This is a genomic window from Methylobacterium sp. Leaf125 (assembly GCF_001423085.1).
Lineage (GTDB): Bacteria > Pseudomonadota > Alphaproteobacteria > Rhizobiales > Beijerinckiaceae > Methylobacterium.
In genome coordinates this window covers 57,672-173,014 of record NZ_LMNU01000023.1, presented here as the reverse complement: position 1 = coordinate 173,014, position 115,343 = coordinate 57,672, and the positions used below count along the sequence as shown (strand labels likewise).

Annotated in this window: 86 protein-coding genes and 1 pseudogene (2 of these 87 cut by a window edge); 36 read left to right on the top strand and 51 right to left on the bottom strand. The window is 68.2% G+C overall.

Annotated elements, in window-relative coordinates:
- Positions 1–322, top strand: partial view of a hypothetical protein gene (locus ASF58_RS17125; RefSeq protein WP_055955086.1) — the end only. The gene continues 416 nt to the left of window position 1, outside the view; 322 of the gene's 738 nt are visible here — the last part of the coding sequence; its start codon lies beyond the left edge, outside the window; its stop codon occupies positions 320–322.
- Between the two features lie 60 nt (positions 323–382).
- On the opposite strand, the gene ASF58_RS17120 is transcribed toward ASF58_RS17125, so the two are convergent.
- The 5 genes from ASF58_RS17120 to ASF58_RS17100 all read right to left on the bottom strand — a co-directional run bounded on the left by ASF58_RS17120 (position 383) and on the right by ASF58_RS17100 (position 7,806).
- Positions 383–1,690 (bottom strand): DUF4167 domain-containing protein, encoded by a 1,308-nt coding sequence (locus ASF58_RS17120; RefSeq protein ID WP_055955084.1) that lies wholly within the window; start codon positions 1,688–1,690, stop codon positions 383–385.
- Positions 1,691–2,164: 474 nt separating this feature from the next.
- A complete protein-coding gene (gene prmC / locus ASF58_RS17115) occupies positions 2,165–3,031 on the bottom strand; it encodes a peptide chain release factor N(5)-glutamine methyltransferase (protein WP_055955466.1) in 867 nt (288 codons plus the stop codon).
- Positions 3,032–3,054: 23 nt separating this feature from the next.
- Positions 3,055–4,140 carry a peptide chain release factor 1 gene (prfA, locus tag ASF58_RS17110; RefSeq protein WP_055955081.1) on the bottom strand — a complete coding sequence of 362 codons (1,086 nt, stop codon included), beginning with the start codon at positions 4,138–4,140 and terminating at the stop codon, positions 3,055–3,057.
- Positions 4,141–4,239: 99 nt separating this feature from the next.
- A complete protein-coding gene (ptsP, locus tag ASF58_RS17105) occupies positions 4,240–6,504 on the bottom strand; it encodes a phosphoenolpyruvate--protein phosphotransferase (RefSeq protein ID WP_055955078.1) in 2,265 nt (754 codons plus the stop codon).
- A 66-nt stretch (positions 6,505–6,570) separates the two neighbouring features.
- Positions 6,571–7,806, bottom strand: a complete 1,236-nt coding sequence (locus tag ASF58_RS17100) for an aspartate kinase (RefSeq protein ID WP_055955075.1) — start codon at positions 7,804–7,806, stop codon at positions 6,571–6,573.
- Between the two features lie 292 nt (positions 7,807–8,098).
- Between ASF58_RS17100 and ubiG the strand changes: the two genes are divergently transcribed.
- From ubiG to ASF58_RS17085, 3 genes are all read left to right on the top strand, one after another.
- Positions 8,099–8,845 (top strand): bifunctional 2-polyprenyl-6-hydroxyphenol methylase/3-demethylubiquinol 3-O-methyltransferase UbiG, encoded by a 747-nt coding sequence (ubiG, locus tag ASF58_RS17095; protein ID WP_055955463.1) that lies wholly within the window; start codon positions 8,099–8,101, stop codon positions 8,843–8,845.
- A gap of 50 nt (positions 8,846–8,895) precedes the next feature.
- Positions 8,896–9,456, top strand: a complete 561-nt coding sequence (locus ASF58_RS17090) for a YbhB/YbcL family Raf kinase inhibitor-like protein (RefSeq protein ID WP_055955072.1) — start codon at positions 8,896–8,898, stop codon at positions 9,454–9,456.
- Between the two features lie 69 nt (positions 9,457–9,525).
- Entirely contained in the window at positions 9,526–10,500 is a 975-nt protein-coding gene (locus ASF58_RS17085; RefSeq protein ID WP_055955070.1) for an NADPH:quinone oxidoreductase family protein, read from the top strand.
- Positions 10,501–10,578: 78 nt separating this feature from the next.
- Here ASF58_RS17085 and ASF58_RS17080 read toward each other — a convergent pair whose 3' ends face one another.
- From ASF58_RS17080 to ASF58_RS17065, 4 genes are all read right to left on the bottom strand, one after another.
- On the bottom strand, positions 10,579–11,592 hold the full coding sequence (locus tag ASF58_RS17080) for an adenosine kinase (protein WP_055955067.1): 1,014 nt from the start codon (positions 11,590–11,592) through the stop codon (positions 10,579–10,581).
- Between the two features lie 84 nt (positions 11,593–11,676).
- Positions 11,677–12,231, bottom strand: coding sequence for a Uma2 family endonuclease (locus ASF58_RS17075; protein ID WP_055955064.1), 555 nt, complete (start codon positions 12,229–12,231; stop codon positions 11,677–11,679).
- Positions 12,232–12,317: 86 nt separating this feature from the next.
- The gene (locus ASF58_RS17070; RefSeq protein WP_055955061.1) at positions 12,318–12,644 is read right to left on the bottom strand and encodes a hypothetical protein; all 327 of its coding nucleotides are present in this window, start codon (positions 12,642–12,644) and stop codon (positions 12,318–12,320) included.
- Between the two features lie 96 nt (positions 12,645–12,740).
- Positions 12,741–13,649, bottom strand: a complete 909-nt coding sequence (locus tag ASF58_RS17065) for a protein-methionine-sulfoxide reductase heme-binding subunit MsrQ (protein WP_055955058.1) — start codon at positions 13,647–13,649, stop codon at positions 12,741–12,743.
- A gap of 251 nt (positions 13,650–13,900) precedes the next feature.
- On the opposite strand from ASF58_RS17065, the gene ligA reads away from it, so the two are divergent.
- Both ligA and ASF58_RS17055 read left to right on the top strand, forming a co-directional pair.
- Positions 13,901–16,360, top strand: coding sequence for an NAD-dependent DNA ligase LigA (gene ligA / locus ASF58_RS17060; RefSeq protein ID WP_055955055.1), 2,460 nt, complete (start codon positions 13,901–13,903; stop codon positions 16,358–16,360).
- An 88-nt stretch (positions 16,361–16,448) separates the two neighbouring features.
- Positions 16,449–17,324 carry a 3'-5' exonuclease gene (locus ASF58_RS17055; protein WP_055955051.1) on the top strand — a complete coding sequence of 292 codons (876 nt, stop codon included), beginning with the start codon at positions 16,449–16,451 and terminating at the stop codon, positions 17,322–17,324.
- 59 nt (positions 17,325–17,383) lie between these two features.
- Here ASF58_RS17055 and ASF58_RS17050 read toward each other — a convergent pair whose 3' ends face one another.
- Complete coding sequence (locus ASF58_RS17050) at positions 17,384–19,588, bottom strand: 3-hydroxyacyl-CoA dehydrogenase NAD-binding domain-containing protein (RefSeq protein WP_055955048.1); 2,205 nt, start codon at positions 19,586–19,588, stop codon at positions 17,384–17,386.
- Between the two features lie 119 nt (positions 19,589–19,707).
- Between ASF58_RS17050 and ASF58_RS17045 the strand changes: the two genes are divergently transcribed.
- Entirely contained in the window at positions 19,708–20,508 is an 801-nt protein-coding gene (locus ASF58_RS17045; protein WP_055955045.1) for an EAL domain-containing protein, read from the top strand.
- Positions 20,509–20,538: 30 nt separating this feature from the next.
- Here the strand turns inward: ASF58_RS17045 and ASF58_RS17040 are convergent, their stop codons facing one another.
- From ASF58_RS17040 to ASF58_RS17030, 3 genes are all read right to left on the bottom strand, one after another.
- Positions 20,539–21,039 carry a hypothetical protein gene (locus ASF58_RS17040; RefSeq protein ID WP_055955042.1) on the bottom strand — a complete coding sequence of 167 codons (501 nt, stop codon included), beginning with the start codon at positions 21,037–21,039 and terminating at the stop codon, positions 20,539–20,541.
- A 101-nt stretch (positions 21,040–21,140) separates the two neighbouring features.
- Entirely contained in the window at positions 21,141–22,349 is a 1,209-nt protein-coding gene (locus tag ASF58_RS17035; protein ID WP_055955039.1) for an acetyl-CoA C-acetyltransferase, read from the bottom strand.
- A gap of 80 nt (positions 22,350–22,429) precedes the next feature.
- Positions 22,430–24,217, bottom strand: coding sequence for an acyl-CoA dehydrogenase C-terminal domain-containing protein (locus ASF58_RS17030; protein ID WP_055955036.1), 1,788 nt, complete (start codon positions 24,215–24,217; stop codon positions 22,430–22,432).
- 283 nt (positions 24,218–24,500) lie between these two features.
- Here ASF58_RS17030 and ASF58_RS17025 point away from each other — a divergent pair, with 283 nt between their 5' ends.
- Entirely contained in the window at positions 24,501–27,917 is a 3,417-nt protein-coding gene (locus ASF58_RS17025) for a tetratricopeptide repeat protein (RefSeq protein WP_082513140.1), read from the top strand.
- A gap of 168 nt (positions 27,918–28,085) precedes the next feature.
- Entirely contained in the window at positions 28,086–28,523 is a 438-nt protein-coding gene (locus ASF58_RS17020) for a DUF3429 domain-containing protein (RefSeq protein WP_055955031.1), read from the top strand.
- Between the two features lie 26 nt (positions 28,524–28,549).
- On the opposite strand, the gene pdeM is transcribed toward ASF58_RS17020, so the two are convergent.
- The 3 genes from pdeM to ASF58_RS17005 are packed head-to-tail and all read right to left on the bottom strand — an operon-like array spanning position 28,550 to position 32,797.
- On the bottom strand, positions 28,550–29,263 hold the full coding sequence (pdeM, locus tag ASF58_RS17015) for a ligase-associated DNA damage response endonuclease PdeM (RefSeq protein ID WP_055955027.1): 714 nt from the start codon (positions 29,261–29,263) through the stop codon (positions 28,550–28,552).
- Between the two features lie 43 nt (positions 29,264–29,306).
- Complete coding sequence (locus ASF58_RS17010; protein WP_055955025.1) at positions 29,307–31,838, bottom strand: ligase-associated DNA damage response DEXH box helicase; 2,532 nt, start codon at positions 31,836–31,838, stop codon at positions 29,307–29,309.
- Entirely contained in the window at positions 31,835–32,797 is a 963-nt protein-coding gene (locus ASF58_RS17005) for an alpha/beta hydrolase (RefSeq protein WP_055955022.1), read from the bottom strand. The genes ASF58_RS17010 and ASF58_RS17005 overlap by 4 nt, the downstream gene beginning before the upstream one ends.
- A 310-nt stretch (positions 32,798–33,107) precedes the next feature.
- Between ASF58_RS17005 and ASF58_RS17000 the strand changes: the two genes are divergently transcribed.
- Together ASF58_RS17000 and ASF58_RS16995 are read left to right on the top strand one after the other, a co-directional pair.
- Positions 33,108–33,455: a DUF6460 domain-containing protein gene (locus ASF58_RS17000; RefSeq protein WP_055955020.1), complete on the top strand. Its 348-nt coding sequence runs from the start codon at positions 33,108–33,110 to the stop codon at positions 33,453–33,455.
- A 37-nt stretch (positions 33,456–33,492) separates the two neighbouring features.
- Positions 33,493–33,771 (top strand): hypothetical protein, encoded by a 279-nt coding sequence (locus ASF58_RS16995; RefSeq protein ID WP_082513139.1) that lies wholly within the window; start codon positions 33,493–33,495, stop codon positions 33,769–33,771.
- Between the two features lie 185 nt (positions 33,772–33,956).
- Here the strand turns inward: ASF58_RS16995 and ASF58_RS16990 are convergent, their stop codons facing one another.
- The 6 genes from ASF58_RS16990 to ASF58_RS16965 form a co-directional block, all read right to left on the bottom strand.
- Positions 33,957–34,622, bottom strand: a complete 666-nt coding sequence (locus ASF58_RS16990; RefSeq protein ID WP_055955017.1) for a L,D-transpeptidase — start codon at positions 34,620–34,622, stop codon at positions 33,957–33,959.
- A gap of 190 nt (positions 34,623–34,812) precedes the next feature.
- Complete coding sequence (nadC, locus tag ASF58_RS16985) at positions 34,813–35,676, bottom strand: carboxylating nicotinate-nucleotide diphosphorylase (protein WP_055955014.1); 864 nt, start codon at positions 35,674–35,676, stop codon at positions 34,813–34,815.
- Positions 35,677–35,744: 68 nt separating this feature from the next.
- Positions 35,745–37,289, bottom strand: a complete 1,545-nt coding sequence (locus tag ASF58_RS16980; RefSeq protein WP_055955012.1) for an L-aspartate oxidase — start codon at positions 37,287–37,289, stop codon at positions 35,745–35,747.
- A complete protein-coding gene (gene nadA, locus ASF58_RS16975; protein WP_055955458.1) occupies positions 37,286–38,251 on the bottom strand; it encodes a quinolinate synthase NadA in 966 nt (321 codons plus the stop codon). The genes ASF58_RS16980 and nadA overlap by 4 nt, the downstream gene beginning before the upstream one ends.
- A gap of 295 nt (positions 38,252–38,546) precedes the next feature.
- Positions 38,547–39,545, bottom strand: coding sequence for a hypothetical protein (locus ASF58_RS16970; protein WP_055955009.1), 999 nt, complete (start codon positions 39,543–39,545; stop codon positions 38,547–38,549).
- A gap of 199 nt (positions 39,546–39,744) precedes the next feature.
- Positions 39,745–40,308, bottom strand: coding sequence for a sugar O-acetyltransferase (locus ASF58_RS16965; RefSeq protein WP_055955006.1), 564 nt, complete (start codon positions 40,306–40,308; stop codon positions 39,745–39,747).
- A gap of 149 nt (positions 40,309–40,457) precedes the next feature.
- Here ASF58_RS16965 and thiE point away from each other — a divergent pair, with 149 nt between their 5' ends.
- The 3 genes from thiE to ASF58_RS16950 all read left to right on the top strand — a co-directional run bounded on the left by thiE (position 40,458) and on the right by ASF58_RS16950 (position 42,734).
- On the top strand, positions 40,458–41,168 hold the full coding sequence (gene thiE, locus ASF58_RS16960) for a thiamine phosphate synthase (protein WP_055955003.1): 711 nt from the start codon (positions 40,458–40,460) through the stop codon (positions 41,166–41,168).
- 43 nt (positions 41,169–41,211) lie between these two features.
- Positions 41,212–42,018, top strand: coding sequence for a bifunctional hydroxymethylpyrimidine kinase/phosphomethylpyrimidine kinase (thiD, locus tag ASF58_RS16955; RefSeq protein WP_055955001.1), 807 nt, complete (start codon positions 41,212–41,214; stop codon positions 42,016–42,018).
- Between the two features lie 86 nt (positions 42,019–42,104).
- A complete protein-coding gene (locus ASF58_RS16950) occupies positions 42,105–42,734 on the top strand; it encodes an XRE family transcriptional regulator (RefSeq protein ID WP_055955455.1) in 630 nt (209 codons plus the stop codon).
- A 31-nt stretch (positions 42,735–42,765) separates the two neighbouring features.
- Here ASF58_RS16950 and ASF58_RS16945 read toward each other — a convergent pair whose 3' ends face one another.
- The 5 genes from ASF58_RS16945 to ASF58_RS16925 all read right to left on the bottom strand — a co-directional run bounded on the left by ASF58_RS16945 (position 42,766) and on the right by ASF58_RS16925 (position 47,897).
- Complete coding sequence (locus ASF58_RS16945; protein ID WP_103708649.1) at positions 42,766–43,359, bottom strand: ABC-type transport auxiliary lipoprotein family protein; 594 nt, start codon at positions 43,357–43,359, stop codon at positions 42,766–42,768.
- Positions 43,360–43,462: 103 nt separating this feature from the next.
- Entirely contained in the window at positions 43,463–44,545 is a 1,083-nt protein-coding gene (locus ASF58_RS16940) for an MlaD family protein (protein WP_055954995.1), read from the bottom strand.
- A gap of 68 nt (positions 44,546–44,613) precedes the next feature.
- The gene (locus tag ASF58_RS16935) at positions 44,614–45,336 is read right to left on the bottom strand and encodes an ABC transporter ATP-binding protein (protein WP_348271610.1); all 723 of its coding nucleotides are present in this window, start codon (positions 45,334–45,336) and stop codon (positions 44,614–44,616) included.
- Positions 45,337–45,467: 131 nt separating this feature from the next.
- Entirely contained in the window at positions 45,468–46,610 is a 1,143-nt protein-coding gene (locus ASF58_RS16930) for an MlaE family lipid ABC transporter permease subunit (RefSeq protein ID WP_055954992.1), read from the bottom strand.
- 60 nt (positions 46,611–46,670) lie between these two features.
- A complete protein-coding gene (locus ASF58_RS16925; protein WP_082513138.1) occupies positions 46,671–47,897 on the bottom strand; it encodes an MFS transporter in 1,227 nt (408 codons plus the stop codon).
- 148 nt (positions 47,898–48,045) lie between these two features.
- Between ASF58_RS16925 and ASF58_RS16920 the strand changes: the two genes are divergently transcribed.
- Positions 48,046–49,254: a hypothetical protein gene (locus ASF58_RS16920; RefSeq protein ID WP_055954990.1), complete on the top strand. Its 1,209-nt coding sequence runs from the start codon at positions 48,046–48,048 to the stop codon at positions 49,252–49,254.
- Positions 49,255–49,346: 92 nt separating this feature from the next.
- Positions 49,347–49,811, top strand: coding sequence for a DUF1489 domain-containing protein (locus tag ASF58_RS16915; RefSeq protein ID WP_055955449.1), 465 nt, complete (start codon positions 49,347–49,349; stop codon positions 49,809–49,811).
- 97 nt (positions 49,812–49,908) lie between these two features.
- On the opposite strand, the gene ASF58_RS16910 is transcribed toward ASF58_RS16915, so the two are convergent.
- A complete protein-coding gene (locus ASF58_RS16910; RefSeq protein ID WP_055954987.1) occupies positions 49,909–57,816 on the bottom strand; it encodes a hypothetical protein in 7,908 nt (2,635 codons plus the stop codon).
- Between the two features lie 313 nt (positions 57,817–58,129).
- On the opposite strand from ASF58_RS16910, the gene ASF58_RS16905 reads away from it, so the two are divergent.
- On the top strand, positions 58,130–58,444 hold the full coding sequence (locus ASF58_RS16905) for an Hpt domain-containing protein (RefSeq protein WP_055954984.1): 315 nt from the start codon (positions 58,130–58,132) through the stop codon (positions 58,442–58,444).
- Between the two features lie 181 nt (positions 58,445–58,625).
- Positions 58,626–58,946 carry a 2Fe-2S iron-sulfur cluster-binding protein gene (locus ASF58_RS16900; RefSeq protein WP_055954982.1) on the top strand — a complete coding sequence of 107 codons (321 nt, stop codon included), beginning with the start codon at positions 58,626–58,628 and terminating at the stop codon, positions 58,944–58,946.
- 78 nt (positions 58,947–59,024) lie between these two features.
- Here ASF58_RS16900 and ASF58_RS16895 read toward each other — a convergent pair whose 3' ends face one another.
- Complete coding sequence (locus ASF58_RS16895; RefSeq protein WP_055954977.1) at positions 59,025–60,200, bottom strand: VWA domain-containing protein; 1,176 nt, start codon at positions 60,198–60,200, stop codon at positions 59,025–59,027.
- Positions 60,201–60,439: 239 nt separating this feature from the next.
- On the opposite strand from ASF58_RS16895, the pseudogene ASF58_RS16890 reads away from it, so the two are divergent.
- Positions 60,440–60,763, top strand: a pseudogene (locus ASF58_RS16890) (hypothetical protein); the annotation flags it as partial.
- A gap of 237 nt (positions 60,764–61,000) precedes the next feature.
- Here the strand turns inward: ASF58_RS16890 and ASF58_RS16885 are convergent.
- On the bottom strand, positions 61,001–62,842 hold the full coding sequence (locus ASF58_RS16885) for a cation:proton antiporter (protein ID WP_055954975.1): 1,842 nt from the start codon (positions 62,840–62,842) through the stop codon (positions 61,001–61,003).
- A gap of 272 nt (positions 62,843–63,114) precedes the next feature.
- On the opposite strand from ASF58_RS16885, the gene ASF58_RS16880 reads away from it, so the two are divergent.
- The 7 genes from ASF58_RS16880 to ASF58_RS16850 all read left to right on the top strand — a co-directional run bounded on the left by ASF58_RS16880 (position 63,115) and on the right by ASF58_RS16850 (position 70,573).
- Positions 63,115–64,365, top strand: coding sequence for a hypothetical protein (locus tag ASF58_RS16880; protein WP_055954971.1), 1,251 nt, complete (start codon positions 63,115–63,117; stop codon positions 64,363–64,365).
- Positions 64,362–65,012, top strand: coding sequence for a hypothetical protein (locus ASF58_RS16875; RefSeq protein ID WP_055954969.1), 651 nt, complete (start codon positions 64,362–64,364; stop codon positions 65,010–65,012). Before ASF58_RS16880 ends, ASF58_RS16875 begins: the two co-directional genes overlap by 4 nt.
- Before the next feature lie 99 nt (positions 65,013–65,111).
- Positions 65,112–65,963: a MoxR family ATPase gene (locus ASF58_RS16870; RefSeq protein ID WP_055954966.1), complete on the top strand. Its 852-nt coding sequence runs from the start codon at positions 65,112–65,114 to the stop codon at positions 65,961–65,963.
- Between the two features lie 195 nt (positions 65,964–66,158).
- Positions 66,159–66,677: a histidine phosphatase family protein gene (locus ASF58_RS16865; protein ID WP_055954963.1), complete on the top strand. Its 519-nt coding sequence runs from the start codon at positions 66,159–66,161 to the stop codon at positions 66,675–66,677.
- Positions 66,678–66,731: 54 nt separating this feature from the next.
- Positions 66,732–67,967: a hypothetical protein gene (locus ASF58_RS16860; protein WP_055954960.1), complete on the top strand. Its 1,236-nt coding sequence runs from the start codon at positions 66,732–66,734 to the stop codon at positions 67,965–67,967.
- A gap of 113 nt (positions 67,968–68,080) precedes the next feature.
- The gene (locus ASF58_RS16855) at positions 68,081–69,520 is read left to right on the top strand and encodes a YcjX family protein (RefSeq protein ID WP_055954957.1); all 1,440 of its coding nucleotides are present in this window, start codon (positions 68,081–68,083) and stop codon (positions 69,518–69,520) included.
- A gap of 21 nt (positions 69,521–69,541) precedes the next feature.
- The gene (locus ASF58_RS16850) at positions 69,542–70,573 is read left to right on the top strand and encodes a TIGR01620 family protein (protein WP_055954955.1); all 1,032 of its coding nucleotides are present in this window, start codon (positions 69,542–69,544) and stop codon (positions 70,571–70,573) included.
- Between the two features lie 3 nt (positions 70,574–70,576).
- Here ASF58_RS16850 and ASF58_RS16845 read toward each other — a convergent pair whose 3' ends face one another.
- The 5 genes from ASF58_RS16845 to ASF58_RS16825 all read right to left on the bottom strand — a co-directional run bounded on the left by ASF58_RS16845 (position 70,577) and on the right by ASF58_RS16825 (position 73,295).
- Positions 70,577–71,128, bottom strand: a complete 552-nt coding sequence (locus ASF58_RS16845; protein ID WP_055954952.1) for an alpha/beta hydrolase — start codon at positions 71,126–71,128, stop codon at positions 70,577–70,579.
- A gap of 121 nt (positions 71,129–71,249) precedes the next feature.
- Positions 71,250–71,978, bottom strand: a complete 729-nt coding sequence (locus tag ASF58_RS16840) for a hypothetical protein (protein ID WP_082513137.1) — start codon at positions 71,976–71,978, stop codon at positions 71,250–71,252.
- 69 nt (positions 71,979–72,047) lie between these two features.
- Entirely contained in the window at positions 72,048–72,440 is a 393-nt protein-coding gene (locus tag ASF58_RS16835; RefSeq protein ID WP_055954949.1) for a DUF3618 domain-containing protein, read from the bottom strand.
- Positions 72,437–72,832, bottom strand: a complete 396-nt coding sequence (locus ASF58_RS16830; RefSeq protein WP_055954947.1) for a phage holin family protein — start codon at positions 72,830–72,832, stop codon at positions 72,437–72,439. Before ASF58_RS16830 ends, ASF58_RS16835 begins: the two co-directional genes overlap by 4 nt.
- A gap of 10 nt (positions 72,833–72,842) precedes the next feature.
- On the bottom strand, positions 72,843–73,295 hold the full coding sequence (locus tag ASF58_RS16825) for a hypothetical protein (RefSeq protein ID WP_244477379.1): 453 nt from the start codon (positions 73,293–73,295) through the stop codon (positions 72,843–72,845).
- 427 nt (positions 73,296–73,722) lie between these two features.
- On the opposite strand from ASF58_RS16825, the gene ASF58_RS16820 reads away from it, so the two are divergent.
- The 8 genes from ASF58_RS16820 (at position 73,723) to glgB (ending at position 93,765) form a co-directional block, all read left to right on the top strand.
- Positions 73,723–75,144: a trehalose-6-phosphate synthase gene (locus ASF58_RS16820; protein ID WP_055954941.1), complete on the top strand. Its 1,422-nt coding sequence runs from the start codon at positions 73,723–73,725 to the stop codon at positions 75,142–75,144.
- 67 nt (positions 75,145–75,211) lie between these two features.
- The gene (gene glgX, locus ASF58_RS16815) at positions 75,212–77,311 is read left to right on the top strand and encodes a glycogen debranching protein GlgX (RefSeq protein WP_055954938.1); all 2,100 of its coding nucleotides are present in this window, start codon (positions 75,212–75,214) and stop codon (positions 77,309–77,311) included.
- A 72-nt stretch (positions 77,312–77,383) separates the two neighbouring features.
- Positions 77,384–77,566, top strand: a complete 183-nt coding sequence (locus ASF58_RS16810) for a hypothetical protein (RefSeq protein WP_055954934.1) — start codon at positions 77,384–77,386, stop codon at positions 77,564–77,566.
- 240 nt (positions 77,567–77,806) lie between these two features.
- Complete coding sequence (treZ, locus tag ASF58_RS16805) at positions 77,807–79,612, top strand: malto-oligosyltrehalose trehalohydrolase (protein ID WP_055954931.1); 1,806 nt, start codon at positions 77,807–77,809, stop codon at positions 79,610–79,612.
- Complete coding sequence (locus ASF58_RS16800; RefSeq protein WP_055954928.1) at positions 79,609–84,510, top strand: malto-oligosyltrehalose synthase; 4,902 nt, start codon at positions 79,609–79,611, stop codon at positions 84,508–84,510. Before treZ ends, ASF58_RS16800 begins: the two co-directional genes overlap by 4 nt.
- A 140-nt stretch (positions 84,511–84,650) precedes the next feature.
- The gene (locus ASF58_RS16795; protein ID WP_055954925.1) at positions 84,651–88,031 is read left to right on the top strand and encodes a maltotransferase domain-containing protein; all 3,381 of its coding nucleotides are present in this window, start codon (positions 84,651–84,653) and stop codon (positions 88,029–88,031) included.
- A 172-nt stretch (positions 88,032–88,203) separates the two neighbouring features.
- Positions 88,204–91,461 (top strand): maltose alpha-D-glucosyltransferase, encoded by a 3,258-nt coding sequence (gene treS, locus ASF58_RS16790; RefSeq protein ID WP_055954924.1) that lies wholly within the window; start codon positions 88,204–88,206, stop codon positions 91,459–91,461.
- Positions 91,462–93,765 carry a 1,4-alpha-glucan branching protein GlgB gene (glgB, locus tag ASF58_RS16785; RefSeq protein ID WP_055954921.1) on the top strand — a complete coding sequence of 768 codons (2,304 nt, stop codon included), beginning with the start codon at positions 91,462–91,464 and terminating at the stop codon, positions 93,763–93,765.
- A gap of 115 nt (positions 93,766–93,880) precedes the next feature.
- Here glgB and glgA read toward each other — a convergent pair whose 3' ends face one another.
- A complete protein-coding gene (gene glgA, locus ASF58_RS16780) occupies positions 93,881–95,386 on the bottom strand; it encodes a glycogen synthase GlgA (RefSeq protein WP_156375763.1) in 1,506 nt (501 codons plus the stop codon).
- Positions 95,387–95,577: 191 nt separating this feature from the next.
- Positions 95,578–97,176 (bottom strand): alpha-amylase family glycosyl hydrolase, encoded by a 1,599-nt coding sequence (locus tag ASF58_RS16775; RefSeq protein WP_055954918.1) that lies wholly within the window; start codon positions 97,174–97,176, stop codon positions 95,578–95,580.
- Between the two features lie 573 nt (positions 97,177–97,749).
- Here ASF58_RS16775 and ASF58_RS16770 point away from each other — a divergent pair.
- On the top strand, positions 97,750–100,203 hold the full coding sequence (locus ASF58_RS16770) for a glycogen/starch/alpha-glucan phosphorylase (RefSeq protein WP_244477378.1): 2,454 nt from the start codon (positions 97,750–97,752) through the stop codon (positions 100,201–100,203).
- A 131-nt stretch (positions 100,204–100,334) separates the two neighbouring features.
- Here ASF58_RS16770 and ASF58_RS16765 read toward each other — a convergent pair whose 3' ends face one another.
- The 14 genes from ASF58_RS16765 to coxB all read right to left on the bottom strand — a co-directional run bounded on the left by ASF58_RS16765 (position 100,335) and on the right by coxB (position 114,968).
- On the bottom strand, positions 100,335–101,279 hold the full coding sequence (locus ASF58_RS16765; RefSeq protein ID WP_055954915.1) for a ferredoxin--NAD(+) reductase: 945 nt from the start codon (positions 101,277–101,279) through the stop codon (positions 100,335–100,337).
- A 67-nt stretch (positions 101,280–101,346) separates the two neighbouring features.
- Positions 101,347–101,700, bottom strand: a complete 354-nt coding sequence (locus tag ASF58_RS16760) for a hypothetical protein (RefSeq protein WP_055954913.1) — start codon at positions 101,698–101,700, stop codon at positions 101,347–101,349.
- A 130-nt stretch (positions 101,701–101,830) separates the two neighbouring features.
- Positions 101,831–104,716 (bottom strand): EAL domain-containing protein, encoded by a 2,886-nt coding sequence (locus ASF58_RS16755; RefSeq protein WP_055954910.1) that lies wholly within the window; start codon positions 104,714–104,716, stop codon positions 101,831–101,833.
- Positions 104,717–104,924: 208 nt separating this feature from the next.
- Positions 104,925–106,220 (bottom strand): pitrilysin family protein, encoded by a 1,296-nt coding sequence (locus tag ASF58_RS16750; protein WP_055954908.1) that lies wholly within the window; start codon positions 106,218–106,220, stop codon positions 104,925–104,927.
- A 6-nt stretch (positions 106,221–106,226) separates the two neighbouring features.
- Positions 106,227–107,639, bottom strand: a complete 1,413-nt coding sequence (gene thrC / locus ASF58_RS16745) for a threonine synthase (RefSeq protein ID WP_055954905.1) — start codon at positions 107,637–107,639, stop codon at positions 106,227–106,229.
- 66 nt (positions 107,640–107,705) lie between these two features.
- A complete protein-coding gene (locus tag ASF58_RS16740) occupies positions 107,706–108,122 on the bottom strand; it encodes a DUF4864 domain-containing protein (protein ID WP_055954902.1) in 417 nt (138 codons plus the stop codon).
- An 83-nt stretch (positions 108,123–108,205) separates the two neighbouring features.
- On the bottom strand, positions 108,206–108,970 hold the full coding sequence (locus ASF58_RS16735; RefSeq protein WP_055954899.1) for an SURF1 family protein: 765 nt from the start codon (positions 108,968–108,970) through the stop codon (positions 108,206–108,208).
- Between the two features lie 2 nt (positions 108,971–108,972).
- Positions 108,973–109,341 (bottom strand): DUF983 domain-containing protein, encoded by a 369-nt coding sequence (locus ASF58_RS16730; RefSeq protein WP_055954894.1) that lies wholly within the window; start codon positions 109,339–109,341, stop codon positions 108,973–108,975.
- Positions 109,342–109,475: 134 nt separating this feature from the next.
- Entirely contained in the window at positions 109,476–110,333 is an 858-nt protein-coding gene (locus ASF58_RS16725) for a cytochrome c oxidase subunit 3 (protein ID WP_055954890.1), read from the bottom strand.
- A gap of 137 nt (positions 110,334–110,470) precedes the next feature.
- Positions 110,471–111,082, bottom strand: a complete 612-nt coding sequence (locus ASF58_RS16720) for a cytochrome c oxidase assembly protein (protein ID WP_055954887.1) — start codon at positions 111,080–111,082, stop codon at positions 110,471–110,473.
- A gap of 27 nt (positions 111,083–111,109) precedes the next feature.
- A complete protein-coding gene (locus ASF58_RS27530; RefSeq protein ID WP_280137551.1) occupies positions 111,110–111,244 on the bottom strand; it encodes a hypothetical protein in 135 nt (44 codons plus the stop codon).
- Positions 111,245–111,279: 35 nt separating this feature from the next.
- On the bottom strand, positions 111,280–112,230 hold the full coding sequence (locus tag ASF58_RS16710; RefSeq protein WP_055954882.1) for a heme o synthase: 951 nt from the start codon (positions 112,228–112,230) through the stop codon (positions 111,280–111,282).
- A 177-nt stretch (positions 112,231–112,407) separates the two neighbouring features.
- Positions 112,408–114,039 carry a cytochrome c oxidase subunit I gene (gene ctaD / locus ASF58_RS16705; protein WP_055954879.1) on the bottom strand — a complete coding sequence of 544 codons (1,632 nt, stop codon included), beginning with the start codon at positions 114,037–114,039 and terminating at the stop codon, positions 112,408–112,410.
- An 89-nt stretch (positions 114,040–114,128) separates the two neighbouring features.
- On the bottom strand, positions 114,129–114,968 hold the full coding sequence (gene coxB / locus ASF58_RS16700; protein ID WP_055954876.1) for a cytochrome c oxidase subunit II: 840 nt from the start codon (positions 114,966–114,968) through the stop codon (positions 114,129–114,131).
- 313 nt (positions 114,969–115,281) lie between these two features.
- Between coxB and ASF58_RS16695 the strand changes: the two genes are divergently transcribed.
- Positions 115,282–115,343, top strand: the beginning of a protein-coding gene (locus tag ASF58_RS16695) for a LysR family transcriptional regulator (RefSeq protein ID WP_055955441.1). 847 nt of this gene lie beyond the right edge of the window; 62 of the gene's 909 nt are visible here — the first part of the coding sequence; the start codon lies at positions 115,282–115,284; its stop codon lies beyond the right edge, outside the window.

Here is a 115,343-nt window from a genome sequence, read left to right as displayed (position 1 = left end):
GGCCAACCTCCTGTCGCAGCTGCCGATCCTGCCCCTGGACCGGCCCGGCTTCGTGCCGCCGGATCTCGGAAGCCGGATCGTGCGGGCTCATCTCGACGGCCTTGCGGGGCTGCGGGCCCGCGTCTGCCTGGTCACGGACGTCGAGCAGATCGAGGAGGACCGGGCCGGGCAGGAGATCGCGCGACTCGACCTGCTGCACGGGTTGCGCCTGGGCCGGGCCGATCGGCGCTGGACTTGGGACCTCGCCCCCTTCGGTGAGGCGACGCGCCATCGCCGGCTGATCCATCGGGTCGAGGCTTTTCTCGACTGGCGTGGCCCTTAGAAACGCGAAGAAGCCGCCCGGGGGGGCGGCTTCCAAGAGTTTCGCAACGTGGAACCGAGCTTACTCGGTCACCGGTGTCGGATCGTCGCTGCCGATAGCACCGTCCGAACCTTCGAACCGAGCGCGGCGGCGGCGGCGGGGCTTGGGGGCCGGTGCGCCGTCATCCTGTGCCGCGGAGGTCGATTCGCCCTGAGTGTCCGACTGCGCGGCCGGCTCGGCGACGGGAACGGGACGCGGTGGCGTCATCAGGAAGGCCGGCAGGGCGGCGACGTCCTCGGCCGGTCCGGCCGAATCCCGCTCGTCGCGGCGTCGGCTGCGCCGGGGCGGTGCCTCGTTGGCGCGGGCAGGCCGGGGCGCATCCTGGCGTCCGGATTCCTGACGTCCGGTTTCCTGGCCACCGAAGTCGGCGCGCGGTGCCTCGTTCCCTGAGTTGTCCGCGCGCCCGTTCTCGTAACGGGGGGCGTCGGACCGGACCGGAGCAGGCCGGAAATCCTGGCGCGGCTGATCTTGCCGCGGCTGATCTTGTCGGGACTGATCCTGACGATTGTAGTCCTGGCGCGGAGTCTCCTGCCGAGGGCTTTCCTGCCGCGGATTGTCCTGGCGGTTCTGATCCGCCCGGAAATCCTGCCGGTTGCCGTCCTGCCGGTTCGAATCCTGCCGGTTGGCATCCTGGCGCGTGTAGTCCTGCCGGTTGCCGTCTTGCCGATTGCCGTCCTGCCGGTTGCCTTCCTGGCGACCGAAGTCGTCGCGACGGTTGTTGTTGTAGTCCGGACGGTTGCCGTCGCGCTGATTGTCGAAGCGCTGCGGACGGTCGCCGCGATTGGCGAAGCGGTCGCGACGATTCTGCCGGTTGTTGTCCGGACCGGTATCCTGCCGATTCGAATCCTGCCGGTTCGAATCTGGCCGGTTGTAGTCCTGCCGGTAATTGTCCGCGCGGGTGTTGTCGGGGCGGGAATCCTGCCGCGCCTCCTGCCGGGGCTCGTAGCCCGTCGGCTGGGGCTGCTGGCTCGGGTCGGCGTATTCCTCGTTGTAGCCGTTCGCGCCGTAGCTCGAGGCGGCGTAGCCCTGCGGGGCGCCCTGGCCCTCGTCGTCACCCTCGTCGCCCTCGTCGTCGAAGCCACGGGCGTAACCACCCACCTGCTGGCGGGTCTGTTCCTGGGCACCGGAGATGATCCGGAAATAATGCTCGCCGTGCTGGAAGTAGTTCTCTGCCGCCACCGGGTCGCCGCTGGCCTGCGCGTCGCGCGCGAGCTGGGCATACTTGTCGGCGATGTGTTGGGCGGTACCGCGAATCTTGACGTCCGGTCCGTTGGATTCGTAGGAACGCGTAAGCGGATTGGGACCTTTGGGGCGGTTGCGACCGCGCATCCGTCTATTCTGGTTTGGTCTCATCGGTCTCGATTGACCCTCGTTCGTCTCGGAGCGTCTGATGATGCGGCGGGTTCCAGGCGGCCACGACGCGTCCTGTCATCAGGCTCGTCGCTGGCGCCGCGTGATCCGGGTCCGGTGTGTCCGTGATCGATTTCGCCGTGCTTGTCGTCTCTGTCCGTTGACCAAGGCGCGCTCTGAGCGTCCAGGCGTCCTTCGGTTTTCAGGCACGAAGTTGACCAAGCTCCTGCGCCTCTGCCCGCACGCGCCAGCTTGATCGTGGGGAGACCGTCTAAGAGCGTCGCGGACCTGAGCCGCCACCCGTCTTACCACGATCCATCTTAATGGACCGTTCGCGATCTGCCTGCGACACTAACGGTTCGCCGAGGGGGCAACAAGCGTTTTTTGCCGCGATGCATCCGAAGGGCGCAGTTTTTTTGGGGTTTCCCGCAGAATTTTCGCGTCGAGATCCGCTCACACGGGCCCGAAGCGAACGACGCGGGCGTGCCCGGCGAGATCGTGATGGCGCGTGGCGGGGCCGAGACCCGCCAGCGTCCCGAGCGTCGCGACGGCCTCGGCCTGATCGTAGCCCACTTCGAGGGCGAGTGCACCGCTGGGACCGAGGCGGACCGGCCCGCCGGCCAGGGCCTCCACGATCGCCCGGTAGGCGTCGAGGCCGTCCACGCCGCCGTCGAGGGCCGCCAATGGGTCGTGCGCCCTGACCTCGACGTCGAGGCCCCGGATCGTGTCGCGGGCGATATAGGGCGGGTTCGAGACGATGAGGTCGAAGCACCCGCTGAGACCCGCGGTCCAGTCCGCGCAGACGAAGGCCGCCCGGGTCTCGACCCCGTTCCGCCCTGCGTTGGCACGGGCCTGGACGAGGGCCGCGGCGGAGCGGTCCAGGCCGATCCCGGTGGCGTTCGGCAGCTCGCTGAGCAGCGCCACGAGGATGCAGCCGGAGCCGGTGCCGAGATCGAGGATCCGCAGCGGGCGCCTGCGGTCGGGATGGAGGGCCAGGGCGGCCTCCACCAGGGTCTCGGTGTCCGCTCGCGGGACCAGGGTCTCGGGGGCGAGTCCGAAGGGCAGGCCCCAGAATTCCCAGGTACCGACGATCCGGGCGACCGGTTCGCCGGCGATACGGCGCGCGACGGCCCCTTCGAGCGTCGCCGCCCCCTCCGGTCCGAGGGGCAGGTCGCCCCGCAGGATCAGGTCGGTCGCGCTGAGCCCCAGGAGGTCGAGCAGGAGGAAGCGGGCGTCGCGTGCCGGGAGGTCGTGGGCCGCGAGCGCCTCGCTCATGCATCGGAGGGCGTCGGTACGGCTGAGCGCCGGATCGAGGCGCATCGGCTCCGGCCCGTCCATCCGGCTCAGGCCATGCCCTCGGCGGCCAGCAACTCGGCCTGATGCTCGGTGACGAGGGCGTCGACGAGCTCGTCCAAAGCCACGCCCGCCAGAACCTCCTCGAGCTTGTACAGGGTCAGGTTGATGCGGTGGTCGGTGACGCGGGCCTGCGGGAAGTTGTAGGTGCGGATGCGCTCGGAGCGATCGCCGGAGCCGACCTGCGACTTGCGGTCGGCGGCCCGGGCCGCGTCCTTGGCGGTCCGCTCGGCGTCGTAGAGCTTGGAACGCAGCAGCGACATCGCCCGGGCGCGGTTCTTGTGCTGTGAGCGCTCTTCCTGGACGAAGATCACGATGCCGCTCGGCATGTGGGTGATGCGGATGGCCGATTCCGTCTTGTTGACGTGCTGTCCGCCGGCGCCCTGCGAGCGCATGGTGTCGATCTTCAGGTCCGCATCGTTGATGACGATGTCGACCTCCTCGGCCTCGGGCAGCACCGCCACGGTGGCGGCCGAGGTGTGGATGCGCCCCTGGGTCTCGGTATCCGGCACGCGCTGTACCCGGTGGGCGCCGCTCTCGAACTTGAGGCGCGCGAACACGCCCTTGCCCTTCACCTCGGCGATCACCTCGCGATAGCCCCCGACGGTCCCCTCGCTCTCGGAGATCACCTCGACCTTCCAGCCCTTGGCGTCGGCGTACCGGCCGTACATCCGGAAGAGGTCGCCCGCGAACAGGGCGGCCTCGTCGCCGCCGGTCCCGGCGCGGATTTCGAGGATGGCGCTCTTCTCGTCGGCGGAATCCTTCGGCAGCAGGATGAGCTGGAGCGCCCGGTGCGCCGCCTCCAGCCCGGCCTCGGCCTCCGGCTTCTCGTCGGCGGCGAGGGCCCGCATCTCGGAATCGCTGCCCGGCTCGTCGATCAGCGCCTCGATGTCGGCGAGGTTCTGCGCCGCCGCCCGATAGGCGTGGATGGCGGCGACGACGCCCTCGAGCTCCGACAATTCGCGCGACAGCTGCACGAAGGTGTCGGAATCCGCCGAGCCTGCGCTCAGCGTGGCGGTGACGATGTCGTGGCGCGTCAGGATCGCGTCGAGACGGTCTGCAGGAATAGGGGTCATCGCCCGTGGAAAACTCTCATCAGAACAAGGGCTCGTCGGGCCGGAGGCCTGGTCGACGACGGGGCCACGGCACGACCCATGGAGATAGGCACGCCGAGGCTAGATGGGCACACCCTGCGCCTTCGCGAAGGCCGCGAGGGCCGGGCGGAGGGTGGCGCCGTCTCCGGCGCGGGCCATTTCGGTGTCGAGCAGCGCCGCCACCGCCTTGACGTCGAGGCCCAGCACCATGGCCTTCACGGGCCCGATGGCGGCCGGTGACATCGAGAGGTGGCGGAAGCCGAGGCCGATCAGCGCCATGGCCTCGAGGGGCCGTCCGCCGATCTCGCCGCAGACCGTGGCGGGGCAGCCGGCGGCGGCCGCGCGCTCGGCGATGACGCGGAAGGCGCGGAGGGCCGGAACGCTCAGGGTGTCGAACCGGTCCGCGACCCGGCGGTTCTCGCGGTCGACGGCGAACAGGAACTGCATCAGGTCGTTGGAGCCCACCGACAGGAAGTCGGCGGCACGGGCGATCTCGTCGATCTGGAACAGCAGGGAGGGCACCTCCACCATGACACCGAGCTTGCAGTCGCTCGGCAGGGCGTGGCCGTGCCGCCGCAGGTGCGCCTTCTCGCGCTCGACGATGGCCTTGGCGCGGGTGAACTCGTCCACCGTCGCCACCATCGGGAACATGATCTTCAGGGGCCGCCCGCCGGACGCCTTGAGCAGCGCCCGCAACTGAACCCGCAGAAGGGCCGGGCGGTCGAGGCCGATCCGGATCGCCCGCCAGCCGAGGGCCGGGTTCTCCTCCTCGAGGGCCGGCATGTAGGGCAGGATCTTGTCGCCCCCGATGTCGAGGGTGCGGATCGTGACGGGCAGGTCGCCCGTGGCCGCGAACACGGCCTCGTAGAGCGCCTGCTGCTCGGCGGCCGAGGGCATGCGCTGGGCCACCATGAACTGCAGCTCGGTGCGGAACAGGCCGATGCCGTCCGCGCCCGTCTCGTGCAGGTGGGTCAGGTCGATGAGGAGGCCGGCATTCAGCTGCAGGCCGATCTGCGTGCCGTCGAGGGTGACGGCCGGCACGTCGCGCAGCGCCCGGTACTGCTCCTGCCGGCGGGCGCGCAGGCGCACCATCTCGGCATAGGCCGCCTCGATCTCCGGGCCGGGCCGGACCTGGATCTCACCGGTGGCGCCGTCGACGATGATCGCGTCGCCGGCGTCGCAGAGGGCGGTCGCGTTGGCGATCTCGCCCACCGCCGGGATGCCGAGGGCCCGGGCCACGATGGCGATGTGGCTCGTCGGTCCGCCTTCCTCGAGCACGACACCGCGGAGCGCCGTGCGGTCGTAGTCGAGGAGGGCGGCCGGACCCATCGAGCGGGCGACCAGGATCGCGTTCTCGGGCAGGACGCGCTGCGCGCCGTGGCCCTCCGCCCCGATCAGCGTGCGCAGCAGCCGGTTCGCCAGGTCGTCGAGGTCGTGCAGGCGGTCGCGCAGATACGGGTCGCTCTGGCGCATCATCCGGGCGCGGTTGTCCGACTGGACGCGCTCGACGGCGGCCTCGGCGGTGAGGCCCGAATGGACGGCTTCGCGCATCCGGCGCAGCCAGCCCTTGTCGTGCGCGAACATGCGCACGGTCTCCAGCACCTCGCGGGACTCGCCGGTGCCGATGCTGTCGCCGCGCTCGACGAGGTCGTCGATGGCCGAGCGCACCTCGCCGATCGCCAGCTCCAGGCGCTCGACCTCGCGGTCGACGTTCTCGGCGATGAGCTGCTTGATGACGATGCGCGGCTCGTGCAGCACCACGTGCCCGAGACCGATGCCGTCGGCGAGCGCCACGCCGCGCTGGCTCACCGGACGGCGCGCGGCCGAGCCGGCCCCCGGCGCCAGCGCCTGCAGCTCGCCCGAGGCGATCATCTCCGAGAGCACCATCGCGGTGGTCTGGAGGGCCTCGATCTCCTCCTCGGAATAGACCCGGTAGGTCTTGTTCTGGACGACGAGCACCCCGAGGGTGTTGCCCGCGCGCAGGAGCGGCACGCCGAGGAAGGCGTGATAGGCCTCCTCGCCCGTCTCCGGACGGTAGGAGAAGGCCGGGTGGGACTGCGCGTCGGACAAAGACAGCGGCTCGGCGGTCTTGGCGATGAGGCCGACGAGGCCCTCGTCGGCCCGCAGCCGGGTCAGATGGACCGCCTCGCGGTTCAGACCCTCGGTTGCAAACAGCTCGAGGATGTTGTCATCGCTGAGCACATAGACCGAGCACACCTCCGCGATCACGTTGGCGGCGATCAGCGTGACGATGCGGTCGAGACGAGCCTGTGGGCTGACCGGCTCCGCCATCGCTTCGCGGAGGCGGCGCAGAAGCAGGCGCGGGCCTCCGGGCGCAGCGGGCATGGTCTCCTCGATCCGGCTTCGGCCTCGTGTCCGGTTGGCGCGCGGGCGTTCGCGCGCTCCGGTCCTTCAGGCCTGGTCGAGGCCGTATAGCGAGTGGAGCGTGCGAACGGCAAGCTCCGTGTAGGCGGCATCGATCAGCACGGAGAACTTGATCTCCGAGGTGGTGATGGCCCGGATGTTGATCCCCTTCTGCGCCAGGGCCCGGAACGCCTTGGCGGCGACGCCCGCATGACTGCGCATGCCGACGCCGATGGCCGAGACCTTCACAACGTCGGTGGCACCCTCGATCTGCGCGAATTCGATCGCGCCGCTCTGCGCGTCGAGGATCTTGCGCGCCCGGTCGTAATCGGCCGACGGGACCGTAAAGGTCATGTCGGTGGTCGACTGGTCGCCCGACACGGTCTGGATGATCATGTCGACGTTGATGTTGGCGTCGGCCAGCGGTCCGAAGATCGCGGCGGCGATGCCGGGGCTGTCCTTCACGCGACGAAGCGTGATCTGCGCCTCGTCCCGGGAGAAGGCGATCCCGGTGATGATCTGCTGTTCCACGATGTCGTCCTCGTCGCAGATGAGGGTGCCGGGCCGGGCGTTGTCCGGCGGATCGAAGCTGGAGCGCACCGTGGTCGGCACGCGATGGACCATGGCGAGCTCGACCGAGCGGACCTGCAGGACCTTGGCGCCCAGGGACGCCATCTCCAGCATTTCCTCGAAGGTCACGCGCTCCATGCGCCGGGCCTTCTGCACCACGCGCGGGTCGGTGGTGTAGACGCCGTCGACGTCGGTGTAGATATCGCAGCGCTCGGCCCCGATGGCGGCGGCGATGGCCACCGCGCTGGTGTCGGAGCCGCCGCGGCCGAGGGTGGTCACCCGGCCGGTGGCCTCGTGCATGCCCTGGAAGCCGGCGATGACCGCGACCTCACCGCGCTGGAAGCCGGCATCGAGGCGGGCGCCGTCGATGCCCTCGATCCGGGCGGAGCCGTGGGCATCCGAGGTCAGGATCGGGATCTGCCAGCCCTGCCAGGAGCGGGCCTTGATGCCGTCCTTCTGCAGCGCGATGGCCAGGAGGCCGGCGGTGATGAGCTCGCCCGAGGCGACCACCGCGTCGTACTCGGCCTCGTCATAGAGCGGGTTCGCGTCCTTGACCCAGGCGACGAGTTCGTTGGTCTTGCCGGACATGGCCGAGACCACGACGGCCACGTCGTAGCCGGCCGCGACTTCGCGGGCCACGTGGGCCGCCACGTTGCGGATGCGCTCGACATTGGCGACGGACGTACCGCCGAACTTCATCACCAGACGGGGCATGTTCTCACCAGACGGAGCCTGTCGCGTCCGCGACACATCGCTTGAGCCAGGGATCGAGCGTGACCAGGGATCCGGCGGGCCGCGGGACGGAGTTCCCCGACACCGCACGGCCTGCCGCGTCGCTTGGCTGCTGTACCGGACAGGGCTTCGGCGGGTACAAGGGCCGCCCGGGCGTGTCAACAATGGGACGCGCCCACCTCGCACGAGACATGTCGAGACGATGACCCATGCCGAGACGATGACCCATGCCGAGACGATGACCCATGCCGAGACGATGACCCATGCCGAGACGATGACCGGCCCCACAGGCGCTTCCATCGACCGCGACGAGGTCGCCCGCTTCGAAGCCATCGCGGCGACCTGGTGGGACGAGGCCGGACCGATGCGGGTGCTCCACCGCTTCAATCCCGTCCGTCTCGCCTACATCCGCGACACGGCCTGCCGGCATTTCGGACGGGATCCGCGGGCGCCCTTCGCCCTGGAGGGCCTGACCCTCGTGGATATCGGCTGCGGCGGCGGCGTCCTGTCCGAGCCGCTGGCGCGCCTCGGCGCCCGGGTCACCGGCCTCGATCCGGCGCCGACCAACATCAAGGTGGCGCAGGCCCATGCCGACGCCGCGGGCGTGCCCGTGGATTACCGCGCCCGCACCATCGAGGACGTGGTGGCCGGCGGCGAACGCTTCGACGTCGTGCTCGCCATGGAGGTGGTGGAGCACGTGGTGGACATGCCGGCCTTCGTGGCGCAGGCGGCCCGGGCGGTGAAGCCCGGCGGCCTCCTGTTCGCCGCCACCCTCAACCGGACCCTGCGTTCCTTCGCGCTGGCGATCGTCGGGGCCGAGTACGTCCTCGGCTGGCTGCCCAAGGGCACCCATGACTGGGAGAAGTTCGTGCGGCCCGACGAGCTCAGCCGCGCCGTGAGCGCCGGCGGCCTCACCGTCACCGACACGACCGGGGTGGTGCTCAATCCCCTGGACGGCTCGTGGCGGGCGAGCCGTGACACGGCGGTCAACTACATGATCACGGCGCAGCGCCCGGCCTGAACCTTCGGGCACTCCCGCGGTTGGTCGCCGTACCCCGTGGGAGACCGACCTTGCTCGAAAAGATACCGCACGCCGTGGGCGCCGCCTTGTCCGGCCTGAAGGCCGGGCTCGACAAGACCGCCTACCGGACCACCTTCGCCACCGTGCCCGAGAGCCTCGGCCTCACCAGCCTCGCCTTCACGGACGGGACGGCGATGCCGGCGCGCGTCTCGGCCGACGGGGCCGGCGCCTCGCCGCCCCTGGCCTGGACCGGATTGCCGCCGGGCACGGCCCGGGTCGTCCTGCTCTGCGAGGATGCCGGCAGCCCGACGCCGAGTCCGCTGGTCCACCTGATCGCCTGGAACCTCGATCCCGGCGCGGCGCTGGCCGAGGGCGCGGCGAGCCAGCCTGGATCGGGGCTCGATCTCGGCAAGAACAGCTTCCTCAAGCCGGGCTGGCTGCCGCCCGATCCACCCACCGGCCACGGCCCGCACGCCTACCTGTTCCAGGTCTACGCCCTCGACCGGGCGCTGGAGCTGCCCGAGCGTCCCGGCCGCGGCGCACTCCTGGAGGCGATGGCGGGACGCGTTCTCGCCAAGGGCTGCCTCGTCGGAACCTACGAACGCCCCTGATGCCTTCGGCGCTTGCGCGGACGGCCGCGTCGGTGCAAGCGCCGATGGGACGACCAGGGAGGTTTGGGCATGAAGGCGCTGCTGTGTACCCGTCTCGGGGGACCGGAGGATCTTGAGCTTTCGGATCTGCCGGACCCGGTGGCCGGCCCCGGCGAGGCCGTGGTCCGCATCACCCTGGCGGCGCTCAACTTCTTCGACACCCTGATCATCGCCGGGCGCTACCAGGTGAAGCCCGAGCTGCCGTTCTCGCCCGGCGGCGAGGCCTGCGGCGTCATCGAGGCCCTGGGCGACGGCGCCGAGGGTTTCGCGGTGGGCGATCGGGTCATCGTGCACCAGAAGTACGGCACCTGCCGCGAGCGGATCGCCGTCGCTACCCGGCACCTCACCCCCGTGCCGGTGGGGGTCTCGGACGAGCAGGCCGCCGGGCTGACGATCACCTACGGCACCTCCCTCCACGCCCTGCACGACCGGGCCCGCCTGCAGCCCGGCGAGTCCCTCGCGGTGCTCGGGGCCTCCGGCGGCGTCGGGCTCGCGGCGGTGGAACTCGGCGTCATCATGGGGGCCCGGGTCATCGCCTGCGCCTCCTCACCCGACAAGCTGGCGACGGCGCGGGCCCATGGCGCCACGATGACGGTGGACTACGCCGCGGAGAACCTGCGCGAGGCCCTGCGCACGCTGACCGAGGGCACGGGCGTCGACGTCATCTACGACCCGATCGGCGGCGACTATGCCGAGCCGGCCCTGCGGTCCCTCGGCTGGAAGGGCCGCTACCTCGTCATCGGCTTCGCGGCCGGCGACATCCCGCGCATTCCGCTGAACCTGGCGCTCCTCAAGGGGATCGACATCCAGGGTGTCCACTGGGGCGTCTTCGTCGAGCGCGAGCCGGACGCGCACCGGGCCAACCAGGCGCAGCTTCTCGCCTGGGTGGCGGAGGGGCGCCTCACCGCGAAGGTGCACGGCGTCTACCCGCTCGCCGCGTACGAAGCCGCGCTCGGCATCCTCAAGCGGCGCGAAGCCGTCGGCAAGGTGCTGCTGCGCTTGTGAGCGCCGGTCCGAGCACGGGACGGAGCCCGGGCTTCTCCGGACTCCGCGCTCTGCACCGTCTTCGCGGCGTCGCCGGCCTCAGAGCAGGCCCTGCGCCTTGGCGAGGGTGACGAGGTCGTGCTGGGGCCGGGCGCCGATGTGCTGGATCACCTCGGCGGCGGCGAGCGCTCCGAGGCGGGCGCTGTCGCGGTGGTCCAGGCCGCGGGCATGGCCGGCGAGGAAGCCCGCCGCGAACAGGTCGCCCGCGCCCGTGGTGTCGACGAGTTCATGGACCGGCGAGGCGGGCACCGACTGCACGGCGTCCCCCTGGATCACCAGGGCACCGTCCGCCGAGCGGGTGACGAGGCCGAGAAGATCCCGGCCGCGGGCCGCGCTCTCCGCGCGCAGGGCGCGGACCGCGACCTCGGGATCGTCGGTCTGGTAGAGGCTCTGCAACTCGCCGATATTCGCGAACAGGATGTCGATGCTGCCGTCGCGGATCAGGCCCAGGAACTCCTCCCGGTAGCGCCCGACGCAGAAGGCGTCCGATAGGGTCAGGGCGGCGGCGTTGCCGGCGTTGTGGGCGATGGTCACGGCCTTGCGGAACGCGTCCTTGGCGGCCGGCGGGTCCCAGAGGTAGCCCTCGAGATAGACCACGCGCGCAGCGGCCACGGTGGCCTCGTCGACATCGGCCGGCGACAGGCCCTGGCAGGCGCCCAGGTAGGTGTTCATGGTGCGCTCGCCATCCGGCGTCACCAGGATGAAGCAGCGGGCGGTGGCCGGTCCGTCGGTGGCGGCGGCGACGGGGAAGCGGACGCCGGTGGCCTTGAGATCGTGGGCGAAGAGGCCGCCGAGCTCATCGTCGCGGACCTTGCCGACGAAGCCGGTCTTGGCGCCCAGCATCGCCGCACCCACCGCCGTGTTGGCGCCTGAGCCGCCCGACACGATGGTGGCCGGACCCATGGCGGCGAAGAGTGACTCGGCCCGCGCCTCGTCGATCAGCTGCATCGCGCCCTTCGGCACGCCCTGCGCCGCGAGGAAGTCCTCTTCGGTACGGGCGATGAGGTCGACGATGGCATTGCCGAGAACGAGGAGGTCGAGGGATTCGGGCATCGGGCCGTCCAGTCTGGCGGTGAGCGGAAACTGCGCCGGGCTGTGGCACCGCCCCTGGCAGGGGTCAAGCGACGGCCGCCGACCTCAGGGCTCTGTCAGGCAGGCGGAGACGTCCAGCCTGAAGCCCGGAGGCGTCAGGTCGATGGTTCCGCCTGCCGCGATGCGGGTCTCGATCAGTCCGTCGGCCCCGCGCTTGTGGTGGATCATCATGCGCTTGACCGGATCGACGATAAGGTAGTGCATCAGGCTCGAAACGCGGAAATATCCGACGAGCTTCTGGCCCGTATCGATCCGCCCGGTGCTCGGCGACAGCACCTCGACCACGATGACGGGCGCAGGCGCCGCGATGGCATCGGCATCGAGGCGCGGACCGCAGTAGACCAGGGCGTCCGGCTCGAAGCTCGTCGCGTCGTCGATCCGAACCGTCACGCCGTCCGGCAGCATGTGGCAGGGCAGCCCGGCCTCCCGGATGCCGCCCCGCAAGGCCAGCTGCACGGCGAATTTCGCCTCCGCGTGACGCACGCGCTGTGGCGCCATCGCGAAGACCTCGCCGTCGAACAGCTCGAACCGATCCGGCTGGTGCTCGGCCCAGGCCAGGAACTCCTCGACGCTCATGCGGGCTTTGGGCTGAATGCTCATCGACGGGGACCCGGCCCGACCTCGATGGCTGAGCGCGTCGCTGAGCGTAACACGCGTCTGGCATTCGCCGAAGGCGCCGCGCGTCCCTATTGCAGCGTCTTCACCTCGCACTGCGCGTAGTCGCTGCTCGCCTTCACGTAGGCGTTCAGCGCCTTGACGTAGGCCTCGGCCAGGGGGCGGAACGCGGCGGCCTTCTCGTTGTAGGCCTTGATCGCGTCGTTGTAGCTGTAGGCTTCCCAGCCGGGACAGCCGCCCTTGGCATCGAGGCAGGCGGGCTTCACCGGGGCGGGGGGCTTGGCCGGACGGGACGTCGTCGGGGGCGGCTCAGGCAAGGTGCAGGCGGCGCGCGCTCCGTTCACCGACAGCAGGGTGCCGAGGCCGAGGGCCGCAGCCCGCAAGATCCGTATCCGCATGCGGGCTTTCCCCCCTCCGTGACGACACCCGCTTCATGCGCGTGCCGTTGATCCGGAGCAAGACCGCTGATCCGGGGCAAGCCCGCGCGCCGGAAGTCAGCGGGCGGCCACGGCCTCTCGCGCCGGCGCGGGGCGGGGCACCGGTGCAGGCTTCGGCTTGCCGCGCCCGCTCTTGTCCATCCGCGCCCGAACCGCATTGAGGATCGGCACCGCGAGGCCGAGGGCCAGCACCCACCAGGCCGGGCGAATGGTGTCCGGGACGTCGAGATTGGCCGACAGGACGAGGCTCGCCGGAATGCCGCTCGCGACGCCGTACCAGGCCGCTTCCAGCAGTGCGGTCACCAGGGTGGCCACCACCGCGAGGCCGACCAGGGTCAGCGGGTTGCTCGGCCAGCCGAGGCGCTGCATGGCGCGGTGACCCATCAGGAGCAGGAAGGCCCCGGTCCAGAACACCGGGTCGGACACGTCGATCTTGGCCTGCAGGTAGTAGTGGATCAGGCCCAGGACCGCGATGATGTAGACGGTCTTGTGCAGGCGCGGCCAGGCCTTGCCCAGGCGGCGGATCATCCCGTCCGTGGAGGTGACGCCGAGCACCACGAGGCCGAGCAGCGCCACGAAGCCGATGGTCAGGTAGATCCGCGATACGATCTCGCTGACGACCTTGGTCAGCACGAAGTTCTGGTCGACGACGTAGAGCATCAGGTGGATCAGCCCGTAGGCGAGCACCGTCAGGCCGAGCATGCGCCGCACCAGGATGAGCTTCGGCGCGTGCGCGATGCGGCGCAGGGGCGTCACCGCCAGCGACAGCATCAGGAAGCGCACCGCCCACTCGCCGGTGCCGTGCAGCAGCGCCGTGATGGGCTTCGCCCCGAGGGCGTCGGCCGCGTAGGCCCCGGCGAGCCACAGGCCGGGGGCCAGGGCGAGCAGGAAGGTCGCGAGCTTCAGGCCGGAGACGCGTCCGGCGCGGTCGCGCCAGGGCGCGGAGAAGGCGGGCAGGGCTGGCATGGCGATCCGGGATCGTTGGACGGTTGCGTCGAAAGATAGGGGCCGGGGCGGATCCGTGAGGCGGCGCGGGGTCGCAGCCGGCTTCGCGGAGGCGCCGGAGCCTCGGGGTGTGGGGATGTATTCGCTTGGGCCGCGTGCGGGTTACACAGCTGTGCAGAGCTCCGGGCGGTCCGGAACCTTGGCCGGTGCCGCAACGGTTGTCGATTGCTATAAGCCGACGCCGCGCCCGCCCCCGATCACGAAGCCACTCCATGCCCGCAGACAGCCCCGCCGACAGCCTCGAGACGATGACCGCCGAGACGGCGCGGACCGAGCACGCGGACCTTTCCGAACGGATCGCCGAGGCCGACCGGCTCTATCACCAGGAGGACGCGCCCGAGATCACGGATGCGGCGTACGACGCCCTGCGCCGGCGCCTGGAGCAGATCGAGGCGCGGTTTCCGGATCTGGCCGGAACCGGGGCTGCCAGCGTCTCGGTGGGTGCCAAGCCGTCCGAGAAGTTCGCCAAGGTGCGCCACGCGGTGCCGATGCTGTCCCTCGGCAACGCCTTCGCGGACGAGGAGGTGGCGGAGTTCGTGGCCCGGGTCCGGCGCTTCCTGAACTGGCCCGAGGCCGAGCCCCTGGCCTTCACCGCCGAGCCGAAGATCGACGGGCTTTCCCTCGCCCTGCGCTACGAGGACGGACACCTCGTCACGGCGGCGACCCGCGGCGACGGCGGGGTCGGTGAGGATGTCACGGCCAATGCCCGCACGGTCTCCGATATCCCGCAGCGGCTCGCCGGGACGGACGTGCCGCCGGTCTGCGAGGTCCGCGGCGAGGTCTACCTCAGCCACGCGGATTTCGCCGCGATCAACGCGCGTCAGGAGGCGGCCGGCAAGGCCCTGTTCGCCAATCCCCGCAACGCGGCGGCGGGCTCCCTGCGCCAGCTCGACCCCGAGATCACCCGCGCACGGCCGCTCAAGTTCTTCGCCTATGCCTGGGGCGAGGTGGTGCCGGCCTTCGAGGGCACCCAGCACGGGGTGCTGGAGCGGTTCCGCGCCTGGGGTCTCCCGGTCAACGACCGCACCCGGCTCTGCGCAGACGCGGAGGCGATGATCGCGCATTACCGGAGCATCGAGGCGGAGCGCGCCGACCTCGGCTACGACATCGACGGCGTCGTCTACAAGGTCGACGACCTGACCCTGCAGCGCCGCCTCGGGTTCGTCTCGCGCTCGCCGCGCTGGGCCCTCGCCCACAAGTTCGCCGCCCAGAAGGCGCTGACGGTGGTCGAGGACATCGAGATCAACGTCGGACGCACCGGCTCCCTGAACCCGCTGGCCAAGCTTCGTCCGGTCACGGTGGGCGGCGTCGTGGTCTCGAACGCCACCCTGCACAACGAGGGCTACGTCCAGGGCGTCGGGGCCGACGGCGAGCCGATCCGCGACGGGCGCGACATCCGGGTCGGCGACACGGTCGTGGTCCAGCGGGCCGGCGACGTGATCCCGAAGGTCATGGACGTGGTGCTGGAGAAGCGCCCGGCCGAGGCGAAGCCCTACGCCTTTCCGACCCACTGCCCCGCCTGCGGCAGTCGGGCGGTGCGCGAGATCAACCCGCGCACGGGAAAGCCCGACGCCGTGCGCCGCTGCACCGGCGGCCTGATCTGCCCGGCCCAGGGGGTGGAGCGCCTGAAGCACTTCGTCTCGCGCAACGGCTTCGACCTCGAGGGCTTCGGCCAGACCTATATCGAGGTCCTGTTCGAGGCCGGTCTGGTGCGCCAGCCCGCCGACCTGTTCCGTCTCGAATTCGAGCCCCTGAAGGCCGCCATCGTGGCGCGGCGCGAGGCGCTGTCCGCCGAGCGCCGGGCCGAGGGCACCCCCGCACCGAAGAAGCCGACAAAGAAGAAGGGCGAGGAGGAGGACAAGGCGATCAAGAATCTCCTCGCCTCGGTGGAGGATCGCCGCAGCCTGCCCCTGAACCGCTTCCTCTTCGCCCTCGGCATCCCGGAGATCGGCGAATCCACCGCCAAGGCCCTGGCCAAGCGCTTCCCCGACATGCCCGCCCTCATGACGGGCGTCGCCGCCGCGGCGGGCGACCAGGCCGGGGCGGACTGGATCGAACTCTCCGCCGTGTCCCGCATCGGCCCGACCACCCGCGACCGCCTGCTGGAGCTGGGCTATCCCCGCGCGTCCGGCGAGCCCGAGGCCGGCGAGGACGAGGAGGCGGAGACCCAGCCCCAGGGGCGGGTCCGCCTGTCGGCGCCCCAGCGCGCCAGCCTCCTCGGCCATTACGGCGACGACGACGCCATCGTGGCGGCCCTCGCGCGGGCGGCCGAGCAGCGCCCCGGCGATGCCTACCGCCACTTCGCCGATGACGGCGAGATCGGCCCTGTCGCGACCGACTCGCTGATCGCCTTCTTCGCCGAGCCCCACAACGACGCCGCGGTCCGGGCCCTGCTCGCCGAGGTGAAGACCGAGCCGATGGCGGCCCCGGCCTCCGCCACGGCCTTCGCCGGCAAGACGGTGGTGTTCACCGGCAGCCTCGAACAGATGACCCGGTCCGAGGCCAAGGCCACCGCCGAGCGCCTGGGCGCCAAGGTCTCGGGTTCGGTCTCGGCCAAGACCGACCTCGTGGTGGCGGGGCCGGGCGCGGGCTCCAAGCTGAAGGACGCTCAGAAGCACGGCGTCGAGGTCATCAGCGAGGCGGCATGGCTGGCGCTCGTCGCCAGCGCTTGAGCCGGGAATCGCGGGGGCCTAAACTCGTCCTTCTGCACCTGCAGGAGCTTGGCCGCGTCCGGCCGGGACAGGGCCCCGCCATTCTCGCATGACCGTCATCGCCCTCGACTTCGAGACCGCCAACGAGCGGCGCGACAGCGCCTGTGCCGTCGGCCTCGCCTGGATCGCCGGCGGCCGGGTGGTGCGGCGGGAAACCCGGCTGATCCGTCCGCCGGAGCTGCGCTTCTCGCCGGGCAACATCCGGGTCCACGGCATCCTCCCGGCGGACGTGCGCGGCGAGCCGGATTTCCCCACCGTGATGGCGGAGTTTCTGCCCGACCTCGCCTCCGGGCTGATCCTCGCGCACAATGCCGGCTTCGACCTCGGGGTGCTGCGGGCGTCCCTGGCCGCGCACGGGCACCGGCCTCCGGCCTTCTCGTACCTCTGCACCCTGCAGATCGCCCGGCGGGTGTTTCCGGCGGAGGAGGGCTGCGGCCTCGGCAAGGTGGCGGCGCGCCTCGGGATCCGTTTCGAGCACCACGATGCGGGCGAGGACGCCTATGCCTGCGCGGAGATCGCCCTCGCGGCGGTGCGGGAGACCGGTGCGCCGGACGTGCCCGCACTGTCGCGGGCCCTCCACCTGCCGATCACCACGGTCCCGGCGGGGCCCGATCTCGCGATGCCTCCGCGCAGCCGTCCGGGCTCCCTCACGGAGCGGGCCCGCCTCGCCGCGGGCGCACGGCCGGCATCCGCAGCGGGCCTGCACTTCGCGGTGCGCGGCAGCAGCGGCAACCGCTACGCCGTGACCCTGGAGGATCGCACCAGCGGGCCGCACCTGCGCTGCACCTGCATGGCCGGCCGCTACGGCACCCGCTGCCGCCACGTGAAGGCGCTGCTGGCCGGCGACATCACCGACCTGCTGTCGAGCAACCACGACGACGTCGAGGCGCTGCGGATCCGGATGACGGCCGCGTCGGTGGGGTGAGGCCGACGCCTCACCCGCCGTGAGGTCCGCCCGGCGTCGCGCCGGGCGGGACCGTCGCCTCAGGCCGCTTGCTTGACCGCTGCGTCGCCGTAGAACGTGCCGCCGCGGGCCGCCATGTCCAGGAGGTTCTGCGGCACGGCGAAGCGCGGCCCGTGCTTGGCTTCCAGGCCCTGCGCCAGCGTCACGAACGCCTGGGCGCCCATGAAGTCGATGTAGGACAGGGCGCCCCCGGTGAAGGGGGCGAAACCGAAGCCCAGGATCGAGCCGACATCGGCCTCGCGCGGGTCGGTGACGACGCCCTCGCCGACGGTACGGGCCGCTTCGAGGGCCTGCACCACGAGGAGGCGCTGCTTCAGCTCGGTGAAGTCCACCGCGTCGGGGTCGACCTTGGTCGCCTGAAGCCCGGAGAGGCCCGGCCACAGGCGCTTGGGCGCACCCTCGGGGTAGTCGTAGAAGCCCTTCTTGTTCTTGCGGCCGAGCCGGCCCTCGCCCTCCACGAGGGTGCTGAGCAGGGCCTTCTGGGCCGGATCGATGCTGTCGGCCCCGAGCTGCGCCTCCGTCGCCTTGACGATCTTCAGGGCGAGGTCGACCGCCACTTCGTCGGTCAGCGAGAGCGGGCCGACCGGCATGCCCGCCTGGCGGCCGGCATTCTCGATCATCGCCGCGGGGATGCCCTCGTTGAGCATCTTATGGCCCTCGAGCAGGTAGGCGCCGACGCAGCGGTTGGCGAAGAACCCGCGCGCGTCGTTGACGACGATCGGGGTCTTCTTGATCGCCCGGACGTAGTCCAGGGCGGTGGCGAGGGCGGCGTCGCCGGTCTGGTCGCCCTTGATGATCTCGACGAGCATCATCTTCTCCACCGGCGAGAAGAAGTGGATGCCGACGAACTGCTCCGGCCGGGCCGAGGTCTTGGCGAGGCCGGTGATCGGCAGGGTGGAGGTGTTGGAGGCGAAGATCGTCTCCGGCCGGATCACGGCCTCGACCTTGGCGATGACCTCGGCCTTGACCTTCGGGTCCTCGAACACCGCCTCGATGACGAGGTCGCAGGTGGCGAGGTCGGCGTAGTCGGCGCTCGCGCTGATGCGGGCCAGGAGGGCGTCGCGATCGGCGGTCTTCGCCCGGCCCTTGTTGATCTGGTCGGTGACGAGCTTGTGGGCGTAGGCCTTGCCCTTCTCGGCCGCCTCGACCGACTGGTCGACGAGGACGACCTCCATGCCGGCATTGGCGGTGACGTAGGCGACGCCCGCCCCCATGAAGCCGGCGCCGACGACACCGACCCGCTGGACCCGGGTGGCCGGCACGTCCTTCGGGCGGCGCGCGCCCTTGTTCAGCTCGCCCATGGAGAGGAACAGCGTCCGGATCATCGCCGCCGCCTCCTTGGTGCGCAGGATGTGGGCGAAGTACCGGCTCTCGACGCGCAGGGCCTGATCCATCGGCAGCTGCAGGCCCTCGTAGACGGAGGCCAGGATCGCCTTGGCGGCCGGGTAGTTGTCATGCGTCTCGCGCCGGTAGATGGCGTTGGCCGGCGGCCAGATCATCATTCCGGCAGGCGAGTAGACCTTGCCGGAGGGTGCCTTGAACTTCGGCTGGTCCCAGGGCGCGACGGCCGATCCACCGGCGGCGATCCAGGCCTTGGCCTTGGCCACGATCTCGTCCTTGGCCGCGACCTCGTGGGCGAGGCCCATGTTCCGGGCCATCAGCGGCCGGATCTGCTCGCCCTTGAACAGCATCTGCAGGGCGTCGCCGGTCTGCATCAGGCGCGCGACGCGCTGGGTGCCGCCGCCGCCGGGGAACAGGCCGACCTTGATCTCGGGCAGGCCGACGCGGGTCTTCGGATCGTCCGAGAGCACCCGGTAGTGGCAGGACAGGGCGAGTTCGAAGGCGCCGCCGAGGCAGATGCCGTTCACCGCCGCCGCGAAGGGCTTGCCGCAGGTCTCGAGCTTGCGGAAGACGAGGCTGAGCTTGCGCGATTCCTCGAAGAAGTGGCGCATCGCCTCCTCCTCGCCGCGCTCGGCCTTCAGGGTCTCGAAGGCGCGACCGAGGCCCTGGAGCATCGTCAGGTCGGCGCCGCCCGAGAAGTTGTCCTTGCCCGAGACGATGACGCAGCCCTTGATCGCGGGGTCCGCGACCACGGCGTCCACCACCTGGCTCAGTTCGTCCATCACCGCGTCGGTGAAGACGTTCATGGAGCGGCCGGGCATGTCCCAGGTCGCCAATGCAATCCCGTCGGCATCGGTTTCAAATCGGAAGTTTGTAGGATTCATGACGGATCCTCGAATATGCGGCGGGTGGGCGGCTTCGGCGGGTCTGCTTAAGCCTATGTCAAAACTTGCGTAGGCATCTCGAATGGCCGGGGGGCACTTTTCCGCGACAGGACACGACCATGACCGCACGGACCGGCTGCCAGGGCTGCCGCGATGGAGCCGAGCTCGACTTCAATTTTACCATGGCGTTCCAGCCGATCCTCGACCTCCCGGCCAACCGGGTCTGGGGCTACGAGGCGCTCGTCCGCGGCCCGGCGGGCGAGTCCGCGGCTTCGATTCTCGGCCGCGTGACGCCCGAGACGGTCTACCGGTTCGACCAGGCGGCGCGGGTCAAGGCGATCGAGCTCGCGGGCCAGCTGTTTCCCACCGACGACGCGACCCGTCTGTCGATCAACTTCATGCCGAACGCCGTCTATGAACCGGCCGCCTGCATCCGCTCGTCCCTGGAGGCGGCCCGCAAGGCGGGGTTCGCCCACGACCGGATCATGTTCGAGTTCACCGAGAACGAGAAGTTCCGCGACACCGCCCACGTCTCGCGCATCGTCAGCGAGTATCGTCGCCAGGGCTTCCTGACCGCCCTGGACGATTTCGGCGCGGGCTTCGCCGGCCTGAGCCTGCTGGCGAATTTCCAGCCCGACCTCCTCAAGATCGACATGGACCTGCTGCGCGGCATCGACACCGACCAGCGCCGTCAGATCATCGTGGCGGGCATCATCGGCATCGCCCGCTCCCTGGACATCGCGGTGATCGCCGAGGGCGTCGAGACGGCGTCCGAACTCGACACCCTGCGCAGCCTGGGCGCGAGCCTGTTCCAGGGCTACCACTTCGCCAAGCCCCACCTGGAAGCGCTGCCTCCGGTCCGCGGCTTCCCGGTGGCCGGCTCTCCGGCGGGCGAGGTCTCCCGCGCGCATGTGGCTTGAGCCGGCCATCGGGTTCCCCGCCGGTCCGCCTCAGCGTGCCGGCATCGGCATCGGCGCACCGGGCGCCCCGGGCGCCCCGTTGGCCACGGAATCCCCGGCCGAGGCGATCGCCAGCATGTTCAGGAGCTTGGTCACCGACGCTTGCGAGATCGTGGAGACGGTCGAGGCCGGGTCGGCATTGACCGCCTGGAACTTCTGGTACGTCTTGTCGCCGTAGATTTCGCTGAGGTGCTTCAGCTCGTCGAGGCTGAACTTCTCGGCATAGGCCTTCGACAGGCCGTCGAGCATCGTCTCGCGCTGCTTGTCGAACTCGGCGCGGATTTCCTTGCGCACGGCCTCGGCCTTGTCTTCCTTCATCGGCGCCACGGTCTTCTCGAGGGCACCCGTGAAGCCGACCTCCAGGTTCTTGATCGTGGTCTTCTGCACCAGGTCCTTGGCGACGGCGATGCGCTCGGCGGCATCGTCGGCGCGGGCGGCCATCGGCAGGCAGAGGGCCGTGGTCAGGCAGAGGGTGGCGAGCAGGCGCGTCATCGTGGCGTGTCCTCAGAGGTTCTTGTTGTGCGCCCGGCGCCGGGCGGCGGCGGGCGCCGCCCTCTACCCCACTTGCGCGGGGTTTGGGAGGCGGCGCAGGCTCACACCCGCTCGATGATGGTGGCGGTGCCCATGCCGGCGCCGATGCACAGGGTCACCAGGGCGCGCTCCTTGCCGGTGCGCTCCAACTCGTCGAGCACCGTGCCGAGGATCATCGCGCCCGTCGCGCCGAGGGGATGGCCCATGGCGATGGCGCCGCCGCAGACGTTGATCTTGGCCGGGTCCACGTCGAAGGCCTGCTGGAAGCGCAGCACCACCGCGGCGAAGGCTTCGTTGACCTCGAACAGGTCGATGTCCGACAGGCTCATGCCGGCCCGCGCCAGGACCTTCTTCGTCACGTCCACCGGGCCGGTGAGCATGAGGGCCGGGTCCGAGCCGATATTGGCGAAGGCGCGGATGCGGGCGCGGGGCTTGAGGCCCGCGGCGTTGCCGGCCTCGGCCGAGCCGATCAGCACCGCGGCGGCGCCGTCGACGATGCCCGACGAGTTGCCCGCGTGGTGGACGTGGTTGACGGTCTCGACGTCCGGGTGGGCGTCGATCGCCACGGCGTCGAAGCCGCCCATCTGGCCCATCTGGACGAAGGAGGCCTTGAGCTGGCCGAGGGACTGCATGTCCGTGGATGGCCGCATGTGCTCGTCGCTGGCCAGGAGCGTGATGCCGTTGATGTCGCGCACCGGCACGACCGCGTTGGCGAAGCGGCCCTCGGCCCAGGAGGCGGCCGAGCGCTTCTGCGACTCGACCGCGTAGGCGTCGCAATCGTCGCGGCTGAAGCCGTATTTCGAGGCGATGAGGTCGGCCGAGACGCCCTGGGGCATGAAGTACGACTTGATCGCGATGGCGGGATCCACCGGCCAGGCGCCGCCCGAGGCACCGAGGCCGACGCGGCTCATGGACTCGACGCCGCCGCCCACCGTCAGGTCGTGCTGTCCGGCCATCACCTGCGCGGCGGCGAAGTTCACCGCGTCGAGGCCCGAGGCGCAGAAGCGGTTGATCTGGACGCCCGGCACGTGCGTGCCGTAATCGGCCACCAGGGCCGCGGCACGGGCGATGTCGCCGCCGGCCTCGCCCACCGGATCGACGCAGCCGAGCACCACGTCGTCGACGCGGCGCGTGTCGAGGTCGTTGCGCTCCTTGAGGGCGCGGAGGGCCACCTCGGCGAGGCGCAGGGCGGTCACCTCGTGCAGCGAGCCATCGGGCTTGCCGCGGCCCCGCGGGGTGCGGACATGGTCGTAGATGAAGGCCTCGGGCATGCGTGTCCTCGTTCTCTTGACCCTGGCGGCGCGGGCATCACCCCGCCGCGGGAGGGGCGGGGCGCAACGGTCGCGATGGTCTAAAACGCCTCGGGGCTGAGCGCCATCGTCGTCTCGGCGCCGGCCTTGATCCGGACCAGCCGGGTCGCGGTCTCGGGCAGGAGGCGCTCCATGTAGAAGCGGCCCACCACCAGCTTGGCGGCCATCGCCTCCGACGCGGCTTCGGCCTGGCGGGCCAGGGCGGCCTTGGCGATGCGCGCCCACATGTAGCCCATGGCCACGAGGCCGAGCAGGTGCATGTAGTCGGTGGCGCCGGCGCCCGCGTTGTCGGGCTTCGTGAAGGCGTTCTGCATGAACCACATGGTGGCGCCCTGCAGGTCGTTCAGGCCGAGCTGGAGGGGGGCGACGAAGGGCTTCATCGCCTCGTCCTCGCCGTGGTCCTTGATGAAGGTCTGCACCTCGCCGAGGAAGCTCATCATCGCCCGGCCGCCATCCTTGGGCAGCTTGCGCCCGATCAGGTCCATGGCCTGGATGCCGTTGGCGCCCTCGTAGATCATCGCGATGCGGGCATCGCGCACGAACTGCGACATGCCCCATTCCTCGATGTAGCCGTGGCCGCCGAACATCTGCTGGGCCTCGACCGCGTTGGCGAAGCCCCGGTCGGTCAGCACGCCCTTCACCACCGGGGTCATCAGGCCCATGTGGTCCTCGGCACTCTGCCGTTCGCTCGCGTCGTCGGAGCGGTGGCCGATATCGGCCTGGAGCGCGGTCCAGAGCACGAGGGCGCGGGCGGCCTCGTTGAAGGCGCGGATGCCCATCAGGGTCCGGCGCACGTCGGGATGGACGATGATCGGGTCCGCGGCCTTCTCGGGCGCCTGGGCGCCGGTGAGGGCGCGGCCCTGGAGCCGGTCCTTCGCGTAGGCGACGGCGTTCTGATAGGCGACCTCGGACTGTCCCAGACCCTGGACGCCGACCGCGAGCCGGGCCTCGTTCATCATCACGAACATCGCGTTGAGGCCGCGATTCTCCTGGCCGACGAGCCAGCCCTGGGCCCCGTCGTAGTTCATGACGCAGGTCGAATTGCCGTGGATGCCCATCTTGTGCTCGAGGGAGCCGCAGGAGACGGGGTTGCGCGCGCCGAGCGAGCCGTCGTCATTCACGAGGAACTTCGGCACAACGAAGAGCGAGATGCCCTTGGTGCCGGCCGGCGCACCCTCGATGCGGGCGATGACGAGGTGGATGATGTTCTCGGCGAGGTCGTGCTCGCCGGCCGAGATGAAGATCTTGGTGCCGGTCAGGCTGTAGGAGCCGTCGCCGTTGGGCACCGCCTTGGTCTTGAGGAGGCCGAGATCCGTGCCGCAATGGGGCTCGGTCAGGTTCATGGTGCCGGTCCAGGCGCCTTCCACCATCTTCGGCAGGTAGAGCGCCTTCTGCGCCTCGGAGCCGTGCACCAGGAGGGCCGCCATCGCGCCCTGGGTCAGGCCGGGATACATGCCGAGCGCGAGGTTGGCCCCGGAGGCGAATTCCTGGATCGCGGTGTTGAGGGTGTGCGGCAGGGCCTGCCCGCCATATTCCTCCGGCATCGACAGGCCCATCCAGCCGCCGCCGGCATAGGCGTCGTAGGCGGCCTTGAAGCCCTTCGGGGTCGTGACGCTGCCGTCGGGATGGCGGGTGCAGCCCTCGCGGTCGCCGATGGAATTGAGCGGCGCGAGCACCGTCTCCGCGAGCTTGGCACCCTCGTTGAGCACCGCCTCCATCACGTCGGGGGCGGCGTCCGAGAAGCCGCGCAGGTTGTCGTAGCGGTGGAACCCGAGCACGTCGTTCAGCAGGAACAGGACGTCCTCGACCGGTGCCTTGTAGCTTGGCATCGCGCATCATCTCCCGGAAACGGCTGCGTTCCTGGACGGACTTCCGGCCGCCGGCGCACCTGATGGTTCACATATAAACTATTTTGCGGCGGGCGAAAGGGGGTCCCGCGGGGTGGGGGGAGACTCGGTCATTTGCCACCAATCGGCCAGGCCTTAACCGACTGTTTACCAAGACTACCAAATGTCGGGGAGGACGGATCTGCCGTTAACCCCTCCCTCGCTTTGGCGTGGCCGGGGAGCGCTCGCGGATCGAACCATGGACTTCGCCGGGTCAGGTTTGACGATGACACGCAACGCGACGCTCGACCTCGAAGGCTTCGATCCCGACGTTCTCGAAGCGGCGCGGGATGTCGCCCGCCGCGCCGGGATTCCGGTCGAGACCTGGATCGCCTCCATCGTCGATCCTCAGACGCTCGCGGACAAGCCTGCCCCTGAACCACGCGGCGTGCAGCCGGCGCCGGTCGCAGCGACCGGGACGCCCACGGGCGCCGCCGCACCGGCACCGGTCGATGTGCGTCCTTCGGCGAGCGCCGGGCCCACCGGGCCGACCGGCAAGAACGCGGCCCTCACCGAGATGATGCGTCGCCTGGACGGCATCGACCAGCGCATCGGCGCGGAGGCGCCCACCGCGTCCGCGCCTGCCGCGTCCGGGCCCGTGCCGTCGGCGCCCTTCGCCCCGCAGGCCGAGGCCGCCAGCCCGCCGCCCTCCGAGATGGCGCAGCGCCTCGCGGATATCGAGCGTCGGATGACGGAGATCGGCGAGCAACTGGCCGCGCCCCGTCCCCTGGGCCGCCGCGGTCGGCCGGTCGTCACCGAGATCCGCGACGCGGTCACAGAGATCCGCCAGCGCCAGCGCGAGCTGGCCGGCGCTCACGCTGCGCCCGTGCAGGCCACCGCCCCGGTCCTCGACGCCGCACTGGTCCTCGACGCCGCCCCGGCCCCGAACGCGGACCCGGTCCTGGCCGCCCCCGTCATCGCCGAGCTCCAGAGCGAGACGGTCCGGCTGCGCGAATCGATCGGCAGCCTCGCCAGCGGCCGCGACGTCGGCGCGCTGGAGAAGGCGATGCAGACCCTCGCGGACGGTGTCGAGAAGGCGAGGGCACCCGGCGACCTCGCCGCGATCGCGGCCCCCATCGAGGCGATCCGGGCGCAGGTCGAGCGCTTGGCCGAGGACGTCGCCGACAACGTTCACGCCCGCGTCGCCGCCGATGTCGAGCGCCTCGCCGCCAAGATGAACGGGACGCTCCAGGGCGCGTCCTCCGGCATCGCCGATCAGGATGTGGTGGCCGGGCTGTTCCGGGAGCTCGACGAGATCCGCCGCCTGATCGGCGCTCTCGCCGGACCCGAGCGGATCCAGAGCCTCGCCAACGGCCTCCAGGCCATCAGCACCCAGATCTCGCAGCTCCAGGCCGGCATGCCCGGGGAGACCGCCAGCATGGCGGAGCTCCGCCCCCTGCTGGAGGAGATCCGGATCGGCCTGCGCTCCAGCGCGGATGCCGGTATCGGCGAGCAGATCCAGGAGATGGGCGCCAAGCTCGATGCCCTGCGCGGCGCGGGGCCGATGGCCGCTCACCAGGATTCGGACGTCATCCTGCACCGGATCGATGCCCTGTCGGAGAAGGTCGACCGGGTCAGCATCAATCCCGTCGGCGACCTGATCGGACGCCTCGAAGACATCGGCGCGACCCTGCGCCGGCCGGCCTTGCCCGACGAGAACCTCGCCTCGATCCACGGCATGCTGCACGAGCTGACCGTCAAGCTCGATCGCATCGGCACGGGCGAAGGCCCGCGCGACGAGGGCCTCGACGGCCTGGAGCAGCAGGTCCTGGCGCTGGCCGAGCGCATCGACACCCGCGACGCCGATCCGGCTCTGGCCGGACTCGAGCGCACCATGACCGACCTCCTCGATCAGGTCTCGGCCCTGCGGGCCGAGGCGCCGATGGAGGCGGCCGTCGAGCGCGCCGCCCGCAACGCGGTCGCGGAGACCATGGGGGCGGCCGCGGAGACCGGCGAAGTCGCCCTGCTGCGGGCCAGCCTCGCGGATCTGCGCGCGCACCAGGTCGCCTCCGAGCAGCGGATGCAATCGACGCTGACCGGGGTCTACGCCGCCCTGGAGCGCCTGGTCGGCCGGATCGGCACCGCGGACACCGACGCCGCCCTCCTGGGCAGCGCCCGCAGCCCGCGCGACATGTCCGCGAAGGATATCCTGGCCCGGGAGATGCTGGCGCGGGATCTGGCGTCGCGGGACATGACCAAGGAGTCCGTCCGTGAGCCGGGGGCCGAGCAGGCCACCGGTGGTGCCCCGTCGCGCCGGCCCGACGCCGTCCGGATCGAACGCCCCCTGGTCTCGGGCCCCGATCTCCCGCTGGAGCCGGGCGCCGGACGCCCGAGCCGCGAGCGCCCGGCGAGCCGGATCGAGCCGAGCGAGGCCGCGGGTGCGGCCGACAGCGACATCAAGACCAGCTTCATCGCCGCCGCCCGCCGTGCCGCGCAGGCCGCGCAGGCGGAGGCTGCCGGGCAGGCCGAGGCACAGGAGGGCGACGGAGCCCGCAACGGGTCCGACGCCGCCCGCCGCGACGGTCGCCTCGCCCGCTTCCGCGAGGGCATCGACCGCCGCCGCAAGCCGCTCCTCCTCGGCCTCGCCGCGGTGGTGCTCCTGCTCGGCGCCCTCCAGGCCGTGACGGCGCGCCGGACCCCGGACATCGCCGCATCGGGGACCGAGCCGGTCGCGTCGCTCGCGGCGCCCGCCGGGGCCGCAACGCCGGAGGCCGGCCTCACGGCCGAGGCGTCCGCCAAGCAGCAGGATTCGAAGACCCAGGATTCGAAGGCTCAGGACGCGAAAGCGCAGGATGCGAAGGGCGGGACGCCCACGGTGTCCGATCCGCAGACGACACAGAGTCTCGCCGAGAGCGCGCCCGCCAAGGGCGCGGCGCCCGCCGTGGCTGCCCGGTCCCCGGTGCCGCACGTGGCGACGATGGCCGGCCTCACCGCGGACCTCGCGGCCGTGCCGCCGAACCTGGTGAAGCTGCGCCAGGCTGCCCTCGCCGGCGACGGCGCCGCCGCCTACGACCTGGGCATGCGGGCGGCCGAAGGCCGTGGCATGACGCGCGACCCGGCCCTCGCCGTGAAGGTGTTCGAGCAGATCGCGGCCAGCGGCTTCGCGCCGGCGCAGTACAAGCTCGGAAGCCTGTACGAGAAGGGCGTCGGCGTGACCCGCGACCTGGCGCAGGCGAAACTCTGGTACGGCCGCGCCGCCGAACTCGGCAATGCCCGCGCGATGCACAACCTCGCGGTGATCTACGCCGAGAACCCGGCGGCCGGCGGCAAGCCCGACTTCGCCACCGCCTCCCTCTGGTTCAAGCGCGCGGCCGAATTCGGCGTGCGTGACAGCCAGTACAACCTCGCGGTGCTCTACGCCCGGGGGATGGGCGTGCAGCAGGATCTCGGACAGTCCCTCCTGTGGTTCTCGGCCGCCGCCGCGCAGGGCGACGAGGACGCCGCCAAGAAGCGCGACGACGTGGCCTCGAAGCTCGACGCGAAAGCCCTGAGCGCCGCGCGCGCCCAGGTGACGGCCTTCAAGCCCAAGGTCCCGGAGCCGGCGGCCAACGAGATTCCGGCCCCGTTGCCCACCGAGAACACGATGAGCCTGCTCGGTGCGGCGCCGCCCTCCGGCAACGTTCCGCCGGCCCGGCGGATCTGAGCGGTAGCGCGGGGCACGGGGGATGCGGGCTTCTGACGCCGTTCCGCTGTGCGCCGAACCTCGGTTCCCGGCGTTGTCGAAGCGGTGATCCCCGGACCATAGTGGCCGGGTGACCCATTCCGAAGCGCAGGTTGCCGCCGTCAGGCAACCCGGACAAGTGGAGAGCCGATGGCGCGCGTGACGACGGTTCCACCGGCCGCCCTGATCCTGGGGATCGCCGGGCTGATTCCGTTCCTGGGCTTCGCCCTGCTCGCCTATAGCGGCTCCGATGGCGGCCTCGGCACCATCGGCCTCAGTCCCCGCCTGATGCTCTCGACTTACGGTGCCGTGATCGCGTCGTTCCTGGGCGGCATCCGCTGGGGCGCGGCAGCCGCGCGCAACTCGGGCGGCGCGGATTACGCCATCGCGATCCTGCCGTCGCTGATCGCCTGGGCGGCCCTCGCCGCGCCGATGCCCTGGGACCTGCGCATCCTCGGCATTCTCGTGCTCGCCTGGGGCCTCGTCGACCAGGACCTGCCGCGCCGCGGCCTCGTCCCGCTCTGGCTCGGCCGTCTGCGCCTGGCCCTGTCGGGCGTCGCCGGGGCCTCGCTGCTCATCGCGGCGTGAGCCCCGGTTCCTGAGACCCGCGCGCCTCAGTCCTTGCTCAGCATCGCCTTGCCGATGGCGAAGACCCGGCCGTCACCGAGGAGGTGCGCCGTGAAGCCGGCCGGAAACAGCGGCTCGAAGGCGGCGTTGCGGACGTTGAGGCCGCCCGCATAGGCACCGAAGGCCGGCATGATCAGGCGGCGCCCGTCGGTGACGAAGCAGCGTCGCCGCACGGCACGCCCGCGCATCGCGACCTTGCCGCAGGGATGCAGGTGGCCCGAGACCTCGCCCTCCGGGGCATCGACGGTCGGCTCGTGCCGCAGGGTCAGGGCGCCCACCGTCAGCGTCTCGGCGTAGCGGCCGCCGACGCCCTCGCTGACCGCATGGTCGTGGTTGCCGGCGATCCAGACCCAGTCGCGGCCCTCCTGAAGGGCCGCCACCATGGCGCGGTCGCCCGGCTCCATGCGCTCCGGCCCCCGGGAATCGTGGAAGGAATCGCCCAGCGCGACGACGCAGGCCGGGTCGAGGCGCACGATCACCTCGTGCAGGCAGGCCAGGGTCTCGCGGGTGTCGTAGGGCGGCAGGAACTGCCCGGACCGGGCGGCGAAGGCCGAGCCCTTCTCCAGGTGGAGATCGGACACCACCAGGGTGCGGTGCTGCGCGAGCCAGAGGCCGCCGCAGAGGTCGAGGGCGAGGGCTTCGCCGGCGAGGGTCAGGCCGGGGGCCCGGATGGTCTTCTCAAGTCTCTGGCCGAGCGCCAAAACCGCATCCTCTGCGTTCGGGGCAGGGCGTTTCACCACGCGTTCAGGCCAGCGCTTCTTCGAGCAGCTGTGCCTCGGCTTCCGCCAGAATCTCGTCTGCGCCCTCGCCGTAGACCCGTTCACGCCCGATCTCGAGCATGACGGAGACGGAGAGCGGCGAGACGCGATCGAGTGCCTTGTGGATGATTCGCCCCTGGATGCGCCTCAACATCATACCGAGGCGCTTCACGTCGAGGAGTCCGGTTGCCGCATCCTGCCGCGCCGCCCTGAGCAGCAGGTGGTCCGGCTGGTGCTTGCGCAGCACGTCGTAGACCAGATCGGTGGAGATGGTGACCTGCCGGCCGGTCTTGGCCTGGCCCGGATAACGCCGCTCGATCAGCCCGGCGATCACGGCGCATTGCCGGAAGGTGCGCTTCATCATGGCGGATTCATCGAGCCAGGCCTCGAGGTCGTCCCCGAGCATGTCCTCGGCGAACAGGGCTTCGAGGAAGTCCGGCTCCCGACCGATCTGTTCGCCGACATCGCGGTTGAGCCAGATGGCGATGCCGTAATCGTTGGCGGCAAAGCCCAGGGGCCGCATCCGCGCCCGTTCCAGCCGGCGGGTGAGCAGCATGCCGAGGGTCTGGTGCGCCAGTCGCCCCTCGAAGGGGAAGGCGGTCAGGTAGTAGCGTAGGGCACGGGGGAAAGTCTCCACCAGCAGTCCCGTGGGACCGGGCAGGACCGAGCGGGTCCGCTGCTGCAGGAGGTAGTCCGAGACCTGGCGGGGCAGCCGGTCCCACTCGAACGGATCGGCGATCAGGGCGCGGACCCGGGCGGCCAGGAAGGTCGAGATCGGGAACTTCGCACCCGCGTAGGACGGGATCGCCGGGTCGGTGCCCGGCCCCGCACGGGTTGCCAGGGCCTCGTCCTCCGACAGGCCCTCGAAGCGCAGGACCTCGCCGGCGAACAGGAAGGTGTCGCCCGGGGTCAGGGTGTCGGCGAAATCCTCCTCGATCTCGCCCAGCACCCGGCCGCCCTTGGGCAGGATCGCGCCCGGCTTGCCGCGTACGCCGCGGGCGAGCCTGACCTTCACCTTGGCGGATTCGACGATGGTGCCGACGTTCATCCGGTATTGCTGGGCGATGCGGGCATCGCGCACCCGCCAGAGGCCGTCCGGCCCGCGCAGGATCTTGGCGAAGCGCTCGTAGGCCCGCAGGGCGTAGCCGCCGGTGGCGACGTAATCGACCACCGCCTCGAAATCCTCCCAGGACAGGGTGGCGTAGGGGGCGGCCGAGACGATCTCCTCGTAGAGCTGCACCGCGTCGAAGGCGTCGGCGCAGGCCATGCCAAGGACGTGCTGGGCCAGGACGTCGGGGGCGCCGAGGCGGGCGTCGGGCGTGTCCTGCGCGGCGGCCTCCACGGCGTCGAGGGCCGCTTGGCACTCGAGCATCTCGAACCGGTTGGCCGGCACGAGATAGGCCTTCGACGGCTCGTCCATGCGGTGGTTGGCGCGCCCGATGCGCTGCATGATCCGACTCGCCCCCTTGGGAGCGCCGATATTGACCACGAGGTCGACGTCGCCCCAGTCGATGCCGAGGTCGAGGGTGGCGGTGCAGACGATTGCCCGAAGCTGGCCCGCCGCCATGGCGGCCTCGACCCGTCGGCGCTGGGTGGCGTCGAGCGAGCCGTGATGCAGGGCGATGGGATAGTTGGCGTCGTTGATGCGCCAGAGTTCCTGAAAGGTGTACTCGGCCTGGAGCCGGGTGTTCACGAACACCAGCACGGTCCGGTGCTGCCCGATCAGGTCGTAGATCGCCGGCATCGCCTGCCACGCGGTATGCCCGGCCAGCGGCAGGGTGAGGCCGGTCTCCAGCATGTGGAGGTCCGGCGCGGCGCCGCCCTTCACCACCACGAGCTCGGCCATGGCCGGGCCGCCCTCCGCCTCTTCGGGGGGCGAGGGGATGCGCTGCGGCACCAGGTATCGCCGCAACTCGTCCGGCTCGCGCACGGTGGCGGAGAGGCCGATCGCCGTGAGCCCGGGACTGAGGCGGTGCAGGCGCGCGAGCGCGAGGGACAGCAGGTCGCCGCGCTTCGAGGTGACGAGGGCGTGCAGCTCGTCGAGGACGACGCAGGACAGGCCGGCGAACAGGTCCGCCGCCTCGCGGTGGGCGATGAGCAGGGCGAGCTGCTCCGGCGTGGTCAGCAGGATGTCGGGCGGTCGCGCGATCTGCCGGGTGCGCTTGTGCGAGGGCGTGTCGCCGGTGCGGGTCTCGACGCGGACGGCCAGGCCCATCTCGGCGATGGGTGCGTCGAGGTTGCGGGCGATGTCGACGGCCAGCGCCTTGAGCGGCGAGACGTAGAGCGTGTGCAGGCCCCGCGGCTTCGCCGAGGCCGGCCGCGCCGCCAGGGCCGTCAGGCTCGGCAGGAAGCCCGCCAGGGTCTTGCCCGCGCCCGTCGGCGCCACGAGGAGGGCCGAGCGGCCGCGCCCGACGATGTCGAGGAGGTCGAGCTGGTGGGGCCGGGGCGCCCAGCCCCGCGCGGCGAACCACGCGGCGAAGCGCTCCGGCAGCGGGGATGCGGCCGCGCGCTTGCTCAGGCCAGGGCCATCAGGAAGCGGTCGATCAGCTCCAGCGCCCGCTCGGTCATCGCCCCGGGATAGCGCACGAAGATGTGGCAGCCGCCCGGATAGATCGCCGTGTGCCCGCCATTGCCGGCGGCCGCCCAGCGGGCCGACATGTAGAGCGTGTCGTCGAGGAGCGGATCGTGGGTGCCCACGGTGAACAGCGCCGGCGGCAGGCCCTTCAGGTCGGCATAGACCGGGGAGACGTCGGGCCGGCGGCGGTCGATGCCCTCACGGACGTAGACGTTGGCGAAGTTGGTCAGGTCCTGGGTGTTCACCACCAGGCGCTCGTCGCCCCAGTTGCGCACGCTCGGGGTGAGGCCGAGGTCGAAGAAGCCGGCATTCAGGTTGGCCCCCCGGAAGGCGCGGGGCAGGCCGTGCCGGTCGCGCAGCCGCAGGAGCACCATCACGGCGAGCTGCGCCCCGGCGGATTCGCCCCCGATGGTGAGGGCGGAGATGCCGAACTCGGCGCGGCCGGGACCGGCGAGCCAGAGGGCGGCGGCCTCGCAATCCTCGAGGGCCGCCGGGTAGGGATGCTCGGGGGCGAGGCGGTATTCCACCGACAGGCAGACGAAGCCGCAGATGTCGGCGATGCGCTCCAGCCAGGGGTCCTGCTCGTCGGCCGAGCCCCAGACCCAGCCACCGCGATGGATGTGCAGGTAGGCGCCGCGTAGCTTCGTCCATTTGCGGGCATCGGGGCGGATGACGCGTAGCTGCAGGGGGCCGGCGGGCCCGTCGATGGTCAGGATCTCGGCCCGGGCGCTGCGCGGCATGGCCGGCGAGGCCTGCGTGCCCTGGCGCCGGCGGGCCCGGACCTCGGTCATGGGGATCGCCCACGGATCGGTCAGCGCGGCATGCGCGACCACGATCTCGGCGTTCAGGCGCTGGGTCTCGGGATCGATCATCGCCGGATCGAACAGGGCGTGGTCGATCATGGAGCGGTTCGTTTCATGGACGGGTCAGTCTGCGGGGCGAGAAGCGATGGGGGACGACGCAGATCGCATCCTAAGATGGGACCGTGCACGCGACGGTGCCATCCGTCCTCCCTGCGAAAACGCGTTACGCTCTCGCATGTGTCGTGTTTCGTGCAAACTGTGTCGCCCGCGTCACGGTTCCGCCGGGTTCCCCGGGTTGAGAGGCGGCACCGCACGGCCCCAGGGCACGGCCCCGAGAATCGGCCGGAAGAGTCTGCCGCAAGAATCTGCGGGACGCACGGCCAGGATGACGGCCAAGGGATAGGACCCGATGACGCTCGACCACGATCCGCGCCGCCCGCCGCCCTACGGAGGCCAGCCCTATGCCGGCACGCCGTTCCCGGAGCAGGGCCGGCGCTCGGCCCTGCGGCGCTTCCTCGGCGGCTCGCCCGCCGCCGTCTTCATGAAGCTGTTGTTCCTGTCGGTGCTGGTGGGCGCCGTGATGGCGACCCTGGGCGTCACCCCCGGCCTGCTGTTCTGGCACGCCTACGACGCGGTCCGGACCCTGATCGACCTCGGCCTCGCCACCTTCCACGATTTCGGCCGCTGGATCCTCGCCGGCGCGGTCGTGGTGGTGCCGCTCTGGCTCCTGTCGCGCTTCTTCGCGGTGTCGAAGTAGCGGGTCCGAAGGGCGGCTGATCCGAGCGGAGGCGGGGATGGGCTCTGAAGCGTCGATCCCGGCTTCGGATAGCGGGAAGCGTCAGGCGGCGATCGCCAACGAGCGCGCGAAACTTCTGGCGAACGCCCTGGACAGGGCATCGACCGCTTGCGTCACGGTCGGTGTCTTGGGCCCGACGGCCGCTGCCCTATATGGATTGGGACAGGTGGTCTTTGGTGGACATGGCTTTCTGTTCGCGCTCGGCGCATTCTCCTGGCTCACGGCCGCGGCGCTGCTCCACATGATGGCCCGTCAGGTTCTGGGGAGGATCAGGTGACCGGACTCTGGCTCTTCGCCAACATCGTCTTGCCCTTGACCGTCGTGGTCATGGGCTATGCCGCCATGCGGTGGGATCGTCATCAATCGTCGAAGTGAGAGCCGACGCGTCTGCGTCGGGCAAGAACGAAGAAGGGCCGGTGTTTCCACCGGCCCTTCTTCGTTCTTCACTTCGTGCCGAAAGGCTCAGCGCTGGACGATGACCTTCGCGCCGACCTTGGCGCGGGTGTAGAGATCGGCCACGTCGTCGTTGGTCATGCGGATGCAGCCCGAGGACACGGCGGTGCCGATCGTCTCCGGCTCGTTCGAGCCGTGGATGCGGTAGATCGAGTTGCCGAGGTACATGGCGCGGGCGCCGAGCGGGTTCTCGATGCCGCCCTTCATGAAGCGCGGCAGGTCGGGACGGCGGCGCAGCATCTCGGCCGGGGGACGCCAATCGGGCCACTCGCGCTTCATGGTGATGGTCTGCACGCCACCCCAGGTGAAGCCCGGGCGGCCGACGCCGACGCCGTAGCGCAGGGCCTTGCCGTCGCCCAGCACGTAGTAGAGGCGCCGTTCGCCGGTGGAGACCACGATGGTGCCCGGGGCGTAGCTGCCGGCGTAGGCGACTTCCTCGCGCTGGATCGCCGACATCTGCGGCACGGCCGAGGACGGGGCCATCGGGTCGACGGCCGGCAGGGAGGCGTTGGCGGTCGGGAGCGCGACGGGCTCGTTCTGTGGCCGCACCCGGATCACCAGGGCGTTATCCAGCGGCTGACGGGTGAGCGGGTCGATCTCGTAGGCGGCGGCGGGCGACGCCCACGCGCCCAGCGCGCAGACGAGCCCGGTCAGGGCGGGGGCGAAACGGCGCATCGGAGCCTCTCAAAGGCGAACGTATTCTGTGGAAACGGCTTGGAAAACTTGACGCACGTTACGGTGCGAAGTGTGCCCAAGACGTAAACGCTCACGCTTCAAAGCCAAGCCGAATTCGCACCGCAGCGACGCTTGCCGCGGCGTCGTGATTTCATGGCAACACCGTGGCACCTTGGCCGTGGGGCGTTCCTCAGACCGCGTCGAGGCCGAGGTCGATGATCGGCGCGCTGTGGGTGATCCAGCCGCACGAGATCAGGTCGACGCCGGAGGCGGCCACGGCGCCCACGGTTTCGCGGTTGATCCGGCCCGAGGCCTCCGCGATGGCCCTGCCGTCGATCATCGCCACGGCCTCGGCGAGCTGCTGCGGGGACATGTTATCGAGGAGCACCGCGTCGGCATTCACCGAGAGCGCCTGCTCCAGCTGCGCCAGGGTGTCGACCTCCACCTCGATCTTCACGAGGTGGCCGGCATAGGCCCGGGCGCGCGTGATCGCCGGGACGATGCCGCCGGCCACGGCGACGTGGTTGTCCTTGATCAGCACGGCGTCGTCGAGGCCGTAGCGGTGGTTCGAGCCGCCCCCGGCGCGCACCGCGTGCTTCTCCAGGGCGCGCAGGCCCGGGGTGGTCTTGCGGGTGCAGACGATGCGGGCCTTGCCGTGGGGCCGGGCCGCCTCGACGAGGGAGGCGGTCGCGGTGGCGACGCCGGACATGCGGCACAGGAGATTGAGGGCGACGCGCTCGGCGGTGAGGATGGCCCGGGCCGGCCCGGCGAGGCGGATCACCACGTCGCCCGGCTTCACCCGCGTGCCGTCGCCGCGCTCCACCGTCACGGCGACGCTCGGGTCGATCAGCCCGAAGGCGATCACCGCCGTATCGACGCCGGAGATCACCCCGTCCTGGCGGGCGGCGATGACGCCGTCCAGGCGGGCGCTGGCCGGCACGATGGCGTCGGTCGTGATGTCGCCGGCCCGGCCGAGATCTTCCAGCAGCGCCGCGCGGACGATGGGCTCCACCATCAGGCGGGGCAGGGGAGGCAGCTCTGAGGGGTCGGACATGGTCCAGCTTCCGGTACGGAGGACGCGGGGCCGGCCTCGGTGTTGAAGCCGGTCCGGATTCGCAGGGCTCAGGCGGCGACGACGGCCTGGCCGGGCTCGACCGCCTCGGCCATCGCCCAGAGGTCGGACAGCGCCAGCTCGGTATGCACCGGCGCCTCCTGAGCGGGATGATCGCTGCGCCAGTGCGCGCCGCGGCTCTCCCGCCGCGACAGGGCCGAGGCCGCGATCAAGAGGCTCGTCAGGGCGGCGTCGCAGCCGGCCCGTGCCGCCGGGGCGAGGTGACGGACGGCGTCCGCCAGGCCGTCGGCCTCGCGCACCACGCCCACCTGCCGCTCCATCACGGCGCGCAGGACCTCGTAATCCCCTTCGCTTCGGGGCGTCGCGGCCTCGGCGCGGGCCTGGCCCGGGGCCGGCACCGCGGCGGCGGCCTCGGCGATCGCCGGCGCGAAGGCCATCGCTTCGAGCAGCGAGTTGCTGGCGAGCCGGTTGGCGCCGTGCAGCCCGGTCGAGGCGACCTCGCCGCAGGCGAACAGGCCCGGCACCGTGCTCGCACCGGTCGCGTCCACCTTCACGCCGCCCATGTGGTAATGCGCGGCGGGCCGGACCGGGATCGCCGCGACGCGCGGATCGATGCCGGCCGCGGCGCAGAGGCCGGCGACGGTGGGAAACCGCGTGGCCATGCGGACACCGAGATCGCCCCGGCAATCGAGGAAGACCTGCGCGCCGCGCGCCTGCGCCTGGAAGATGCCCCGCGCCACCACGTCCCGCGGGGCGAGATCGCCGCCGGCGATGCCGGCCATGACGGGCGCGCCGGTCTCGTCGATCAGCCGCGCGCCCTCGCCGCGCAGGGCTTCGGTGGCCAGCGGCATCGGGTCCGCGCCGGTGGCGATGGCGGTGGGGTGAAACTGCACGAACTCCATGTCGCGCAGCACGGCGCCGGCCCGGGCCGCCAGGGCGAGGCCTCGCCCGGTGGCGCCCCGCGGGTTGGTGGTCGAGGCATAGAGCGCTCCGACCCCGCCGGTGGCCAGGACGACGGCCCGGCCGGGCAGGGGGAAGCGCAGGCCGTCGCGCTCGCAGACCACGCCGGCCACGGCACCGCGGGCATCCCGCATCAGGTCGCGGGCCGAGGCCACGAGGAGCGTGACGGAGGGCGTGCGCGCGACCACCCGGACCAGGGTTTCGAGCACCATCCGGCCGGTGGAATCCCCGCCGGCCCGGACGATGCGGCGGCGCGAGTGGGCCGCCTCGAGGCCGAGGGCGAGCGCGCCGGCGGCGTCCCGGTCGAAGGGGGCCGCGAGGCCGACGAGCCAGTCGATCAGGCCGGGGCCGGCCGCGGCGACGCGCAGGGCGACGTCCGCCTCGGTCAGGCCGGCGCCCGCTGCCACGGTGTCGGCGGCGTGCAGGGCTGGGGCGTCGTCGCTGCCCATGGCGGCGGCGATGCCGCCCTGCGCCCAGCCGGTGGCGGTGCCGAACCCCAGGGGCGCGGCGGTGACCAGGGTGACGGGGCGCGGCGCGAGGCGCAGGGCCGTGGCGAGGCCGGCGATGCCGGCACCGATGACGATGATCCGGTCCGAACCCGGAAGCGCGAAGGAGAAGGGGGCGTGCGCGTTCATCGCGTCCGCACCGCGAGCATGCGCTCCACCGCCATCCGGGCGCGCTCGGCGAGTTCGGGCTCCACGGTGACCTCCTGGGTCATGGTCTCCAGGGCGTGACGGATGTTCTTCAGGCTCATGCGCTTCATGTGCGGGCACAGGTTGCAGGGCTTGATGAACTCGATGTCCGGATTGGCCGCCGCGATGTTGTCGCCCATGGAGCACTCGGTCACGAGCACCACCTGCTTGGGCCGCTTTTCCAGGACGAAGTTCATCATCATCGCGGTCGAGCCCGAGAAATCGGCCTCGGCGACGACCTCCGGCGGGCATTCCGGGTGGGTGATGACGGTGACGCCCGGATAGCTCTCGCGCACCTCGCGGATGTCGGCGGGCGTGAACTGCTCGTGCACCTCGCAGTGACCCGCCCAGGTCAGGATCTCCACCTCCGGCACCATCGCCTGGACGTTCTGGGCGAGGAACTCGTCCGGGATCATCAGCACGCGCGGCGCGTTCAGCGAGCGCACCACCTCGACGGCGTTGCCGGACGTGCAGCACAGGTCGGATTCCGCCTTCACCGCCGCCGAGGTGTTGACGTAGGTGACGATCGGAACGCCGGGGTACTTCGCCCGCAAGCCGCGCACGTCCGCCGCCGTGATCGAATCGGCCAGGGAACAGCCGGCGCGACTGTCGGGAATCAGCACCGTCTTGCCCGGGTTCAGGAGCTTGGCGGTCTCGGCCATGAAGTGGACGCCGGCGAGCACGATGACGTCCGCATCCACCGTCACGGCCTCGCGGGCCAGCGCCAGGCTGTCCCCGACGATGTCCGCCACTGTGTGGAAGATCTCCGGCGCCTGGTAGTTGTGCGCCAGGATGACGGCGTTGCGCGTCTTCTTCAGCGCGAGGATCGCGGCGACGTCCCCGGCCAGGGCCGGCCACTCGATCGCCGGCACGTGACGGCTGACGCGCGCGTAGATCTCGGGCAGGGGAAAGCCCGCGGGAAACTCCTGGCCCGCGTGAGGACCCTGGCCTGCAGGAAGACCTTGGCCTGCGGGAAGACCTTGGCTTGCAGGAAGACCTCGAGAAGCCGGGCCGATCGGGAGACTGGTCGCCGCCATTGACGCGTCCTCACTTATGCTCAAATTGAGCATTGTGCCGACTAACGTAGGCGGCCCCGATCGCCTTGTCCAGATATGCAGGGTTTGAGCATAACGTTTTTGCGATGCGAAAATGACGCTGCACCGCGAATGTCATCGGGGTCCGTAAGGGGTGTTCGCCGGATCAGGCGGGCCGGCGGGCCGGGCGCAGGCGGAAGCCCGGAGCCGGGCGCTCCAGCAGAACCTCCCGCCGGAAGCGCACGAGCCGGGCCGGCCGGCCGGTGGCGCCGCTGGTGACGTCGTCGGTTTCCTCCACCAGGCCTTGCTGCGCCACGAGGCGGCGGAAGTTCTGCTTGTGCAGGTTGGTGCCCGACAGGGCCTCCACCGTGCGCTGGAGCTGGAACAGCGTGAAGGTCGGGGGCATCAGCTCGAACACCACCGGGCGGTACTTGATCTTGCCGCGCAGGCGGCCGATGGCCGTGGCGAGCACGCGGCGATGATCGAGGGCCATGGGCTGGCCCGTGATCGCGACGTCCGCCTCGCGGACCTCGCCGGACTGGCCCTGCGCCTCGGGGATCAGCCCGGCCTCGAACAGCAGCTCGTAGCGCTCCAGCACGCGCTCCTCGTTCCAGGCACCGCCGCAGAGCCCGAAGGTCAGGCCGAGGCGGTCCTCCCGCCGGCGGCGCAGCTTCGGGTCGAGGGCCTGCTCGGCCCAGGCCAGGAGCTGGGTCTCGATCTCGCCGAGCGATGCGGGCCGGCCCTCCCGCCAATCCTCCCAGGGCAGGTAGCGGTACCAGTTGCGCCAGGAGGCCTCCGCCAGTCCGCCGGGGCGCACCTCGCGCACCAGGGCGAGGTAAGCCACCGACAGGGAATGCAGGCCGCCGGCATCGTCGCCCTGCCGGTCGCGGTCGCCGAAGGTGTAGAGCTGCTCGACATAGCCCAGGCGCTGGTGGGTCTGGCGCTCGACCCAGGCGCGCAGGCCGCGCTCCAGCGTCGGGTGCTCCGGCACCAGGGGCCCCGCCGGGAGCCCGTCCGAGCGGCCCCTGGCCTGACCGCCGACCTGGACCGTGAGGGCGCGCGGCTCGCCGTCGGTGGCCGCGATGATGACGGCCACGAGCCCGACGGCGGAGGGATTGGAGAGCGCGCTCTCCGAATCCCGCTGGGTCTCCTCCGCCGTGGTCACGCGCCCCGATCCCCGCCGCTATCCGTCTCGTCCGCTCAGCCTGCCCCTGCTCATGGCACATCGCGGCGGCGTGATGAATGTGGAAAAACCGCCGCGGCGGATTCGTCCCAAGCGCGGATCGGAGGTCGCGAGCGGGGATCGGGCCACGCCGGCATCGCGCCGGGCCGGACTCGTCCGAGTTCGGATCCAGGCGGACGCCTCAGGCCGGGCTGCGGGGCAGGGCGCGGGCGGGGTTGCCCACCACCGTGGCGCCCTCGGGAACGTCGCGGGTGACGACGCTGCCGGCGCCGATGATGGCGTGGTCGCCCACGGTGATGCCGGGGAGCAGGATTGCGCCGCCGCCGATCCAGACGTTGCGGCCGATCCGGATCGGGCGGGCGAATTCGAGGCCAGCCTCCCGCGGACCCGGTTCGCGCGGATGGTCCGGCGTGAGGATCTGAACGCCGGGCCCGATCTGCGTGCGGTCGCCGATGCTGACCGGAGCGCAATCGAGGATGACGCAGCCGAAATTCAGGAAGACGTGGGCGCCGAGGCTGATGTGCAGCCCGTAATCGCAGTGGAACGGCGGGCGGATCACCGCGCCCTCGCCGACCGCGGCGAGGCGTTCGCGCAGGAGCTCGCGGCGGATCGCGGGCGTCCCCGCCAGGGCCGCGTTGTAGCGCTGCATCCAGACCTTGCAGGCGTGGCTGTCGGCGTGGAGCTCCGGGTCGTCCGGATTGTAGATCTCGCCGGCGAGCATCTTCTGCTTCTGCGTGCAGTCCATGCGCGGGGCGTGTCCCTGTCTGGGGCGGGTCGGGCTCGGGGGTGGTACACGGAGCCGTGTCGGAACGCTCCGCCGGGGCCGGACCTTCCGATCGTGGCGGTGCAGCCCTACACTACGCGAAACCAACGACGAAACCGGGGAAACGCAGCGTGATCGGACGGGACGAAGCCATCGGTCGGGGCCGGCCGGTCGACCTGCGGCTCTACGGCCTCCTCGATACCGGCGTGTCCGGCACCGACGGCAACCGCCTCGCCGCGAGGGCGGCGGAGGCCGTGCAGGGCGGGTGCACGCTGCTGCAGTACCGGGAGAAATCCATCCCGGATGCCCGGGCGGCCCTGGCCCGCATCCGGGCGATCCACGCGGCGCTGGCGGGTACGGGTGTGCCGCTCCTGGTCAACGACCGGGTCGATCTCGCGCTCGCGGCCGGCGTCGAGGGCGTGCATCTCGGGCAGAGCGACCTGCACCCGGCCGAGGCCCGCCGCCTGCTCGGCCGCGAGGCGCTCATCGGCCTGACCCTGAAGACCGGGACCCAGGCCGACGAGCTCTACCGCCTGCCGGTGGATTACGCCTGCATCGGCGGCGTGTTCGCCACCACCAGCAAGGACAACCCCGACCCGCCGGTGGGCCTCGACGGCCTCGCCCGCATCGTCTTCCGCGGGCGCCTCGCCCGCGGCGCCGCCTTCCCCCTCGGGGCGATCGCCGGCATCGACGCGAGCAACGCGGCGGCGGTGATCGAGGCCGGGGCCGACGGGATCGCGGTGATCACGTCGCTCTTCGGCGGCGAATCGGTGGCCGGCCGCGCCCGCGACCTGCGCTTCCGGGTCGATTCGGCCCTCGCCGCGCGGGGCGTCGCGGCCTAAGCTTCAGGAACGCCAGGATGTTCCAAGCCAGGACCCCGACACCATGACCTTCATCGCCGTCACCATCGCGGGATCCGACTCGAGCGGCGGGGCCGGCATCCAGGCCGACCTGAAGACCTTCGCGGCCCTGCGGGTCTACGGGGCCAGCGTGCTCACCGCCCTGACCGCGCAGAACACCCGCGGCGTCCAGGCCATCCACGACGTGCCGGCCGACTTCGTGGCGGCGCAGATCGACAGCGTGTTCTCGGACCTCGCCGTCGGGGCGGTGAAGATCGGGATGCTGTCGCAGGTGGCCACCATCGAGGCGGTGGCGGCCGGCCTCGCCCGCCACGCGGGCCGGATCCCGATCGTGCTCGACCCCGTGATGGTCGCGACCTCCGGGGACCGGCTGATCTCCGAGGCCGCCGTGGAGGCCCTGCGCCGCCACCTCCTGCCGCTCGCCGACCTCGTCACCCCCAACCTGCCGGAGACCGCGACCCTGATCGGCGAACCCACCGCCGCGACCGAGAACGCCGCCGTGGCCCAGGGCCGCCGCCTCCTCGCCATCGGGGCCAGGGCCGTCCTGGTGAAGGGCGGTCACGGCGACGGCGACGAGAGCGTCGATCACCTGATGAGCGGCGACGGCACGCTCCGGCGCTTCGCCGCCCCGCGGATCCGCACCCGCAACACCCACGGCACCGGCTGCACCCTGTCCTCGGCGGTGGCGGCCGGCCTCGCCCGCGGCCTGCCGATGGTCGAGGCGGTAGCGCAGGCCAAGCGCTACGTCTCCGCCGCCATCGCGGGGGCGGACGGCGTTCCCGTCGGGCACGGCCATGGCCCGGTGCACCATTTCCATGCCCTCTGGGCCTGACCGCGCCTTGCGTCGCTCCGCCGTTTGCGTTTGAAGTAACGCACAAGCGTCCGGTTAATGGAACGGACGCGCGGATGTCGGAACCGATGGACGACCAGTTGACGACGCCCGAACGCGGGCGGCAGCGGGACATACTCACCGGGGCGCAGGTGCTCTCCGGGCAGCTCGGCAAGACGATCCAGCGCCTGCGCAAGGCCTACAACCTGTCCCTGTCGGAGCTGGCCGAGCAGTCCGGGGTGGCCAAGTCGATCATCAGCCAGATCGAGCGCAACGAGACCAACCCGACCCTGGCCACGATCTGGCGCCTGAGCCAGGCCCTCGACGTCTCGATCGAGCGCGTGCTCGCGACGAGCGACGAGGAGCCCTTCATCGAGAAGACCTCCCGTGCCGACACGCCGATCCTGGTCTCGGACGACGGCAAGATCCGCCTCGCCATCATCGGCTGGATCAAGACCGTCGAGTGGCTGCAATGGTACGACCTCACCGCCGATCCGGGCGGCGTGCTCGATTCCGACCCGCACCAGCGCGGTTCGGTGGAATCCCTGACGGTGACCTCGGGCCTGCTCGAGGTCGAGGTCGCGGGCACCGTCCAGCGCGCCCGGGCCGGCGAGACCCTGCGCTACCGCTGCGACCGGCCGCACACAGTGCGCTGCATCGGGCCGGAGCCGGCCAAGGCCATCATGGTCGTCATCATGAAGGCGGCCGTGATGGAGTGAGGCCGGCGGGGGCGCCCGGCCCCCTCGCGCCTCAGCGGCCCGAATTCACCCAGGCCACCATCTCGCCCAGCACCCGCGCCAGCGCGGCGTCGAGGCCGACCGCGGCGGTGCCGGCATCGACCTTCGGCACCGGCACGCGGGCGGTGAAGATCCGCGCCGCGATCACCTTGCCGGTGCCCTCCGTGATGATCTTGGCCGAGATGTCGACCACGGCCTCGCCGGAGCCGGCCGCGATGTCGAAGGCCCGGATCTCGCTGATGAGCTGGTAGTCGGACACGATCTTGTCGCCGGGGCGGCTCACCGATTTCAGGCGGCCGGAATTCTCCAGGCTCTGGATCAGCCGCGTCTGGATCAGGCGCGGCAGGCGGTCGGCCCACTGGCCACCACCGAGGAAGGACAGGGCCCCGCCCGGCTCGCGCACGATGATGCGGTCCGCCTCGAAGGGCTGGATGCCCACGGGCTCGGCCACGGTGAACGACCGCGCCGCACCGACCGTCCGCCCGGTGGGGGGCAGCGCCGCGAGATCGAAGGTGAGCGGCACCGCGCCGCCGCCGCAGCCGCCGAGGCCGGCGGCAAGGAGCATCGCGACGAGCGCAGGGGCCGTCTGGTGAAGTGTCATACGCATTCCGGAAACCCGTCGCCGCACTGACGCACAGCGTGGCGGTAAACTAACGCAAGTCCGGAATGTTGCCGTGCGCCCCAGCACGCTTGGCCGGAGGGCGGTCGCTTCAGCGGCCACCGTTGTATTCCGGCAACGAAGGCTTGCCGCCGAAGATGACCTGGGAGGGATCCCGCTCCAGGCTCTTCACCGTCCGGTTCAGGGTGTTGAGCGTGCGCTGGCCGTCGGTCGAGAGCGCCTCCACCTCGCGCCGCCCGGTGCCGCTCAGCCGGTTGAAGCTGGTGGCGATGTTCGAGGTGCGCTTGTCGAGGTTCTCGGAGAGGGTCCGGAAGGCCTTCCCGGCATCGCGCACGGAGATCGCCGCCTCGCGGACCTCGGTGAAGGTGCTGGTGCCGGCCGAGCCGGAGGCCGAGCCGAGGAAGCCCTCGGCCCCCTTCAGCACGGCATCGACGCGGTCGGCGGAGGCGTTGAGCTTGGCGGCCAGGGAGCGCGCGTCCTTGAGGGCGCCCTCGATGTCCGGGCTCCCGGCGGCGAGGGCCCCGGAGAAGCGCTCGGCATTGTCGATGACGCGGTTGAGCTTCTGCCCGTCGATCGCCTTCACCAGGCCGCTCACGGCCGGTCCGGCCTCCGCGAGGGTCTTGGAGAAGGCTTCCACGTTGGCCAGGGTCCGGGTGATCGCGCCCTCGTTGCCGGCCACCACCTTGTCGAGGCGCTGGAGCACGTCGTCGGCGCGCTGGGCGATCTGCTTGGCCGCCGCCATCATGTCCTGGATGTCGGAGCTGTCGGCGAAGATCGTCGGCATCTGGTCGCCCGAGCCCGGGGTCAGGGCCGGGGCGTCGGCATTGCCGCCCGACAGGGAGATCGTCGAGACGCCGGTGAGCATCGCCGAATCGAGGCGGGCGCGGGTATCGGCGCGCAGGGGCGTGGTGCGCTCCACCTCGACGATGGCGACGACGCGGCGCGGGTCCTGCGGCAGCAGGCGCACATCCATGACCTCGCCGACCTTGATGCCGTTGAAGGCCACCGTCGAGCCCTTGGCGAGCCCGCCGACGCTGCCGGAGAAGACGATGCGCACGGCCTGCCGAACCTGGCTCCGGGATCCGCCCTGGAGCCAGAAGACGAAGCCGAAGGCCGCCACCAGCACCGCGAGGGTGAAGGCACCGATCAGCGCGTAGTTCGCACGAGTCTCCATCGGATCAGCAATACCTTGACGGGGTGGGGCGCGGGCGGTGCGCGGCGGCAAGCTGGAGGCGGCGGGCGTCAGGCCGGCGCATGGTGCGTGCCTGACGGGACGACCGCGCGTCCGCGCTTGCCGTGGAAGTAGGAGCGCAGCCAGGGATGGTCGCTCTCGAGCATCTCCGCGATCGTGCCCTGCGCGATGATCTGGCCGTCGCCCAGGGCCGCGATGCGGTCGCAGGCGGTGTAGAGGCTGTCGAGGTCGTGGGTGACCATGAAGACGGTCAGGCCCAGGGTCTGCTTCAGGGTCGCGACGAGCTCGTCGAACTCCCCGGCGCCGATCGGGTCGAGGCCCGAGGTCGGCTCGTCGAGGAACAGGATCTCGGGATCGAGGGCGAGGGAGCGGGCGAGGGCCGCGCGCTTGATCATGCCGCCCGACAGTTCGGAGGGCAGCTTGTCGGCGGCATCCGGCTTCAGGCCGACCATCTCGATCTTCAGGCGGGCGAACTCGTCGAGGAGGCGCTCGGACAGGTTGAGATGCTCGCGCATCGGCATCTGGATGTTCTGCTTGACGGTGAGCGCCGAGAACAGCGCGCCCTGCTGGAAGAGCACGCCCCAGCGCTGCTCGATCTGGCGGCGCCGGGTCACGGTCAGGCCGTCCACGTTCTCGCCGAACACCTCGATGGTGCCGGCCCGCTTCGGCACGAGGCCGAGGATCGTCCGGGTCAGGACCGACTTGCCCTGGCCGGAGGGGCCGACGAAGCCCAGGATCTCGCCCCGCCGGATGTCGAGGTTCAACCCCTTCATCACGATCTTGCTGCCGAAGCCGACCACCAGATCGCGCACGCGGATGATCGGCTCCGGCGCGGTCGCGGGCTCGGTCGTCTGCAGATGCGGGCTCGTCTGGAGATGCGCGGCGGACACGTTCGGGACCAGCCTCAGAAGTCGATCGCAGCGAAGAAGACGGCGAACAATCCGTCGAGGACGATCACCATGAAGATAGACTTGACGACTGAGGCCGTGACGTGGCGGCCGAGGGACTCGGCGGAGCCCTCCACGGCGAAACCTTCGATCGTCGCGATGATGCCGATGATCAGCGCCATGAACGGCGCCTTGATCAGCCCCACCGCCACGTGGTGCAGCGAGACCGCGGCCTGCAGGCGCGCCAGGAAGGCGTCGACGGTCATGCCGCCGTAGAGCGAGGCGGTGAGGCCGCCGCCGGCCAGGGCCGCCAGGGAGGCCAGGAAGGTCAGGATCGGCAGGCCGATCACCAGGGCGAGGATGCGCGGGACGATCAGGATCTCGATGGGATCGAGGCCCATCACCCGCAAGGCGTCGACCTCCTCGCGCATCCGCATCGAGCCGATCTCGGCGGTGAAGGCCGAGCCCGAGCGGCCCGCCACCATGATCGAGGTGAGCAGCACGCCGAGCTCGCGCAGGATGAGGAGCCCGATCAGGTTCACGACGAAGCTCTGGGCGCCGAAGCGCTGGAGCTGGAAGATGCCCTGCTGGGCGACGATGCCGCCCACGAGGAACGAGATCAGCACGATGATCGGCACGCCCCGGAAGGCGACCTGCTCGATCTGGTTGACCAGGGCGGTGCCCCGGAAGGTGCCGGGCCGGGCTGCGACCCGGATGCAGGCGGTGACCACCTCGCCGAAGAAGGCGAGTCCCGTGACGAGATCCGACTTCGCGCCGACGACCCGCCGCCCGAGATCGTCGAGGAAGCCGAAGCCGCGTCCGCGGCGCGGCGGCGGCGGCTCGGCCTCGCGCAGCTTCACTTCGCTGAGAAGGATGCGGTGCTCGGGGGTCGCGCCCGCATAGGCCAGGCGCCCGCCGGCGGCCTCGATCTCCCCGCGGGTCCGCTCCAGCACCCAGGCGCCGAGGGTGTCCAGGCGGACGATCCGGCTGAGGTCGACCAGGAGGGCCGTGCCGGCGGCGCTGCCGGCGATGCGCGCGGCGGCGACCTCCACGGCCGCGCCCTGGTCGGCGGTCCAGCGTCCGGACAAGCCGATGCGACCGCCCTCGAGGATCGCGGCGTCGGCAGCCTCCGGAAGGGTCCTGATCTCGGCTCTAGCCAATGACGCCGCACTCCATGCCGCGATCACGTAACACCGATCACGGTTACCGGACGGTCAAGGTTAATCGGGTTGTCCCGCCCCGTGACCCACAATCGTGGTGCTGTGAAGGCTGAAAGCGCGGGCGGCCTGCGCGGCGCGTGCCACGAGGCACAAGCCGAGGCCGGCCAGCGGCGCCATCAACACGAAGGCGAGCGGTCCCCCCCCGGTCTGGTAGGCGACCCCGGTCATCAGGGTCGCGCTGGCCGAGGCGAGGGCGCCTGCCGAGCTGACGGTGCCCTGGGCCCGCCCGCGGGCGCCGTCCGGGGCAAAGCGCGAGACCGCCGCCATGGCGCCGAGCTGCGTCGCCCCGAAGGTCAGGCCGTGCAGGACCTGGAGGGCGATCACCGGTCCGAGGCGATCCCCGAAGGCGGCCATGCCGACGGCGCGCAGGAGGGCGGCCCCACCGCCGAGGGCGAGCAGCGCGAAGGGGTTGCGCCAGCGCGGCGGCAGGCGGCCGATCAGGGCGAAGAGCAGGATCTCGGAGGCGACGCCGATGGCCCAGAGCGTGCCGATCCACGCGGTGGGAATGCCGTGCGTGCTCCAGTGGATGCTGCCGAACGCGTAGATCGCCGCGTGGCTCGACTGGATCAGGGCCGCCGCCCCGATCGAGAACCACAGGACGCCGGGCAGGGCGGGCCGGCCGGCCTCGGGATGGCGGGGTGGGACCGGGGGCGCCTCGATGCGGGACGTCGCCACGACCCCGGCGGCGATCAGCGCCAGCACGGTGAGGAGGAGGGGGACGGCGAGGCGCTCGCCCATCGCCCCGAGGGCGGCGCCGCCGGCGAAATTGGCGAGGAGGAAGCCGATGGAGCCGGCCATCCGGATCCGCGCGTAGTCGAGCCGGCGGCTTCGGCGCACGGCGCCCAGGGTCAGGTAGTCGATGCTGGGCACCAGGGGCGCGGCCGCGACGGCGTTCAGCGCGATGAGGAGCGCGAGCACGGGCCAGCCGAGGGCGGCGCCCGTGGGCATCAGCACGTAGGTTCCGGCCAGGACGAGGCTGCCGGCGAGCAGGATCCGCGGCGCGGCGATCCCCCGGTCGATCAGCCCGACCAGGGGGGCGGTGGCGACGATGCGGATCGCGATCGGCAGGGCGAGCAGGGCCCCGATCACGGTCGCGTCGAGGCCGAGGGCGTTCAGCCAGACCGGCATGAACGGCATGGCGATGCCGATCTCGACGAAGACGACGGCGTAGAGCAGCGACAGCCGAAAGGCGTTCGGCTCCGGGAGCGCAGGAGAGGGGTCAGACACGGTGACCGGATCGGGACGAGGGGGGCCTGGGAGAACGTCGCGTCAGGCGGAAGCTGCGTAAAGCCGGCGTTAAAGCGATCCTGTCAACCTGCGGCGGCTTGGACCCGGCGATGGCGTGCCGGTCCCCGCGGCCAAGGACACGTGCTTGATGTCGAGTTCCCATTCGCTGACGTCCCTCGACATCTCGGAATACGATCGCATCGAAGCGGCGATGACCGAGAGCGAGCGCGGTCGCTGGTTCCTCGACGCCTATCTCCGCCGCAATCGCACCACCGATACCGGGATCGTCCTCGACGCGATCGCCAGGCTGGAAAGCGTGGTCACCCACGATCGCGAGAGCAGCCAGATGGGGCGCGTGCGCGGCGACCTGATGGACATGGCCCACGCCATCGCCCGGACCAAGGCCGAGATCGCGGCCATCCACGCGCCCGACCAGGACCAGAGCCGGCTCGGCGGTGCCTCCGCGGCCCTCGACGCCATCGTGCGCTCCACCGAGAACGCGACCTCCGACATCCTCAGCGCGGCCGAGCACGTGCAGGAGGCCGCCTGGACCCTGCGCGAATCCGGCTCCGACGCCGCAATCTGCGACGAGCTCGACCGGCGCGCCACCGCCATCTACACCGCCTGCTCGTTCCAGGACCTCACCGCCCAGCGCACGGCGCGCATCATCCACACCCTGCGCTACCTCGAGGAGCGCCTCGCCGCCATGATGGCGATCTGGGGCGATGCCCTCGATCCGGTCCCGGCGGGCCCGGGAGGCGCGAGTGCGCCGGAGGTCCAGCCCGACCTCTGCCAGAGCGACGTCGACCGCTACATCGACATGGACGGATCGTCCGCGGAGCCGGCGCCGTCGGCCGCCTTCGCCCGGGCGCCGCTGTCGGACGACCCCTCCGCCGCGGACGACATCGTCTTCCTCGAGGCGACCGACGCCCTGGCGGACGCGGCCTCCGCCCTGATGCTGGCGCAGGTGCCCGCGGAGGCGGCCGCTGAGGTGCCCGCGGAGGCGGCCGAGCCGTCCGCCGAGGACGCGCCGTCGTCCCTCGAAACTGCCCTCGACACTGCCTTCGATGCGCCCGGAGAGGCCGAACCCGCGTGCGCGGAGGACGGGCGCGCGGAGGAAGCCGTGGATGTGACCGCGGATGACGACGCGGCGATGTTCGCCCTGGAAGAGCCCGAGGCCGAGCCCGAAACCGAGGCAGCCCTGCCGGACGCCGAGGCGATCGATCCGGCCGCGGATGAGCCGGAGATGGTGCCGGCGGCGATTCAGGTCTCGGAGCAGGCCCGGACCGATATCGCGACGGCCTTCGCGGAGATCGATGCGCTTTCCGAGGACGAGAAGCGGGCGCTGTTCTCCTGAGCACCGGAGGCTGAGCGGCGCGGGGTCGCGCCGCCCACGAAGGAGGCGCGCGGTTTCGGCGCGGCTGCTACAACGCCGCCATGCCTCCCGCCATGCCTCGCGCAACACCCGCCGCCCACGCCCTGCATCTGCTGAAGCTCTGCGTCGGTCCCGCCAGCATCGGTGATCTCGAGGAGCGCATCGCCCGCAACCGCGAGGCGGCCCTGCGCGAGGGGCGCGATCCCGCCCCGGTGCACACCACCCGCATGGTGCCGACCCGCGCCGGCGACATCGTCGGCCGCGGCTCGATCTACTGGGTGATCAAGGGCACGCTGCTGTGCCGCCAGTCCATCACCGCCATCACGCCGTTCACCGATACGGACGGGATCGGCCGCTGCCGGCTGATCCTGCAGCCGGAGGTGACCGCCGTCTCGCCGCGTCCGTGCCGGCCGTTCCAGGGCTGGCGCTACCTCAAGGCGGAGGATGCGCCGGCCGACCTCGACGCCCGCACGGCGGGCGGTCTCGCCGAGATGCCGGAATCCCTGCGCCGCGAACTCGCCGGCCTCGGCCTGATCTGACCCGCCCGATCCGACGCAACGCGGCGTCCAACGGGAAACCCCCGCCCTCCGGGGGGAGGGCGGGGGGTCGGTTCGTCCGGCGTGCTGCGTCCGGGGCCTAGGCCCCGTCGAAGCGGCCGCTGGCATGGGCCAGCATGGTGTAGACCTTGCCGGTCTCCGAGGTGAGGTAGGCATCCGCCCGCGAGGAGTCGCGGTCGTTCTTCGAGACGTCGCCGAGCAGGCGCTCGAACTCGCCGACGTAGCGGTCGACCGTGCGCCGGAAATCGGCATCCGCGCCGTAGCGGCGGCGGACCTCCTCGAAGGTCTGCCGGCCCTGCGCCGTGTAGATCCGGCGGTCGAACAGGTTCGGCTCGCCCCGGCGGTAGCGCTCCCACAGCTCCACCGCGGTCTGGTGGTCGATCATCTTGCCGATGTCGCTGGAGATCGTCTCGAGGGCGGTGCGCCCGCGCTCGGCCGCGGTCTTCTGGGCCTCCGCCTGCTGCTTCGTGGCCGGTGCCGGAGCGCTCGGCGCCGGATCCGCGTCCTCGTCCTCGTCCAGGGAGGCCCGCGTCAGCAGGTCCGAGAGCCAGCCGCGGCCCTCGCCGGCCCGGGCATCGGGACGGGCCGCCGGTGCGGTCCGGCCCGTCGCCGGGGCGGAGACGAGGTTCATCGACGTGCCGGGCCGGCCGGCCGCAGCCGCGGGCTTCGCCGTCGCGGCGGCCGGTGCGGCGGCGGACGGCTTGGCCGGGGCGGCCTTCGCCGGAGCCGCCGGAGCGGCCGCGGCGGGAGCCGGCGTCGGCGTCGGTGCCGCGGCGGCGGGGCGCTTCGGCTCCGACACCTGCGGGACCGCCGCATCCACCGCCCGTCCCGAGCTCTGGACCAGGCTGGAGAGCTCGGTCAGGGCCTTCAGCTGCTCGGAGACCACCCGGCGCATCTCGCCGGTGGCATCCTGCGTCTCCCGCGGGATCTCCAGCACGCCGCGCTGGAGGTCGGCCCGGGTGGCATCGAGCTCACGCCGGATCTCGGCCGCCATCTCGCGCAGCCCGGAGACGGATTCGCCGAAGCGGCCGGAGGCGGTTTCGAGGACGCCCATCATCTGCTGCGACGCCGCCTCGATCGCGGTGCGCACGGCCTCGGCGGTGCGCCCGCTCTCGCTGTCGGCGCTGGCGCGGAGGCCCTCGAACGCCTTGGCGACGGTGGTCCCGGCGCCCGCGGCGGTGTCGGACAGGCTGGTGCCCAGGGCCCGCGCCCGCTCCTCGGCGGCGCGCAGGGTCTCGCCGATCATCGCGTCGAAGCGTGCGGTCTGCGCGTCGAGGGTGCCGGAGCGCTCCTCGATCCGCGACAGCACGTTGGCGATGGCGGCCTCGCGCTCGCCCAGCCGGTCCGCGAGGCGGCTCTCGGCGCCCTGGATCTGGCCGGCCGCGCCCTGCAGCTGCCCGGCGGCGCCTTCGAGGTGGCCGACGGCCTGCCGCAGGGTCCCCGCATGGGTGCGGCCGATCTCGTCGAGGGCACGGCCGCGCTCGTCGAGGGAGACCGCCAGTTCGGCGGCGTCCCGCAGGGCGCCCTCGGCCACGTTCCGGAGAAGGTGGACCTGCTCGGACACCCCGGCGCTGGCGCGCTCGGTCTCGCTCGCCACGGCCGCCAGGCCGTCGCGGATGTCGGCGATCCGGTGCGAGAGGCTCGCCTCGATATGGCCGAGGTTCTGCCCAGTCCCGGCCAGGAGTTCGCGCAGGGCCTCGTTGGCCCCGTCGATGCGCTGCAGGACGGTCGTGAGTTCGCCGCGCATCTGGTCGTTGGCGTCGTTCAGGGACGCGATGGCGCGGGTCGCACCGCCGTCGATGGCCGAGAGCAGCGCCTCGGCGGAGGCGCGGGACTGGGCGGCCAGGGCCTCGGTGCGCTCGCGGATGGCGGCGACCAGCGGCGCTCCGCTCTCCTGCAGGGCCCGCTCGATGGCATCGCCGCGCAGCGCCAGGGCTTCGACGAGTTGGGCCGCCGGTCCGTCCACGATGGCGCGCAGGCGCTCTGACTGATCGGTCAGCTGGGCGACCACCGCGTTCCCGCGTCCATCGAGCGTCTCCACCAGGGCACCACCCCCGGTCTCGATGGCCCGGGTGATGGTCTCGGCACTCTCCGCGAGCCGGCGGGCGAGCGCCTGGCCGCGGGCCTCGACGAGGCCGGCCAGGGCCGTCGAGCGACGGTCGAACGCCTCGGTCATGGCGCCGGTGCCGGTGTCGAGCAGGGCCGCCACGGCCTCGTTGCGCTGGTCGAGGGCTGCGGCCAGGGCCTGGCTGTGCGCCTCGGCGAGGGCCGCGTGGCGATCGACGCGTTCGTCGAAGGCCGCGAGCATCGCGGCGGTGCGTGCGTCGACCAGGGACGCGTAGGCGTCCTGACGGTCGTCGAAGGCCGTGGCCAGGGCATCGCCGCGCGAGGCCACGAGGGTGGCGAACACCTTCATTCGATTGTCGATGCGGTTCGTGAAGGCCTCCGACCGGCTGTCCACCGCCTCCGTCAGGGCCTGGCCCTGCGTGTCGATGGTGCGGGCGAACTCCGCCGCGCTGGCCTCCACGAGGCCGCCGAGGGCCGTGAGGCGCTCGTCGAACATCGCCGCCAGGGCGCTGCCGCGGTCCTCGGCCTGCTGTGCCAGGACGTTGGCGCGGTGATCCACGGTCTCGTCGAGGGTCCGGAGCTGGGCGTCGAACACCGACGCGAGGGTGCGGGTGCGCTCCTCGACGCGGTCGGCCAGGGTGCCGGCGCGGCCGTCCACGAGGCCTTCCAGGGCCCCCAGGCGCTCGTCGAAGATCGCCACGAGGGCGCGGGTGCGGTCGTCGGCCTGCGTGGCGAGGCCCGATGCGCGCTCCTCGAACAGGGACACGAGGGTCTGCGCCATGGCCTCGGCCTGCTGGCGCAGGGCGCCCGCCCGGGCGTCCACCACCTGGTCGAGGGCGCCGACCCGCGTGTCGATGAGCGAGACCAGCGCCTGGGCGCGGGCATCGACTTCGTCGGACAGGGTGCCGGTGCGGTGATCGACGAGGCGGTCGAGGGCGCCGAGCCGCTCGTCGAACAGGGTGGTGAGGCCCCGCGTCTGGGTGTCGACCCGGTCGGTCAGGGCCTCGGCGCGGCCGTCGACCAGGCCGTCGAGGGCGGTCAGGACCTCGTCGAACAGGCTGCGCAGGCCCTGGGCCCGGGCGTCGAGCGACTGGGTCAGGTGGTTGCCGCGGCCGTCGACGATCGCGTCGAGGGCGCCGATGCGCTGGTCGAGGAGGGTGGTCAGGGCCTCGGTCCGGCTCTCGAGCGTCTCGGTCAGGTGCGCGCCGCGATGGTCGACGAGCTGGCCGAGAATGTTGATGCGATGGTCGAACAGGTTGGCCAGGGCGCGGGTGCGCTCGTCCACGGCCTGGGCCATCTCGCCGCTCCGGCGCTCCACCACCGCGTCGAGGCTGCCGAGGCGCTGGTCGAACTGCTCGACCAGGGTCTGGGCCTGGGCACCCAGGTTCTCGGCGAGGCGCTTGCCCCGGGTGTCCACGAGCTCGTCGAGGACACCGATGCGCTGGTCGAAGGTCTCCGCGAGGGCGCGGGTCCGGGCCTCGACCGAGTCCGCGAGGCTGCCGCCCCGACGGTCGACCACCTCGTCGAGCTGCTCGATGCGCTCGTCGAACAAGCTGGCCAGGGCCCGCGTCCGGGCCTCGACCGCCTCGGCGGCGCTGCCGAGGCTGGCCGCGATGGTGTCCACGAACGCCCGGCCGCGCTGGTCGAGCGTGTCGTGCAGCGGCGCGATGCGGTCGCTGAAATTCGAGCCCAGCGAGCTGGCGTGGTTGTCGAGCAGCGTCCGGATCTCGCCCGTGCGGTCGTCCAGCAGCTGGTGGACCGTGCGCACGCCCTCGTCGAGGAGCGAGCTGATATCGGACGTCCGGCGGTCGAGGGTGGTGCCGAGGCGGCCCTCGCCCTCGCTGAGCTGGCGATCGGCCTCGGCGACCATCTCGCGCAGGCGGGCCAGGATCGTCTCGCCGCGCTGCTCCAGCACCGCGCCGAGGGAGTTGCTGCCGAGGTCGAACAGGCGGGCGAGCTCGGTGATGCGGCCGCCGAGGGCACCGAACACGGCGCGCCCCTTCTCGTCGAGCTCGGTGCCCATCGCGGCGGTCCGGGCATCGATCAGGCGGACGAGTTCGTCCGCGCGCTGCGAGAAGGCCTCGCGGATCGCCACGGCCTGGGTGTCCAGGGCCTCGTTGGCGCCCCCGGTGCGCTCGACGATCATGTCCACGAGCTCGCGGGTGCGGGTGGCCAGATCCTCGTCCACCGCACGGGTGCGGCTCTCAATGAGGCGGATCGCCTCGAAGGCCTGGGTTCCGAAGGATTCCTCGATGAGGCGGCTGCGCTCCTCGAGGGCGGTGCCGATCGCCTCCAGGCGACCGAGCACGCCGGCGTCGAAGCGCCCGGCGCCCTCGTCGAGGCGGCGGGACAGTTCCAGGGTCTGCTCGTCGAGGCGGCGGGCGATCTCCGCCGAGCGCTCGCCGAGGACGTCGCCGAGGCTGGCGCCGCGCTGGGCGATGTCGAGGGCCATGGTGTCGGCCCGCGAGTCGAGGGCCTGGACGAGGTCGCGACCCCCTTCGACCATGACGCGGGCCATCTCGGCGGTGCGCACGATCAGGGCTTCGTTCAGCGCGGTGGCACGGCCGCCGAGATGGCCGTCGATCTGCGCCACCAAGTTGGCGAAGGTCTCGCCGATCTCGGTCGAGCGACGGGCGGAGCGCTCCTCGAGGGCGCCGAGCTGGCTCTCCACGGCCTCCTGGGCCTCGCGGGTGCGCTCGGCGATGCTGTCGGCCACCACCTTGCCCTGCACGGTGATGACGCGGTCCATCTCTTCGAGGCGGCCGGACACGGATTCGGTGAGGGCGGCGGTGTCGCGGGAGATGCGGTCGGCGAGGATGTCACCGCGGGCGATGGTCTCCTGGAGCGTCGCGAGCCGGTCGTTGAGGACGCGGTCGATGGCCTGAACCCGGGTCTCGGTGGTGTCGGCGAAGCTGGCGCCGGTCTGGCTGAGGGCGTCGTTCACCCGCGCGCCCTGCGCGGTGACGGCCAGCACGATGTCGCGCCCGGTATTGGCGAGCTGGGTCTGGGCGTCCTGCGCCTGGGCGGCGATGAGGTCGCCGAGGGTCCGGCCGTGGTTGTCGAAGACCGTCTCGACGTCGCGGATGCGGGCGATGAGATCGCCGCCGAGACCGTCGGCCGCGCGAGCGATCGTGCCGGCGGCGTCCTCGGCGCGCCGGGCCAGCTCGTCGTTGACGGCGTCCAGGGTGCTGCGCAGGGCTTCGATGGAGGCGCTGGCCTTGCTGCCGACCGTGTCGCCGAGGCCGTCGGCGGCGTTGCGCAGGAGCTCGGCCGCCTCGGCGGTCCGGGCCGCGAGATCCGCCGACGTGGCGGCCAGCCGGTTCTCGAAGATCTGCACCGCCTCGACGGTGCGGGCCTCCAGCTCGCCGGTGGCACTGGCCGAGGCGCGGCGCAGGGACTGCGCGGCCTCGGTGGTGCTGGCGCCGAGGGCCACGGTGGTCTCCTCCGCGCTGCGGCGGAAGGTGTCGGCGGCCTCGGCCGTCCGGCTGCCGATCTCGGATTCGAGCGTCGCGGCCGTGACGCGCAGGCTGTCCACCGCCTCCAGGGCCCGGGTCTCGAAGGTGTGGCCGAGGGCCGACAGGGCGCCCTCGAGCGTCTGCGTCGCTTCCTGGGTTCGGGACCGCACGAGTTCGCCGACGCGATCGCCGGTCGTCCCGAGGGTGGATTCCAGGTTCGCGCCCTCGACCGTGACGGTCCGGTGCAGCTGATGCGCCACCGTCTCGATGCGCTCGGCCAGGGCCGAGCCGTGCTGGTCGAGACCGTTGGCGAGGCCTTCCACCGAGCGGAGGAGGTCGTCGCGCACGCCGCCGGCGCGGTTGCCGAAGGTCTCCACGATGGCGCTGGCGGCGAGCGCCAGCGCGGCCTGGGCCTCGCGGCCCGACGCGTCGATGCGCTCGGAGACCGAGCCGCCATGGACGTCGATCGTCTCCCGCAGGCGGTTGGCCGCGGCCTCGATGCGCTCGGCCAGGGTGCCGCCGCGCTCGTCGAGGCGGGTGGTCGCGTCCTCGACCGAGCCGATCAGGGTCTCGCGGAGGGCGTCCGCACGGGCGCCGAAGCTCTCGATGATCGCGCTGGCGGCCAGGGCCAGGCCGGCCTGGGTGTCGCGGCCGCGGGCCTCGAACAGGTTCGAGACCTCCGCGCCGTGGACCGTGATGGTCTCGTGCAGGTGGGCCGCGGCGGTCTCGATGCGCTCGGCCAGGGCGCCGCCCTGGGTGTCGAGGCCGGAGGCGATGCCGTCCACCGAGCGGATGAGATCCTCCCGCACACCGTCGGCGCGGGCCGTGAAGGTCTCGATGATGCTGCCGGCGGCGGCGGCGAGACCGGTCTGGGCCTCGCGGGCCCGGGCCTCGATCAGGGCGGACACCCCGGAGCCGGCGGTCTCGATCTCGCTGCGCAGCGTATCGCCGCGGACGGAGATGTCGTGGGTGAGGGCGGCGCCGGTCTCGGCGAAGTGGGCGCGCAGGGCGTCGCCCGTCTCGGCGAAGTGGGCGCGCAGGGCGTCGCCCGTCTCGGCGAAGCGCGCGGTGATCTCGCCGCCCGTGGAGGAGAACTGGGCCGTCAGCTCGGAGCCGCGGGCCAGGAAGGCCTCTTCCAGGCCGCGCGTGGACTGTTCGAAGGTCTGGCGGACGTCGCCGCCCTGGCGGTTCAGGGCCTCGATGACCTCGGAGCCGGTCTGGGCCAGGGTGCGCGCCACCTGCCCGGCATTCTCCGCCAGGGTGGCGGTGAGGATGCCGCCGGTGCGCTCGAAGGCCCGGGTGACCTCGTCGGCCCGGGTCTCCAGGGACAGCGTGAGGGCGCTGCCGACCTCCGCCAGGCTGCCGCGGACTCCCTCGCTGGTGGAGGCGAGGCGCTGCACCAGGTCGTCGCCGCGGCCGGAAACCAGTTCGACGACGCGGTCGCCGGCCTCGCCGAGGGCGGCGGTGATCGCGTCGCCGCGGTCGCCGAGGGCCGACGTGATGGCCTCGCCGCGGGCGTCGAGGGCGCTGGTGACCCGGTCGCCGGCGCCGTTCACCGCCAAGACGATGCGCTCGGCGGCGCCGTCGAGCTCGGCCGTCAGGCTCTGATGGGTGCCCGTGATGGCACCGCGGACCCGCTCCGCATTGGCGATGATCGACTCGCGCTGGGCGACGAGCTCCTCGACGAGGGAGCGGATGCGGATCTCGTTGTCGGAATAGGCCCGCTCCAGGGTCGCGATCTCGCCGCGCACCAGGGTCTCGAGTTCGCCTGCCCGGGCCAGGGCCCGCTCGACGCCGTCGCCGACGGCCGCGACCTCGCGCCGGACGGTCTGCGACATGGTGAGCACCGCGTCGGTGGAGAAGTTCTCGGGCTCGGCCAGGCGGATCGCCACCTCGCCCACGGCGCGGGCGACGAGGCGCATCTCCTGGGCACGCACGGCGAGCATCCCCATGATGGCGAACAGCACCACGGGGCCCACGAGGGCGGTCGCCGCCACGGCGCCCTGGATCGCGCTCAGGCCCTGGAAGAAGCCGCGCAGGTCGCCGGAGGACTGCACCCAGGCCAGGGCGAGGAGGCCGGCGATCCAGAGGCCGCCGGCTGCGGCGGCGATGAGGTAGGGCGTGCGCGAGGGGCGGACGCGCAGGGTCTGCTGCAGGATGCCGATGTTCTGGCGGTCGTCGTTGGCCACCATGGAGCGGTCGGGCGGCAGGAGGCCACCCTCGCGGCGCGGGCGGTTGCGGTCCGGCGGCGGCAGGTCCGAGGCGAGGGGCTGGTCGAGATCGAGGCGCGGCGGCGCGAGGCGACCGCTGGGATCGCGGAGGGGATCGCCGTCGCCGACATCCGGAAGGCGGGGTTCCGCCCGCAAGGCCTCGTCGCCCTGAGCGAACGCATCGAGGTTGAGAGCCTGCTCGATCGCCGACAGAGCCGCCTCGGCCGGATCCTTGAGCTTCTTTTCCGTGGCCATACAACGCCTCGTTACGCGTATCCCGATCGTCGGCCGCGCCCGCCGATCAAGGTTACTTTTACCAATTTACCAAGGAACTTTAGACTTCGGCACGAGGCTCCGATACCCGAGCCCGCCGCAGCGCCCAAAAAACCTTAACGGAATGGTTACCAAGCCGAGGGCCGGTGCCGCTCCGTCGTCTTTCTGCATGATGCCTCAACGAGTAGACGGAAGCGAACGACGGCGGGGCTCAGCTGTGGATAGCCAGGATGGCCGTCGCCCCAGGCGCGAGGATGTTTTGCCAGATCCCGATTCCCGAGACCCGTCGGAGGCGGTGCTGTTCGACGCCGACCATCTGTCGCGCCAGACGTTCGGCGACGCCGCACTCGCCGCGGAACTGCTCGGACTCTTCGCCGACCAGTGCCGCCGCCTCCTGCCGGGGATCGTCGATCCGGACCTGGCTCCCGCCGCGCGGGCGGACCTCGCCCACACCCTGAAGGGGTCCGCACTCGGGATCGGTGCGGTCCGCGTCGCGCGAATCTCCGCTGCGATGGAGGACGGACTTCGTGCGGGCGGCACTGCCGCCCCGGCTGAAACGCTTACCGTTGCCGTCGCCGAAACCCTCGCGACCTTGACACGACCTCTCTGAAATACCGGGCTCGGACGTCGCGTCGCGGTTCATCGATGGAACGGCACGGCCGCTGCGGCGTAAGCGCAGGAAACATCGCCCGGTCGGCGAGCGCGCTTGCATTCGGAGGCCTGCCCCTTCAAGGCAGGCTTTGCGCCGCACAACCGGCCGTTCTACGCGTTGTCCGAGCCCGGAGTCCCCGATGCCCAAGATCACCTACGTCGACCACGCCGGAACGGCCAGGACCGTGGAGGGCGACGTAGGATCGACCGTGATGGAAGCGGCGATCCGCAACAACGTGCCGGGGATCGATGCGGAATGCGGCGGCGCCTGCGCCTGCGCGACCTGTCACGTCTACGTCGATGCGGCCTGGGCCGAGGTCGTCGGGCCCGCCGAGGCCATGGAGCAGGACATGCTCGATTTCGCGTCCGACGTGCGTGCGACCTCGCGGCTCTGCTGCCAGATCCGCATCACGCCCGAGCTGGATGGGCTCAGCGTCACGACCCCGGCGCGTCAGGGCTGAGCGGATTGCGCTCGGGGCCCCGGATGGCGCCAGGCGCCTGAGACCGGCCCCCCCGAACGTCGACGGCGCTGGCGAAGCCTACCGGACGAGCGCCCGCATGGCGCCATCGATGCCTTCCAGGTTGAGCGGGAACATCCGCTCCCCCATCAGCCGGCGGACCATCCCGATCGACTGGGTGTAGGCCCAGTGGTCCGCAGGAACGGGGTTCAGCCAGACCGCTTTCGGAAACCGCTCGAGGATCCGCGTCAGCCAAGCCTCGCCCGGCTCCTCGTTCCAATGCTCCACCGATCCGCCCGCCATGGCGATCTCGTAGGGGCTCATGGAGGCGTCCCCCACGAACACCACGCGATAGTCCGGCGGGTAGGTCCGCAGCACGTCGAGCAGCGGCAGCGTCGCGTCGTGCCGGCGCCGGTTCTCGCGCCAGACGCGCTCGTAAGGGCAGTTGTGGAAGTAGAAGTGCTCGAAGTGCTTGAACTCCGAGCGCGCAGCGGAGAACAGCTCCTCGGCTAGCGCCACATGGAAGTCCATCGAGCCGCCGACGTCGAGGAACAGCAGCACTTTCACGGCGTTTCGCCGCTCCGGCCGGAGTTTGACGTCGAGATAGCCCTTCGCCGCCGTCTCCCGGATGGTGCCGTCGAGGTCGAGTTCCTCCGCCGCGCCCGTGCGAGCGAAGCGGCGCAGGCGGCGCAGAGCCACCCGCATGTTGCGGGTGCCGAGTTCGACCGAGTCGTCGAGATCGCGAAATTCGCGCTTGTCCCAGACTTTTACCGCGCGGAAGTTGCGGTTGCCGTCCTGGCCGATCCGGATGCCCTCCGGGTTGTAGCCGTAGGCCCCGAACGGTGAGGTGCCGCTGGTGCCGATCCACTTGTTGCCGCCCTGATGGCGCTCGCGCTGCTCGGCAAGGCGCTGTTTCAGGGTTTCGAAGAGCTTGTCCCAGCCGCGCGCCTGCAACTCCGCCTTCTCGGCATCGGTGAGGTACTTCTCGGCGAGCTTGCGCAGCCATTCCTCCGGGATCGCCGTCGGCGCGGAGGCCTCGCCCAGGGTCTCGATGCCCTTGAACACGGCACCGAACACGCGGTCGAACCGGTCGAGGTTCCGCTCGTCCTTTACCAGGGCCGTGCGGGCGAGGAGGTAGAACTCCTCGATCCGCTTCCCGGCAAGATCGCGGTCGAGCGCACCCAGGAGCGTCAGGAATTCCCGCAGCGTGACGGGGATTTTGGCCTCGCGCAGGGCGGTGAAGAACTGGAGCAGCATGGCGCGACAACGCGGGAAGCCGGTGCCGGGGTCAAGGCCCGTCCAGGCCCCGACGCTCGGCAGAGTCACATACGTTAATCTGGGTATAACCCAGGATTTCTGTTGATATCGCCATGCCACCGTTATTCGGGCGGACAGGACTTGTCATCTGAATCGAACATCTTAGCCGCACGGTCTCGTGCAAGTCAGGACAAGTCGTCAGGGCGCATGGTCTTCGGGTTGAGTTAGGAGTGACCAACATGGCGCTCGCGTTGCGCTCATTGAGCGATTTCAAGCGGTTCCTCTCGGAGCCGGGCGCGACGATTCAGGTGGTGCGCAACACCTTCATCGACCGTCAACCTGCCTCCTTCGCAGACGCCTACCGAGCCAAGGGGATGTACGAGCCGCGCACCATTCGTGCGGTCTCGAAGAAGGCGGCGATCTTCTCGATCCAGGGGCATCCCACAACGATCTGGCTGTACTGGGACAAGGGCACACGCAAATGGCGCTTCAACGACGATACGGTGACGATCCCGCTCGACACCGGTCTCGGTCCGCCGGATGAGATCGTCTACCGCTGTAGCTATGCGCCCGGCATGGATCCGGCCGCCCATTCCTCCATCCGCCGGGCCAAACCTCGAACGCCAAAGCCACCCGATGCGCTCAAGCCAGCATCGTCGAAGCCACCACCGGGGCTGAGGGCTGGGCGAGGCGGTACGGTCCCCGTTTCTTCCAAATCAGCCGCCTCGAGCTCTCTCGCTGCGCCCGTGATGCCGACCCGCGGCCAGGGCCGGCTACTCTGACGCGGTCTAGTACGTTCCTCAGGCGGTCTTGCTGACCGGTTTGGACTCGTCTCCTGGCGTCGCGTCCCGAATTTCGACGCCTTTGCCGACGGTGCGGCGAGCACGAAAGGCCGGCCGAACTTCGGTCTCCTTCTTCTTCAGCATCGCACGATACTCGTCGCGCCGCTCGTGGATCGAGGCGATGACGAGGCCCATCGGCACTCCGACATCGACCAGGACGGCCTCCGAGAGCTGGAGCGATGCCTCGATGGTTTCAGGAACCGCATCATCGACGCCCATCTCGTAGAGCGCAGTGGCGTGGCGGGCATCGCGCGCCCGTGCCACGATGGTGATGTCGCGCCGCTCGGCCCGGGCCGCTTCCACCACCGCCTCGACCGCCCTGGGATTGTCCAGGGTGACGACCAAGGCCCGAGCGTTGGCAATATCGCAGCGGCGCAGCAACTCAGGATTGGCCGAATCTCCGAAATAGACAGGATTTCCGAGCCGGCGATGTTCCGAGACCCGGGCTGCATCCGCGTCGAGCGCGAGATACGGGATCTTGTGGCGAACCAGCATCTCGCCCACGAGTCGTCCGACGCGGCCGTACCCTGCGATGATCACCCGGTTCTGCTGACGGTCCGGCACCGGCTCCGCCCGCGCGCGACCAAGTTGGGCGCTGGAGAACCGCTTGCCGAGGCGTCGTGCCAGCACGGCGAGGGCCGGGATCGCGATCATGGTCACGGTGGTGACGATCAGGGCGGCCTGCCCGACCTCCTCGGGGACGAGGCCGCCTGCCAGGGCGCCGCCGATCAGCACGAAGGCGAATTCACCGCCGGGGCCCAGTAAAAGCGCCGCCTCGATGGCCACTGATCGCGAGAGCTTCAAGAAGCGCGCGGCGATGACGATGACGGTGCCCTTGATGAGGATCAGGGTCAGGGCAAGGCCCAACACTGCGCCCGGTGCCGACATGAGGTGGGCCGGATCGAGGTTCATGCCCACGGAGACGAAGAACACGCCGAGCAGCAGGCCCTTGAACGGGTCGATCGTCGCCTCGATGGCACGGCGATACTCCGTCTCCGCCAGCAGCAGCCCGGCCACGAAAGCGCCGAGGGTCATCGAGAGGCCGGCGGCGGCAGCCGTCACAGCGGTGCCGATGATGACCAGGAGGCAGGCCGCCATGAACAGCTCGGGCGAGCGCGTCCGGGCTACCAGTTGGAACAGCGGGCGCAGTGCGACGCGTCCGACCACGACGATCACCACGATGGCGACCGCCGCCTGACCGAGGGCCAGGGCCAGGGCGCCCCCCACATCGGAGCCGTCGTTCCGGCCGAGCACCGCGATGGCGAAGAGGACCGGGGCTACCGCAAGGTCCTGGAACAGCAGGACCGCGAAGCTGGCGCGCCCCGCCGGGGTATTCAACCGTTTCTGATCCGCCAGGACCGGCAGCACGATCGCGGTCGAAGAGAGGGCGAGGGCCAGTCCGACGATGATCGCGGCGGCGAGTGGCACCGAGAGAGACAGGAGGATCAGGCCGATGACGACCGAGGAGGCGAGGACCTGGATCGAGCCGAGTCCGAAGACGAGGCGACGGAGCGTTCGCAGACGCTCCCATGAGAGCTCGACGCCGATCATGAACATGAGGAAGATGACGCCGAACTCGGCGAGGTGCGCGATCTCCGCGCGATTGGCGATGGTGAAGGTTGAGACCCAGTGGTGCGTCTCGGCGAAGCGCCCGAGACCGAAGGGACCGAGCAGTGCGCCCGCGCCGATGAAGCCCAACACCGGGCTGATGCGCAGCCGATGGAACAGCGGCACCACCACGCCTGCGGTGACGAGGAATAGGATCACTTCCTTGTAGGATCCGGCGTGCACGTCCGTCATCGGTCGGGGATGTCTCCTGGTGCTGGAAGAGACGGTGCGGCGCACAGGTATCGCCCGGCCTCTCCGTCCACGACCATGGGCACCGGCGGCATCCCGGCGCAACAGCACACACGCCCCGAAATTACAAAATGGTCGGCTGCGACCATTCGGATGGGGAGACCGTGCTGGTCAGCACGCCTGATGCGGCGCAAAAACGGCACAATATGCGCATAAGGCAATGCCTTAACGGACGGTTAAGCGCGCAGCGTCGCGTTTCGAGATACGAGTGCCCCATGCGAAAGACGCCGCCCAACCGCGACGTGCAACGTGAAGCTCGAGAATGGCGCCGGGAAACCGACCGCTGGTCTCACGAACGGCATATCGAGAGGGGCTACCGCATCAAGTGGGGCTACGTCGCGATCGCCTATCTCGTGGAATTCATGGTCATCGGTGCCTCGCTCTGGGGTGCGTGGCTGTTCGCGGGCGTCTACAGCGACGGCGATTCCCAAGCCTTCTACTTCATGCTCCTCGCGCCGCTGGTCTACGCGGCCGTGGAACTCTGCCGCGTCCCCCTCGGTATCCTGGCCCGGACGCAGCGCTCCTATTTCATCCGCGCGCTGGCGATCGTGGGCATCATCTTCGCGGCCGGCGTGACCACCAAGTCGGTGTCCCAGCTCGGCGAGATGATGTTCCATCCGCGCCTGATGGATGCGGCCAAGGCGAAGACCGCCCTGAAGGATGCCCAGGCCGATCGCGGCACCATCGACAATCGCATCGCCGCGGCGGATGCGCGGGTGGCGCAGTATACGAACGAGCTCGATCAGATCGAGAAGCGCGCGGCCGAGAATTCCAGCCAGCTCGCCGGATTGCCGGCGCAGCGCTGCGAGCGCGTCTACGGCACCAACAGTCGCGGTCAGCGCTACTCCAACATGAAGTGCGTCACCGATCCGCGCACGGCGACCCTCAACGCAAGCGTCGCCAAGGCCGGCGCTGACCGAGGCGCCGTCACGAAGATGCTCGAGGAAGCCCGCAAGGCTCGCAGCGAACTCGACCGCGGCGCCGCGGAGCGCAAGGTTGCGGATGCCGAGCAGGCCTATCGCAACTCGGTCAACCGCTCACAGCTGCATTCCTTCACCGCCATGGTGTACGGTGTCGACCCGATCGACGTCAGCGAGGCACAGGTCCACGCCTTCCTGCGCATCTTCGTGTTCGTGCCGGCACTCTGCGCCGCCTTCGCCTCCACGATCCTCGCCCTGTGCGCCGTTTCGGTGCGCAAGACCTTCATGGACGAGGACGACCTCGGCGCCACCGTCGACCCGGCCGCGACTCCCTACATGCTCGATTCGATCACTGATGCCCTGCGCGAGGAAATGGCTTTGCACCAGCCTCGAGGCGTACCGAATGAGCCGTCGGTGGCCGCCCCGGCTCCGACCCCAGCCGCTGCGACCGCTGCGGCCCCGGCAGCGCCCGCGCCCGGCGGTGCGGTGATCCCGATCGATCGACGCGGTCCGGCCCAGGCCGCTAGCGCGGGAGCCGGCGCGTGAGCATCCACACCTCAGGTACCCCCGAGAACGTCGTCCTCGCTCAGAGCGTGAACGGGCGCCTACGGGCCGAGGCGCGCATCGTTGCCGCGCGCGCCTTCCTGTTCCGCTCCGTCGGGGCAGGGGCTTTCCTGCTTCTCGCTGGCGCCGGGGTCGGCGCAGCGTCCTACGGCTACGCCTACATGAACCAGTTCGACTCGGCGGCCGAAAAGATCGCCGCCGCGATGCAGGCTGCCCTGTCCGACGTGACCCTCAAGACCAAGGGCGAGGTCACACTGACGGATAACGTCTTGAAGCTTGAGGGTGGATTGCCGAAGGCGGGCGGAGCGCCGACGCCGACGAAGGCGCAACTCGGCAACGACGCAGCGCCGGCCTCCAAGGCCCCGGTGAACACCACCTTCACGGTGTTCAAGCAGGTGCCCTACATGGACGGCCAGATCGTCACCGGTTGGAACTTCCGCGCGAACGAGGACCAGCCGTTCCAGCAATACTGCTACTTCTCACGTCGCCAGAACGAGCAGAAGGGTCAGGTCGAGATCAAAATCGACTTAGCCATGGACGGAAAGACCCTGCCCCAGCCACAAAAGTCCGACGTCAACCTCGGTATCTTGGCTTCGAATTGCGTCTGGCACGACGGGAAGACGCTCTAAAACGGACTGGTCTTCGTCGGCCGCGGCCGGTGCCTTGCGGGGATCCTAGCCGCGCCCTAACCCCGGACGTTCCAGCGTCCCTACCCCGCGAGTACCGTCATGCGCTTCACCGGCACCGCCGACTACGTCGCGACCTCCGACCTGACGACGGCGGTGAACGCCGCCATCGTTCTGGAACGTCCGCTGCTGGTGAAGGGGGAGCCCGGCACCGGCAAGACGGTGCTGGCGGAGGAAATTGCCAAGGGGCTTGGTGCACCGCTCCTGACCTGGAACGTCAAGTCGACCACCAAGGCGCAGCAGGGTCTCTACGAATACGACGCGGTTTCGCGCTTGCGCGACAGTCAGCTCGGAGACCCGCGCGTCTCGGACATCGGCAACTACATCCGGCGCGGCAAGCTGTGGGAGGCCTTCACCGCGCCCGAGCGGCCGGTGCTGCTTATCGACGAGATCGACAAGGCCGACATTGAATTTCCGAACGATCTCCTGACCGAACTCGACCGGATGGAGTTCCACGTCTACGAGACCGGCGAGACGGTTCGGGCTGAGCGGCGCCCGATTGTCATCATCACCTCGAACAACGAGAAGGAGCTGCCGGACGCTTTCCTGCGACGCTGCTTCTTCCACTACATCAAGTTCCCCGACGCCGAGACTTTGAAGGCCATCGTCGAGGTGCATTATCCCGGCATCAAGCACCGCCTCGTCGAGGAGGCCCTACGCGTCTTCCTGGAGACCCGTGAAGTCCCTGGCCTGAAGAAGAAGCCCTCGACCTCGGAACTGCTGGATTGGCTCAAGCTCCTCGTTTCCGAGGACGTCACGCCCGAGATCCTGCGCGAGCGCGACGGCCGCAAACTGATCCCGCCGCTCCATGGCGCACTCCTGAAGAACGAGCAGGATGTGGGGCTGTTCGAAAAGCTCGCCTTTCTGATGCGGCGCGAGCAACGCGGCGGCTGAACCGCACCGCTGGGCATCGGCCCTGGGGCTGGAGAGTCGGCCGGACCGAGATAGAGTGGGGCTCTGGCGCAAGCCTCGTTCCCAGCGGAACGCTCGTGATGAAACTGAAGAGGCCGAGCTACGGGGTTGCCGAGCGCGGTCCGCCTCCCTGGACCCGCATCCCGTCATCGGATTGACCTGAAAGACCAAGCTCGCATGCGTCGCCTGATCCTCCTGCGTCACGCCAAATCCGACCGTCCGCCTGGCATCGTCGATCTTGATCGCCCACTGAACGATCGCGGCAAGCGCGCTGCCCCGCAGATGGGCGCGTACCTTGCCGCCGAGGGGCTGATTCCCGAGGCGGTCGTCGTGTCTCCAGCAAAGCGGACTCGCGAGACCTGGGAGGCGATTCAGAGTGCCCTGACGGGGCCCGAAGCTGAGATCGTCCCCTCGATCTACGATGCGCCTGAGGCAGCCTTGCTCTCAATCGTGCAGACCACGCCGGATACGGCTGGGAGCCTCCTCATGATTGGTCATAATCCCGGCCTGCAGGACTTGGCGATGCGGTTGGCCGGCTCTGGTGAGAAGGCCGGGCGCAAACGGCTGTCGCTGGAGTTTCCCACCGCCGCCGTGGTGGTTCTGGACTTCGAGGGCGACGCCTGGAGTACAGTTGCGGCCGGCACGGGGCGACTCGAGCGCTTCGTTGCACCGAGAGACATCAAGATCGGGGATTGAACCCTTCGCGCTCGGACGCCGTTGCCCTGATCCCGATCAAGCTTCGCAGATCCCGTGCTCCTCACCACGCTTCTCCTTCTTACGACGCTGCTGCCGCGCCTGGAGGGGACGGCCGAAAACCTTCGACCGGACGCGACGCTCTGGCGACTGACGCTGGCGGCGCGCGACGGGAGTCCGCCGCCTGTCCCGGTCTTCCAGGCGGAGAGCCGGGCCGTGTCGAACTGGCGCTATGAAGCGGCGGAGAACCTGCGCCCGGCTTCGCTCGCCCTGGCGGCCCGCTACACCTCCAGCGAGCCGGCCTTCGTTGCCCGCTGCGTCAAGCTGAACAATTACTGGTGCATCAAGAAGGCACGCTGGAATGGCGAGATCGGCGCCGACAGTGAGGGCCATACGGGATTTGCCTCCGCAGCCGATGGCGCAGACGCCGCGGCACAGTTGCTCCGGCGCTACTATCGCGAATTTGGCCGCCGCTCGGCGCTCGCCATCGTGCGGCGCTGGGCGCCCGCCGAATGCCGGACCGTCGGGTCGGTCGCACCCCTCGCGAACCGTCGAACGGGTGCAAAGATCGCCCTCGCGATCGCGCCCCGTGGGATCGGTGGCACACTCAGGGCGCGATTCCTCGCTCGCCATCCGCGCGGCGGAATCTCCCGTCCGTCGAATGCGGCGCGGGGCGGCCCCCTGAGGGTTCAACCCTGGTCACCGTTGGCCCGCATGCGGGGGCGTCCGAGCCCAGTGCGGGGGATGGTCAAAGCTCCGGCTTCAGCCCAGCCGGCAACCGTGATGGCCTCAAGATCGGCCCTGCTGGTCCGGCCTTCAGAAATCCTGGTGAAGCCCTCCACCGTGATCGCTAAACCATCCGTACTGATGGTCGAGCCGAGCGCTGTTCTCGGCGCTGCATCGCCGGGCCAGCGATCTGCGACGCTGCAAAAATCCGGGTCGGCCGCGAGTTTGCAGGAGCGTTTCGTGGCCGAGTCCGCTGCCCTGCCGTCGATTGCGGCGGGTCTACCCGGCCTGCCCCTACTCGATCTCAGCGTGCCAGCGCCCTTCTGCGGCAACGACGAGACCCGAATTCGTAATTATGCCACCCGGATCGCCGCCAGCGCGGGCCTGAAGATCGAGGACGATCTTAAACTGTTCGGACCGGATGGACGTCCATTGCCGAACCTAGCCCCGGTCATGCTGGCGATGTCGAGCGTGGAGCTTGGAGCCCTGCGCGCCGGCCCTGCCTTGGTTGAGGCCGCCATTGCACGTCTCGACGCTACAAACCTCGCCGCCGTCAACTCACCGTGATCGCGGGCGCCTCACCTTCGAGTCTTGCGGCGGCGTCGCTGTCGCGCCACCTCAGCGATATCGTCGCGCCGTCACGTATCACTCTTCCCAGCCCGTCTCTCGAATAGGTTGCCATGAACAGCTTCGCCGCGCGTGCGGGTTCCGCGGTCAAAGCCTTTGCCGAGGCGTCGAGCGACCTGCTGATTCAGCCGACCTTGCGGCTCGGCGTGACCGGCCTTGCACGTTCGGGCAAGACCGTCTTCACCAGCGCCCTGATCCACCATCTCGTGGAAGCTCATGCGCTCCCGGCCTTTGCGCCAGCCCATGAAGGCCGCTTGCGCCGGGCGCGCCTCGTGCCGCAGCCGGACGACGACATTCCACGCTTTCCCTACGAGGAGCACTTTGCGGCCCTGACCGAGCAGCGGCTTTGGCCACGATCGACCGACCGAATCAGCCAGTTCCGCTTGGCCATCGAGTACGAGCGATCCGGCGGCTGGCGCTCCGGTCCCGGCACACTGATGCTCGATGTCGTGGATTACCCGGGGGAGTGGCTACTCGATCTTGCGCTGATCGACCAAACTTACACCGCTTGGTCGCGCGCCACGATCGCGGGTACGCGCCGGAGTGGCCGCGGGGCCATGGCTGCGCCCTGGCTCGAGACTCTGAAGCAGCTGGACCCGCTCGGACCTCTCGACGAGGTGGTGGCCGAGCACGCCAGCACCGCCTTCAAGACCTATCTCTCGGCCCTGCGTGCCGGTCCCGAGGCGGTGGCGACGACCCCGCCTGGACGCTTCCTCATGCCTGGCGACCTCGCCGGTTCACCGGCCCTGACCTTCGCGCCGCTCGATAGCCTGCCCGAGACGCTGGCCCCGGACACGCTCGGCGGGCTGATGGAGCGCCGCTTCGAGGCCTACAAGGCGAAGGTCGTCGAGCCGTTCTTCCGCAATCACTTCCAACGGGTCGACCGACAGATCGTCCTCGTCGATGTTCTCGCTGCCGTGGATGCCGGGCCTGCCGCGCTGGCCGAGCTCGAGGAAGCTCTTGACTCCGTGCTCCTCAGCTTTCGTATCGGGCGCAATACGATCCTGTCCCGGATGTTTGCACCGCGCGCCGAGCGCATTCTGTTCGCCGCCACCAAGGCCGACCACCTGCACCAGACCAGCCACGATCGCCTCGACGCCCTGCTACGGCTCCTCGTCTCCCGGGCGATGCGGCGGACGGAGGCCGCCGGTGCACGGGTCGGCACCGTCGCCTTGGCCTCGGTCCGCGCGACGCGCGAGACCACCGTGCATGACGGCGACGAAATCCTCCGTGCCGTATCCGGGACACCGGAAGCGGGTGAACGTGTCGGCGACGAAGTCTTCGACGGTTTGAGCGAGGCAGCGATCTTCCCCGGGGAGCTGCCGGAGCGTCCGGAAGCGGTACTGGAGGGTGCCGTCCCGCCGGGATCCTTACGGTTTCCCCGCTTCCGACCGCCTGTCGTGAAGCCCGACGCGCTCGGCCGCCCGGGGGACCTGCCGCAGATCCGGCTTGACCGCGCCATGCAGTTCCTCATTGGCGACAAACTCACCTAAGGCCTCCGGGATCTCTCAGCTATGAGCTCAAGCAACCGCCCCCGCGCGTTCCGCATTCCGCCGAGCGGATCTGAGCCGACCACCGACGGTGCTGCACCGCCTTCCACGGCATCGGCGCAGGTCCGCATCGTCGAGGAACCTTTCGAGATCGTCGATGCCGCCGACGGTGTCGCGGTGCCTGTCGCGCCAAAGGCGCGTGCTCCATGGCTGAGCTTGTTTCTCGTCGCTCTTGGAGGTCTTATTTCACTCGGCGTCGGATTGTCGGTAGAGCGCCTGATTGCCGATCTGTTCAGCGCTGCGCCCTGGCTCGGCGCTGTCGCCCTGGTCCTGCTGGCCATTGCGGCGGTCGCATTCTTGGCTCTCGTCGCTCGGGAGCTCTCCGGAATCTGGCGCGAACGACAGATCGAGCGGGTCCGCGGCAAGGCGATGGAGGCGATTGCCGCCCGCGACCATTCCGCGGCACAGGCCGTCGTCCGGGATCTGATGAGTCTCTACGCCGAGCGCTCTGCACTGGCAGCAGGCCGTGCTCGGCTCGCCACTCTCGGTGATGCCATCCTTGATGTCGACGACCGCCTTGGCCTTGCCGAGCACGAGTTGGTCGCGCCTCTCGACCGCCAAGCCCGCAACGCCATCGCGGCAGCGGCTAAGCAGGTCTCGGCGGTGACCGCCCTAAGCCCGCGTGCCATCGTCGATGTTGCCTTCGTGATCTTCGCTGCCGTGCGCCTGCTGCGCCGGATCGCCACGATCTATGGCGGACGCCCGGGCTTCCTCGGATTTCTGCGCTTGGCGCGTGCCGCTTTCGCGCATCTCACCGTGACGGGCGGGATGGCGGTGGGGGAGAGCATGATCCAGCAGGTGCTCGGCCTCGGCATCGCCGCCCGCGTCTCCGCCAAGCTGGGTGAGGGTGTGCTCAACGGGCTGATGACCGCTCGCTTCGGCCTCGCGGCGATGGCCGTCTGCCGGCCCCTGCCGTTCGTGCGAGAGGCGCCGCCGCGTCTCTCGGACGTGGCGGGCGAACTGCTGAAGCCCTTAGCAGATGAGGCGAAAGGCTGACCGCTAGAGGGTCTTCATGAAGCCGGCGAGGCGCATCAGACCCTCCGGCCAGGGGCCGTGCCCGCTCTCCACGTTGATGTGTCCAGACTCGCCTGCATCGACCACGACAGCACCCCAGGCATAGGCGAAGTCCTCGGCTCGGGCGTAGCTGCAGTAAGGATCGTTGCGGCTGGCAACCACCAAAGATGGAAAGTTCAATGGATCCCGCGGCACCGGCGCGAAAGCGGTTACGCTGACGGGCAGGTTCGGCGTCGTCTCGACGTCGGGGAAGGCTACGAGGAGCGCGCCGCGTACGATGCCCGGTGCGAAGTTTGGAGCGGCCTGCACCGCCGCCACGACGCCGAGGCTGTGCGCGATCAGGATCACGGGGCGGGTCGCGCTGTTCACGGCCTCGACGATCCGCCTGCGCCAAGCCTCTGCATCGGGGTGATGCCAGTCATCCTGTACGACGATGCGGCCTGTGGAAAGTCGATCGGCCCAGCGAGCTTGCCAGTGCTCGTCTTCGGACCCAGCATAGCCCGGCAGGATCAGGATCTCGCAATCGGCAATTTTCATGGCTCTTCCGATAACGGCTGGGCTCTGCACCGTCGAGCCATCCGTGACCTTCCACGCGGAAAGGGGCGGCACGATCACGTGCCGCCCCTTCATGCCAATTATGGAAGATCTGTGGTCCGGTTCAATGAGGCTTAGGCGCGGAGGCGGGAGACGAAGCTTGACCCTGATCCCGGTTCCCGGGTTGCTCGCTCCCGGCAGCCCGCTGGACGGCCGCGTTGAGGTTCTCTGGATCGAGGGCGCTCGCCACGAATTCGCGACCGCGATGGGTGACGTCGCGTGCGTAGCGCAGACCCTGGTCACGCACTTCGTCCGCCCAGGGACCGACATTCTCGTCCTCGGTACGCGTCCGCGGAAGCAAGGCGCCGATCAGGAGACCGGCCGCGAGACCGACCACGCCGACGAGCAGCGGGTTCTCGGAAACGAAGTCCTCGACGGCCGAGCGACCATCTTGAAAACGCGCGCTGCCGCGCTCGCTCAGATCGTTGATGCGACGTCGCCCTTCCTGGCGGGTGTCCGAGGCCCAGCTTCGGGCGTCGTCGTAGACATCCGAGGCGCGGTCGCGCAGGTCCTGGGCCTTGTCGGACACCTGGTCTCGAACGTCGGCTGCCGTTTCGGATGCACGGTCGCGGAGGTCGCTGGCGCGCGACTTCATTGCATCGGAGGTCGACGAAGTATGGCTTCCCTCGGTCGTGTAGATGCTGTGGGTTTGAGTGCCTGTGTGTTGAGATGTAGGGCTGGGCACATCGTGCAGAGAGCCTTCCACCTGATGGCCACGCGGCATCCCGGCGGCGAGGGCGATATCGTCCGGGAGCGAGCGGTGCTCGTCACCGGGTTTCTGGGTCGAACTCATGGGTTACTCCTGAAGGTCGCCGATGGCCGCGGGGGCCGGGTCAAATCATGTGTGATCGCCAACGAGAGCTTAAATCTGCGTTTCGCTGGTGAGATGGTTCACGGGATGCTGCGTCGGGAGGTCTGGGTCGTAGACGCGGTCTGCACCAGTTTTCGTCACGGGGAGGCCGTCGACCGCGAGGCGCGCGCGTCGGCGAACCCCCGGCGTCGGCTGGTTGGTGGACATGCGGTGAATCAGCCAGCCGACACCTGCGGCGATCAGGAGCACCGGAACCGGATTGCGCCGGACAGCCTCCAAAGCCCCGTCATAGGCGCCGCTGAGAGGCGTACGCCGGGCATTGCCCAGCATCTCGTCGACGATGCTGGAGACCGAGAGGCGCTCCTGAATCTGGTCGATCGTCTGGTCGAGGCGGGCGCGGCTCGCCTCGATGTCCTTCTCAAGATCGTTCAACGATTCGGTCATCCCGAGACCCTCTCAGACAACGTACGGGCGTCCTCGCGGACCTGGCGGGTCGTCCGGACGGGGGCGAGGGTGGAGAGCGACATGGCATTCCGCCCGATCAGGGCCAGGGCCACCGCAATGACGAGGAGGACACCGCCGACGATCAAGGCAGCCAGCGCTTCAGAATGAACGACGGTGGCAAGCCATTTCACCAGGGCGTCGACGAGGACGAAGAGGGCGACGACGCCAAAGACGGCAGCGCCGACGAGGAGCCCGAGCCCGATGAACAAGGCTCGGACGTTGCTGGTCATCTCGTTGCGAAAAAGAGCAATCTCTTTTCGCGCAAGTTCGTTGGTTTCCCGCAGGGCGTCGCCGATCAGGCCCTGGATGCTGGATTGCGGACCGGTGGTCATCGAACGGTCCTTAGAGGCGATGGTGAGTTGGGTAGGTGTCGTTCAGGGGTGCGGCGCTCGTCGACTTGATGAAGCGGGCCACCACGAAACCGGTAAGGAAGGTCGCGACCGCAACCGCCACGGGCGCGCGCCGAGCGAACGCTTCCGCATCCTCATAAAATTCTGAGAAGCTGCGTTCCTCGATCGAGGAGCCCAGATGTTCGAGACCATCAGCGGCACTGTCGAAGAAGGCACGGATGTTCGGTTGTGCCTCGAACGTCTTGCTCGACTCCCGCACGGACTTGGCGAGGTCAGTCACGGACCGTGCGGCGTCACCTTTGCGCTGGTCGATGTAGTCCGTGGCGTGTGAGCGCGCAGACTCGACAAAGCTGCGCCCGCGCTCCGCTGCGACATCCGCGATTCCCTCGACATCGCCGCGTAGGGCCTTCCAGTCGGCCGTCTGGTTCGCCGGCTCCGCGCCCATGGGGCCTGTAGGTTGGTTTGCGGTCACGGGGATACTCCTCGGCACGAGTGAAAAAGAACTGGCATTTGCGACGGTTAAACAGCAGCGGAAGAGACAGGGTTCCGCTCGCGGACAGCGCGTCTCGACCGAGGCTTAACCCGATCCGCGCCAGCCTCCGTTCAGCCACCCGTCGGTAAGCCGCAGAAGCTTGACCGCTGGACGGTCGGTGAGGTGTGAGGTTTGCAAAGTCGCGCGCTGGAATGCGACAGGACGCATTTGGAAGCGGGTTTGTTTGCCGTGAACCCCACGCATTCAGGTCTTGACCCAGGTCCATCGAACGCGCTTGGCTACACCGACGGATCGCGCTCGGCTTCCGCGCGTTCACCCAATGTATCATTCTGGTCGCGCGCAATTCTGCGCGGGACCCGTGAGGACCGGAGCCGGCTTCGTGGCACGTCTCGTCATCGTATCGAACCGCGTTGCAATCCCCGAGGAAGGGGGAAAAGCCGTTGCGGCGGGTGGCCTCGCGGTCGCCGTCAAGGAGGCGTTCACCGCTTACGAAGGTCTCTGGTTCGGCTGGAGCGGCAATGTCGTCGAGAACCCCTCCAGCGAGCCGACTCTGATCGATCGGGGGCATATCAGTTACGCCGTGGTCGATCTGTCACCGCAGGATCATCGGGAATATTACAGCGGGTTCGCCAACCGGGCCCTCTGGCCGATCATGCATTACCGCCTCGGTCTCGGAGCTTTCTCGCGGTCCGATTATGCCGGCTACCAGCGCGTGAACCGCATCTTCGCCCGAGCCCTCGCAAACCTCGTGGAACCCGACGACATCATCTGGGTGCACGACTACCACCTGTTGCCCCTGGCCTCCGAGCTCCGTGGTCTCGGCATCGCCAATCCAATCGGGTATTTCCATCACATCCCGTGGCCGGCGGCTGACGTATTCAACACGCTTCCCGCCAGCGGAGACCTCCTGCGCGGCATCGCCGATTATGACCTGATCGGCCTGCAAACCGATCCGGATGTGCACAACCTGACGCGCAACCTGATCGACGAATTGCGAGCGATCCCCCTCGGTGGCGGCTCCTTGATGGTGGACGGGCGCCGCACGCGCATTCGCAGCTTCCCGATCGGAATCGATGTGGCCGGCTTCAAGGAAGCGGCCGAGAATGCCGGGTCCAACCGCACCGTGCGTGAGACCATGGCGGGTTTGCGGACACGCAAACTTCTGATCGGCGTCGATCGGCTCGATTATTCGAAGGGTGTGCCCGAGCGAATGGAGGCGGTGGACCGGTTCTTCGCTTCGAACCCGGACCAGCGCGGGAACGTGGTCTATCTTCAGATCACCCCGAAATCGCGTACCGAAGTTCCGGAATACGAGGATCTCAGCCGCGAGGTGAATGAGACCGTCGGGCACATCAACGGGACCCTGGGCGAACCGAACTGGACGCCGATCCAGTATGTTACCAAGGCCTATCCCCGTCCCGTCCTGGCGGGTCTCTATCGTGCGGCGCGGGTCGGCCTCGTTACACCGATGCGAGACGGCATGAATCTGGTCGCCAAGGAATACGTCGTCGCACAGACCGAAGAGGATCCCGGCGTCCTCGTCCTGTCGAAGTTTGCCGGCTCGGCGCGGCAGTTGCCCGAAGCGCTTCTCGTCAATCCCTACGACCGCTTCGAGGTCGCCGAGGCGATCCGCACGGCGCTCTACATGCCGCGTGGTGAGCGCCTCGAACGCTGGAAGCCCATGGTCGAGCGCATGACGCGCGAGGACGTGGATTGGTGGGCGCGCAACTTCATGGCCGAACTCGAGAATTTTCGAACGATCGAGCGGGAGCCACCCCGTACTGCAGCCGCTGCGGAATGATCTGTCAGCGTCGCTTGGCGGCGCCTAAACCCGGGACGACATCAGCTACTTGATCGCAACTGACCACATGATCGGCGTCGATGACGGCGTGCCGGCGCCGCTTGGCGCGCATTTCGACGGGCGCGGTGTCAACTTCGCGCTGTTTTCGCAGAATGCCACGGCCGTCGATCTGTGCCTGTTCGATCAGGGGGAGCGCCATGAAACCCGGAGGATCCGCCTACCCTGCCGCACGGACGACGTTTGGCACGGCTACCTGCGCGGCGTATTCCCGGGCCAACTCTACGGCTACCGCGTCCATGGTCCCTGGGATCCGGCCCAGGGGCACCGCTTCAACCCTGCCAAACTGTTGCTCGACCCCTATGCCCGCGACATCCAGGGGCGCATCCGCTGGCACGACTCCCTGTATGGCCATCGCCGCGGCCTGCAGCGTGCTGACCAGATCGACCGGCGCGATAGTGCCGCCTTCATGCCACGCGGCATCGTCACGCCGCCGGAGGTGCCTGATCTTGCGGTGAGCCCGGTCCGTCGACCCTTGTCCCAGACGGTGATCTACGAGGCGCACGTCAAGGCCCTGACGCAGACACACCCGGACGTGCCGGAAGCGGCACGCGGCACTTATGCAGCACTCGCCCATCCGGCGATCATCGAGCATCTTCTGAAGTTGGGCGTCACCGCCATTGAGCTCCTGCCGATCCAATCCTTCGCCGACGACCGCTTCCTCGTCGACCAGGGCCTCGTGAACTTCTGGGGATACTCACCGCTGAACTACTTCGCTGCCGATCCGCGCTACCGTGGGCCGGCCGGAATCGGTGGTCTGCGCGCGGCCATCCGGGAGCTTGCCGCCGCTGAGATCGAGGTGATCCTCGACGTCGTCTACAATCATACGGCGGAGGCCGATCACGCCGGCCCGACCCTATCGTTTCGCGGCATCGACAACGCCAGCTACTACAAGCTCAAACCGGACAACCGTCGCGAAGAGATCGACTGCACGGGCTGTGGCAACACACTCGACCTTGACCATCCGCGCGTCATGCAGATGGTGCTCGACTCTCTGCGGCACTGGGTGACGGCCTACGGCGTCGCCGGTTTCCGCTTCGATCTGGCGACAAGTCTCGGTCGCAACCCCCATGATTTCTGCCCCAAGGCCGCCTTCTTCCAGGCCGTCGCGCAGGATCCCGTTCTTGCCCCTGTGAAGATGATCGCCGAGCCCTGGGACATCGGCGCCGGGGGTTACCAGCTCGGTGGCTATCCCCGCGGCTGGAGCGAGTGGAACGATCAGTTCCGCGACAGCATCCGAGGCTTCTGGCGCGGCGATCGTGGCACCCTGGCCAAGGTCACGCAGGGGCTCTCGGGTTCACGTGAAATTTTTGCGGCCTCCGGGCGGTGGCCCCTGTCGAGTATCAACTTCGCTGCCTCCCATGACGGCTTCACGCTGGCGGACGTCGTGGCCTATGGAGAGAAGCACAATCTTGCCAATGGCGAGGACAATCGCGACGGGCATGGACACAACCTCTCGCGCAATTACGGCGTCGAGGGGGACACCACCGATCCCGTCGTCCTCAACCTGCGAGCCCGCCAGAAGCGCAATCTCCTGGCTACGGTGTTCCTGGCGCAAGGCGTGCCGATGCTGCTCATGGGCGATGAGCGCTCGCGGAGCCAGCGCGGCAACAACAACGCTTACGCCCAGGACAATGCCATCAGCTGGATGGACTGGGAGAACGATCCGGATCTCAGCCTCGCGACCTTTGTCGGCAACCTGACGCGTCTCCGCCGCGAGCAACCCGCCCTACGTCGGCGCGACTATCTCACAGGCGCTCTGGTCGATGATGGGCCTCTCCGAGACGTTCACTGGCTCGCCCCGGGGGGGACTGAGATGGACGATGGAGACTGGGCGGATTCCGACCGGCAAGCCTTCGGTATGCAGATCGGCAATGATCTGCCGCAGGCGGATCGCCTGCTCATCCTCATCAATGCGGCCGAACAGCCCTGCGATTTTACCCTGGCACCGATCATCGGAGGCCCTTGGACGCTTGTTTTCGACACGACGAAACAGACCGGTTCTGTGCCGGCCGGACAGGCCCTGTTTCCACCCGGCGCGGGCGTTCGCCTCGATGCACAAGCGATCTACGTGCTGCGCGCGAGGCCGGCCTCGGCTTATCGGGGATAAGCAGAGAGCAGGTTGAGACCCCGGCCGGGCCTCGAACGGGGTTCACCCCGTCGATCCCTCGGAACGCAGTTCATGTCGCGCTTGTTCGAGGAACTCCTCGCGTTCAGCATCCGAAAGGGGCAGCAAAGGGCATTCGAAGGTCGGGTGGTCGTCGGCGCCGGCAGCGTCCCAGCAACGCTCTCCGTGACTCTTTCGTGCGAAGTTCAGCTTGGCCCTCGCCAGGACCAGCACCGCATCAGCTTCTTTCATCTTTGACCCTGCAGCGCGGGGAACCGCTCCAACCCGCATGAGGCAAGAGTCAGACCGAGCCGGGATCGGCTCCGAGGAGTCGGTGCGGCGCACAAAACTCTTCCGGCCAGTGGTTGTCGCCGCCAAACCACGCCTTACCTCGACGGTGATCCCGCAGGGAACAACATGGTGCGCGCCGGCTTCTGCAAGGTGCGACGGACACTCACGTCCCCAAGACGAATTCAGCAGACGGATGATGGTGGCTTGATGCGGCGCGCCCACAGCATGGCTTTCGGCAGCGAAGTGGTGAAGGACGGAGTTCGCTTCGCGTTCTGGGCCCCGACGGCTCAAGAGGTGAGCTTGGTCCTCGACGGAGCGGACCATCCGATGCCGGACGGCAAGGAAGGTTGGCGCCGGCTCACCGTTGCAGGAGCCGGCGGCGGTGCACGCTACGGCTATCGCATCGACGGCGACCTGATCGTACCGGATCCGGCATCACGGTTTCAGCCAGAAGACGTCTCAGGTCTCAGCGAGGTGATCGATCCGCGCAGTTACGATTGGGCCGACGCCACTTGGACCGGACGCCCCTGGGAGGAGGTCGTGCTTTACGAACTCCATATCGGGACGGCGACGCCAGAAGGCACTTACGCAGCGCTGGAAGGTAAGCTCGAGGACCTGCGCGACCTCGGAATAACCGCCATTGAATTGCTGCCGCTCGCGGACTTCAAGGGTACGCGCAACTGGGGCTACGACGGAGTCCTGCCCTACGCGCCGGACAGCGTTTACGGTCGACCAGACGACTTGAAGCGCCTCATCGACAAGGCGCACACCCTTGGGCTGATGGTCTTCCTGGATGCAGTCTACAACCACTTTGGCCCAGCCGGGAATTACCTGAACGCTTACGCCAAGACTTTTTTTACAGAGCGACATCAGACGCCCTGGGGCGCCGGGATCAACTACGACGGCGAGACCAGCGGGCGAGTTGTCCGCGATTTCTTCATCGAGAATTCATTGTATTGGCTCGAGGAATTTCATTTTGATGGTCTGCGCTTTGATGCAGTCCATGCGATCCTCGACGATTCTGAAAAGCACTTCATCGGAGAGCTCGCCGAAACCATCCGCGCGAGACTGCCGGACCGCCACATTCACCTTGTCCTTGAGAACGAGGCGAACCAGGCACGCTGGCTCGAGCGCGATACGCAGGGGCAGGCGATCCAGCACAATGCGCAATGGGCCGACGACCTGCACCATTGCTGGCACGTGCTCCTCACCGGCGAAGATGCCGGCTACTATGCGAGCTTCGCTGACAGGCCAGTCGAGCATTTGTCCCGCTGCTTGTCGGAAGGTTTTGCCTATCAGGGCGAGCCCTTCCCGACCCTGGATAACCATCCTCGCGGCGAGCCGTCCTCCCATTTGCCGCCGTCAGCCTTCGTCACGTTCCTGCAGAACCACGATCAGGTCGGAAACCGGGCGCTGGGTGAGCGGCTGAGCGCTCTCTCTGATCCGAAGAAGCTTTCGCTCGCCCGGGCCGGGCTGCTCCTTAGCCCGCAGATCCCGATGCTGTGGATGGGCGAGGAGTGGTCGTCGACCGCGCCCTTCCTCTTCTTCGTGGACTTTGCACCGGACCAGGAGCTGAACAAGGCTGTTCGCGAGGGACGCCGCCGGGAGTTCAAGAGCTTCGCAGCCTTCGCCGACGATACGTCGGTGATCCCAGATCCTACTGAAGCGAAGACGTTTACAGATTCACGGATCGACTGGGCCGAGCGCTCGGAGGCGGCTCACCGCGCGGTGCTGGCGGACACGCGCAATCTGCTTCAGATCCGGCACCAGAGCGTGGTTCCCCTGACGAAGACCCGATATGTCGGCGCACGGTCGACCTTACCGCGGCCCGACGTCGTCGACTGCACCTGGACCTATGCGGGCGGCTGGCTGCGTTTCGTCGCCAATGTCGGCAACGCCGATTTCACCGTCGAGCGCGGTGGCGGCCAGGTCATCTGGTCGAGCGGTTCGGGCAACGGATCAATCCAACTTCCGTCTTGGACGGGTGTCTTTCTGACGGGTGTGAATCGATGAGCCGCGACCTCGAACGCCTCGCCGACCTCCTCGGCGTCGCCGCCGGCTATACCGATGCCTTCGGGCAGCCCGTAGAGACCGCTCTCGAAGTTCGGCGTGGGATGATCGCTGCCCTCGGTTTTGCCGTCGAAACCGACACGGACATCGCCGCGAGCCTCGCCGAGGTTGCGGCCGTGCGAAGCGGGCTCATCCCGCCGCTTCTGCCGGCCGAGGCCCGTCGCGCCACCACTGTCCCGATTCAGGTGGCAGGCGCCAGTGGGACATTGTCCTGGCGTTTGGTCGACGAGCGAGGACATCACCGCGAGGGTCGTGTCGCGGTCACGGGCTCCAGCTTCGAGTTGCCACCGCTTACCCCAGGCTATCATCGCCTCTCCGTCACCCTCGGTGAACGTCGTTCGGATTCCTGGGTGATCTCGGCGCCGCAGCGCTGCTGGCGCCCGCGGGCCTATGCGGATGAAGGCGCCCGCGACTGGGGTCTCGCGGCACAGCTCTACGGCCTGCGTTCGCCCGATAACCTCGGGATTGGCTCTTACGCCGATGCGGGGCGGGCGGCGCGGGATGCGGGCCTGCGCGGCGCGTCCTTCCTGGGCCTCAGCCCCGTCCACGCGCTGTTCGCCACCGATCGCACGAAGATCTCGCCCTACTCGCCGTCGTCACGGCTCTTCCTCGAAATCCTCTTCATCGAGCCCGGTGTCCTGCCGGGCTTCGTGGGCTCGAAGGCGGCGGCACTCCTGGCCTCCATGGAAGATCGGGTGGAGAGTCTGCGCGAGGCCAAGCTCGTCGAGCATGCCGGCATCTGGGCCGTGCTGTCGCCCGTGCTGCAGGCCCTCTGGCAGGAATCTGCGGCGCGCGCCGGGATGGATGCGGACTTTGCCGCCTTCCGAGCCGCCGGCGGGGAGGACCTTGAAGCGCACGGCACCTTCGAGGCGCTCGCCGAGCACTATCAGGCACAGGGCGCCCAGTGGCTCGGCGACTGGCCGGAGGAGATGCGCCGCAACGGAACGCAAGCCGTGCGCGCCTTCGCCGAGGCCCATGCCGAGACCGTGACCTATCACATCTGGCTGCAGTACCTTGCGGACCGCCAGCTGGAAGACGCGTCCAACACCGCGCTCGCCACCGGTATGCGCCTCGGACTCTACCGCGACCTCGCCGTCGGCGCCGATCGGGGCGGCTCGGAAATCTGGTCGCATCCCGAACGGTTCGCCAACGGTGTCTCCATCGGGGCGCCGCCGGACCTGTTGGCACCGAAGGGTCAGGATTGGGGCCTGCCAGCCTTCCATCCCCTCGAAATGGAGCGCGACGGGCTTGCGGCCTTCCGTGCCCTGGTGGTGGCCAACATGCGCCATGCGGGCGCGATCCGGATCGACCACGCTTTTCAGCTCGCACGCCTGTTCCTGATCCCGGTCGGGCGCTCGGCGAGGGAGGGGGCTTACGTGGCGATGCCCTTCGAGCCGATGCTCGCGGTGCTGCGCCTGGAAAGCCACCGTGCGAAGTGCCTGGTGATCGCGGAAGATCTTGGGACCGCCCCGGAAGGCTTCTCCGACGCCCTGATGCAAGCGGGCATCCTCAGCTACCGGATTCTCGCCTTCGAGCGCGAGCAGGGCGCCCGCTTCAAGCCGCCGGCGGCCTATCCTCGGGATGCCCTCACGGCCATCACCACCCACGATCTGCCGACTTTCGTCGGATGGTGGCGGGGCGTCGACACCGACACGCGCCAGGCGCTCGGGCTCTACGATTCCGAGCGCGCCGATGCGGAGCGCCGCGAGCGCGTCGAGGAGCGCACCCGTCTCACAGAAGCGCTCGCCTCGGAGCAGTTGCTGCCGAGCTACGATCCGCCCGAGGCTGCCCCGTTCGAGGCTGCGGCCCGTTATCTCGGGCGTGCGCCCTCCATGCTGACGGCAGTCCAGTATGAGGACGTCGTTTCCGAACTGTCTCAGGCCAATGTGCCGGGCTCGACGGAAGGCTACCCGAACTGGCGTCGCAAACTCGATCGCACCCTGGAAAGCATCGCCGCCCCCGGGGGACCCCTCGCCAAGCTTGCGGCCTCCCTCGCCGCCGAAGATCGCGGTCCGCGCTCGGGCGCCGCGCGCCTCGCATCGGCTCCGCCCCGATCGACCTACCGCCTCCAGTTCCATAAGGACTTCACCTTCGCGGATGCGGAGAAGATCGTCCCGTACCTCGCCAAGCTCGGCATCAGTCACGTCTACGCTTCGCCGATCCAGAAGGCCCGCCCCGGCTCGACGCACGGCTATGACATCGTCGACCACTCGACGATCAACCCGGAACTCGGCGGAGAAGAGGGCTTCGCCCGCTTCTCGGATGCGCTGCATGGGGCCGGCCTGAAGCTCCTCCTCGACATCGTGCCGAACCACATGGGCGTCGGCGGCGCCGACAATCCCTGGTGGCTCTCAGTGCTCGAATGGGGCGGGCTCTCGCCCTCGGCCGAAGCCTTCGACATCGACTGGTCGCGGCTCGGCGCCAAGAACAAGCTCGTGGTGCCGTTCCTCGGCGACCGCTACGGCGAGGCCTTGGAAAAGGGGACTCTGGAGCTGAAGTTCGATCCCGAAAAGGGCGCGTTCAGCATCTGGCACTACGAGCACGAATTTCCGATCTGCCCGCTCCAGTATCCGACGATCCTGAATCGCTCGCTCGCGGCGCTCGGCGACATCGAGGACGCGGCGGCGCTCGAGGTGTTGGGCATCTCAGAGCGCCTGCGCCTCATGGGCGAAGAGACCAGCGACGAGCGCCGTCGTGCTTTCCCGGCGGAAGCCGAAGAACTCAAGGACCGCCTCGTCGAGGCGGTCGAAGCCTCGCCGGCCATCGCGTCCGCGATCGGTCGCACGCTGAAGCTCCTCAACGGCGCCAAGGGGCACCCTGACAGCTTCGGTCCGCTGCACCGCCTTCTGGAGCAGCAATCCTATCGCCTCGCCCACTGGCGGATCGCTGCGAGCGACATCAATTACCGCCGGTTCTTCGACGTGAACGGCCTCGCCGGCCTGCGTGTCGAGAAATCCGACGTGTTCCAGCGCTCGCACGAGACGATCTTCCGCCACATCGAAGCCGGGCGCATCGATGGTCTACGCATCGACCACATCGATGGTCTCGCCGATCCGCTCGGCTACGCGCGCGCGTTGCAGGCTGCCATCGGCCCAGGCTTCTACGTGGTGGTGGAGAAGATCCTCGAACCCGGCGAGCGCCTGCGTCCCTGGCCCGTGGCGGGCACCACCGGGTACGACGTCCTCAATCAGCTCGACGGCATCCTCGTCGATCAAGGCAAGCGCGCCGAGATCCGCAAGCTCTACGAGAGCCGGACGCAGTTCGACGAGCCGTACAAGTTCATGCTCCGGGCGGCCAAGGCCGAGATCTTGGAGATTAGTTTCGCCTCCGAGCTCGAGGTGATGACCTCGGACCTCAAGGCTGTGGCGGATGCGGACCGACGGACCCGTGACTTCTCGGTCAATGCCATTCGTCGGGCCCTGATCGAGATCATTGCCCGCTTCCCGACCTATCGCAGTTACCTGCCGGGCGACCTCGACGAAAGCGATGTCGAGGACGAGGATATCCGTCTCATCGAGACGGCGGTGAAGAAGGCCAAGCGCTGGAGTGCGTTGCCGGACCGTTCCGTGCACGACTTCGCCGCCGACGCTATGCTCGGCCGCATCGACGTGACGGGACCGGGTCGGCCGGACCCGGAGGTGATCCTGCGTTTCCGCCGCCGCTTCCAGCAGCTCACCGGTCCGGTGATGGCCAAGAGCCTGGAGGACACACTGTTCTATCGCTTCGCCGAGCTCCTCGCCTTGAACGAGGTCGGGGGCGATCCGGGCGAGTACGGCCTCGACGCGGAGCATTTCCATGCGCTTCAGGCGGCGCGGGCTCGCGACTGGCCGAACGCGATGATCACCACCGCGACCCATGACACCAAGCGCGGCGAGGATGCCCGCTCGCGCCTGCTCGCCCTGTCGGAAATCCCGCAGGATTGGGCCATTGCCTGGGACACCTGGACGAACCTCGCCCAGCCCCATCTGACGGTGATCGACAAGGAGCCGGTGCCGGACGCCAATGACCAGTGGATGTTCTTGCAGGCCATCCTCGGTGCATGGCCGCTCGAACTGCTGGAGGCGGACGATCCGACCGCGATCGAGGATTTCCGTAGTCGCCTGGACGCCTATGCCGAGAAGGCCTTGCGCGAATCAAAGCGGCGGTCGAGTTGGGTCAACGTCGACGAGGAATACGAGGGTGCGGTTCACACGCTCTTCGGCGGCCTCATCGCACCCGGGGCCGCGTTCCTGGCGCAACTGCGCCCGTTCGCGAAGCGCCTCGCCCATCTCGGCATGATCGCCGGTTTGGGACGAACGGTACTGAAGGTGACCCTGCCGGGCCTGCCTGACACGTACCAGGGCACCGAGTTCTGGGATTTCTCGTTCGTAGACCCCGACAACCGCCGCCCCGTGAACTACCCGGCCCTGACCAGGGCCCTTGAGGAGGGCTTGCCGACCGCCGATCTCCTGCCACACTGGACGGATGGACGCGTGAAGCAGGCGACCCTTGCTAGGCTCCTGGCAGATCGCGCCGCCCGGCCGAGCTTCTACGCCGATGCCGATTATCAATCGCTTCCGGCGTCCGGTCCGCAGGCAGGGCATGTCATCGCATTCACACGTTCGGATGCGACGACGGGCGAGGGCGATCTCGTGGTTGCGGTCCCGCGACTCGTCTCAGGTCTCATCGGTGACGCCATCTGGTCGAGTGAAGCCTTCGCCGGGACGAGCGTGGCGGTGATGCCAAGCTCAGCCTGGATCGATCTCGTCACCGGCGACGAAGTTGTTTCCGAGGACGGCCGGATCGAACTCGAACGGGCCTTCGCGCGTCTGCCCTATGCCGTCTTGAAGCGGATCCGCTGACGGCGCGCCGACACGATCGATATGGGGAAGGGATCGACCTTCCTGGACACGGCTGACCCTCCTCGGGACAGCCGCTCGCCGGCTCAGGCGGCCCCTATCGGGGCCCCGACCCGTGCACGCACAGACGAAATGGAGCTCGCATGAACGCACCCAGCCCCGCAACGACCGCCGCCCAGCGGACCGCAGCCGGTCAGGTGCCGCTTCCCGCTACCCTCGCGCCCCGCGCCGAGGGGCCGCGCATCTACAACCTCTTCCCACTTCTCGTCGGACGCGTGTCTGCCTGGACCGCCGAATTGCCGAGGATCGCTGCCCTCGGCTTCGACTGGGTCTATCTCAATCCCTTCCACCAGACCGGTGGATCGCGCAGCCTCTACGCCGTGGCCGATCCGGACCGCCTGGACGAGCGCTTCCGCGACCAGGACGGCACTTCGGACGATGAGCAGATTCGACGTTTCTGCGCCGCCGCCGCTTCGCATGGTCTCAGTGTGATGACGGATCTCGTCATCAACCACACCGCCATGGACGGTCCGCTCGCCGCTCAACGCCCGGATCTATTTGTGCGGGATTCTGAGGGCCAGATCGAAAGCCCCTATGCGGTCGATCCGGACGATCCGTCGATCCGTACGGTTTGGGGCGACCTCGCCGAACTCGACTATCATTCTGAAGGCGCGCGCCAGGAACTCACCGCCCTCTGGTCGGGCTATGTCAACCGCCTGCAGGATCTCGGCGTGCAGGGGTTCCGCTGCGACGCCGCTTACAAGGTCCCGGCCACGGTCTGGCGCGACCTGATCGGTGCGGCCAAGGCACTGGAGCCGGATTGCCTGTTTGCGGCCGAGACCCTCGGCTGCACCTTCGAGGAAGCGCAGTCCACCGCGGGAGCCGGGTTTGACTACCTCTTCAACAGCTTCGCCTGGTGGGACCTCAAGGCCTCCTGGGCGCTCGACCAGTACGAGCGCCTGCGCGTTATCGCGCCCTCCATCGCCTTTCCCGAGAATCACGACATGGCCCGCTTGGCCGCCGACCTCGACGGCGACGCGGCCGCCATCGCCCGTCACCTGACGGCACGCTACGCCTTATCCGCCTTCTTCTCCGCTGGTGTGCTCATGCCGATCGGGTACGAGTGGGGCTACCAGCGTGCGCTGCACGTGGTCGAGACGACGCCGGAAGCACGCGAATCAAATACTGGCGTCGACATCTCGGCTTCGATCGCGGCGATCAATGCCCTGCGGGCCGAACTGCCGGCCGCCAATGTCGAGGGTGCCCAGGCGCGGATTTCGTCACCCGACGCGGCCTACACGGCTCTGCTGCGCTTCGACACCGGACACGGCGCCTCCGCGCGCAGCGCCACGCTGGTGCTGTACAATCCGACGGAGGCCTTGGTGCCGGTGGCGCCGGAAGCCCTTCTGGCCCGGACAGGTGGTATGCTCGGCGACTTCATCGATCGGACGCCGGAGGCGGAGCCCATCCAGTTTCGCCCAGGCGTTGCCCTTGCCCTGGCACCGGGAGAAGTCCGCATCCTCGCCGCGGAAAGCTCAGGCTTAAAGGCGATGCCGAAGCCGAGCACACCGACAGGTGAGGGTCGCGTCGTCATCGAGGCGGTAATGCCGGAGCTCGATGGCGGCCGGTCGGCGGTCAAGCGTGTGGTGGGCGAAAGCGTGCACGTTACCGCCGACATTTTCAGCGACGGCCACGAGATCATCGACGCCGAGATCCTGTCACGGGTTGTGAGTGAGACCGAATGGCGGTCCGACCGCCTGGTATTCATCGACAACGACCGCTGGGGCGGTCACTTCCCGCTCCTGCGCAATGCGCGCTACGAGTTCACGATCCAGGCCTGGCGAGACGGGTATTCGTCCTGGGTGCGCGACACCCTGAAGAAGCGCGATGCCGGGGTCGACGTCCGACTGGAGACCATCGAGGGTGTCGCCTTCGTTCTGGGGGCGGCCGAAAATGCGGCGGGTTCGGATCGCGGCCGCCTGAAGGCCCTCGTCGGCGACCTCGAGGCTCAGCCGTCCGGCTCGGCGAGCCAACTCGACTTGATGCTCGCACCTGCCAACGCGCATCTGATCCGCCAGCATGCCCCGCGCATCAACCTCTCGCGCTATCCGGTCAACGTGCCGGTCATCGCCGATCGTCTCGCGGCCCGTTTCTCGGCTTGGTACGAGATCTTCCCGCGTTCCCAATCAATGGACGTCAACTGCCACGGCACCTTCGACGACGTCATCCGGCGTCTGCCGGAGATCCGCGAACTTGGCTTCGACGTTCTGTATTTCACGCCGATCCATCCTGTCGGAAAAACCAACCGCAAGGGCAAGAACAATACCCTGAAGGCGCTGCCCGGGGATGTCGGCTCGGTCTACGCAGTCGGTTCGGAGGAGGGCGGACATGAGGCCGTTCATCCGGATCTCGGCACCCTCGACGACTTCCGACGTCTCGTTGCGGCGAGCCACGCCTACGGCATGGAGATCGCCCTCGATTTCGCGATCCAGTGCTCGCCGGACCATCCGTGGATCAAGAACCACCCGGAGTGGTTCGAGTGGCGTCCCGACGGCACCCTGAAGTTCGCCGAGAACCCGCCCAAAAAGTACGAGGACATTTCCAACGTCCACTTCTACGGTGGCGCGCTGCCATCCCTCTGGATCGAGCTGCGCGACATCGTCATGGGCTGGGCGGAACTGGGCGCCCGGATCTTCCGGGTCGACAATCCGCACACCAAGCCGATCCCGTTCTGGGAGTGGATAATCGCCGAGGTCAATGCCCGCTACCCCGACGTGATCTTCCTCGCTGAGGCCTTCACCCGGCCGAAGATGATGAAGAAGCTCGCCAAGGCGGGTTACCAGCAGAGCTACACCTATTTCACCTGGCGAGACACCAAGGCAGATCTGATCGCCTATTCGACCGAGTTGGCGGGAGAGATGGGCGACTATTATCGTCCCAACTTCTTCGCCAACACGCCCGACATCAACCCGATCTACCTGCAGACCAGCGGACGGGCGGGCTTCGTCGTACGTGCAACCCTCGCCGCTACGCTGTCGAGCGTCTGGGGCATCTACAACGGCTTCGAGATGTGTGAGGCCGAGCCTTACCCGGGCAAAGAAGAATACCTCAACTCCGAGAAGTACGAGCTGAAGGCCTGGGATTACCACCGACCCGGCAACATCCGTGACCACATCATCAAGCTCAATCAGATCCGGCGCGACAACCCGGCCCTGTGGGACTTCCGCAACGTCATCTTCACCGGCGCCTATAACGACCAGATCATCGGCTACGCCAAGGTGACGCCGGAGGGAGACAACTGCATCTTCGTGCTGGTCAACCTCGATCCGCGCAACCGGCAGGAATGCACCTACGAGGTGCCGTTGTGGCTGCTCGGCCAGCCCGATGACGGGGCTGTCGAGGTCGAGGACCTGCTGCTCGGCTACAAGTTCGAGCTACGTGGGAAATCACACCGCATCGCCCTCGATCCTGCGGAGCGCTCGGCGGTGATCTGGCGCCTTCGCGCCCCGAGCCGGGTTGCGTAAGCCGCGTGCCCGTGTCAGCAAAAAACCCGGCGGCCCAGGCGGGCCGTCGTCGTGTCGCCCGATTGTCGGCGCCTACCCAGCCGACGGACGCCGTACTCGCCAGTCTCATTGCTGAGAGTGGTACGGATGCCCCGGACACGCCCTTGAACTCGACGCATGAGGCAACGACGCGATGATCGATCGCAGCGATCCGCAATGGTACCGTGACGCCATCATCTACCAGATCCACGTCAAGTCGTTCTTCGACTCCAACAATGACGGGATCGGCGATTTCGAGGGCCTGACGCAGAAGCTCGACTATGTCCGCGACCTCGGTGTCACGGCCATCTGGCTGATGCCGTTCTATCCGTCGCCCCTGCGCGACGACGGCTACGACATCGGCGACTATCGGGACGTCAATCCGTCCTACGGTACGATGGAGGAGTTCCGGAAGTTCGTGGACGCGGCGCACGAGCGCGGCCTGCGGGTGATCACCGAGCTCGTCATCAATCACACCTCCGACCAGCATCCCTGGTTCCAGCGAGCTCGCGAAGCCCCGGCCGGTTCACCGGAGCGCGACTTCTATGTTTGGTCGGATACCGATACGCCGTACTCGGACACGCGCATTATCTTCCTCGACACCGAGGTCTCGAACTGGACTTGGGACCCGGTCGCCAAGCAGTACTTCTGGCACCGCTTCTACAGCCACCAGCCCGACCTGAACTTCGACAATCCGGCCGTGCTCGAGGCGGTCATCGAGGTGATGCGCTACTGGCTCGACATGGGCGTCGACGGCCTTCGCCTCGATGCAATCCCCTACCTGATCGAGCGGGACGGCACGAACTGCGAAAACCTGCCGGAGACACACACGGTTATCAAGGCGATCCGCGCGGCTCTGGATGCGAGCTATCCCGACCGGATGCTGCTGGCTGAGGCCAATCAGTGGCCCGAGGAGACCGCGCAGTATTTCGGCGACGGCGACGAGTGCCATATGGCATTCCACTTCCCGCTGATGCCGCGCATGTACATGGCGATCGCCCGCGAGGACCGGCACCCGATCACCGACATCATGCGCCAGACCCCGGAAATTCCCGAGGGCTGCCAGTGGGCGATCTTCCTGCGCAACCACGACGAGCTGACCCTCGAGATGGTCACCGCCGAGGAGCGCGACTACCTCTGGTCTTTCTATGCCGCCGAGCGCCGCGCCCGCATCAACCTCGGCATCCGGCGCCGCCTCGCGCCCCTGTTGGAGAACGATCGGCGCAAGATCGAGCTGATGAAGTCCCTCGTCCTGTCGATGCCCGGCACGCCGGTGCTGTATTACGGCGACGAGATCGGAATGGGCGACAACATCTACCTCGGTGATCGCGACGGCGTGCGGACGCCGATGCAATGGTCGCCGGACCGCAACGGCGGCTTCTCGCGGGCCAATCCGCAGAAGCTCTTCCTGCCTTCCGTGCAGGACCCGATCTACGGCTTCGACGCGATCAACGTCGAGGCACAGACCCAGTCGCAGACCAGTTTGCTGAACTGGACGCGGCGTATGATCGCGATCCGCAACAACTCGGTGGCGCTCGGCCGGGGCGGCATGCAGTTCCTCTATCCCTCGAACCGCAAGGTCCTCGCCTGGATCCGCGAGTTTGAGGGCGAGCGGGTCCTCTGCGTCGCCAATCTGTCCCGAGCGCCGCAGGCGGTGCAGCTCGACCTGTCGGAACTGCGCAGCGCCGTGCCGATCGAGTTGACGGGTGGCTCGGAGTTCCCGGCCATCGGCGATCTGCCATACCTGCTCACCTTGCCCTCCTACGGCTTCTACTGGTTCTCCCTCAGCGCGGCGAACACGGGCAGCATCGGTCCGCAGCCCGAATTGCCGGAACTCTTCACCCTCGTTCTCACGGGTGGCATCGAGACCTTGATGGCCGGGCGCGAGCGCACGGCCTTCGAGCGCACGGTCGCGCCGCGCTTCATCGCGACCCGTCGTTGGTTCGCCGCTAAGGGCTCGCGCATTAAGTCGGTGCAGGTCACCGACAGCGCGGCGCTGAAGGACAGCACCGGCGAGGCGAAGTTCCTCCTGCCCCGGGTCGCCGTTCACCTCTCCACGGGCGAGCGGCAGGACTATTTCGTGCCGGTGGCAGTCGATGAAGGCCGCGAAGACGAGGCCATGCTTCAGCATGCCGTGGCGCGTGTCCGCCGGGGTCCGCGCACCGGGCTGCTGCTCGGCGCGGCCGCTTCGTCGAGCTTCGCCGTCGCGATGGTCGAGAGCATGCGCGAGGGTCGCGAGATCGCCACCGAGACTGGGCGCCTCGTCTTCTCCACCACTTCCGCCTTCGATCGCGATGTGGTGGTGGAGCCCGGCGAGATCCGGTCGCTGAACGCGGAGCAGAGCAACACCTCGATCGCCATCGGCTCGAAGATGATGCTGAAGCTGCTGCGCCGCCTGCAGACCGGGACCCATCCCGAGATCGAAGTCGGGCGCTTCCTTACTGAGACCGCACACTTCCACAACACGCCGGCGCTCCTTGGCGTTCTTGAGCACGTCGACGCCGAGGGCACCCGTACGGCGCTCGCGGTGCTGCAGAAGTTCGTGCCGAACCAGGGCGATGCCTGGACGCTGATGCTGGAAGGCCTGCGCCGCGACTTCGACACGGTGGTGTTGGCGCCGGAGAGCGAAGCGCCTTCACCCGCGGAGGCGTTCGAGACCCACCTGCGCTGGGCGATTCTGCTCGGACGCCGCACGGCCGAAATGCACAACGCGTTCGCGGTCGAGACCGACGACCCGGCCTTCGCGGCCGAGCCCTTCGACCACGCCGACTTATACGCCCTCGGCGACGACACGCGCCGCCAAGCGGAGCGGGCCTTCCGCGGGCTTGACGGCCTCGCGGGCCGCGGCTCCAATGCTGCGAGCACCGAACTGGCGGGCCGCCGCCACGAGGTCGAGGCGGCGATCGAGACCCTCACCGCCAGGGCACCACAGGGCGCTACGAAGACCCGCATCCACGGTGATTATCACCTCGGGCAGGTGCTGGCGGCAGAGGACGATCTCATCATCGTCGACTTCGAGGGTGAACCCTCGCGGCCGGCCGACGAGCGTCGGATCAAATCGACACCTTTGCGGGATGTCGCCGGCATGCTCCGCTCCTTCGCGTACGGCGCCGAGACCGTCACCCGTGGGATCGCCGCGCGCTTCTCGGATTCCGAGGAGCGGGCCCGGCGGGCTTCGATCGCCTGGCGCGGCATGATCGATGCCGCCTTCCTCGACGGCTACCGCGAGGCTGTGTCGGTGAGCCGGGCCGCCGTGACCGATCCGGAGACCGAGAGCCGTCTTCTCAGGCTCTCCTTGCTGACGAAGGCGCTCTACGAGGTCGATTACGAAGCCAACAATCGGCCCGACTGGATCGAAATCCCCGCCCGTGGGGTTCTCAACATTCTGGATGAGATCAAGAGAGGCGTTTGAATGATGGGCATCGACGAGACGTTCGCGAGCAGGACCGGCCAGGCGTCGGGCACCTCCGGATCGGCGGACGTTACGCCCGTTGCCACCCGGGCGCCGCAATCCGCGGCGCCCGAGACCGGTTCGCTTCACCCCGACGTCATTGCCGCAATGATGGCGGCGAACCATGGCGATCCCTTCTCGGTGCTGGGTCCTCATGAGGTGGGGCCGGGTCAGTGGGAGGTACGCGCCGTGCTGCCGGAGGCGAAATCCGCGAGCCTGCTCGTGGGCAGCCAACGCATTCCCTTCGAGCGCAAGCACCCGGACGGCTTCTTCGTCGCACGCCTGCCGAGTGAGGGGCGTCCGCTCTATGAGCTATCCGTCGAAACCTGGGACGGCGTCGAGCGCTCACGACATGATCCGTACGGGTTCGGCTCCTCCCTGCGCCAGGAAGACATCGACAATCTGCGCGAGGTCGGCAGCAACGTTACCTATCGCATCCTGGGTGCGCAGCATCGCCCGGTCGACGGGATCGACGGTTTCCGCTTCGCGGTCTGGGCACCGAATGCCCGCCGAGTCAGCGTCGTCGGCGACTTCAATAACTGGGATGGCCGTCGCCATCCCATGCGGCTTTGGCAGAATGGCGGCATCTGGGAACTGTTCATCCCCGGGTTGAAGGCTGGTGCGCACTACAAGTACGAAATCCGTGGCGCCGACGGATCATTGCTGCCTCTCAAGGCCGATCCCGTCGCTTTCGCGGCCCAGAAGCCGCCGGAGACCGCCTCGGTCCTCCAGGGCACGAACGATCCTGCCTGGCATGATGAGAAGTGGATGGCGACACGGGGTGAGAAGGACCCGCGCCACATTCCGATCTCGATCTACGAGGTCCATCTCGGTTCCTGGGCGCGGGTCGCCGAAGAAGGCAACCGTTACCTGACGTACCGGGAACTGGGTGAGCGCCTGATTCCCTACGTGAAGGAGATGGGCTTCACGCACATTGAGATGCTGCCGATCACAGAGTTTCCCTTTGACGGATCCTGGGGTTACCAGCCGGTCTCGCTCTTTGCGCCGACGAGCCGCTTCGGCACGCCGGACGACTTCGCTGCTTTCGTCGATGCGGCCCACGCGGCCGGCATCGGCGTGATGCTCGATTGGGTGCCGGGCCATTTCCCCCTCGACGCGCACGGCTTGGGTCAGTTCGACGGGACGCATCTCTACGAGCACGCCGACCCTCGTCAGGGCTTCCACCAGGATTGGGGCACCTACATCTATAATTTCGGTCGGACGGAAGTCTCCAGCTTCCTCGCCGCCAATGCCCGGTTCTGGCTCGAGCATTATCACCTCGATGGCCTGCGCGTGGATGCCGTCGCGTCGATGCTCTACCTCGACTACTCGCGTCGTCAGGGCGAGTGGATTCCGAACCGTTATGGTGGCAACGAAAATCTCGACGCCATCGAGTTCCTACGCAAGACCAACGAGGCGACCTACGCGCACGCGCCCGGCACCCTGACTGTGGCCGAGGAATCCACCTCCTGGCCGGGTGTGTCGCACCCAACCTATACGGGTGGCCTCGGTTTCGGCTTTAAGTGGAATATGGGGTGGATGCACGACACCCTGAATTTCGTTTCCAAAGAGACGATTCATCGCCGCTACCACCACCACGACCTGACCTTCGGGCTGCTCTATGCCTTCTCGGAGAACTTCATCCTTCCGCTGTCTCATGACGAGGTGGTGCACGGGAAGGGCTCGCTCCTCGGCAAGATGCCCGGGGACCGCTGGCAGAAGTTCGCGAATTTACGCGCCTATTACGGCTTCATGTGGGGTCATCCCGGTAAGAAGCTGCTCTTCATGGGTTGCGAGTTCGGCCAGGAGAAGGAATGGAACCACAACCAGAGCCTCGATTGGCACCTTCTGGAAGACGGGATGCATCAGGGCGTCAAGGATCTAATCCGCGACCTCAACCACCTCTACAAGGCGACGCCAGCCCTCCATAGCCGGGATACCGAGGCTACCGGGTTCCAGTGGCTGGTCGCCGACGACCAGGACAACAGCGTCATCGCCTGGGCCCGGAAGGGTCGTGAGCCGGATGAGATTGCCGTGGTGGTCGCGAACTTTACGCCGGTGCCGCGGGAGAGCTACCGGATCGGGGTTCCGGTTGCCGGTTTCTATCGGGAAGCCATCAATTCGGACGCGGAGCGCTACGGGGGTTCGAACGTCGGCAATATGGGCGGCGTTCAGTCCGAAGCCGTTCCGAGCCATGGTCAGCCGTATTCGGTGTCCATGACGATCCCACCCCTGGCAACGACGATCTTTCTCCGCGAGGGGTAAGGTCGTACGTCGCGGGTCCCGTCTTCAGGGATGGGACCTGCAACCTTAGCAAACGAACAAAGCCGGCGGGTGACCCCGCCGGCTTTGTTCGTTTGCCGATAGCGCCGTCGTGAATTTACGCAGCGCGGAGGCGCAGGCCGGCAGTGTTGCCGAAGGCGCGGGCGTAGAGGGATGCGTAATTCATCGCTGCCTGATCCCAACCGAACGAGCGCGACATGGCGTGGCGACGCATGGCGTTGAGGCGCTTCTTCTGTGCGAAAGTATCGAAGGCGCGCCGGATCGCGTTCGAGAAGCCACGCGTGGAGGCCTCGCCGAAGGTGAAGCCGGTGACGCCGTCCTCCACCGTATCAGCAAGTCCGCCCGTCCGATGAACGATCGGCAGTGATCCGAAGCGCTGGGCATACATTTGCGCCAATCCACATGGCTCGAAGCGCGAAGGCATCAGCAGAAAATCGCTGCCCGCGAACATCCGGCGCGCATCCCGCTCCTCGAAGCCGACATGGACGCCGATAGAGGAGGGATGGCGGCGAGCGAGGTCTCGCAATGCACCTTCGAAACGGCCTTCGCCCTGGCCGATCACCACGAGCTGACCGCCCTCGGCCACGATCGACTCGGCTGCGGCGATGCTGAGATCGATGCCCTTCTGGTGCACCAGTCGGGAGACCACGGCGAAGAGGGGACCGCGCGAAACGGCCAGACCGAACTGTCGCCGGACAGTCTCGGCGTTGGCACGCTTGCCCTTCCAATCATCGATCTCGAAACGGGCGGCAAGATGGGGGTCGGTCCGCGGGTCCCAGCTCTCGTCGATCCCGTTGAGGATCCCGGCGAGGCGGCCTTGTGCGGCTCGTGTCCGTAGCAGGCCATCGAGCCCGCAGCCTGATTCCGGTGTGATGATTTCCCGAGCGTAGGTCTCGCTGACGGTCGTTACGTGCGACGCGTAGAAGAGACCGGCCTTGAGGAACGAGAGCTGACCGTAGAACTCGACGCCGTCCATCTGGAAGGCATCTTCGGGTACCCCGAGGCGCCCGAGGGACTCGCGCGGGAAAACGCCCTGATAGGCAAGGTTGTGAACCGTAAGGATGCTCGGCACTCGCAGTCCAGCCCATGCGAGATACGCGGGGGCAAGGGCAGCCTGCCAATCGTTCAGATGAAGAAGATCTGCGGCCCAAGCAGGGTCGATGCCCCGCGCGATTTCTGCAGCAGCGAGGCTTAGACGGGCGAAGCGGATGTCATTGTCGCCGAAATCGCCCTGCGCGTTGCCGTAGGGTGTCCCGTCGCGCTGATAGAGATCTGCACTGAGGACAACGTAGACTTGGAGCCCATCGCTGGTCTCCACGAGGCCAAGATCACAGGGCGGTACGCCCGCTTGGGCCGGCAACTGTGCGACGACCGGGATGTGATCGAACTGCTCGACGACCTGCCGGTATCCGGGAATGAGGACGCGAACATCGTAGTGCTTGCGTAGAGCTCGCGGAAGAGAGCCCGCCACTTCGCCAAGACCCCCCGTTTTCACGAAATCGGCCATCTCCGGCGTAGCGAAGAGAATGTGGGGCTGTAAATGGTGGCGGAAACGGATGCCGTGGTGGAAGTCTATGGGATTCTGCTGGTCCGCCAGGCTCATCAATTCGTTCCCGCGTCGAGCGGTGGGCGGGAACGGAGAGCGAGAGCCCAGCATCGACGTCGACCTCGTGAACGCAGCGAGACGGTGATTGTTCCGTTGCGTTGCACAATTCAAGCCACGTTCAGAAACTTTCTCGGAAGGAGACGCTTCTGCCCGCTTTTCACACGCTGATGTGATGCTCGCTGCGACCCTCAGCTGCCGCCTTTGATGAGCATCAGGCCTTCATTGGCCTCGAGCACCAAATCGTTGCCGTGCAGGCTGCTGGCTCGGTCCGTGTGGGTGGAAAGGAGAACGGTCCATGCGCCACCATATGCCCCCGTATCGCTGACGGTTTGCGGCGATGCACTAAAGTTTAGCAGGATCCGGAGCGTCGTATCAACGTCATGCCGCTCATAGGCAAAGACGAACGCAGTCGATGAAGGCAGGCTGCGAAATCCTCCCGTCGAGAGAGCCGTATAGTCCCGGCGGAGGCGCAGGAGGCGACGGTAGAGGGTGAGGAGCGATCGGGCATCGTCGCACTGGCGCTCGACGTTCCGGGCTGCCGCATCCGCGCTGAGGGGGAGCCAAGGCTCGCCCACGCTGAAACCCGCATTGGGTGAGTCGTCCCACTGCATCGGCGTGCGTTCGGGATCGCGGCCGTGGCCTGGCTCGTTGCGCTCCCAGGGATCCTGGACCCGGTCTGGTGGAATGTTCACGTGGGCGAGGCCTATCTCGTCACCGTAGTAGAGCGTCGGCGTGCCGCGCAGGGTCAACAAAAGCATCGCCGCGATGCTGGCCTGTGCGGCACCGACCCGTGCCGCGATCCTGGGTTGATCATGGTTGCCGAGCACCCAATTCGGCCATCCGCCGGGGGGAAGGGCGTCCTCGTAGGCGACGACGAGTTCGGCCACCGAGCGAGCGTTCCAGGGCGTTTGAATGAGTTGGAAATTGAAGGGCAGATCGACGCCTGCCAGATCGGCGCCATAATACGCTACGAGTCGCTCAACGGGCAGGTAGATCTCGCCGATCAGAACGCGATCACCGTAGGGTGCGAGTACGGCCCGCATCTCTGCGATGACATCGAAGATCTCGGGGCGATCCGCGGAATAGACCTGAGTGAAGCGATTGATCTCAGCCTGCCCCGAGGTGAAGCTCGGATTGGCAGGATTATCGCGGAAGCTCTCATCCTTCATCAGGTGCCAAATCACGTCGACACGGAAACCGTCGACACCGCGGTCGAGCCAGAAGCGGAGGGCGTCGTGCATCGCCGCGCGAACCTCCGGGTTGCGCCAGTTCAGGTCCGGCTGCTCGCGCAGGAAGGCATGGTAGTAGTACTGCCCCGTCGCTTCGTCTCGGCTCCAGGCGGGACCGCCGAAATTGCTGATCCAGTTGTTGGGTGGACCCCCATCGGGGGCGGGATCGCGCCAGATGTACCAATCTCGCTTGGGGCTCGTGCGCGAAGCGCGGCTTTCCGCAAACCACGGATGGGCGATCGAGGTGTGGTTCGGAACGAAATCGAGGATGACTTTGAGCCGTCTGAAATGGGCTTCCGCCACCAGAGCGTCGAAGTCCTCCAGTGTTCCGAACAAGGGGTCGACGCCACAATAGTCCGCGACGTCGTAACCGAAATCCGCCATCGGAGAGGGATAGAACGGCGAGATCCAGACAGCATCGACGCCGAGCCAGGCGAGATAGTCGAGACGGCGGGTGATCCCGCGCAGATCCCCGATCCCGTCCCCGTCGCTATCCTGGAAGGAGCGCGGGTAGACCTGATAGACGGTGCCGCTCTTCCACCAGACCGTATCCGCCATGCAATCCTCCGCCGACGCGCCCCGGTCGCGTTCGGGTCGGACCCTAGCCGCAGACGGGATCTCGCGCGACCCGCTCGGATTGAGGAGCGTTCAGACAATATTCGAACGTGGTGTGGTCTCATTCCCGAACGGTTTGGCTGGGACTGTCGGACACCATGGCGCAGGTTTGTGTTCCAGGGGAGCTCTCTGGTCTCGGTGGGGCAGCAGCAGGGCACGCTCGGGCAAGCAAAGTACCCCATCCTAAAGCGGTACCGAATTCGCAGCATTGGTGGAGTGCGAGAATGGGGCTCCGGGACGAGGATCGAACATCAGACTAGAGAAAGATCGCGAGCTCGGTACGGCCCATGCTGCACCGGTTGGCGAGACGAAACGAAGGGGACCGAGCCGAACGCAGAACTGGAATGCCCGAGAGCATGATAGCCCCAGGGTTGTCATCCTGGCGGCGGCTTCCAAGTCTGACGGCCGAGAAGGGGGGACTAAGACGTGCTGAACGACAAACTCATCGGACGAGACAATTCCGACGTCACCACATCGATGGAGGCTTCGGAGATGACTCTACGAGGGCCCTCGCCAATGTTGCGAGAACGCACCCGACCGCTGCAGAAGCCGTCCGGCGATGCTGTAGCGGACCTGCGGGAGGCCATCCTGGCCAAGCTGGTCTATGCCATCGGAAAGACGCCCCGGACTGCACGTGAGCGTGACTGGTTCGCCGCGACCGCCCTCGCCCTGCGTGACCGGGTCGTCGATGCTTGCCACGATGCGGATGGGTCGATTCCCAACAAGCGGGTCTATTACCTATCCCTGGAATTCCTCATCGGTCGTCTTCTCTCCGATGCCATGAACAATCTCGGCCTCGTCGAGACCACCCGGACGGCCCTGCGCGAACTCGGCGTGGAACTGGGCAACGTGGAGGCGGCGGAGCCGGATGCCGCGTTGGGGAACGGCGGCCTCGGACGTCTCGCCGCCTGCTTCATGGAAAGCATGGCCAGTCTGTCGATCCCCGCTATCGGATACGGGATTCGCTACGATCACGGGCTCTTCCGGCAATCCCTGGCGGACGGATGGCAGAAGGAAGCCCCGGAGACCTGGCTCGCCGAGGGTAATCCTTGGGAATTTCCGCGGCCTGAGGCGACCTACACGATCGGTTTCGGTGGCCACGTCACCATGTCGTCGGTCTCCGAAGGCGTGATCCGTCGCCATTGGCATCCGGCCGAAACGGTACGGGCGGTGGCACATGACGTGCCGGTCGTTGGGTGGCGCGGACGCCATGTGAATACGTTGCGTCTCTGGAAGGCCGAAGCCCACGTGCCTGTCGAGCTGGCTCAGTTCAATGGCGGAGACCATGTGGGTGCCGTTTCAGCGCGGGCTCGCGCTGAAGCAATCTCTCGCGTGCTTTATCCGAGCGACTCGTCCGCCGAGGGCCAGGAACTGCGCCTGAGGCAGGAGTACTTCTTCACCTCCGCCTCGCTGCAGGATCTGGTGCGCCGGCATGCAGCCGAGCGCGGCGATTTGCGTTCGCTGCCCGATCACGCCGCAATCCAGCTCAATGATACGCATCCCGCCATTGCGGTGCCGGAGTTGATGCGCCTCCTCCTCGAGGATCATGGCTTCAACTGGGAGGATGCCTGGCACGTCACGACGCACACTCTCGGCTATACGAACCACACGTTGCTTCCCGAGGCGCTGGAGACTTGGCCGGTCGAGTTGATGGAGCGCGTGCTGCCGCGGCATATGCAGATCATCTACCTGATCAACTGGATGCACCTTGAAGAGCAGGGCAAGCAGGGCCGTGGTTCTGCCGAGAAGCTCGCTGCCGTGTCGCTCATCGACGAAACCCATGGCAAGCGGGTCCGCATGGGCCATCTTGCATTCTTGGGAGCCCGCCGCGTGAACGGCGTGTCTGCGCTGCATACCGATCTGATGCGCTCGACGGTGTTCAAGGAACTCCACGCCCTCGACACGGACAAGATCGTCAACAAGACGAATGGGATCACCTTCCGGCGCTGGCTCCACAACGCCAATCCGGAACTCACAGCCCTCGTTGTCGAGGCAGTCGGGCCTGAGGTGCTCGATACGCCCGAACTGCTCACCGGCTTGGCCGATGTCGCATCCGATGCGAACTTCCAATCCCGCTACGCGGCGATGCGCCGTGCGCGGAAGGCGGCTCTCGCGCAGGTGGTGGCCGATCGCACTGGTGTCGCGATCGATCCGTCGGCCCTCTTCGACGTACAGATCAAGCGCATCCACGAGTACAAGCGCCAGCTCCTCAACGTGATCGAGACCGTTGCCCTGTATCAGGCGATCAAGGCTGACCCGACGGCCGACTGGACGCCGCGCGTGAAGATCTTTGCCGGGAAGGCGGCACCGAGCTACGTCCAGGCCAAGCTCATCATCAAGCTCGCCTGCGACGTCGCCAAAGTGGTGAACGCCGACCCGGACGTGGCGGGCCGCCTGAAGGTGGTCTTCCTGCCGAACTACTCAGTGAGCTTGGCGGAGGCGATCATCCCCGCGGCCGACCTCTCCGAGCAGATCTCTACGGCCGGCATGGAGGCCTCCGGTACCGGCAACATGAAGCTCGCCCTCAACGGCGCGGTGACGATCGGCACCCTCGATGGCGCCAACATCGAGATCCGTGACCATGTGGGCGCGGACAACATCTTCATCTTCGGCCTCGATGCGGCCGGGGTGCAGGCTCGGATGGTCGAGTCGAACTACGCTGAGGCGGCTATCGCCGCTTCACCCCGCCTGAAGGCCGCCCTCGACCTCATCGAGGCTGGAGGCTTTTCGCCCGAGGAGCCAGGCCGCTTCGGACCGATCGTCGATGACCTGCGCCACAACGATCGTTATCTCCTCACCGTCGATTTCGACGATTACTGGCGCGTTCAGCGCTCGGTCGATCAGGCCTGGAACGATCCGAAGGCTTGGTGGCGTACGGCCATCCTCAACACCGCTCGGATGGCGTGGTTCTCATCCGACCGCTCCATGCGGGAATATGCAGAGGACATTTGGCGGGTTCGGCTTAGCTGATCTGCCCAGCGCGCCCGGCTCCTGAGATGGGGGCCGGGCAGGTCGCGGCTGCAATCTAGAAATGACTGAGCCGCATCCCCGGCGGAATGCGGCTCATTTCCTTTGATCGCCTCAGCGGGGTCGGGGCCGAGCTAGATCCCGGCGTCGATCAGGATCGGATGGCACCGGGCCCCGGTGGTGGCGGCGAGGACCTCCACGGCTCCGACGGTCGAGGCATCCCCCGCGACGTGAACCACGTCTGTGCTACGCAGCGATGGCAGGTGTGCTGTGAGGGGCCCCGGGCGAACTTCTGGCGGACGTTGGCGAGTGCGGTCGGAGACGGTGACGATTTTGGTGACGCCGGTCGCGCGCAACCAATCGAGCGCCGGTCGCATGTAAAGGTCGAGTGGATTGCGCGCCCCGACCACCAGGATGATTTCACGGGCCGGTTCGATGTAGCGCGCTGCATGGGCAATGGACCAGATCGGTGCAAAGCCGGTCTCGGAAGCAACAAGAACCAGGCGTCCGCCCCCTGCACGGTAGAAGCCGCGACCGACGGGCCCTTTCACCTTCACCGGGTGATCGCACGCGAGAGCTTCCACCAATTCGTGGCCGAGACCGAAGCCGTCGCGGTCCTGGCGCAGGTGGAACACCAACTCGTTGAGTTCCGCCGATCCGTCGACGCGCAGGGTCGGGCTCAGGGTGACGGGCGCGAAATTTTCGAATGTGACGTCGAGCCCGTGACCTGGCTCCAGGGCAAGCCGGCGGGTGATCGTCACCACGACTTGGAAGGTGTGCGGACCAAGGGGGGTGATCTCGGTGACCGTGCCGGTCCGCTTCTGCACGGCGGTCGGTCGACTCGGTAGCACCAGGCGAGAGGGTGGCTCAATGGCAGCTGCGCGAGGCAGCGAAAGCTTGATGGCCTCACCACGATGGGCGCGGCTCTGAGCCCGGCGTGGGGCAGGGCCAGCGCCCTGGCCACCGGCTCCAGGCGTGGCAGCGATCATCCCATCGGCAAGAGCGGCTTCCAGCGGGGTGTCACCGGTGGAAACGCGCACGGACTTGCCGTTGACGACGAGCGAGCAGCGGGCGCTCATGGTCGTCCTTCAGGTGTGGGGAATGGAGTGGGTGCGTCGCGGAGGCGTCGCTCAGCGACGCCTCGCCTCAGCGCGGTTCGTGGAGCAGATGGTCGACCAGGGCGGCCCAACGGTCGCGGACCGCCTGAGCCTCAGGCGACAGTGGTTCGGCGCCATCGATCCGGCTGATGCAGGCGCGGAGCCGGTCGACCTCGCGACGTTCAGCCCCCAGTACGGCTTTCATGACCGCAACCTCGGCCTTGAGCCGCGACACCTCACCTGCCGCGGCCGTACCGGACGTCGCAACTGCGATGGATGCGGCAGCCGGAACCTCAGGAACCACCGCGACGTCCGGCGCCGCGCGAAGCGGACGCGCCATCAAGCGTCGGACCAGACCGGTGTCGATCTCGTCGTCCACGATCCGCAACGCAGCCTGCGCCATGACCCCATCTCCCTCAGCCAGCGCGTTGCGCTTTGCCGCCCTTCCATCAACTCAAAGCTGAGGATGCCAGATCATGGTTAAGGGAGGTTTAACTGGATGCGATGGTTTGCACGCATCCGCCTGATCTCACTCAAGCAGCTTCGGGCGCCGCACCGAGCAACTGCCGAGCTTGAAGCATCGACATCGGTTCACCGAAGGCGAAACCTTGCGCATATTCACAGCCCAGTTCGAATAGGATCTGTGTGTCGACTTCCGACTCGGCGCCTTCCGCAATGATCGACAAGCCGAGTTCCTGTGCCATCTTGACGATCGATCGCAGGATGGCGGTCTGGCCCGTCGCGATCTGGCGTACGAAGGATTGGTCGATCTTGATCGTGTCGAAGGGGAAGCGCTGCAGATAGGAGAGGGCCGAGTAGCCAGTGCCGAAATCATCCAGGGACAGGCCGGCTCCAAGGTCGTGAATGCGGTGAAGCATCTGCGCTGCGTATTCAGGATTCTCCATCACCAGGCTCTCGGTCATCTCCAGCTTCAAAGAGCCAGGGATGACTCCTGAGCGGGCGAGGATCGTTTTCACGTCATGCAAGAGGTCGTGGCGGAGGAGCTGTCGTGAGGAGACGTTGACGGAGGCGAAGATCGGCGGTTCCACATCGAGGGAACGCTGCCAAGCTGCCAGCTCGAGAGCGGTTCGCTCCAAGGCGAAGATACCAAGATTGACGATGAAGCCGCTTTCTTCCGCGATCGGCAGGAAGGTCGCGGGACCAATGCGGCCGAGCTTCGGATGGTCCCAGCGCAGGAGCGTCTCGAAACCCGCGACGGTGCGGTCCTCCAGCCGGACGATCGGCTGGAACAGCACCTTCATCTCGTTGCGATCCAGCGCCCGGCGCAGATCGGCTTCCAGCATCAAGCGATCGCTGCGCTCGTTACGCATGGTGGCGCGGAACACTTCGGTGCGATCCCCGCCGCCGCGCTTGGCTTGGATCATCGCCATCTCGGCGTTCTTGAACACCTCTTCCCGCTTCAGGTTCGCACCACCCTCGTAGAGGGCGAGACCGACAGAGACCGTCAGGAAGATTTCGCGATCCGCATAGGTGATTGGTGTCGCAATCGCTTTTCGGATCATCTCCGCGAACGCAAGGATGCGGTCCGGCTCGCGCTCGGAGATCAGGATCAGGGCGAACTCATCGCCCGCGACACGGGCCAGGGTATCCTGTGGGCGGAGGAGGCGTCCGAGTCGACGCGACAGCGTCAGAAGGATCGAGTCACCGGCCGACAGACCGATGGCGTCGTTAATGGCCTTGAACCGATCGATGTCGAGGACGATCGTCGTCGGCCGTAACCGGGCATCCTGGCTGGCGAAAGCCAGCGCCGCATCGAGGCGATCATAGAAGAGTTCGCGGTTCGGCAGACCCGTGAGGCTGTCATGCACCGCATCGTGGAGAAGCCGCTCCTCGGCCGTCTTCACCTCGGTGACATCGCTGATCGTGCCGACGACCCGGATCACCTCTCCGTCCGAACCAATCACGGGCCGTGCCTTGAGGCGATACCAATAGTACGGGCCGGCCGTGGAGCGCAGGCGGAAATCGTGCACGATGCGGCCACGGCGTTCCTCGATGACTGTGTCGAGGGCCGCCGAGTAGCGCTCGACGTCGAACGGATGGACCAAGCTCAGCCAGTTGGCCGCAGGGCCTTCGAGGGCGCCGCGTTTCAGACCAAGCTGTCCCTCGATTTCCTGACCGGCAAAGACACGGTCACCCGGTACGTCCCAGTCGAACACCACGTCCCCTGCGCCGGTAAGGGCCAATGCGCGACGCTCGGTGTCGGAGACAAGAGCATGGGTCAGGCCACCGCCCGCGAACGCATGCTGCATCACGGTGAAGCCGATCAGCATGACGATCAGCACGAGGCCGCCGATGAGGGCCGGTTGTACCAGGTCGCTGCTGATCTGCCCCGTGATCGCGAACCCTGCAGCCACCACCCAGACGAGAAGCAGGCACCAAGTAGGCACCAGCAGGATGGCGCGGTCATAACCGTTGTGCGCCGCGAGATAGACGATCAGCAGCAGGCCGACCCCTGCCACCGCCGCAATGGAAATGCGGGCGACACCCGCCGCCACAGGCGGATCGAAGACCGCGAGGCCCACCAAGCACGCCAGGAACAGAAGCCAGATGATCGCCACGTGGCTGTAGCGGACGTGCCACCGGCTGAGATTCAGATAGGCGAACAGGAAGACCAGCAGCGTCGCGCCGAGAACCGCCTCCGTCGAGGCGCGATAGACACGCTCGGCAACCTCGGTGATGGGAAACACGCGCTGCAGGAAGCCGAAATCGATCGACGCGTAGGCCAGCACGGCCCAAGCCAGGGACGCGGCGGCAGGAAAAATGATCGCACCCTTCACGACGAAGATGATCGTCAGGAAGAGGGCGAGGAGACCCGCAATGCCGATAATAATGCCCTTGTACAGGGTCAGGCCGTTGGCCTTCTTGCGATAAGCTTCCTGATCCCAGAGGTACACTTGTGGGATGTTCGGGCCTCGGAGCTCGGCCACGTAGGTTACCGTCGCGCCGGGATCGAGGGTGATGACGAACTGATCGGCTTCCGGGTTCTCGTCGCGCTCGGGCCGAATGCCCTGGCTCGCCGTGATGGCGGCGATGCGCGAGCCTCCAAGATCGGGCCAGACAACACCCGAACCCACCAGGCGAAAATGTGGGGCGACGAGGACCCGGTCCACCTGCTCGTCGGTATCGTTGGTGAGGGCGAACACCATCCAGTCAGGGCGGGCGCCGGTCTCGCGGGCCTTGACCACGATGCGGCGGACGATCCCGTCCTTGCCCGGAGCGGTGGAGATCTGAATCAGGTCGCCATCGGAGCGATAGCGCTCGATCATCGGTGTGAGATCAATGACGGGCGCGTCGAGCGTGACGCGGACCGCCTCGACGGCCTGCGCCGGTCCTCCGACGATCAGGGCACTGAGCAGTGCCGCAGCGAGGGCGGCTAGGACGAGGGCGAATCTACGCAACGGGCGAGTGTTCCGGCCGGGCGAGGCATGATCGATGGAAACAGGCGACGGGAGACGGCTCAGCTGTGCATCCAGTCGTATCGGTGGGGGCCTCGACGAGCAAGGCAAACGGTTGCCTTGCGCGACGGCGTTCACCGGTTGTGAACCGTGGCGCCGACGAGGTTCGATCGCCCGCCTTTGCGGCCAAAACAAGCCGCAAAGGCCAAGCTCACGCCGCCTTCAACGCCGCTGTGATGCGGTCGAGCGTCGGAAGCTTCTTGATCGGGCCGATGGCGGCGAGGGTTGGGGCGCCCTTCAGCAGGCGTCGGCCAGCTTGGCGGACGTCGTCGACGGTGACCGCGTCGACCTTCGCGATGACCTCGCTCGCTGGAATAACCCGGCCCCAGGCCAGGATCTGTCGGGCGTTGCGTTCGATTCGGCCACCAGGGGTCTCCAAGGCGGAGAGCAGCGCGACCTTCAGCTGGGCCTTCGCCCGAGCGACTTCGATCGTGTCGGCATCCGCCGCGGCACGGATCGTTGCGTCCAGCGTCACGTCCATCAGTTCGGCGAGGTCACCCCCGGATGTGCCGGCGCCAATTCCGAACAGACCACAATCATAGAACGCCCAATGAAAGGATTGGATCTCGTAAGCCAGGCCTCGTGTTTCGCGCACCTCGTGCCACAGCCGCGAGGTCAGGCCGCCACCGAGCACCTGTGCGAAGATGTGAAGCGCGTAGTAATCGTCGTCGCGAAACGACAGGCCTGGCAGGCCGAGCACGACGTTGGCCTGCTCGAGCTTCTTCGGCAGCCGCTTCTCGCCACCACCATAGATCCCCGGGACTGCTTCCGGCGGCTGCGTCGGCTTTAGATCACCGAAATAGCGCGAAGCCGATTCAACGATCTGGTCATGGCCGATGGCGCCCGCCGCCGCCAGGACGATGCGGTCGGGGGTATATTCCCGCGCGATGTAGGCCTCGATCGCTGCTCGGTCGAAGCTGTTGATCGTCTCGGGCGTGCCAATGATTGGCCGCCCCATTGGCTGGTTCGGAAAAGCCGCCTCGGTGAACGCCTCGTAGACGACGTCGTCGGGGGTATCCTCGATCGCCGCGTATTCCTGCAGGATCACGCTCTTCTCACGCGCAAGTTCGCCGGCATCGAAGACCGAATTGGTGAGGATGTCTCCGATCACGTCGAGGGCGACGCCCGCATCTTCACCAAGCACCCGCGCGGTGTAGCTCGTTCCCTCGGCACTCGTTGCGGCATTGATGTCGCCGCCGACATTCTCGATGTCCTCGGCAATGCGGCGGGCGGACCGGGTCTTCGTACCCTTGAAGGCCATATGCTCGATGAGGTGGCTCAGACCGCCCTCGTCGGCGCGTTCGTGGCGCGAGCCGGCTCCGACCCAGACGCCAAGCGTCGCCGTCGCCACGCCCGGCATCGCCTCGGTGACCACGGTGACCCCGTTGTCGAGCTTGGTGATCTTGAGATCGGGCGAGGCGCCGTGGGTGGCGAAATGTTGGTTCATGAGCAGTTACGCTCCCTTGGTGATGCGGGCGCGCTCGCGGATGAAGGTTTCGACTGCCGCCTGATCGTTGGCAACGCGCGAAAAGGTCTCCTTGCGATCCATCAGGTCGGCGAGGTGCGGCGGAAGTTCAGGCCGCCGCCCGCCGATCGCCTTGGCGACGGCGTCGGGGAACTTGGCAGCGTGAGCTGTGGCCAGCGCCACAACCGGCGTGTGTGAGTCCTGACGCAGGAGCTTGCGCGCTGCATGGATGCCGATGGCGCTGTGTGGATCGATGACGTGTCCAGTCTCCGCATGGGTGCGGGCGATCTCAGCCATGACCTCGGGCTCGGAGACGGCAGAGGCATCGAACTCGCCGCGCACCGTCTCGAGGACGGACGGATCGAGATGGAAGCCGCCTGACTGCTTTAGCCCGGCCATGAGCCGCGCGAGGCTCGTGGAATCGCGTCCCAAGGCTTCGAACAGCAAACGCTCGAAGTTCGAGGAGATCTGAATATCCATCGAGGGCGAGGTGGTCGGTTGCACCCCGCGGACCTCGTACGCGCCGTGCTCGAGGGTGCGAGCCAAAATGTCGTTGGCATTGGTGCCGATCATGAGGCGCTCGATCGGCAGTCCCATGCGCTTGGCGACCCAGCCGGCCAGGATGTCCCCGAAATTCCCGGTCGGGACCGCGAAGGAGATCGGACGGTGAGGAGCGCCCAGGGCCACGGCCGAGGTGAAGTAGTAGACCGCTTGTGCGGCGACTCGGGCCCAATTGATCGAATTGACGCCCGACAGCCGAACGTCGTCGGCAAAATCCGCGTGTTGGAACAGGGCTTTGACGATGTTCTGGCAGTCGTCGAAATTGCCGTCGATGGCGATAGCGTGGACATTGTGTGCCCCGACCGATGTCATCTGACGACGCTGGACCTCGGACACGCGCCCTTCCGGGAACAGGATGAAGATATCGACCTGATCGAGGCCGCGGAACGCCTCGACCGCGGCGCTGCCGGTATCGCCCGATGTGGCGCCGACGATGGTGGCCCGTGCACCGCGGGCACGCAGGACATGGTCCATCAGGCGCCCGAGCAGCTGCATCGCGACGTCCTTGAACGCGAGCGTCGGGCCGTGGAAGAGCTCCAGCAGAAACAGGTTGTCGTCGAGCTGGGTGAGGGGGCAGACGGCCGGGTGCCGGAAGGTCGCGTAGGCCTCCTCGATCATCCGATCGAGGTCCGCATCGGCGATCTCCCCGTCGATGAGGGGGCGCAACACGGTCTTGGCCGCATCGGCATAGCGCAGGCCTGCCAGTGCGGCGATCGTCGGTTTGGCGATCTGCGGCCAGCTTTCGGGCACGTAGAGGCCGCCGTCGCGGGCGAGGCCGGCGAGAAGGGCATCGGAAAAGTTGAGGGGCGCCGCGGCGCCGCGGGTCGAGACGTGAAGCAAGGGGGCCTCCGGGAAGGCGCCCCGTCTACACGATGTCGGCGGGCGTGTCGAAAGTCTCGGGCCGGGTCAGGCTTTGCTACCGGGCGCCTTAACCAGACGGCATCCCGTGATCCGCCAGGCGCCGTCCGACTGTTTCTCCAAGCTGTAGAGAGCAGCCCAGTCGGCCCCGTCCTCGTCCTGCAAGGTGACACCGAGGGCCATGCCTTCGTCACCGGCATCCTCGATGCGATCCACACTGTATCGCCGGTTTCGGTAGACGGCGCCGTATCCCTGTTTGACCATCGCGATGAAGGTTTCGGGTGAGGGAAACAGCCCCTGGATCGCGGGGGCGGCCTGAGCATAAGCGGTGGCCGCATCGTCTCGACGGAAGGCGTCGATCTGGCGTTCCACCGTGGCCTTTGCCGCATCCCGCGCGGCGGCATCCACCGCAATAGCGGCCGAAGGCATGAACATCAGAGTGAAAAACAGCAGGACGGTGCGCATGGGGCCCACTCCGTATCGTGACCGTTCACCCGGAGGCTAGCGGGATCACCGGCGCAGCTGAAGCAAGTATTCGGCCGCATGCGTCACGATTGCGCGGGTGGCAACTCGTCGTGAAGTCGACGCCATGCGAAGACACCGAACACGCCGACGAGGCAGGCTGCAATTCCAAACCACGTGAAAGCGTATTGCAAATGGTTATTCGGAAGATCGACCCGAAGCTGACCACCCTTCGGCCAGCCGCCGGGATTTGGCGTGGCATCTGCCTCGACGAGGTAGGGTCGAGGGTCAGTGAGACTGCGGGAAGCGCTGATCCCAGCGATGTCGCGGTTGAACCATTCATTCCGCACCGGATCCGGCGCCGGCACGAACATCGTCCGTGGCTCTGATCCGCGAAGTATCCCAGTCACGGTGGTGATGCCGTCGACCTGGCCGGCCGCGCGATTCGCGGGCGCCTTCAACTCGGTGGGCACGAAGCCGCGATTGATCAGGATGGAGCCACCATTCTCAAGGAGAAAGGGTGTCAGGACGTAGTAGCCCTGTAGCGCCCGTCCTGGCACCTCGCCCGCGGCGAGTCCGTGGACCAGCGTCTCGGCTTCGTGCCGAAACCGCCCCGTGACACGGACACGTCGAAACTCGTCCCGGGCTTGATCCCAGCTCTGCGTCGGGGGAAGCGCGGCTGGCGGCTCAACCTTCGATCGCGCCAGGATGCGGGAAATCAGGGCTTCCTTCTCTCCCTTGCGCTCAAGCTGCCAGACTCCAAGACCGAGGAGGATCGCGAGGCAGATCAGTGAGACGAGGCCGGGCGCCAGGATACTGCGCCAGGCGCCGGGACGAAGTGTCGGAGCCATGATTAGCGGAAGCGCCCCTGCTCGGCCTTATTGGTAAATTGCAGCGCCGCGAGGACACCCTTGAGTGGCCGCACCAGCAGAAGACTGAGTCCGATCGACAGAGTGCCCGCCACCAGGGCATGCACCCAGATCGGCGGCTCATAGGTAACCTCCATCCAGAGCGCGAGCCCCACGACTACGATGCCTACGATCGACATCACGAAGAAGGCCGGCCCGTCTCCCGAATTAAAACTGCCGTAGTCGAGACCGCAGACCTCGCAGGATGGGCGGAACGTGAGGAAGCCGTCGAACATGTGCCCCTCGCCGCAACGGGGACAACGGCCGCGCAGGCCGGCGGATATGGGGGAAGGCTTCGGCCGCGATGGGTCCAAGATCGATCACTCCTCGTACGGCGCTGCGCCGTGCCACTTCATATGGGCATGGACTATGTGCGCGGCAGGCGCGACCATGAAAAAGGGCGGCTCACGCCGCCCTCTTCAACACTGCCCTACGGACCAAGCCGGGCTCAGTGAGCTGCGTGACCGACCCCCGCACCCCAGACATAGATCGACGCGAACAGGAACAGCCAGACTACATCAACGAAGTGCCAGTACCAGGCGGCGAACTCGAAGCCGAGATGCTGGCGGGTGGTGAACTGACCGAGATAGGCGCGGTAGAGACAAATCGCGAGGAAGATCGTCCCAATGATGACGTGAAAGCCGTGGAAGCCTGTCGCCATGAAGAAGGTCGACGAGTAGATGCTGCCCGAGAAACCGAAATGGGCGTGCGCGTACTCGTAGGCCTGGCAGGCGGAGAACAGGACGCCGAGGATGATCGTCAGCCAGAGGCCGTACTTCAGGCCCTTCCGGTCATCGTTTAGCAGGGCGTGGTGCGCCCAAGTGATCGTCGTACCGGAGGTGAGAAGGATCAGAGTGTTGAGCAGCGGCAGGTGCCACGGGTCGAACGCCTCGATACCCTTCGGCGGCCAGGTACCCCCCGTGAAGTCGACGCGCGAGGCCTGGATCGGATCGGCGGCATAGAGCGCGGCTTCGAAATAAGCCCAGAACCAAGCAACGAAGAACATCACCTCGGAGGCGATGAACATGATCATGCCGTAACGGTGGTGCAGCTGAACGACGCGGGTGTGGTCGCCCGCGTTGGCCTCGTGCACGACGTCCTTCCACCAAGCGAACATGGTGTAGAGTACGCCGAGGAGGCCGGCACCGAAGATGTAGGGGCCAGGGGTGAGCGTGCCGATCTGAAGGCTCTTCATCCAGAACACGGCGCCGAAGGCCATCAGGAAACCCGAGAAGGCACCGATCAGCGGCCAGGGACTGGGGGCCAGAATATGGAAGTCGTGATTTTTGGCGTGCGCCTCGGCCATTGAACTCTTCTCCTACCCCCGACCTCCGGACCGTTGCCGGCCCTCGATCCACTGATTGCGTCTTCCCGACCGGGTTGCCCCGGACTGTTGTGGCAAACCCTTACCCAGGGTCGTGCGCTGTTGTCACGCTTGTGCCATCAAAAATTTGACTTCGTCCCCGTGCCGCCCGATGTCACAAGCGCGGCCGTGGGCTGACCGTTCTTCGAGGCGAAATACGTGTAGGAGAGCGTCATCTCAGACAGATGCGCGGTATTCGAGTCCTTGCGGACCTCAGGGTCAATGTAGAACACCACGGGAAAATCCATCGTCTCACCCGGCTGCAGGGTTTGCTCGTTGAAGCAGAAACACTGCACCTTGACGAAAAAGCTTCCCATGAGACCCGGCTGCACGTTGAAAGTGGCGATGCCTGTAGAAGGCGTGCTGCCGGTGTTCTTCACGCGGAAAAAGACGGTCTTGGTCTCGCCGAGTCGGGCTTCGACCTTCGGCGACTCGGCCTGGAAGCGCCAGGGCAAGCTCGACGACACGTTCGTGTCGAAGTGAACCACCATGCTGTCATCGATCGCCGCAACGGTCGGAGCAAGACCTGTACGCGGCGTGCCGTCATAGCCGGTCGCCTTGCAAAACATGTCGTAGAGCGGCACCGACGCGAACGCGAGCCCGATCATCCCGAAGGCGAGGCCTGCACAGGCGAAGGCAGTCACGCCGGCCTCGCGGCCAACGCCACGCGGCGCATGTCTGGGATCGACCATCAGAAACGTCTCCGTTGTCCGGCGCAATCAGATCGGACGGTTGAGGACCTGCGGCCCAAGCTTCGCGATCGTCAGCACGTAGAAGATGGTCACCAGCGCGAACAGGACGGTCGCGATAGCGATGGAGCGCTTGCGCCGACGCTGCGATTCCTCGGGCGTCAACGGGCGAGGCGTTCCGGGAAGGCCAGGGCGATCGCTCACAGGCTCACCGCGCGGAAGAGGCCGAGGCTCTGCTCCGCGAGCAGGGCCGCGAACATCAGGAAGAGGTGCAGGATCGAAAACCCGAACATGCCCATGGCGGCCTTGCGCTCCGGCTCGCCCTCGCGATTGCGGAAGACGTGGACGCTGAAAGCCAGCATCCCGAGACCGCCCAGCAGCGCGGTGATCGCGTAGAGCCATCCGCCGAAACCGAGGGCGACAGGCGCGAGGCCGAGGGGGAAAAGCAGCATCGAGTAGCCGATGATTTGACGACGCGTCGAATCAGGGCCGGCGACGTTCGGCATCATGGGGATGCCCGCCTTGGCGTAGTCGGCGGACTTGATGAGGGCCAGAGCCCAGAAATGCGGCGGCGTCCAGATGAAGATAATCATGAAGAGGACCAGCGACTCGACGCCGATGGTGCCGGTGACGGCCGCCTGACCGACCATCGGGGGGAGGGCGCCGGCAGCGCCTCCGATGACGATGTTCTGCGGCGTCGCGCGCTTCAGCCACATCGAATAGACCACGGCGTAGAACACGATGGTGAAGGCTAGGAGCCCGGCCGCCACCCAGTTGGAAGCGAGACCGAGGACGAGCACCGAGCCGACCGACAGCACGATGCCGAATGCCAACGCTTCATCAGGTCGGATGCGCCCATCCGGGATTGGACGCTTTGCGGTCCGGGTCATCACCGCGTCGATGTCCGCGTCCCACCACATGTTCAGGCAGCCCGAGGCGCCTGCGCCGACAGCGATCATCAGCAGTGAGATGGAGCCGACCACCGGCTGGATATGGACGTTCGAGACCACCATGCCGACGAGCGCGGTGAAGATGACAAGGATCATCACCCGCGGCTTCAGCAGGGCGAAGAAATCCGACACCTCGCCGCCAACCGGCGACAGAACTTGCGGCTCGGCGGCAGCGGATAGGCTGTTCGACACGCTCGTCATGGGGTCCCGATACGGTTTTCGTGTTTGGTGGGGCTTCAGATCGCGCCGCGTGGCGCCGCCCTTTGCGGGAGACCTCAGCACACTCGAGGAGCGAACTCCCGAAGCTTGACCGGGGCCTCCGGGAAAGAGCGAGGACCGCTCGCGCGGTCCTCGCAATCCTCGAAGCTGGTAACGTGTTCAGTGGTGACCCGGCTCTTCGACGATCCGGGGCAGGGTCTCGAACTGGTGGAAGGGCGGCGGAGAGGACAGGGTCCACTCCAGGGTGGTCGCACCCTCACCCCACGGATTGTCGGCGGCGCGCTTGCTCGAACGGAAGGCCAGAACGACACCGATGAAGAACACCACCATGCCGAGGGCGAAGATGTGTCCGCCCCAGGTAGAAACCTTGTGCCAGCCGGCGAAGGCTTCCGGGTAGTCGGCGTAGCGGCGCGGCATGCCGGCCAAGCCGAGGAAGTGCATCGGGAAGAACAGGACGTTCGCGCCGATGAAGGCGAGCCAGAAGTGCAGCTTGCCGGCCCACTCGGGGATGATGTGACCGGTCATCTTCGGGAACCAGTAGTAGACACCGGCGAAGATGATGAACACTGCACCGAGCGACAGGACGTAGTGGAAGTGCGCCACGACGTAGTAGGTGTCGTGAAGGTACTTATCGACCGCCGAGTTTGCGAGGACGACGCCGGTGACGCCGCCGACCGTGAACAGGAAGATGAAGCCGACCGCCCAGTGCATGGCAGCGGTGAAGCGGATCGAACCACCCCACATCGTCGCGATCCACGAGAAGATCTTCACGCCGGTGGGCACGGCGATGACCATCGTTGCGAAGACGAAGTAGGACTGCGTCTGGAGGGACAGGCCGACCGTGTACATGTGGTGCGCCCACACGACGAAGCCGACGACGCCGATCGCGACCATGGCGTAGGCCATGGCGAGGTAGCCGAAGACCGGCTTGCGCGAGAAGGTCGAGATGATGTGCGAGACGATGCCGAAGGCCGGCAGGATCATGATGTACACTTCGGGGTGGCCGAAGAACCAGAACAGGTGCTGGTAGAGGACCGGATCACCACCGCCGGCCGGGTCGAAGAACGTCGTGCCGAAGTTACGATCGGTGAGAAGCATCGTGATCGCGCCGGCGAGCACCGGAAGCGACAGCAGCAGGAGGAAAGCGGTTACCAGCATCGACCAGGCGAACAACGGCATCTTATGCAGGGTCATGCCCGGCGCGCGCATGTTCAGGATGGTGGTGATGAAGTTGATCGCACCCAGGATCGAGCCGGCGCCGGAGAGGTGGAGGGCAAAGATCGCGAAATCGACCGCCGGACCCGGGTGGCCGGCGCTCGACAGGGGCGGGTACACGGTCCAGCCGGTACCAGCACCTGAGGAGCCAGGAGCGCCCTCGACGAAGAGCGAGCAGACGAGGCTCAGGAAGCCCGCGACCGTCAGCCAGAACGAGACGTTGTTCATGCGCGGGAACGCCATGTCGGGCGCGCCGATCATGAGGGGCACGAACCAGTTGCCAAAGCCGCCGATCAAGGCAGGCATCACCATGAAGAACACCATGATGAGACCGTGGCCGGTCACGAACACGTTGTAAGTGCCGGGATTGGCGAAATACTGGAGCCCGGGCTCTTCCATCTCCATGCGGATACCGAAGGAGAGGAACGCGCCCATGATGCCCGCGCAGAATGCGAACAATAGGTAGAGAGTGCCGATATCCTTGTGGTTCGTCGACAGGAACCAGCGGGAGAAGAAGGACGGCATGTGGTGGTCGTGGGCGTCGTGGTGCCCCGTATGTGCAGCGGCGTTCGCCATGGATGCAGACCTTAGTCCAGGTTTCTCGTGATCATCTCGATGGGTGGAGCCGGGCGCCGCTCAAGGGCCCGGGTCCGAAATCCGCGCCCTTAGCGGGCGTCGGCGAACTTCGACGGGTCGTCGATGCGGGCGAACTTGGTCTTACCTTCGGCCAGCCACTTGGCGTAAGCCTCTTCGCTCACGACCTGAACCGTGATCGGCATGTAGGCGTGACGCGCGCCGCAAAGCTCGGAGCACTGGCCATGGTAGGTGCCTTCGCGTTCCGCCTTGAACCAGAACTGGTTCAGGCGGCCCGGAACGGCGTCGATTTTGAATCCGAAGGACGGCATCGCCCAGGAGTGCATGACGTCGGCGGCAGTGACCTGAATCTTAACGATCTTATTCACCGGCACGACCATGTCGTTGTCGGTACCCAACAGCTTCGGCTGCTTGTCCTCGTCGAGGTTGGCATCGAAGGTGAAGCCGCCGCCGTTCTCCACAGCCGGGTACTCGTAGGACCAGTACCACGCGTGACCGATGACCTTCACCAAGACGTCGGCCTTGGGGTCGGAGAGCTGCGTGCGCAGGAGGCGGAACGACGGGATCGCGACGGCGACCAGGATCAGCACCGGGACGATGGTCCAGGCCACTTCGATCATGGTGTTGTGCGTGGTCTTCGAAGGCGTCGGGTTCGCCTTCTCGCTGAACCGGAAGACGCAATAGAGAATCAAGCCGAGCACGAACAGCGAGATACCGAACGACAGCCAGTGCATGCCGTGTTCGAACGAATGAATGTCCCGGGCGTTCTCGGTGACCGCGACCTGGCGATCCATCTGCCACGGAACGGGCTGGCCGATGCCGGCCGCGAGCGCGGATGAGGAAGAAACGAGGAACGCGCCGAGCGCGGCAAGCCCCCATGATGACCGGTGTTGCGCCTGCGTCGTCCGCATGTGCCTCTCGTGGCTCCCCGTGATTGTGATCGTCGATGCCGCGCGTCTTGCTGGGTTTGTTCTAAATCGCAAGTGCATTTCGCGGATCGCGGGCCTTTCGAGGGAATGACCCACGTCTGGCCGATTGGCGTGTCAGACCACAAGGGCGTGAAGCGCGCAACCGCAACAGCGTCGCATCATGCGGGTTGAAGGTCTCGACTCAGGCCGTTGACGGTCTATCGAAATGTCGCAGGATAGGCGACGCGTCCCTGGGAATTCTTCATCCCAGATGAGGAGGCGTAGCCTGGCTCCAAGGCTTGCGAAGGGGCCGTCCGTGATCGATCGACTCGAATTTATCCTCGCTCTCGCGCGTGAGCATCACTTCGGCAGGGCAGC

What these genes read in the sequence shown, in the direction of transcription:
- ASF58_RS16735 (WP_055954899.1), bottom strand. Translation starts at nt 108,970, where the DNA reads ATGGCTCCGACACTTCGTCCCGGCGCCTGGCGCAGTATCCTGGCGCCC.
- ASF58_RS16915 (WP_055955449.1), top strand. Translation starts at nt 49,347, where the DNA reads ATGCCTCGCGCAACACCCGCCGCCCACGCCCTGCATCTGCTGAAGCTC.
- ASF58_RS17070 (WP_055955061.1), bottom strand. Translation starts at nt 12,644, where the DNA reads ATGCGGATACGGATCTTGCGGGCTGCGGCCCTCGGCCTCGGCACCCTG.
- ASF58_RS16830 (WP_055954947.1), bottom strand. Translation starts at nt 72,832, where the DNA reads ATGACCACCGGTCCGCAATCCAGCATCCAGGGCCTGATCGGCGACGCC.
- ASF58_RS16765 (WP_055954915.1), bottom strand. Translation starts at nt 101,279, where the DNA reads ATGAGCGCCCGCTGCTCGCTCGTCGTCAACGGCAAGTCCGTGCGCGTT.
- nadC (WP_055955014.1), bottom strand. Translation starts at nt 35,676, where the DNA reads ATGTCCGACCCCTCAGAGCTGCCTCCCCTGCCCCGCCTGATGGTGGAG.
- glgA (WP_156375763.1), bottom strand. Translation starts at nt 95,386, where the DNA reads ATGAGCCTGGCGGACCAGCAGAATCCCATAGACTTCCACCACGGCATC.
- glgB (WP_055954921.1), top strand. Translation starts at nt 91,462, where the DNA reads ATGATGGGCATCGACGAGACGTTCGCGAGCAGGACCGGCCAGGCGTCG.
- ASF58_RS16900 (WP_055954982.1), top strand. Translation starts at nt 58,626, where the DNA reads ATGCCCAAGATCACCTACGTCGACCACGCCGGAACGGCCAGGACCGTG.
- ASF58_RS17040 (WP_055955042.1), bottom strand. Translation starts at nt 21,039, where the DNA reads ATGACGCGCCTGCTCGCCACCCTCTGCCTGACCACGGCCCTCTGCCTG.
- ASF58_RS16810 (WP_055954934.1), top strand. Translation starts at nt 77,384, where the DNA reads ATGTCGCGCTTGTTCGAGGAACTCCTCGCGTTCAGCATCCGAAAGGGG.
- ASF58_RS17030 (WP_055955036.1), bottom strand. Translation starts at nt 24,217, where the DNA reads ATGCCAAGCTACAAGGCACCGGTCGAGGACGTCCTGTTCCTGCTGAAC.
- ASF58_RS16720 (WP_055954887.1), bottom strand. Translation starts at nt 111,082, where the DNA reads ATGGTCGATCCCAGACATGCGCCGCGTGGCGTTGGCCGCGAGGCCGGC.
- ASF58_RS16995 (WP_082513139.1), top strand. Translation starts at nt 33,493, where the DNA reads ATGGGCTCTGAAGCGTCGATCCCGGCTTCGGATAGCGGGAAGCGTCAG.
- ASF58_RS16935 (WP_348271610.1), bottom strand. Translation starts at nt 45,336, where the DNA reads ATGAAGGGGTTGAACCTCGACATCCGGCGGGGCGAGATCCTGGGCTTC.
- ASF58_RS17120 (WP_055955084.1), bottom strand. Translation starts at nt 1,690, where the DNA reads ATGCGCGGTCGCAACCGCCCCAAAGGTCCCAATCCGCTTACGCGTTCC.
- ASF58_RS16965 (WP_055955006.1), bottom strand. Translation starts at nt 40,308, where the DNA reads ATGGACTGCACGCAGAAGCAGAAGATGCTCGCCGGCGAGATCTACAAT.
- ASF58_RS16945 (WP_103708649.1), bottom strand. Translation starts at nt 43,359, where the DNA reads ATGCGTATGACACTTCACCAGACGGCCCCTGCGCTCGTCGCGATGCTC.
- ASF58_RS16920 (WP_055954990.1), top strand. Translation starts at nt 48,046, where the DNA reads ATGTCGAGTTCCCATTCGCTGACGTCCCTCGACATCTCGGAATACGAT.
- ASF58_RS16990 (WP_055955017.1), bottom strand. Translation starts at nt 34,622, where the DNA reads ATGCGCCGTTTCGCCCCCGCCCTGACCGGGCTCGTCTGCGCGCTGGGC.
- ASF58_RS16770 (WP_244477378.1), top strand. Translation starts at nt 97,750, where the DNA reads ATGTTGCGAGAACGCACCCGACCGCTGCAGAAGCCGTCCGGCGATGCT.
- ASF58_RS17050 (WP_055955048.1), bottom strand. Translation starts at nt 19,588, where the DNA reads ATGAATCCTACAAACTTCCGATTTGAAACCGATGCCGACGGGATTGCA.
- ASF58_RS17020 (WP_055955031.1), top strand. Translation starts at nt 28,086, where the DNA reads ATGGCGCGCGTGACGACGGTTCCACCGGCCGCCCTGATCCTGGGGATC.
- thiD (WP_055955001.1), top strand. Translation starts at nt 41,212, where the DNA reads ATGACCTTCATCGCCGTCACCATCGCGGGATCCGACTCGAGCGGCGGG.
- ASF58_RS16840 (WP_082513137.1), bottom strand. Translation starts at nt 71,978, where the DNA reads ATGAGTTCGACCCAGAAACCCGGTGACGAGCACCGCTCGCTCCCGGAC.
- ASF58_RS16980 (WP_055955012.1), bottom strand. Translation starts at nt 37,289, where the DNA reads ATGAACGCGCACGCCCCCTTCTCCTTCGCGCTTCCGGGTTCGGACCGG.
- ASF58_RS17085 (WP_055955070.1), top strand. Translation starts at nt 9,526, where the DNA reads ATGAAGGCGCTGCTGTGTACCCGTCTCGGGGGACCGGAGGATCTTGAG.
- ASF58_RS17080 (WP_055955067.1), bottom strand. Translation starts at nt 11,592, where the DNA reads ATGCCCGAATCCCTCGACCTCCTCGTTCTCGGCAATGCCATCGTCGAC.
- ligA (WP_055955055.1), top strand. Translation starts at nt 13,901, where the DNA reads ATGCCCGCAGACAGCCCCGCCGACAGCCTCGAGACGATGACCGCCGAG.
- ubiG (WP_055955463.1), top strand. Translation starts at nt 8,099, where the DNA reads ATGACCGGCCCCACAGGCGCTTCCATCGACCGCGACGAGGTCGCCCGC.
- treZ (WP_055954931.1), top strand. Translation starts at nt 77,807, where the DNA reads ATGCGGCGCGCCCACAGCATGGCTTTCGGCAGCGAAGTGGTGAAGGAC.
- ASF58_RS16870 (WP_055954966.1), top strand. Translation starts at nt 65,112, where the DNA reads ATGCGCTTCACCGGCACCGCCGACTACGTCGCGACCTCCGACCTGACG.
- prmC (WP_055955466.1), bottom strand. Translation starts at nt 3,031, where the DNA reads ATGCGCCTCGATCCGGCGCTCAGCCGTACCGACGCCCTCCGATGCATG.
- ASF58_RS17055 (WP_055955051.1), top strand. Translation starts at nt 16,449, where the DNA reads ATGACCGTCATCGCCCTCGACTTCGAGACCGCCAACGAGCGGCGCGAC.
- ctaD (WP_055954879.1), bottom strand. Translation starts at nt 114,039, where the DNA reads ATGGCGAACGCCGCTGCACATACGGGGCACCACGACGCCCACGACCAC.
- ASF58_RS16800 (WP_055954928.1), top strand. Translation starts at nt 79,609, where the DNA reads ATGAGCCGCGACCTCGAACGCCTCGCCGACCTCCTCGGCGTCGCCGCC.
- ASF58_RS16850 (WP_055954955.1), top strand. Translation starts at nt 69,542, where the DNA reads ATGAGCTCAAGCAACCGCCCCCGCGCGTTCCGCATTCCGCCGAGCGGA.
- ASF58_RS16740 (WP_055954902.1), bottom strand. Translation starts at nt 108,122, where the DNA reads ATGCGCACCGTCCTGCTGTTTTTCACTCTGATGTTCATGCCTTCGGCC.
- ASF58_RS16910 (WP_055954987.1), bottom strand. Translation starts at nt 57,816, where the DNA reads ATGGCCACGGAAAAGAAGCTCAAGGATCCGGCCGAGGCGGCTCTGTCG.
- ASF58_RS16760 (WP_055954913.1), bottom strand. Translation starts at nt 101,700, where the DNA reads ATGGCGCAGGCTGCGTTGCGGATCGTGGACGACGAGATCGACACCGGT.
- ASF58_RS16725 (WP_055954890.1), bottom strand. Translation starts at nt 110,333, where the DNA reads ATGGCCGAGGCGCACGCCAAAAATCACGACTTCCATATTCTGGCCCCC.
- ASF58_RS16710 (WP_055954882.1), bottom strand. Translation starts at nt 112,230, where the DNA reads ATGACGAGCGTGTCGAACAGCCTATCCGCTGCCGCCGAGCCGCAAGTT.
- ASF58_RS17065 (WP_055955058.1), bottom strand. Translation starts at nt 13,649, where the DNA reads ATGCCAGCCCTGCCCGCCTTCTCCGCGCCCTGGCGCGACCGCGCCGGA.
- ASF58_RS16885 (WP_055954975.1), bottom strand. Translation starts at nt 62,842, where the DNA reads ATGACGGACGTGCACGCCGGATCCTACAAGGAAGTGATCCTATTCCTC.
- ASF58_RS17100 (WP_055955075.1), bottom strand. Translation starts at nt 7,806, where the DNA reads ATGCCCCGTCTGGTGATGAAGTTCGGCGGTACGTCCGTCGCCAATGTC.
- ASF58_RS16880 (WP_055954971.1), top strand. Translation starts at nt 63,115, where the DNA reads ATGCGAAAGACGCCGCCCAACCGCGACGTGCAACGTGAAGCTCGAGAA.
- ASF58_RS17075 (WP_055955064.1), bottom strand. Translation starts at nt 12,231, where the DNA reads ATGAGCATTCAGCCCAAAGCCCGCATGAGCGTCGAGGAGTTCCTGGCC.
- ASF58_RS16940 (WP_055954995.1), bottom strand. Translation starts at nt 44,545, where the DNA reads ATGGAGACTCGTGCGAACTACGCGCTGATCGGTGCCTTCACCCTCGCG.
- ASF58_RS16750 (WP_055954908.1), bottom strand. Translation starts at nt 106,220, where the DNA reads ATGAACCAACATTTCGCCACCCACGGCGCCTCGCCCGATCTCAAGATC.
- ASF58_RS16865 (WP_055954963.1), top strand. Translation starts at nt 66,159, where the DNA reads ATGCGTCGCCTGATCCTCCTGCGTCACGCCAAATCCGACCGTCCGCCT.
- ASF58_RS17045 (WP_055955045.1), top strand. Translation starts at nt 19,708, where the DNA reads ATGACCGCACGGACCGGCTGCCAGGGCTGCCGCGATGGAGCCGAGCTC.
- ASF58_RS17005 (WP_055955022.1), bottom strand. Translation starts at nt 32,797, where the DNA reads ATGATCGACCACGCCCTGTTCGATCCGGCGATGATCGATCCCGAGACC.
- coxB (WP_055954876.1), bottom strand. Translation starts at nt 114,968, where the DNA reads ATGCGGACGACGCAGGCGCAACACCGGTCATCATGGGGGCTTGCCGCG.
- ASF58_RS16775 (WP_055954918.1), bottom strand. Translation starts at nt 97,176, where the DNA reads ATGGCGGATACGGTCTGGTGGAAGAGCGGCACCGTCTATCAGGTCTAC.
- ASF58_RS17025 (WP_082513140.1), top strand. Translation starts at nt 24,501, where the DNA reads ATGACACGCAACGCGACGCTCGACCTCGAAGGCTTCGATCCCGACGTT.
- ASF58_RS16895 (WP_055954977.1), bottom strand. Translation starts at nt 60,200, where the DNA reads ATGCTGCTCCAGTTCTTCACCGCCCTGCGCGAGGCCAAAATCCCCGTC.
- ASF58_RS16950 (WP_055955455.1), top strand. Translation starts at nt 42,105, where the DNA reads ATGGACGACCAGTTGACGACGCCCGAACGCGGGCGGCAGCGGGACATA.
- ASF58_RS17035 (WP_055955039.1), bottom strand. Translation starts at nt 22,349, where the DNA reads ATGCCCGAGGCCTTCATCTACGACCATGTCCGCACCCCGCGGGGCCGC.
- prfA (WP_055955081.1), bottom strand. Translation starts at nt 4,140, where the DNA reads ATGACCCCTATTCCTGCAGACCGTCTCGACGCGATCCTGACGCGCCAC.
- ptsP (WP_055955078.1), bottom strand. Translation starts at nt 6,504, where the DNA reads ATGCCCGCTGCGCCCGGAGGCCCGCGCCTGCTTCTGCGCCGCCTCCGC.
- treS (WP_055954924.1), top strand. Translation starts at nt 88,204, where the DNA reads ATGATCGATCGCAGCGATCCGCAATGGTACCGTGACGCCATCATCTAC.
- ASF58_RS16825 (WP_244477379.1), bottom strand. Translation starts at nt 73,295, where the DNA reads ATGGGCGCGGAGCCGGCGAACCAGACGGCCGACTGGAAGGCCCTACGC.
- ASF58_RS16845 (WP_055954952.1), bottom strand. Translation starts at nt 71,128, where the DNA reads ATGAAAATTGCCGATTGCGAGATCCTGATCCTGCCGGGCTATGCTGGG.
- ASF58_RS16855 (WP_055954957.1), top strand. Translation starts at nt 68,081, where the DNA reads ATGAACAGCTTCGCCGCGCGTGCGGGTTCCGCGGTCAAAGCCTTTGCC.
- ASF58_RS17000 (WP_055955020.1), top strand. Translation starts at nt 33,108, where the DNA reads ATGACGCTCGACCACGATCCGCGCCGCCCGCCGCCCTACGGAGGCCAG.
- ASF58_RS16795 (WP_055954925.1), top strand. Translation starts at nt 84,651, where the DNA reads ATGAACGCACCCAGCCCCGCAACGACCGCCGCCCAGCGGACCGCAGCC.
- glgX (WP_055954938.1), top strand. Translation starts at nt 75,212, where the DNA reads ATGATCGGCGTCGATGACGGCGTGCCGGCGCCGCTTGGCGCGCATTTC.
- ASF58_RS16835 (WP_055954949.1), bottom strand. Translation starts at nt 72,440, where the DNA reads ATGACCGAATCGTTGAACGATCTTGAGAAGGACATCGAGGCGAGCCGC.